Here is a 112,772-nt window from a genome sequence, read left to right as displayed (position 1 = left end):
CACGGTCGGTGGGCTCCTTTGTGATCCATCTCGCGGTACGGACGACTATCTCAACCGTCCTGGCCTTCGGTTACAGTCTTGAACAACGCGGAGGACCGGCGCATGCCGGGGTCACCGTGTGAACCAGCGCAAAACAACCACATACCGCTCATCCAGAGGGGCAGAGGGATACGGCCCGATGAAGCCCCGGCAACCCTCCAGTCGGTTCTCGTAGATCACTGTCGATCGCAGCGCGAGGCTCCCGGCTAGGGAAGGTGCCAAATCCGTCTCACGGCGAGATGCGTCGTGAGGAAGATGAGGAGAAAGGGCCTCGCCTCACATGGCTGTGCAGACTGTCGCAAGCACCACCGACACCACCGCTTCCCCCTCCCCCGTGGACCTGGGCCCCGCCGCGGCGCTCTCCTGCCGCGAATGCGGTCACCGTGTGCCCCTCGGCCCGGTCTTCGCGTGCGAGGAGTGTTTCGGCCCGCTGGAGATCGCCTACGACTTCTCGGCCTACGACACCGAGGAACTGCGGAAGCGGATCGAAGCGGGCCCCGCGAACATCTGGCGCTACGCGCCCCTGCTGCCCGTCCCGGCGGACGTCGCGACCAAGCCGAACATCAACCCGGGCTGGACCAAGCTGGTCAAGGCCGAGAACCTGGCCCGTGAGCTCGGCGTCACCGGCGGTCTGTACGTCAAGGACGACTCCGGCAACCCGACGCACTCCTTCAAGGACCGTGTCGTCGCCCAGGCCCTGGAGGCCGCCCGCGCCTTCGGCTTCACCACCCTGTCCTGCTCCTCCACCGGCAACCTCGCCGGCGCCGTCGGCGCCGCCGCCGCCCGGGCCGGCTTCCGCTCCTGCGTGTTCATCCCGCACGACCTGGAGCAGGGCAAGGTCGTCATGGCCGCCGTCTACGGCGGTGAGCTCGTCGGCATCGAGGGCAACTACGACGACGTGAACCGCTTCTGCTCCGAGCTGATCGGCGACCCGGCCGGCGAGGGCTGGGGCTTCGTCAACGTCAACCTGCGGCCGTACTACGCCGAGGGTTCCAAGACCCTCGCGTACGAGATCTGCGAACAGCTCGGCTGGCAGCTGCCCGACCAGCTCGTCGTCCCGATCGCGTCCGGCTCCCAGCTCACGAAGATCGACAAGGGTCTGCAGGAGCTGATCAAGCTCGGGCTGGTCGAGGACAAGCCGTACAAGATCTTCGGCGCGCAGGCCGAGGGCTGCTCGCCGGTGTCCACCGCCTACAAGGCCGGGCACGACGTCGTCCGCCCCCAGAAGCCGAACACCATCGCCAAGTCCCTCGCGATCGGCAACCCGGCCGACGGCCCCTACGTCCTCGACATCGCCCGCCGCACCGGCGGCGCGGTGGAGGACGTGAACGACGAGCAGGTCGTCGACGCGATCAAGCTGCTCGCCCGGACGGAGGGCATCTTCGCGGAGACCGCCGGCGGTGTGACGGTCGGCGTCACGAAGAAGCTGATCGAGAACGGCGTCCTGGACCCGTCCCTCACCACGGTCGTCCTCAACACCGGCGACGGCCTCAAGACCCTCGACGCGGTGGCCGGCACCGGTCTGACCGCGACGATCCGCCCCAACCTGGACTCCTTCCGAGAGGCTGGCCTCGCATGAGCGTGACCGTTCGCATCCCCACCATCCTGCGCACCTACACCGGCGGGAAGGCCGAGGTCGCCGCCGAGGGCGCGACTCTCTCCGAGGTCATCACGGACCTGGAGAAGAACCACACCGGCATCGCCGCCCGCGTCCTGGACGACCAGGGCAAGCTGCGCCGCTTCGTCAACGTCTACGTCAACGACGACGACGTCCGCTTCGAGCAGGGCCTGGAGACGGCGACGCCGGACGGTGCCGGCGTGTCCATCATTCCGGCGGTCGCCGGCGGCTGATCCGCCCGCCCGGTCGCCTTCGGTGACCGGCGTCACGCAGAGTTCATGGAATTGCCCCCTCCGTAAGAGAAGCGGAGGGGGCAATTCCATGTGATTGAGCGCGGTAGAGTTGGGGAACGCGCTCCCGATCACCGAGACGGTGCTCCGGAATTCCTCGTCGCAGGCCCGACAAGATGTAGCCAAAGTGTGGGCGTATTTCGCGGCTTTTGTTCGCTTTGTGTAGCCCGACTTGACCCGAATTCAGGCGAATTCTCGCCACATTCCGGACCGGCTACGTCCAGATTTCTCGTCCGATTGACCTGTTGCAGACGGCAGTTGGACAGATACATTCAGCCGCGGTCGACGCGTTCCGGCGCACGCCCCCACCCATTGGGGGGGTGAGGTCTGACCCGGATCCGCGAAGTGCGGATCTGTGCAAGGGCCAGTAATAGGGGAGTTAGGCATGGCTCAGGGCACCGTCAAGTGGTTCAACGCGGAGAAGGGGTACGGCTTCATCGCGGTCGACGGTGGTGCGGATGTTTTCGTCCACTACAGCGCGATTCAGATGGACGGCTACCGCACCCTCGAAGAAGGCCAGCGGGTCGAGTTCGAGATCTCGCAGGGTCAGAAGGGCCCGCAGGCCGACATGGTTCGCCTCAGCGCCTGAGACGTGCGGCCGGCGCAAGCCAACGGTCTTCTCCGAAGGGCCCGTACCCCCTGGGGTACGGGCCCTTCGGCCTGCCCGGGACCCGGTCCCGCCGGTGTTCGCGGGCGGCTGAGCGACCGGCTCGATCCCCGAGAGGCGCTTGCACTCGACAGGGGCGAGTGCTAATCATTGGCGTTAGCACTCTGAAGGTGAGAGTGACAACGAAGGACCGGGTCGGTGAGGCCCGCAGGCCGGGTGGGGAAGGAACCCACGAGGCCGGCGAGCCGTCCGTCGCGGGCGCGGGCGCGGTCCGAAGGAATCACCCCCAGTCCTGGAGGGACCACTTCACATGGCCAAGATCATCGCGTTCGACGAGGAGGCGCGGCGCGGCCTCGAGCGCGGCATGAACCAGCTCGCGGACGCCGTCAAGGTGACGCTCGGCCCCAAGGGCCGCAACGTCGTCCTCGAGAAGAAGTGGGGCGCGCCCACGATCACCAACGACGGTGTCTCCATCGCCAAGGAGATCGAGCTCGAGGACCCGTACGAGAAGATCGGCGCCGAGCTGGTCAAGGAAGTCGCCAAGAAGACGGACGACGTCGCCGGTGACGGTACGACCACCGCGACCGTTCTCGCCCAGGCCCTGGTGCGCGAGGGTCTGCGCAACGTGGCCGCCGGTGCCAACCCGATGGCGCTGAAGCGCGGTATCGAGAAGGCCGTCGAGGCCGTCTCCGCCGCCCTGCTCGAGCAGGCCAAGGACGTCGAGACCAAGGAGCAGATCGCCTCCACGGCCTCCATCTCCGCCGCCGACACCCAGATCGGCGAGCTCATCGCCGAGGCCATGGACAAGGTCGGCAAGGAAGGCGTCATCACCGTCGAGGAGTCCCAGACCTTCGGTCTGGAGCTGGAGCTCACCGAGGGTATGCGCTTCGACAAGGGCTACATCTCGGCGTACTTCGCCACCGACATGGAGCGGATGGAGGCGTCGCTCGACGACCCGTACATCCTCATCGCCAACTCCAAGATCGGCAACGTCAAGGACCTGCTGCCGCTCCTGGAGAAGGTCATGCAGTCGGGCAAGCCGCTGCTGATCATCGCCGAGGACGTCGAGGGCGAGGCCCTGTCGACCCTGGTCGTCAACAAGATCCGCGGCACCTTCAAGTCCGTCGCCGTCAAGGCCCCGGGCTTCGGCGACCGCCGCAAGGCCATGCTCGGCGACATCGCCATCCTCACGGGCGGCGAGGTCATCTCCGAGGAGGTCGGCCTCAAGCTGGAGAACGCCTCGCTCGACCTGCTGGGCAAGGCGCGCAAGGTCGTCATCACCAAGGACGAGACCACGATCGTGGACGGCGCCGGCTCCGCCGAGCAGGTCCAGGGCCGGGTCAACCAGATCCGCGCCGAGATCGAGAACAGCGACTCGGACTACGACCGCGAGAAGCTCCAGGAGCGCCTGGCGAAGCTGGCCGGCGGCGTGGCCGTCATCAAGGCCGGTGCCGCCACCGAGGTCGAGCTCAAGGAGCGCAAGCACCGCATCGAGGACGCCGTCCGCAACGCGAAGGCGGCCGTCGAGGAGGGCATCGTCGCCGGTGGTGGCGTGGCCCTGCTCCAGGCCTCCCAGGTCTTCGAGAAGCTGGAGCTGACGGGTGACGAGGCGACCGGCGCCAACGCCGTGAAGCTCGCCCTGGAGGCCCCGCTGAAGCAGATCGCCGTCAACGGTGGTCTCGAGGGCGGCGTCGTCGTGGAGAAGGTCCGCAACCTGACCGTCGGCCACGGCCTGAACGCCGCGACCGGTGAGTACGTCGACATGATCGCCGAGGGCATCATCGACCCGGCGAAGGTGACCCGTTCCGCGCTGCAGAACGCCGCCTCCATCGCCGCGCTGTTCCTCACCACCGAGGCCGTCATCGCCGACAAGCCGGAGAAGGCCGCCGCGGCCGCTCCGGGCGGCATGCCGGGCGGTGACATGGACTTCTGATCGACCGGTTCCGGTTGATCGACCGTCCGTCACGTACCGAGGGCGGCACTCCTGGCCAAGGCCGGGGGTGCCGCCCTCGGGCGCGTGTGAGCCGGGTCACGGATGGCGGACGGCCGGAATGACGGTGGCGGGCGTGCCGGTTGCACGGGTGCAGGCATCCATGCGTATGCACATACTGACCGGTACCTCCCCGAGGAGTTCCCCCGTGACCGTCACCGCCTCCGAAGCCGCCTCGCGCGCCGCGCAGATCCTCGCCCGCCCGGCCGTCATCAACGGCCTGACCGTGCCGAACCGCATCGCGATGGCGCCGATGACCCGCATGTTCTCCCCGGGCGGCGTCCCCGGCGAGGACGTGGTCTCGTACTACGCGCGCCGCGCCGCCGCCGGTGTCGGCCTGATCGTCACCGAGGGGACGTACGTCGGCCACGACTCCGCCGGGCAGAGCGACCGCGTGCCGCGCTTCCACGGTGACGATCAGCTCGCCGGATGGGCGAAGGTCGCCGACGCCGTGCACGCGGCGGGCGGCACGATCGTGCCGCAGCTGTGGCACATCGGCATGGTGCGCAAGCAGGGCGACCAGCCGTTCCCCGACGCCCCCGCCGTCGGCCCCTCGGGCCTGCGCATCGGCGAGGACGAGGTCACCGGCAAGGTCATGACCCAGCGCGACCTGGACGACGTCATCGGCGCCTTCGCCGAGGCCGCTGCCGCCGCCGAGCGCATCGGCTTCGACGGCGTGGAGATCCACGGCGCCCACGGCTACCTCGTCGACCAGTTCCTGTGGGCCGGCACCAACCGCCGCACCGACGCCTACGGCGGCGACCCCGTGGCCCGCACCAGGTTCGCCGCGGAGATCGTGGCCGCCGTGCGGGAGACGGTCTCGGCCGAGTTCCCCGTGATCTTCCGCTACTCCCAGTGGAAGCAGGACGCCTACGACGCCCGCCTCGCCGAGACCCCCGAGGAGCTGGAGGCGATCCTCGCCCCGCTGGCCTCGGCCGGCGTCGACGCCTTCCACGCCTCCACCCGCCGCTACTGGCGCCCCGAGTTCGACGACTCCGACCTCAACCTCGCCGGCTGGACCAAGAAGCTCACCGGCAAGACCGCCATCACGGTCGGCTCCGTCGGCCTCGACGGCGAGTTCGGCAAGGCGTTCCAGGGCGAGGGCGCCGGGCTCGGCAGCCTCGACGACCTCCTGGACCGCATGGAGCGCGACGAGTTCGACCTCGTCGCCGTCGGCCGCGCCCTGCTCCAGGACCCGCAGTGGGCCCGGAAGGTGCTGGACGGCCGCTTCGACGAGCTGACGCCGTTCGACGCGGCGTCGCTGAAGTCCCTGAGCTGAACCCCGGACCGCTCCCGTCGCGCACCGCGGCATAGGGTCCGTGGGATCACCAACTACTGCCGCACGTAAGGCCGGCGGCGACCAGTCAGGGAGTGATCGATGACGAACCCCGAGGCCCAGGAGTCCGTGGTGCGCACCGCCACCGGCGCGGTGCGCGGACGGCGGGAGGACGCTCTCACCGTCTTCCGCGGCATCCCGTTCGCCGAGCCGCCGGTGGGGGACGCCCGGTTCGCCGCACCGCGCCCGGCCCGGCCCTGGGACGGCATACGCGACGCGTTCGCGTTCGGGCCGCCGCCCCCGCAGGACCTGGGACTCGCGGGACGGGCCGGCGCACCGGGCGCGCCGGAGGGCGACGACTGGCTGACGGTCAACGTCTGGACGCCCGAGCCGGACCCGGCCGCCCACCGCCCCGTGATGGTGTGGATCTACGGCGGCGCCTACAAGCTCGGCCACGCCGGCAGCCCCGGCTACGACGCCCGCCGCGTGGCCGAGGACGGCGACCTCGTCGTCGTCACCTTCAACTACCGCGTCGGCATGGAGGGTTTCGCCCGCATCGAGGGGGCGCCCGCCAACCGGGGCCTGCTCGACCAGGTCGCCGCGCTGGAGTGGGTGCGGGACAACATCGCCGCGTTCGGTGGCGACCCGGACCAGGTCACCGTCTTCGGCGAGTCGGCGGGGGCCGGTTCCCTCGCCGCATTGCTGGCCATGCCGCGCGCGGCCGGGCTGTTCCGCCGGGCCATCGCCCAGAGCGTGCCGGGCACCTTCTTCTCCGACGCGCTCGCCCGGGACATCGCCGGCGCCCTCGGCGCCGAGGCGGGCCTGCGGCCGACCGTCGCCGACCTGTCGGCGGTGGCTCCGGACCGGCTGGTCGCGGCCGGACAGACGCTGGCCGCCAAGATGCTCCAGCACGTGGACCGCTGGGGCCAGGCCGCCCCCACGGTCACCCCCTACTCACCGGTCGTGGACGGCGAGGTTCTGCCGGTCGTGCCGTGGCGGGCGCTGGCGTCCGGGGCCTCCCGGGACGTCGACCTGATTGTCGGTCACAACCGCGACGAATTCCGCCTGTTCAGCTCCATGGCCGGGTCCTCGGACCGGATCACCGACGAGCGCGCCGCCTCGGCCCTGCGGATGTTCGCCCCCGGCCCGGACGGCGAGCGGACCTACCGCGCCGCCTTCCCCGACGCGTCCCCCGGTGAGCTGTACGAACGCGTCCAGACCGACTGGCTGTTCGCCATGCCGTCGCTGCACCTGGCGGAGGCTCACCTCGCGGGCGGCGGCCGGTCGTACGTCTACGAGCTGACCTGGCCTGCCCCGGGCAACGGCGGTGCCCTCGGCGCCTGCCACGCCCTGGACCTCCCGCTGCTGTTCGGCACGTTCGACGCCGACATGGGCGTGCTGCTGTTCGCCGGGGCGGAACCGTCCCCGGAGGCGCTGGCCCTCTCCGCCCGTTTCCGCGCCTCCTGGACCGCGTTCGCCCGCACCGGCGACCCCGGCTGGCCCGCGTACGACACCGGACGGCGCCTGGTGCAGGTCCTGGACGCCGAGCCGGCCGTCGTGCCGTACCCGGAGGAGACCTCGCGGCGGCTGTGGGAGGGCCACGAGTTCGCCGCGCTGCCCCTGCTGGGGGCGGGGGTGTGAGGGTCCGCGGCGCGCTGCTGGGCCTGTTCCTGGTGCCCCTGGCCGTCGGCGCGTACTTCCTGTGCCGGGCGGCGACCGCGGACGGCACCCCGAGCTGCGACGGCATCATCGTGGAGTACGGCGACGCCGAGCGGTCCGGCCCCATGAAGCCGGGGGAGACGTGCGACCTCTACGACTTCACGGACGGCCGCTCGGCCGGCACCCGGACGTACGACCAGCAGAGGAAGGCCCAGGAGCAGCGGGCGGCGGACGACCGCCTGACCGGTGGCCTCTGGGCCGCCCACGGGCTGGCGGGCCTGATCGTCGTCGCCTCGGGCCTCGGGGTGACCCGCTCGGCCGCCGGCCGGGACGGCGACCGATGAGTTTTCGCGAGCGCCGCGGTCGAAGAGGGAGAACGCACCACGCAACAGCGGGATCATGAGCCACCGGAACCACGAGCCATCAGGAGACCCCAGATGCGCACCCTGATCAGCACCGCCTTCGTCTCGCTCGACGGAGTCGTGGAGGCGCCCGGCGGCGAGCCCGGTTACCGGAACTCGGGCTGGACCTTCAAGGACCTGGAGTTCCTCCCCGAGGCGTACGAGATCAAGGGCCGGGAGCAGAAGGAGGCCGGCGCGATGCTGCTCGGCCGGGTCAGCTACGAGGCGTTCAGCGCGGTCTGGCCGGACATGGAGGACTTCGCCGACTACAAGGTGATGCCGAAGTACGTCGTCTCCACCACCCTCACCGACGGCGACCTGGTGTCCAACTGGGGCGAGACCGCGATCCTGCGCTCGCTCGACGAGGTCGCCGCACTGAAGGAGACGGAGGGCGGCCCGATCATCGTGCACGGCAGCGCCACCCTCAACCGGGCCCTCTCGGACGCCGGCCTCATCGACCGCTACCACCTGCTGGTCTTCCCGCTGCTCCTCGGCGCGGGCAAGCGGCTGTTCAGCGACACGGACAAGGACGCCCAGAAGCTGAGGCTCGTCGAGCACGAGGCGTACGCCAACGGCATCCAGAAGAACGTCTTCGACGTCGTCCGCTGACGCCGCGGCGGTGCCGCCTCAGCCCATCGGCTCGATGTCCACCCGCACCGGCGTCCCCCACACGCGCAGCACCTCGTAGTCCGTGAACTCGTGCACCAGCCGGTACGCCATCGCCGCGCGTGGGGCGCGCAGCTGGGCGGCGATGTACAGCTCGGCCTCGCGGCGGTCCCGTCGCGGGGTGCCGCACAGCTGCCACGCCTGACCGTTCCACAGCTCCGGCAGCCAGCGCTGCTGGGGCTGCGGCCGGTCGCCGCGCATCCCGTAGCGGGACGGGGCCGGCTCGGCGGGCCGGGCCGGGAGGGGGCCGCCGCCGTACTCGGCGCGGCGGGCGGCGCGGCGGCGGGTCTCGCACAGGAGGCACAGGTCGGGGGCGGCCTCGTCGACCGGTCCGTTCGGATGCTCGGGGCACCGGGTGCTGGGGGCCGTCGTGGTGACGCTCTCCTCCAGCCGGTCCAGCGCGCGCTTCAGGTCGGCGCGGATCTCGTGCACCTTGGCGTCGGGCGTGTCGGCGGTCAGGGCCTCGCCGTGCTCACCGAGGAGGCGCAGGGCGCGGCCCAGGGCGGTCAGCTGGGCGTGGTTCATGTTCCTCAGGGTCGCACACGGCACCGACGGTCCCGCCCGCCTCCGCCGCCCGCAGGCTGTCGCCGAGGCCGAAGAAGTACGTCGCCGCGAATCCGACCACGTACCCGGTGAGCAGCCCGCCGCCGTACACGCCCGCCGTCGCCGCCCACCCTCCGGCGCCCGCGAGCAGCGGGAACAGCGCCCAGCCCGACGGGCCGATCGCCGTGGCCCCCACGTCGGTGCCGAGCATCGCGAACAGGCCGACGAACGCGCCGCCCGCCGCCCCGCCCACGCATGCGGTGAGGAAGGGGCGGCCGAGGGGGAGCGAGACGCCGTAGATCAGCGGTTCGCCCACGCCCAGCAGTCCGGCGGGGAGCGCCGACCTGATCGTCGTGCGCAGGGACGTGTCGTGGCGCAGCCGGACGTAGACCGCCGCCGCCGCGCCGACCTGGCCCGCGCCCGCCATGGCCAGAACGGGCAGCAGCACGGTGTGGCCCTGCTGCTCGATGAGCGTGGTGTGGATGGGGATGAGCGCCTGGTGCAGGCCCAGCATCACCAGGGGAAGGAAGAGGCCGCCCAGGACGAGGCCGGCCAGGGCGCCCGTCGTCGTCAGGAGCCAGCCCGCCGCCGTGCCGACGGCCGTCGCGACCTCGCCGGCCGCGTACATGAGGACGTACAGCGTGACCAGGCCGGAGACCAGCACCGTCAGGGCCGGGGTGAGCAGCACGTCCAGGGTGCCGGGGAGGCGGGCGCGGCACCACTTCTCGACGTACGTGCCGAGCAGCGCCGCCGCCAGCGCGCCGAGGACGCCGCCCTGGCCGGGGGCGAGCGCGACGCCGAACGCGGTCACCTTCGCCACCCCGGGGTAGACGACGACGGCGGCGGTCGCGCCGCCCAGGACGGGCGTCCCGCCGAACTCCTTCGCGGTGTTGTGGCCGACGAACACCGCGATCAGCGCCATGAAGGCGGAGGAGACGGCGGCCAGGGCGGGGGTGAGGCCGGGCAGCCACCGCAGGTTGGTGAGCAGGCCGGCGACGCCCGCGACGATGCCGCAGCCGATCAGGGCCGGGATGAGCGGGACGAAGACGTTCGCGACCCGCCGCAGCGCCGACTTCAGAGGTGTCGCGTTGCGCCGCCGCTGCCGGGCCTTCAGCTCGGCCCCGCGCCGGGCGAGCTGGTCCGCCGTGCCGCCCCCGGCCGCCAGCAGGGCCTCGAACGCCTCCGTCACCCGCCCGACCACCCCCGGGCCCAGCACCACCTGGTACGACCCGTCGTCCTCCACCACCCCGAGCACACCGGGCAGGGCCCGCAGCGCCGCGTCGTCCACCCGGGACCGGTCGGCCAGGCCCAGGCGGAGGCGGGTCATGCAGTGGGCGACGGAGGTGACGTTCGCGGGGCCGCCGACCAGGGGGAGCAGCGCGGCGGCCGTGGCATGGGGATCCTTGTGCACCTGTCGAGCGTGCGGTCAGCCCCGCGCCGCCGCCAGCGCGGCACGCAGATGACCGTCGGAGTCCTCCAGAAGGCGGGCGGCCGTCGGGCCGTCGACATCGGCCAGCAGGGTCAGGATGGCGTGCTTGACCTCGCCGTCGGTGGCGGCCAGCGCGCGTTCGATCTCCTCGTCCTCGGCGCCGGTGGCGAGCGCGACGATACGGCGGGAGCGGGCGCGCAGCTTCTCGTTGGAGGCCCGGACGTCGACCATCAGGTTTCCGTAGGTCTTGCCGAGCCGGATCATCGTGATCGTCGACAGCATGTTGAGGACCAGCTTCTGCGCCGTGCCGGCCTTCAGCCGGGTGGAGCCGGTGATCAGTTCGGGTCCGGTGACGACCTCGATGCCGTGCTCGGCGGCGGCGGCCAGGGCACTGCCCGCGTTGCAGGCCAGACCGACGGTCAGCGCACCGAGCGCGCGGGCGTGCTCGACGGCGCCGATCGCGTACGGGGTGCGGCCGGAGGCGGACACGCCGACCACCGTGTCGTCGGCGGTGAGGGCGAGGGCGTCGAGGTCGGCGCGGGCCAGCTCGGCGGAGTCCTCGGCGCCCTCGACGGAGGTGACCATGGCCTCCGGGCCGCCCGCGATCAGGCCGACGACCTGCCCCGGTTCGGTGTTGAAGGTGGGCGGGCACTCCGAGGCGTCCAGCACACCGAGCCGGCCCGCGGTGCCGGCGCCCGCGTAGACCAGCCGGCCGCCACGGCTCATCCGGGCGGCGACGGCATCGACGGCGGCGGCGATCTCGGGCAACCGCGCGGCGACGGCGGCGGGCACCGTGGCGTCCTCGCCGTTCATCACCCGCGCGATGTCGAGGGTGGACATCCGGTCGATCTCGGCCAGCTCGGGCCGGAACGCCTCGGTGGTCAACGTCTCCAACTGGGAACGGAGATCGGGGTGATGGGGGGTGGAGGTCATGAGAGAACGGCCCTTTTCAACTTCGGTCGGTGTACTAACCAAGGGGCGCGGGGCTGTATCGATGTGCGGCTCCGCCGCGTGGGCGCGACCAGCCACACTCGGCCGCCGGCCGCCCACGACGATCAAGCTCTACGGTCTACCGCGCGAACCGTGCCGATGGGCCAACGCCTCGTAGGACGCCGCCAGAGCCGGCGCAGCCGATTCGTACGTCCGCTGCGCCACCCCCACGAACAGGCAGTCCACCACCAGCAACTGACTGGTCCGCGACGACATCGCCGCCGGCCGCAACTCGCTCTCCCGCGCCGTGGACGTGGTCAGCACGTGGTCGGCGTACTGCGTGACGGGACTGTCGGGGCGGCCGGTGATCGCGACGGTCGTCGCCCCGCGTTCGAAGGCGACGCGCAGCGGCTCGATGACGTCCCCGGTCGACCCGGAGTGGGTGATGGCGAGGGCGACGTCCCCGGCGCGCAGCTGCACCGCGTTGGTGACGGCGAGGTGTGGGTCGCTCGGGGCGTGGGCTATCAGCCCTATGCGCAGGAGTTTCTGGGTGAGATCCTGGGCGACCAGCCCGGAGGCGCCAATGCCGTACACGTCGGTGCGGCGGGCGGCGGCCAGTGCGGCGACGGCCGCGCCGAGCTGGACGGTGTCGAGTCCGGCGGCGGTGTCGGCGAGGGTCTGCTGCTCGTCGTAGGCCAGCTTGGCGACGACGTCGGCGATCGGGTCGTCGACCGCGATGTCCGTCGTGATGGCGGGTGCGCGCCCCGACTGCTGCTGCGCGGCGAGCCCGGCGAGCGCGAGGCGCAGATCGCGGTAGCCGGGGTAGCCGAGCAGGCGGGCGGTGCGTACGACGGTGGCCTCGCTGGTGCCGGTGAGCTCGGCGAGGCCGGTGACCGTGAGGGCCGCGCAGCCGGCCGGGTCGCCCGCGACGGCCTCGGCGACCCGCTGCATGGAGCGGGTCATCGACGGCGCCAGCGTGCGCACCTTGGCCGCGAGGGCGGCGGGCGCGGGCGGCGCGCTCCCGCCTCCGGTGGCGCGACGGCCGCCGGGCGCACTCGCGAAAGTTTCCTTCACTTCATCGGTCACTCATGAAAGATATTTTCGTTTCGGTCCCCGGGTCAAGAGTGCGCACAATGGGGGCATGGACCCCATCAGCCCCCTGGAGCAGGCCCTCCACGCCGCACGCGCCCTCGTGCTCGCCGACCTGGTGGCGGGCCAGGTGGCCGAGGCCGACGTCGTGTCGCTCGTCGAGGAGTCCGTCGTGCAGCGGCGCTGGTGGGTCGAGCAGTGGCCCGAGGGCGCTCAGTTCGTGGCCGGGCTGGTCGCGCAGGACGTCCAGGACGCCCTGCTGGAGCGGTACGGCCGCTGGCCGCTGTGCCCGGTGTGCGGCTCCGGCGACCCGCACGCGCTGGACGTCGAACCGGAACTCGGCCCGGACCCGCACTGGGTGTGCGGCAAGGCCGGCGTGAAGGTCGCGGCGGTCGGCTCGCTGGGCGCCGCCACGGGCGGCACGCAGTCGTCGTGAGGACGCCCCGGTGACCCTCTACATCGATCCGCCGACCTGGCCGGGCCACGGCCGCATGTGGTCGCACCTCGTCAGCGACGTCTCCTACGCCGAACTGCACGCGTTCGCCGAGACCCTGGGCGTGCCGCGCCGCGCCTTCGAACGCGACCACTACGACCTCCCCGCCCACCGGTACGCGGACGCCGTGTCCGCCGGCGCCCTGGAGGTCAGCAGCCGCGAGGTGGTGCGGCTGCTGCACGGGGCGGGGCTGCGGCGGCGCAAGGGCGCCGGTCAGGGGCGCGAGCCCCGCAGCTCGTAGGCGAACTGCTCCTCGTCCTCCCCCGCGACCCGGGTGAAACCGGCGCGCGCGATGACGGCCTGGGACGGCAGGTTGCCGGGCTCCGTCGTCGCGAACACCGACGTCACCTCGTCGCGCTCCAACGCCCAGGCGGACAGCGCGCGCAGACCCTCGGTGGCGTATCCGTGGCCCCGCGCGGCCTCGGCGAGGTCGTAGCCGATCTCCACCCGGCCGTCCTCGTCGGGCGCGCCGTGGAAGCCCATGCCGCCGACCGCGCGCCCGTCCTGCGTGCGCACGAGCGTGAACACGCCCCACTCCGGCCGGTGTACGCCCGCCTCGTACGCCTTCAGCAGCATCCCGGCGGCGTCCCGCGTGCCCTGGTACGGCCCGCCGTCGACCCACACGAACCCGCCGTCGCCGCCCGCGGCCAGGTCGGCGGCGGCAGCGGGGGTGACGCCCTGGAGGGTGAGGCGTCCGGCGGGGATCACGAGGTTGTTGTTCCAGCGCCACGCGTCGAGCGGGGCGCGTCCGGGAAGCTCGCCGCGGCCGGTGGCCCACAGCAGGGTGCGCCAGTGGTCGGGGCCGGGCAGGACGTGCGGGAAGATCCGGGTCAGCACGTCCTCGCACAGTGCGGCGGGCGGCTCGTACGTCAGGCCCAGCCCTTCGGCGATGTCGTGCGTGTGCACCAGCACTTCGGTGACCCCCATCGCGGCGAAGCCCTCGCGGTTCGCGCTGCGGAACGGGTACGAGTGGAAGGCGCGGACCTCGCGCGGGGTGGTGCGGACGGTGGCGGCGAGCAGCGCGCTCGTCGTCTCGATCACCTGGAGGACGCCCTCGTTGTCGGTGCCCTCGTCGAAGGTGATCTCGAAGGGCACCCAGGCTTCCATCGCGCGTCCCGCCAGCTGCCCGGCGTACGCGATGAGGTCCGAGGCGATGTGCTCCGCCGTCTCCCGGCAGCTCCACTCCAGCCGCCCGGCCCGTACCGCCTCCCAGTCCCGGTCCGTCGCCGTGCGCAGCAGCGCCACCGCGCCCGCCACCGCCTCTTCCACCTGATCCCCGCCCATGGTCCGCATGCGGGGCACGTTACGGGGCCGGGTCACCGCCGGGCGACAGCATTTCCAGCTCGCCGGTGAGGTTGTAGCGGGCGGTCGCCTCCCACTCCCGCTGCCCGTACGGCGTGCGGAACAGCCGGGGCAGGCCGAGCAGTTGACGCAGGATCGCGGCGCGCCCCTCGCGGAAGGCGTCGTTCGGCACGAAGTGGTACTCCTCGCGGACGGCGGCCGTGTAGGCGGCGTACGCCGACGGGGGCGAGGCGAGGACCGCCAGGTCGGCGTCGCACAGCACCTGGCCGTCGCGGTCGTCGTCGGCGGGGTCGTGCGCGACGGTGAGCCGCACCAGCCGGGCCACCTCCGCGGTCCTCTCCGCCGGCACGCCGGCCTCGGGCAGCGCCCGTTCGGCCAGGCGCGCCGACCGCTCCTCGTTCTCGGACCGCTCGGGCAGGTACACGGCGTCGTGGAACCAGGCGGCCAGCCGTACGGCGTCCGGGTCGTGCGCGTACTGCTCCAGCTCGTCGACGCGGTCGAGGACCGCGGTGAGGTGGGCGAGCGTGTGGTAGCGGCGCTGGGGCTCCTGCCAGCGGGCGAGCAGGTTGTCGGCGTACGGCACCGGGTCCGGCCCGGCGTCGGAGCCCCGGGCTCCGTTCAGGGCGCGAGCGAAGCGGGCGCGGAGGGCGTCGAGATCGGCCATGCCCTCATTCTCCCGCGACCGGTCCGCCGGCCCTAGCGTGGAGGCCATGACGACTCCTGCTGATGTACACGAGGTACGCGACCCCGAGCTGCCCGGGCGGCTGCTGACCATCGAACGGGACGAACTGGTGCCGCTGCTGCGGTCCCGGGCGGACGGTGACTTCGCGCTGCCGGTGGAGGCGTGTCCGGGCTGGACCGTGCGGGACGTGCTGGCGCACTGCTCGTCCGCGCTGATGCGGGTGGTGGAGAGCCGCTTCGAGAAGGGCGTCTTCTCACCCGCGTCCAACGACCGGGACATCGCCGAGCGCGCCGACTGGCCGAACGCCCGGATCGTCGACGAGCTGGAACGCGGCATGACCGAGGCCGGGCCGGTGATCGGCCGTGCGGGTGGTGTCCTGGACCGGGTCGCGCTGGGCGAGTGGGTGCACGCGGGCGATGTGCGGGTGGCCTTCGGCGAGCCGGGGGCGTACGCGGGGCGGGGGCTGCCGGACGCGCTCACGCTGCTGACCACGGTCACGCGGGACCTCGGGCACGTTCCGCTGCACGCCGACCTCGACGACGTGGACGAGCCGCTGAAGCTGGGCGAGGTGAGCGGCGAGCGGCCGCCGGGGCGGTTCATCGGTGACGCGCCGACGCTGGTGCGCCTGTACGCGGGGCGGCCGGTGGACGCCGGGGCCGGGTACGAGCTCGCCGGGGTCGAGGCGGCGGAGCTGAACATCTTCGGCGACTGAGCGGCGGCGGGCCCGAGGTGCGGGGACCCTCTGGCACGCTGTCGGGGCGTACGCTTGAATTGGACTAGACCTGTAGCGGTCCGGACAGCCGAGCAAGCCCGACGAAGCCCGACGAATGGGGTCCCATGAGCAAGCGTGCAGTCCTGGAGGTGATCGCCCTCGACGTCGAGGACGCGGTCGCCGCCCAGGCCGGAGGCGCGGATCGCCTCGAACTGGTCACCGACATGGCGGCCGACGGACTCACCCCGTCGACCGGGACCGTCGCCGCGATCCGCGCCGCCGTCGACATCGACATGCGGGTGATGCTGCGGCTGGCGGACGGGTTCGCCGCCGGGGACGTCGAGCGGCTGGTGGGGATCGCCGGGGAGATGCGGGGGGCCGGGGCGGACCAGTTCGTGCTCGGGTTCCTCGACGCGGACGGTGACGTGGACCTGCGGGCGGTGGAGCGGGTCGCCGGGGCGCTGGAGGGATGCCGGTGGACGTTCCACCGTGCCATCGACCGGGCCGCCAACCGGGACGCGGTGCGCAAGCACCTGGCCGACTTCCCCGGGCTGGACACGTATCTGACGGCCGGCGCGGCGGGGGGCGTCGGCGAAGGTCTTCCGACGCTGCTCGCGGAGGCGCGGCGGCGGGGGGAGCCGGGGTACGAGCAGCAGCTTCTGGTGGGGGGCGGGCTGAGGCTGGAGCACGTGCCGACGCTGCTGGACGCGGGCATCGACGGCTTCCACATCGGCGGCGCGGCGAGGCCCTCCGGGTGGGACGGGCCGGTGTCGGCGGACGCGGTGGGGGAGTGGCGGCGGGTACTGGGCGGGTAGCCGCATCGGCGTACCCGAACCGCGGCCGCGCCCGAGTGTCCGCGCAGCCGCAGCCGCAGCCGCACCCGCATCGCCGCGGGCAGTCGTGCCGCCCCAGCGGCACGACTGCCCGCGGCTACGGGGGCGTGGCGTGCGACTGTCCGCAGCTAGGCCAGTTGCGGCGGGAGTGTCGTCGCGTGGGTCACCAGGAGGCCCGAGACCGCTCGGGTCAGGCAGACGTACAGGCGGCGCAGACCCGTGCGTTCGTCGGGCTCGCCGTCGACCACGGCCTGCGGCTCGTCCAGGACCACGTAGTCGTACTCCAGGCCCTTGGCCAGTGACGCCGGGACCAGGGTCAGGCGGGTGGCCCGCGTCGTCTCCTCGCCCGGGCCGAGGTGGCCGATCCCCGCGGCGGTGAGCGCGTCCGCCAGCTCCGGCACGCGCGCGTCGGCGGCGATCAGGCCGACCGAGCCCTCCCGGGACAGCAGCTCGCGGCACGCCGCCACCACGTCTGCCGTACCGCCCGCGGCCGCGCGGATCTCGAAGAAGCCCGGGTTCTCACGGATCGACGCCACCGGCGTCAGACCGGGCGCGATGTACGGCAGCAGCCGCGAGGCGTACGTGATGACGTCCGTCGGCACGCGGAAACCGGCGGTCAGCTCCTCGATCACCGCCTCGCCCTTGCCCAGGTGGGCCAGCGCCTCCTCCCAGCTCCGCGTCGCCCAGGGCGTGGTGCCCTGCGCCAGGTCGCCGAGGACGGTCGCCGAGCCGGTGGTGCAGCGCCGGCCCACCGCGCGGTACTGCATGGGGGACAGGTCCTGCGCCTCGTCGAGGACCACGTGCCCGAGGGAGTGGGTGCGCTCGATCAGGTCGGTCGCCTCGTCGATCAGCACCGCGTCGGCCGGTGCCCACCTGGCGGACTTCACCGACCGGGCCGGCTTCACCCACAGGATCGCCTTCTGCTCGTCCTCGGTGAGGACGCCCTCGGCGTGCTCGGCCAGGAAGTCCGCGTCCGTGAGCAGGCGCAGTACCAGCTTCGCCGGGTCGACCTGCGGCCAGACGGCCTTGACCGCAGCCTTCACCGCGGCGTTGCGCGCCACCGCGTTCTGCACCCGGTCGTCCGGCGCCTCGCCCGCCCGCTCCATCTGCACCAGCACGGCGTGCGCGACGCGCTGCGGAAGGGCCTCGCGGGCGGCGCCGTAGCGGATGTCGCGGGCGAGCAGCTCGCGGACGATCTCCTCCAGCTCGTACGCCGCCACCCGCCAGCGGCGCGAGCCGCGCACGACCACGATCCCCTCCGTGGGCAGCGTGACGTGCGAGTACAGGGCCCTGCGCAGCACCTCCGCCATCCGCGCGTCACCCTTGATCACCGCCGCCGTGGCGTCGTCCGTGCCGCGCACCTCGACGTGCGCGACCAGGTCGTCGACGGTGGCCTGCCGGACCGTCAGCTCGCCGAGCGCGGGCAGGACTTGCTCGATGTAGTGCAGGAAGGACTTGTTCGGCCCGATGACGAGCGTGCCGGTGCGGGCGAGCCGCTCGCGGTGGGCGTACAGGAGGTAGGCGACCCGGTGCAGACCGACGGCGGTCTTGCCGGTGCCCGGGCCGCCCTGCACGCAGACCGACCCGGCGAGCCCGGCGCGCACGATCTCGTCCTGCTCGGGCTGGATGGTCGCCACGATGTCCCGCATCGGGCCGACACGGGGCCGCTCGATCTCCTGCTGGAGCAGCTTGCTGGTGGTCGCCGCCTCGGCCGGGTCGGACAGGTGCTCGTCCTCGTACGCCGTGAGGTCCCCGCCGGTGTACCCGAAGCGGCGGCGCAGCCCGACGTCCAGCGGGTCCTTCTTCGACGCCCGGTAGAACGGCTGCGAGACCGGCGCACGCCAGTCGATCACCATCGGGTCGCCGTCCGCGTCGTGCACGTGCCGGCGCCCGATGTAGAAGCGCTCACCCTCCGCGCCCTCGGCCTGCTCCGCCCCCGGCGCGTGCAGGTAGTCGAGCCGGCCGAAGAACAGCGGGGTGTCGCTGAGGTCGGCGAGCGCCTTGATGCGGTCCTCGATCTGGTTCTGCAGGACGGCGGCGTTGACCCAGTTCGCGGTGACGTCGGTGATGTCGAGGGACTCGACGTCCTCCCGCATGGCCCGCAGCGCGGAACGGGACGCGGTGAGATGGGCGCGCTCGCGGGACAGAGGGTCGTCGTGGACGGGCGTGGACAAGGGGGTGCCTCCGGATGACCTGCGGTTCGGTGGGCGCGGGCTGCGCGGTGGGCCGACCGGTTTCCGTCCGGACGGCAGCACTCCGAGGGGGAGGCGGGCAAGAGCGGAGATTCTAGGGGAAGGAGTGCGGCGCGGGCCAACGTATTTCTCCGGCAGCCCCTAGGGGATCGCGTCCTCCGCACTGGGGGATGTACTCCCTCCACGGTCGTAGCGGACGGCGGCGCGGGGTCGGCCCGGAGACCGATGACAGCCTTATGTCCCGAATCGCACTATGGAGACATGAGCGCAGCAACCATCTCCCCCGCCCCGGCACCGGGCCGCCCGTCCGGCGCCACGCCCGTGGCCGGCAGCCACCGGCACCGGCTCGGTGACGCCCTGCGCGCCGTCAAGGTGTTCGCGGGCGCCGCCTTCGACGTGGTCGTCCTCGGCGAGTACGGCGAGGAGGCCGGCGTCCGCCGCCGGTGACGTCCGTACGCGCGCCGGCGGCCTGAGTACACCGACGCGCGGCGGCTGAGTACGTCCGCCGGTGCGCGGGCACCGGCCGCGCGGCTTCACTGGCCGCATGACCACACAGCACTGCACGGCGCAGCCGCCCGCGTACCTGCCGCGGCGGGCAGGCCGGGACCGCCGCGCCTGGGTCGCCCCGGCCGTCGCGACCGGGCTCCTGACCGTCCTGGGCCCGGCGGCGCTGTTCCTCGGCGGCCTGTCGGCCATGGCGACCGACAGCTGCGGCCCGGACGACTGCTCGCAGGCCCTGACGACCTCACTGTCGCTGATCTACGGGACCCTGTACTTCGGCGGCTTCCTCACCCTCGGCGCCTGGGCCGCCGCCTGGGTGATCCCGTGGACCCGCCGGTGGAGCGCCCTGCGCGCCTGCCTGGCGTTCGCCTCGCTGCTGCCGTCCCTGTTCGTCCTGCTGCTGGTGTTCACCCTGCCCGCGCCGTGACCGGGGCCGGGCCGGGTCACGGCGCGGCGGCCGTCAGCCCTCCGTCAGCAGCTCGTCCGCGTCCATGATCCGGTAGGCGTAGCCCTGTTCCGCCAGGAAGCGCTGGCGGTGGGCGGCGAAGTCCTGGTCGAGCGTGTCGCGGGCGACGACCGAGTAGAAGTGCGCCTGGTGACCGTCGGCCTTGGGGCGCAGCACCCGCCCCAGCCGCTGGGCCTCCTCCTGCCGCGAACCGAAGGTGCCGGACACCTGGATCGCGACCGTCGCCTCCGGCAGGTCGATGGAGAAGTTCGCGACCTTCGACACCACGAGGACGCTGATCTCGCCCTGCCGGAAGGACTCGAAGAGCTTCTCCCGCTGGGCGTTGGACGTCTCGCCCTTGATGACCGGCGCGCCCAGGTGCTCGCCCAGCTCGTCGAGCTGGTCGATGTACTGGCCGATGACGAGGATCTGCTGCCCGGCGAAGCGGCGCACGATCGCCTCCGTCACCTTCCGCTTCGTCGCGGTCGTCGCGCAGAAGCGGTACTTCTCCTCCGCCTCGGCGGTGGCGTACGCGAGCCGCTCGGAGTCGGTGAGGTTGACCCGGACCTCGACGCAGTCGGCGGGCGCGATGTAGCCCTGCGCCTCGATCTCCTTCCACGGCGCGTCGAAACGCTTGGGGCCGATGAGCGAGAACACGTCCGACTCGCGGCCGTCCTCGCGCACCAGCGTCGCGGTGAGGCCGAGCCGGCGCCGCGCCTGGAGGTCGGCGGTGAACTTGAAGACCGGCGCCGGCAGCAGGTGCACCTCGTCGTAGACGATCAGCCCCCAGTCCCGGGAGTCGAACAGCTCCAGGTGCGGATAGACGCCCTTGCGGCGCGTCGTCAGCACCTGGTAGGTGGCGATCGTGACGGGCCGGATCTCCTTCTTCGTCCCGCTGTACTCGCCGATCTCGTCCTCGGTCAGCGAGGTCCGCTTCACCAGCTCGTGCTTCCACTGCCGGGCCGAGACGGTGTTGGTGACGAGGATCAGCGTCGTGGACTTGGCCTGCGCCATCGACCCGGCGCCGACCAGCGTCTTGCCCGCGCCGCAGGGCAGGACCACGACACCGCTGCCGCCGTGCCAGAAGTTCTCCACGGCCTGCTTCTGGTACGGGCGCAGCGCCCACCCGTCCTCGGCCAGCTCGATCGGGTGCGCCTCGCCGTCGACGTACCCGGCGAGGTCCTCGGCGGGCCAGCCCAGCTTCAGCAGCGTCTGCTTGATCTGCCCGCGCTCGGAGGGGTGCACGGCCACCGTGTCGGGGTCGATGCGGGTGCCGACCAGCGGGGCGATCCGCTTCGACTTCAGGACCTCCTCGAGCACCGGCCGGTCGGTGGTCGTCAGGACCAGTCCGTGCGCCGGGTGCTTGGAGAGGGTGAGGCGGCCGTAGCGGTCCATCGTCTCGGCGATGTCGACGAGCAGCGCGTGCGGCACCGGGTAGCGGCTGTACTGCACGAGCGCGTCCACGACCTGCTCGGCGTCGTGCCCCGCCGCCCGCGCGTTCCACAGGCCCAGCGGGGTCACCCGGTAGGTGTGGATGTGCTCCGGCGCCCGCTCCAGTTCGGCGAAGGGCGCGATGGCACGGCGGCAGTCGTCGGCCTGCTCGTGGTCGACTTCCAGGAGCAGGGTCTTGTCGGACTGGACGATGAGCGGACCATTCACGGGCGGCACCCTTTCGCGTGCGTACGGCCGGACGACGGCTCGGCCGATCGTCCAGTGTGCCTGATCGCGGCGCGAGGGTGCCCGCTACCGCAGCGTGAGGTTGTCGACCAGCGGTCCCTCCACGGTGATCCCCTCGACGACCGGCTGCCCGCCGCCCGCCACCGGCAGCGGCAGCGGCAGCGCGGTGGCCTCCGGGGCGAGCGAGCCGAACAGGGCGGCCGCGGTGATCAGGGCGGCGATGGAGACGGCGACGGCGTAGCGGGCGGAATCGGGGAGCTTCGAATACATGGGGCGGTCCGGCCTTTCGGAAGGCTCAGGGGAAGCGAGCGGGGAAGCGGGAGCGGGCCGGCCCCAGGGAGAGGACTGGGGCCGGCCCGCTCACGACGGAGATGCGGGACGGACGGGTCAGAAGGTGAAGCCCCCACCCAGATCGATGCCGACCGCGGCGGCCTCGGCGGCCAGCGCGGCGAGCAACGCGGCGGTCGCCGCCAGGACGGTGGTGACACGACGAACGGCACCCATCGGAAACTTCCTTTCGGTTCGGCGGTAGGACACCCGGTGGCTGCCCTCGCCCCGACCGGCCGATGCGGAAGATGAAAAAAGCTCCCTCGCAGGTGGGAAAAGCTCGGCGTGGCGTGCATGAACCAGCCCGTACGCCCGAAAGTGCGCACCGAAGCGGAACCCGGTGTGCGGGACCGCGGACCGGAACGTGTCAGGTCGCGTCGTCGGCGAGCTCCGCCACGCCCGTGATCCGGTGCAGCGGATACGTGCGCACCTCGTCCGCCGTGTGGTCGTACGCCGTGACGAAACCGCCCTCCACGCGGATCGGGGCGATGACGCGCTGACTGGCGGCGCCCTCGGCGTTCACGTAACCGATCCACAGCGCCTCGCCGGTCAGCACGGCCGCCTGCACGGTGGCCAGGGTCTCGGCCGCGCCCGTGCGGGGCAGCTCGCCGTTCGCGGCCGGCGCGCCCTCGCCGCCGCCCGGGCCGGGCTTGCGCGGGGCCGTGGACGCCAGGTCACCGGCCCGGACGGCGCGGATCGCGGCCGTCAGCAGCGTGTCGTCGGGCACCGGCGGGCCGTCCGGGACCGGCTCCGGCGCCGAACGCGGCGGCGTGCGGTGGGCGTCGGCGCGGGCGATCAGCACATCGCCCCCGGCGGACTCGGCGGCCGGCGCGAACCCCATCGCGCGCAGCCCGTCCAGCAGCACCGCCGGGTCGGCCTGCGCGGCCAGCACGGTCGGCGCGAGGCGGCGCAGACCGAGGCCGGCGGCCCGCTTGTCGGCGAGGATCTCGTCCAGCGTCGCGTCGTCGTCGCACCGCACGTACGCCGAGGCCGCCCCGACCCGCAGCTGCCCGTGCCGGCGGGCCACGTCGTCGATCAGGTACGCCAGCGGCTGCGGCACCGGCGTTCTGGAATGCCGGGCGAGGAAGGCGTGCAGGTCGGCGGCGGTCCGGCCGGCGTCCAGCGCGCGGCGCACCGAGCCCGGCGTGAACCGGTAGACGGTCGCCCCGCCCCTCGACTCCACGTCCGCGAGCACCCCGAGCATGTCCGCGAGCGGACGCTCCAGCGGCCCCGGCGCCACCGCCGTCAGGTCGGCCTGCAACAGCACGTGGTCCAGCGGCTCGGGCAGCAGGGGCGCGAGCAGCCGGGCGGCGGTCGCGGTCGCCGCGGCCCGCTCGGCGGCACTCGGCGAGGGGAGCGCGGCGGGCGCACGGTGGTGGACGGGGAGCTTGGCGCCCGGGCCGTCGGACTCCTCGGGCGTGTCCGCCGGCCGGGGCGGCTCGGGCGCGCCGATCAGCGCCCGCCCAGGCGCCGCCAGCGCACCGCGCCCGGTGACGCCCAGCAGCTCCGCCTCGGACAGCGTCCAGCGGGCGAGCCGGGTACGCAGGTCGTCGTCCTGGCCGTCCCGCCCGTCGCGCCGCGGCCCCCGCAGCGGACGCTCCCAGCGCAGCCTCGCCAGCACCGACTCCTCGGCCGGCGCGGACCCTTCCGGCAGCCCGGCCAGCAGGGCCAGCACCCGGTGCCGCACCTCGGGCGCGGCCGACCGGTCCAGGTTCGGGCCGAGCGCCGACAGCGTGCGGTCCTTGGCGTCCCGCCCGCCGACCAGCCCCGGCGTCCGGGTGGCCGTCAGCCACGCCTCGGCGAGCCGCGCCCAGCGCTCGGCGGCGGGCAGCTCGCGCCACTCGTCGTACGCCGGGGTCGCGGCGTACCGCTCGTCCGCCTCCCCGTCGGACGCCAGCAGCCCGGCCGCGTAGGCCAGCTCGACCCAGAACGCGGCGACCGGCTCCGGCACGTCCAGCGCGACGGCCGTCCGCTTCAGGTCGCGCACGCTCAGCCCACCGGCCCGCAGCACCGCCGGGCCGCCCTCGTGCCAGTCCTTCAGCAGTTCCTCGACGGTCGCCAGCGCGGCGAGGGCCTGGCCGGCCGCGGTGGCGTCCACAACCTGTGGACGGTGCGTGGCGGCGGCCTCCACCGCCGGCGGCACCGGCTCGGGCGCGCGGTGCGCCCGGCCGGCGCGCAGATGCAGGGCGACCTCGCGGGGCAGGACGACCGTGCCCGGCGCGGTGGGCAGCAGGAGGCCGCGGTCCAGCAGCCGGCGCAGATGGGGCGCCGGATCGTGGGTGACCTGACCGTAGGGCGGGCCCCAGACCAGGCGGTCCAGCACCTCGACGGAGCCCGCCGGCAGCTCGGCCAGCAGGGCCGTCATCCGCTCCCGGTCGGTGAACAGGGCACTGAGCCCGGCCAGGGCGGTGACCGAGTCGTGGGTCGAGGGCAGACCGAGGGTCGTCAGGATCTCCTGGACGCGGCCGGGCGACATCCCCGCCGCGGCCTCCCGCACGGTGGGCCCCAGACCGGTCGGGGACGGATGCTGCGGGGAGGGCGCGAGCAGCTCGCGGGCCGTGCGCACCAGCCGCAGCCGGTCGTCGCCGCCCCACACCAGGGCCTGCTCGCGCAGAAGGGCGAGAGCCCGCGGCAGGGCACCGGCGATGGCCGGATCACCGTCGTCACCGGCCAGGAGACCGAGCAGTTCCCCGTACGTCGCCGGGTCCGCCGCCACGGCCAGCGCCTCCGCCGTCTGCAGCGTGAACCGGTCCAGCCGCTCCAGCGCACGCACCACCGAGGCACGGGTACCGGCCCGGGTGGCGAGCTGGGTGAGGTCCGTGGGCACGGGAGTGATGAGGTCCGGGCGGCTGCGCAGGAGGGCGGCCAGGGAGACGTCGTCCCTCGCGCGGAGCGCTTCCGCGAGGGACCGGGGGGCCGCGGACTTCTCCTCGGTGCTCATCCGGCCAACGTTAGCGGGTGGGCACGACGGTGGAGCGGCGCGTGCACGGTCCGGTCCGGTGCGCGGGGGCGTCCGCCGCACCCGGGAACATTCGGTACCTTCGTCCGACGGGGTATCACACGTCACCCGCCCCGGAGGGGTTCGTGGGGATCGAGAGCGACCAGGTCGTCTACGAGTATCTGAGCCGCGTCGGCGACGTGGCCCAGCAACGGCAGCTGCCGTCGGCCACGCGCATGCGGCTGGTCTCGGAGCTGCGCAACGAGATCGACCGGCGCCGCGCGAAGACGACCGTCGACAGCCCGGCCGCCGTCCGCCGCATCCTGGACCGGATCGGCAGCCCCGACGACGTCGTCGACGCGGCGGGCGGCACCGGCGGGTCCGGTGGGGCGTCCCGGGAGCCGTCCGGCGCCGTGCCCGTGCAGCGGGACGGCGAGCCGGAGAACCGGGAGAAACGCAAGGGCCTGCGGCGCGCCGTGCCCCGTCCCCGCCCCGCCGCGCCGTCCGCATCCGAGCCCGCCGCCGCCTCACCGCACCTGGCGAGCGCGCGGGAGCTGGGGGACAGCGCCGTGCAGCCGGACTGGTGGCGGGTGGAGGACGGGCCGTTCGGGGGCGGCGGCGACAGCGTGCCGGGGTTCGTCGGCGGAGTGGAGATCCCGGACCTGCTCAAGCCGCCGCCGGGGAAGCCGGGGGAGAAGGACGGCAGGGGCGAGAGCGGCGGGAAGGCGCCGGTGGAGGCCGAGGCGGAGGAGGCGGCGGAAGCGCCCGCCGCCGGAAAGCCGCGCAAGGCCCGCCCCGCCCGCGCCGCGCGCCGCCGCCTGTGGCCCGAGGGCGGCTGGAACAACCCGCTCCTGCTGATCGCCGCCGCCCTGCTGATCGCCGGCGCGGTCCTCGGCAGCCTCGTCCCGCTTGGCCTCGGCTGGCTGATCACCTACCTCTCCCGCCGCCTGACCCCGGCCCAGGCGAAGTGGGCGGTCCTGGGCCTGCCCGGCACCGTCCTGGCGGCCGGTGTCGTCTGGCTCTGGGGCCGCACGGAGGGCCGCTGGGGCGACCCGGTCGCCGAGGGCCACATGAACGACGCCGTCGCCGAGACCTGGCCCTGGGTCCTGCGCACCGCGGCCGTCGCCACGGCCCTCTACCTCCTCTGGCGCTCCCGCCGCCCCCGCACCTGACCGGCGCGACGGGTTCGGCGGCGTGGCGGTGGGAGGGACGCCCACCTCATGGGCCCCGAGCACGGTCCCAGCTGCCCGGACCGGCTCCTGCGGCCCTTTCGGCCCCGGGCACAATGGAGGCCATGGCCTCCACGATCCGCCCCGGCTCCGCCCCCACCGTCGGCTTCGACCTCGACATGACGCTGATCGACTCCCGGCCCGGCATCCGCGCCTGCTACCTCGCGCTGTCCGAGCGGACGGGGACGTACGTCGACGCCGACCTGGCCGTCACCCGGCTCGGGCCGCCGCTGGTGGAGGAGCTGGCGAACTGGTTCCCCGCCGACGAGATCGCGGCCACCGCCGACCTGTACCGGGAGATGTACCCGACGTACGCCGTCACCGCCACGACCGCGCTGCCCGGCGCCCGGGAGGCGATCGAGGCCGTGCGGGCGGCCGGCGGACGGGCGGTCGTCGTCACCGCCAAGTACGAGCCGAACGCCAAGCTCCACCTGGAGCACCTCGGCATCGAACCGGACGCGGTGATCGGCGACCTGTGGGCCGAGCAGAAGGCCGTGGCGCTGCGCGAGCACGGCGCGGACGTGTACGTCGGCGACCACCTCGGCGACGTCCGCGGCGCGCGCACGGCGGGCGCCCTCTCCGTCGCCGTGGCCAGCGGACCGTGCAGCGCCGAGGAACTGCGCGCGGCAGGCGCCGACGTCGTCCTGACCGACCTGACGGAATTCCCCGAGTGGCTCGCGGGCTACCGCGACGGCGACGGGCCGGCCGCGGCCCGCGCCTGACGCCGCCCCGCGGCGACCGACCGGAGCACCCCCGCGCCGGAGACCAGGAACCCCACTCCCATGAGCATGCTCAGTCCGAACATGTAGGTGGGAAAGGGCGTCGTCCCCAGAAACAGCGGGGCCACCGTGACCAGTGTGGCCACGGCGCCGACGAAAAAGACGATCGCACCGGCGCGGATCAGTCGGTCACCGGGCACGGCGGAATTCGTTTGGGTTTTGTCACGCACCCGACCAGGGTAGTTCCCAGCCCGAAGGAACAACCGGGGGACGTCTTGTCACCGGCCTGAAGACCATTAGCCTGGGTACCGGCGGGTCCCACGACCCGCCCGAGTGCTATCAAGAGCAGTTTTCCGACGAGTACGAGGACGAGGACAGACGTGCCTACCGGCAAGGTCAAGTGGTTCAACACCGAGAAGGGCTTCGGCTTTCTCTCCCGTGACGACGGCGGTGACGTCTTCGTCCATTCCTCGGTCCTCCCCGCCGGAGTCGAGACACTGAAGCCGGGCCAGCGCGTGGAGTTCGGCGTCGTCGCCGGCCAGCGCGGCGACCAGGCCCTGTCCCTGACCCTTCTGGAGCCGGCCCCGTCGGTCGCCGCCGCGCAGCGCAAGAAGCCCGACGAACTCGCCTCCATCGTCCAGGACCTGACGACCCTGCTCGAGAACATCACCCCGATGCTGGAGCGGGGCCGCTACCCCGAGAAGACCGCCGGCAAGAAGATCGCCGGCCTGCTCCGCGCGGTCGCCGACCAGCTCGACGTCTGATCCGCCCTAGGGGAATTCCAGTGCGTCCGGGCCGAGGGCCGGCACCAGTCCCTCGGCCGCGGCGCGCGTCAGCAGGCCCCGGACAGCCGCGTAGCCGTCCTCGCCCAGGTCGGCGGTGAACTCGTTGACGTACAGCCCGATGTGCTGGTCGGCGACGGCCGGGTCCATCTCCTGGGCGTGCTCCATCACGTACGGGCGGGACGCCTCGGGGTCGTTCCACGCCGCGCGCACGGACGTGCGGACGGCGTCGGCGAGGCGGGTCAGCGTCGCCTCGCCCAGCGACCGCTTGGCGATGATCGCGCCGAGCGGGATCGGCAGCCCGGTGGTGAGCTCCCAGTGCTCACCCATGTCGGCGAGCTTGTGGAGCCCGTAGTTCTGGTAGGTGAAGCGCGCCTCGTGGATCACGAGGCCCGCGTCGACCTTCCTGTCGCGCACGGCCGGCATGATCTCGTGGAACGGCATGACGACGATCTCGCCGACCCCGCCGGGCACGGTGTCCGCCGCCCAGAGGCGGAACAGCAGGTACGCGGTCGACGTCTCGCTCGGCACCGCGACCGTACGGCCGCGCAGATCGGCATCCGCCTCCCGGGTCAGCACCAGCGGCCCGCAGCCCCGGCCCAGCGCCCCGCCGCACGGCAGCAGGGCGTACTCGCCGAGGACGTACGGCAGCACCGCGTACGACACCTTCAGCACGTCGAACTCGCCGCGCTCGGCCATGCCGTTGGTGATGTCGATGTCGGCGAACGTCACGTCGAGGGCGGGGGCGCCGGGGACGCGGCCGTGGGCCAGGGCGTCGAAGACGAAGGTGTCGTTCGGGCAGGGCGAGTACGCGATCTGCAGGGGCTCAGTCGTCATGTGGGTTCCAACTCGTGAGGACGGGTGCGAGCTTCCCGAAGGCGTCCGTCAGGGCCGCGAGCGCGTCGCCGATACGCCACGCGGCGCGGTCGCGCGGGCCGACCGGGTTGGAGACCGCGCGCAGTTCCAGCACGGGCACCCCGTGCGCGGCGGCGGCCTCGGCGACGCCGAAGCCCTCCATGGCCTCGGCGAGGGCACCGGGGTGGCGGGCGCGCAGCAGTGCGGCGCGTTCGGCGGTCCCGGTGACGGTGGAGCCGGTCAGGACGGTGCCGGGGCGGGCCCCGGTCGTGGCGGCCACCCGGCGGACGAGCCCGGCGGGCGGGCGGTGGGTGACGGTGCCGAAGCCGAGGTCGGTCACCGGCAGGAATCCGTCGGCGGTCTCGGCGCCCAGGTCGGCGGCGGTGATCTCGTCGGCGACGACGAGGGAGCCGACGGGCGCGCCGGGCGCGAAGCCGCCGCCGATGCCGGCCGAGACGACCAGGCCGTACGGGGCGCCGTCCAGGGCCGCGGCGGTCAGGGCAGCGGCGGTGGAGGCGGCGGCGAGGGCGGGGCCGACACCGGCCGCCAGCAGGTCCGGACCGTCCGGGAACCGGTGCAGGACCACCCCGGGCCGGGGTGTCTCCACCGCCCGCCCCGGGAACGCCTGAGCCACCGCGTCCCGTTCGACGGGGACCGCGGTGGCCACGAGGACGCGCACGGAGGACGTGGTCAGTCGTCCTTCTTCAGCTTGAAGACCCACACACCGGTGATCTTCTGGCTGCCGTCCTTGCCGTCCCGGGCCGCGATGGCGACGTTCGTCGAGTCGCCCTGGGCGCCGTACTGGGCGTTGAAGAAGACGCTGCCGGGGATGGTGCGGTAGGTCTTCTTGCTGTCCTCGACCAGCTGCTGCCCGTTCATCAGGATCGTCCAGTGATCGTCGGCGATCTCCGGGTCGACGCCGAAGCGGACGGTCTCGTCCTGGTCGACGCTGATGGACTTGGCGTCCGGGTCCTTCAGACACTTGTTGATCTCGTCGTCGGAGAGGGCCTTGCCCTCTCCTCCGCAGGTGGCCTCGGAGCTGACCGAGTCACTGCCGACCGTGATCGTGGACATGGCGGTCGGCTCGTCACAGGCGGACAGCAGGAGCAGTCCGGCGGATACGGCACCGGCGGCGGCGACGGCACGGCGGCGTCGCACAACGCGGTGTCCGATGGCGGCTGCGCCGCGGGGCAACGTGGTCATGGACGAAGGCTATATTGCGGCTCCGGCCGTCCCCCCACCTGGGTGCGGCGTGGCGTGGTCACGCCACCCTGGCCCGCGCGGTGCCGCCGTGCCGGGCCGAACCGATCAACCCCCGTACGGTGGTCAGCCATCCGGCGGCGACGATCGCGGCGGCCACCGACAGACCCAGCGTGCCGTTCAGCGGCAGCGCGATGCCCACCGCCCCGCCGAACACCCAGGCGACCTGGAGCAGCGTCTCCGAGCGGGCGAACGCCGACGTGCGGACGTGTTCGGGCACGTCCCGCTGGATCAACGCGTCCAGGGACAGCTTGGCCAGCGCCTGCGCGAAACCGGCCACCGCGGCCAGACACGCCACCAGCACCGCCCCGAAGAACACCGCGGCCGTGAACGCCGCGCCCAGCACGATCGCGACGACCGTCACGATGATGATCTCCGGTGCCCGGGACCGCAGCCACGCCCCGACCGCCGTGCCCAGCGCGTTGCCCGCACCGGCCGCGACGCCCACGATCCCGAGCGACACCGCCGCGCTCTGGCCCGTCATCGGATGGACGCGCAGCAGGAACGCCAGGAAGAAGATCAGGAAGCCGGTCAGGCAGCGGATGGCGGCGTTGGCGGCCAGCGCGTGGGTGACCGCGGGGCCCACCGTGCGCAGCCCGGGGCGCTTGCCGGGCCGGCGGTGCGGCCCGTGCAGATGCCTCTCGTCCGCGGCGAGCAGGGCCCGGTCCTCGCCCCGCGCCGAGTCCACCTTCCGCGGCAGCGTGAACGACAGGACGGTCCCCGCGACGAAGATCACGAACGCGCCGTACAGCGGCCAGCGGGGCCCCAGCTGTTGGAGCCCGGCCCCGATCGGCGCGGCCACGCCGGTGGCGAGCAGTCCGCACAGCGTCACCCGGGAGTTGGCCTTCACCAGGGAGAACCGGGGCGGCAGCAGCCGGGGCACCACCGCGCTTCTGACCACGCCGTACGCCTTGGAGGCGACCAGTACGCCGAGCGCCGCCGGGTACATCTCGATGCTGCCGGTGATCACCGCCCCGGACAGCACCAGTGCGAGCAGCGCGCGGGCCCCCATCGCCGTCGCCATGGCCGCGCGGCGGCCGTGCGGGATCCGGTCCAGGATCGGGCCGATGACCGGCGCGAGGAGGGTGAACGGGGCCATGGTGATGGCGAGGTAGAGCGCGACTCGGCCGCGCGCCTCGTCCGTCGGCACGGAGAAGAAGACGGTGGAGGCGAGGGCGACGGTGATCATGACGTCGCCGGCGCCGTTCACCCCGTGCAGCTCGATCAGCTTGCCGAGGCCGGACTCGCCGGCTCCGTGCGCGTGCGTCGCCCGGCGGATGCCGCGCACGGTCCCGGTCACCGGCAGACGCAGGGCACGGCCGACCGCGCGGAACCAGCCGGGACCGCGTCCCCGGCTCCCGCCCTTGAACTCCGTCCGTGCGGCTGCCACTCCGTCATAGTGCCCCGAGAGTCCGGGCTCTAGCGTCGTTACGGCACGGATGGCACTGACGAGTCGGGTGACGCACCCGGGGACGCGGGGCAGGTCCGGGGGCCGGCGTGGGGGCGCCGCGAGTGCCGGTGCCGGGTCCGGTACGCGCTCCGGTGCCGCGCCCGGCACCGGTGTCCGGGCGGGTTCGACCCGGGCCGGGCGGGGTTCCCTACGGGTTCTTTTCGGGCCCGCGCAGGGTGCGAGGCCGTGTCGAAGCGGGATCGTGCCCTCGCCGAAACTCCCGTCGGTGTAGGCCCAGCGGACAGGAGCAGGTAGCGTGCCTAGCGCGCCGTGGCGAACGTTCTCGGCCGCGCGCCTTACGGCCATACCGCAGAATGGATGACGTAGGTGTGCCCGAGCGCGATCGGGCGCGGACGTCGACGCGGTCCACAGGTCCGCTCCGTCCGCCCCTCGCAGGCAGCGGTGCACTCGTGAGACGGCGTATGGAGAGAAGCGATACCTGTGAGCGCAGCGACAACGCGAAGCCGCACCCCTGACCGTCTGTGCGCCGAGGCCGTCGACCTCGCCCGCGCCGCAGCCGAGGAGGCCGCCGCACCCGGCGTCGTCGGCGAGCACGAGGGGCTGGTGTCGGAGGGCGACCGGGTCGTCACGCACTACTTCGCCGCCAAGGAGCTCGGCTACCGCGGCTGGCGGTGGGCCGTCACCGTGGCCCGGGCCTCCCGCGCCAAGATCGTGACCGTGGACGAGGCGGTGCTGCTGCCCGGCCCGGACGCCCTTCTCGCCCCCGAGTGGGTGCCGTGGAGCGAGCGGTTGCGCCCCGGCGACATGGGGCCCGGTGACCTGTTGCCCACCGACGCGGAGGATCTGCGGCTGGAGCCGGGCTGGACCGGCGGGGACGAGCCGCCGCCGAACTCCGTCGTCTCCCACGAGATGGCCGACCTGGTCGAGGCCGAGGACGCGGAGGTCACGGCCGGGTCACCCGCCGCGCTGTCGACCACGCCGGCCCGCGGCACGATCGCGGCGGTCGCCGAGGAACTGGGCCTGCGCCGTGCGCGGGTGCTCTCCCGCTACGGCCTGCACGTCGCCGCCGACCGGTGGGAAGACGCGTTCGGGCCCAAGACGGCGATGGCCCAGGCCGCGCCCGCCACGTGCGCCTCCTGCGGCTTCCTCGCCCGCATCGGCGGCTCGCTGGGCCAGGCCTTCGGCGTGTGCGCCAACGAGTTCTCCCCGGCGGACGGCCGGGTGGTGTCCCTGGCCTACGGCTGCGGTGGCCACTCCGAGGCCGCGGTGATGCCGAAGACCCCGCAGCCGGCTCCGCCGGTGATCGACGAGACGCGGATCGACCCGTTCCCGCTGCGGCCGGCGTCGGACTCCGGGTCGGTGCCGGTGACCGAGGACGCGGCGTCGGCGGAGCTCGGGCACTCCTGACGGTTGGCTCGCGCCGCGTGCGTGGTGACTCGCGTCGCGTGCGGGTGCGGGTGCGGGTGCGTCGTGGCTCGTGTCCCCGGGGGCTGCGCCCCCGGACCCCCATCGGCCTTGACGGCCTCGTCCTCAAACGCCGGACGGGCTGGAGAACGGCGCTGACCGGCGTTGGTCCCGGGCCGTCGGGACGGGCTGGAGAACGGCGCTGACCGGCGTTGGTCCCGGGCCGTCGGGGCGGGGTGGAGAACGGCGCCGACCGGTGTTGGTGCTGGGCCGTCGGGGCGGGGTGGAGAACCGGGCTGACCGGTGTTGGTCCCGGGCCGTCGGGGCGGGGTGGAGAACGGCGCCGACCGGTGTTGGTCCTGGGCCGTCGGGGTGGGGTGGAGGGCGGCGTTGACCGGCAGTCGTTCTCTGGCCGCCGGGGCGGGTTGGGAGGCCGCGTCGCCCGGTACCCGGGCGCAGGTCGCCGGGGTCGGGCGGGACGGGACCGGGCGTCTCGGTCGGCGGGCGGGCGGCCGGCGGGGATGTGTCCTCGCGGTACCTTCGTGGTCCGTCGAAGAGGAGAGTGACCGTGAGCATGTTCGAGCGGCCCGCCGACGAGGGTGCGGACCCTTTCGCTACGGCACGTCTGCGGCGCGGGGTGCTGGACGCCTGGGCGACGAGCCCCGCCCGGTTCCGTGAGGACGCCAACGCCGAGGAGGACCTCGTCCTCGGCGGCTACCGCGACCGGCTGGTCGTCGAGCTCGCCCAGAACGCCGCCGACGCCGCCGCCCGCGCGGGTGTGCCCGGCCGGTTCCGGCTGACCCTGCGCGACGGCGTCCTCGTCGCCGCCAACACCGGCGCCCCGCTGGACGCGGCCGGAGCCGAGTCGCTGTCCACGCTGCGCGCCTCCGCCAAACGGGAGGGCGGCGAGGGCGCAGTCGGCCGGTTCGGCGTCGGCTTCGCCGCCGTTCTCGCCGTCACCGACGAACCCGCCGTCGTCGGCCGGCACGGCGGCGTGCGCTGGTCCCTGGCCGAGGCGCGGGGGCTGGCCGCCGACACGGCCCTGCACAGCCCCGGCCTGGGCGACGAGATCCGGCGGCGCGACGGGCATGTGCCGCTGCTGCGGCTGCCGTTCCCCGCCGAGGGCAGCGCCCCCGACCCGTACGACACGGCCGTCATCCTGCCGCTGCGGGACACCGCCGCCGCCGACCTCGCCGAACGGCTCCTGCACGCCGTGGACGACGCGCTGCTCCTCGCCCTGCCGGGCCTGGAGGAGGTCGTGATCGAGGCGGGGGACGACGTACGCACGCTGCGCCGCAGCACGGACGGCGACCTGACCGTCGTGGCGGACTCCCGGGAGGGGACCACCCGCTGGCGTACCGCCGCCGCGCACGGTCCGCTCACGCCCGACCTGCTCGCCGACCGGCCGGTGGAGGAGCGCCTGCGTCCGCACTGGTCCGTGACGTGGGCCGTCCCCGTGGACGCCGACGGCGCACCCGCACGGCCCCGCACCAGCCCCGTCGTGCACGCCCCGACCCCCAGCGACGAGCCCCTCGGCGTCCCCGCCCTGCTCATCGCGTCCTTCCCGCTGGACTCGACCCGCCGGCACGCCGCGCCCGGCCCGCTGACCGACTTCCTGACGCAGCGCGCGGCGGACGCCTACGCCGCCCTCCTCGCCGGCTGGCGCCCGGTCGCCGCCGGCATCATCGACCTCGTGCCCGGCCCGCTGGGCAAGGGGGAACTGGACGGCGCGCTGCGCCGGGCGATCCTCGACCGGCTGCCGCGCACCCCCTTCCTGCCGCCCGCCGCCGCACCGAGCGGCGCCGGCGATCTGCCGGAGTCCCCGGACATCGAGGGGCTGCCCGGCGTACCGGCAGTCGGTGACCTGCCCGAGTCCCTGCGTCCCCGCGACGCCGAGGTGGTCGAGGGGGCGGGCGCGGAGACGGTGGGCGTGCTCGCCGAGGTGCTGCCCACCCTGCTGCCCGGCGGCCTGGAGCGCCGGCCGGAGCTGCGCACGCTGGGTGTGGCCCGGGCGCCGCTGGCCGACGCGATCGACCGGCTGGCGGGGCTGGAGAAGGACCCCGCGTGGTGGCGGCGGCTCTACGACAGCCTGGCCGGCGTCGACCCGGAGCGGCTGTCCGGTCTGCCGGTGCCCCTCGCGGACGGGCGGACCACCATCGGCCCCCGGCAGGTGCTGCTGCCCTCCCCGGACGCCGCCTCCCTCGACCCCGGGGTCCTCACCCGCCTCGGTCTCAAGGTCGCCCACCCGGACGCCGCCCATCCGATCCTGGAGAAGCTCGGCGCCCTCCCGGCGACCCCGCGTGCCGTGCTCACCACCCCGCAGGTCCGGGCCGCCGTCGCCGCCTCCCTGGACGACGAGGGCGGCATGAACTGGGAGGAGGACGCCCTCGACGCCGAGGAACTCGCCGACACGGTCCTCGGCCTGGTCCGCGACGCCGGACTCGACGCCGGTGACGAGCCGTGGCTCGGCGCGCTCGCCCTGCCCGACGAGGACGGCGAACTCTCCCCGGCCGGTGAACTCGTCTTCCCCGGCGGCCCCTTCGCCCAGGTCATGCGCGAGGACGAACTCGCCGCCGTGGACGCGGCGCTGGCCGAGAAGTGGGGGCCGGAGCCGCTCGCCGCGTGCGGTGTCCTCGTCACCTTCGCCCTCGTCCGCGCCACCGACGTCGTCCTGGACCCGGACGAACTGGAGCCCCGCGAGGGCGACTTCGCCGAGCCCGACGACGCGGGTCTGCTGGACGCCGTGGACGTGTGGAGCGAGGACGTCCTCGACCGCTTCCCGGACAGCCCCGTCCCGCCGGTCGCCACCGAGATCGTCGCCGTGCGCGACCTGGACCTGGTGGACGACGAGCAGTGGCCGCGCGCCCTCGCCCTGCTGTCGCAGCCGCCGCTGCGGGACGCCCTGGTCGAGCCGGTGCGCGTCCTGCTGCCCGACGGCACCCACGAGGTCGTACGGCCCTACACCGCGTGGTGGCTGCGCGGGCACCCGGTGCTCGGCGGACGGCGCCCGGCCGGACTGCGCACGGCCGGCGGCGACCCCCTCCTGCGGGGCCTGTACGACGAGGCGGACGCGACCGGCTTCGAGGACGAGCAGGTGCTGCGGGCGCTGGGCGTGCGCACGTCCGTGGCCGCCCTGCTCGACGAGCCGGGCGGCGCGGCCGAGCTGCTGGACCGCCTCGCCGACCCCGACCGCCCGGTCACGGCCGCCCAGCTGCACGCCCTGTACGGGGCGCTGGCCGAGCTGGACCCGGAGCAGGTCACCCTGCCGGACGACCTGCGTGCCGTCCGCGACGGCCGCGTGGAGGTGGTGGACGCGTCCGACGCCGTCGTGGTCGACTCGCCCGATCTGCTGCCCTTCACGTCGGGCGTCCCGCTGCTGCCGGTACGGCCGGCGCTGGCCGCCGAGCTGGCGGAGCTGTTCCAGGTGCGGCGGCTGAGCGAGTCCGTCACCGGCGAGGTGCACTCCGAGGGCACCGAGCACGTCGTACCGGAGCCGGTGCGGGTGCTGCTCGGGGCGCGGACACCGGCGTCGTACGTGGAGCACGAGGAGCTGGTGGTCGACGGCGTGGAGGTCGACTGGCGGCTCACGCCCGGGGGCGTCCTGCACGCCGCGACCCTGGAGGGCGTGGCGGCGGGCCTGGCCTGGGCGGCGGGACAGTGGCCGCGGCGTTTCGAGGTGGCGGCGCTGCTGGAGGACCCGACCCGCACGGAGGAGTTGGCCCGGGACCGCTGGTTCGACTGAGGGAGCGAGGTCGTGGGTGGCTGCGGCGCCGTCGTGGCTGGTCGTGCTCACGCGGCGGAGCCGCATGTCGATAGCGCCCCGCGCCCCTGAGGGCGCGAGCGTCACGCCGGGAAGCGGTGGTCGACCCACCTCCACAGGAGTTCCAGCGAGGCCGCCGCCACCACCGCCACCCCGACGGCAGTCCACGGCATCGTGACCCCGACCAGCTTCAGCGCGAAGAAGTCCTGCAGCCACGGCACCACCAGCACCACCATGAAGGCCAGCCCCATCGTCGCGACCAGCAGCACCCGCCACCAGGTGTAGGGCCGCGCGACGATCGCCAGCACCCACATCGAGATCAGGAACAGCGTCAGCGTCGCCGCGCTGGTCTCCGCGTCCAGCGCCCCCGGCCCGCTGTAGTGGTGCCGGGCGACGAGATACGTCACGAAGGTCGCCGCCCCGGCCACCGCGCCGCCCGGGACGGCGTACCGCATCACCCGCCTCACGAAGTGCGGCCTGGCCCGTTCCTTGTTCGGGGCGAGGGCCAGGAAGAAGGCCGGGACGCCGATGGTGAGGGTGGACAGCAGCGTCAGATGGCGGGGCAGGAACGGGTACTCGACGCGCGAGCACACCACCAGCACCGCCAGCAGCACCGAGTACACCGTCTTCACCAGGAACAGGGTCGCGACGCGGGTGATGTTGCCGATGACCCGGCGGCCCTCGGCCACCACCGACGGCAGGGTGGCGAAGCTGTTGTTCAGCAGCACGATCTGCGCGACCGCCCGGGTGGCCTCCGAGCCCGAGCCCATCGCCACACCGATGTCGGCGTCCTTCAGCGCCAGGACGTCGTTCACCCCGTCGCCGGTCATCGCGACCGTGTGGCCGCGCGACTGGAGGGCGCCCACCATGTCCCGCTTCTGCTGCGGGGTGACCCGCCCGAACACCGTGCCCGCGTCGAGTTCGGCGGCCATGGAGTCCCGCTCGGCGGGCAGCCGGCGCGCGTCGACGGTGGCGCCGGACAGTCCGAGCTTGGCGGCCACCGCGCCGACGGAGACCGCGTTGTCCCCGGAGATGACCTTGGCCCGCACGTCCTGGTCGGCGAAGTAGCGCAGGGTGTCGGCGGCGTCCGGCCGCAGCCGCTGTTCCAGCACGACCAGCGCGGTCGGCACGGCGTCCTCGGCCGGCTCGGCGTCGTCGAGGTCCCGGGCGGCGCGGGCGAGCAGCAGTACCCGCATGCCCTGCTCGTTGAGCCGCCCGGTCTCGGCGAGGGCGGGGTCGTCCTCGGCCAGCAGCACGTCGGGCGCCCCCAGCAGCCAGGTGCTGGAGGCGCCGTCGTCCTCGTCGAACGTGGCGCCGGCGTACTTGCGGGCCGAGGAGAAGGGCAGCGACTCGGTGCAGCGCCAGTCCTCGGCGACCTCGGCGACCGGATAGGCGTCGATGATCGCCTGGAGGGAGGCGTTCGGGCGCGGGTCGGACTCGCCGAGGGCGCCGAGCACCGCGCGGACGTACCCCTCGTCGGCGCCGCCGAGCGTGCGCAGTCCGGTGACGTCCATGCCGCCCTCGGTGAGCGTGCCGGTCTTGTCCAGGCAGACCGTGTCGACGCGGGCGAGGCCCTCGATGGCGGGCAGCTCCTGGACGAGGCACTGCTTGCGGCCGAGGCGGATCACGCCGATCGCGAAGGCGACGGAGGTGAGCAGGACCAGGCCCTCGGGGACCATGGGCACGATGCCGCCGACGGTGCGGGCGACGGACTCCTTGAAGGCGTCGTCCTTGGTGAGCAGCTGGCTGATGATCAGGCCGATCGCGGTCGGGACCATCATCCACGTGATGTATTTCAGGATCGTGGAGATGCCGGAGCGCAGCTCGGACTGGACGAGGGTGAAGCGGGACGCCTCCTCGGCGAGCTGAGCGGCGTACGCCTCGCGCCCCACCTTGGTCGCCCGGAACGCGCCGCCGCCCGCGACCACGAAGCTGCCGGACAGGACCTGGTCCCCGGGCCGTTTGACCACGGGGTCGGCCTCGCCGGTCAGCAGCGACTCGTCGATCTCCAGTCCGTCGGCCTCGACGCACACTCCGTCGACCACGGCCTTGTCCCCGGGGCCGATCTCGATGACGTCGTCCAGCACGATCTGCGAGGTGCTGATCTCGGCGCTCTTCCCGTCCCGGCGCACGGCCGGTCTGACCTCTCCGATCAGGGCCAGGGAGTCGAGGGTCTTCTTCGCCCGCCACTCCTGGAGGATGCCGATGCCGGTGTTGGCGAGGATGACGAAGCCGAACAGGCTGTCCTGGATCGGCGCCACGATCAGCATGATCACCCACAGCACACCGATGATCGCGTTGAAGCGGGTGAAGACGTTGGCGCGGACGATCTCGCCGAGGGAACGGCTGCTGCGCACCGGTACGTCGTTGACCTGTCCGCGCGCGACCCGTTCGGCCACCTCCTCGGTGGTCAGCCCCGTCTCCGGCGACGACAGGGGAACGGGATGCGCTGGATCGAGTGCGGCGCCCGCGTCGATATGCGTCATGCATTCGACGGTACGTGCGGTTTTACGGCTTCACCCGCTGGATGTGCGGAAGATCCGACCTGGGTACGAGGCGGCCCGGCGCCGTGTGCTGCCCCGGTACTACGCGGTGGGACGGGCCTGCGGGGCCGCGTCGTCCCGCCGGGCCGCGGCGTCCCGCTTGATCGCGGCGTCGCGCCTGCGGACGTACCAGATGCCGATCAGGCCGAGCCCGCCGCCCGCCAGGCAGGTCCACACCCACCAGGTGTGCCCGTGGTCGTCGAACCAGCCGTAGAAGGGCAGCTGGGCCAGGAAGAGGACGAACCAGAGGATGGTGCCGCCGGTGATGGTCGCGACCACGGGGCCCTCCAGGGGCTCCGGCGCCTCATGCGTAGGTGTCCACTTCGCCATGCGTACAGCTTACGAGGGCGGGCGACGCGCAGGGGTCTACGCGCGGAGATAGCGATCTGCGGCTCATACGTTCATACTGAACCCGTTTGTCTCTGACCGCTTTCATTCGTAGAAAACACCAACAAGGCCGTGGGGGAACCTGTTGGTGATGAGGTCTCGCATGTCCGCCTCGGCTGCTGCCAAGGTCCCCCCGTCCCCTGAGTCGCCCGAAGACCGGCGGCCCCCGCAGAACGCGCTCGACCGCTACTTCCGGATCTCCGAGCGCGGCAGCACGCTGCCCCGTGAGATCCGGGGCGGCCTCGCCACCTTCTTCGCGATGGCCTACATCATCGTGCTGAACCCGATCATCCTGGGCAGCGCGAAGGACATGTACGGCCACCAGCTCGACAACGGTCAGCTGGTCACCGCGACCGCGCTGACGGCGGCCTTCACCACGCTCCTCATGGGCGTGATCGGCAACGTCCCGATCGCGCTCGCGGCCGGTCTCGGCGTGAACTCCGTCGTCGCCCTCCAGCTCGCCCCGCGGATGTCCTGGCCCGACGCCATGGGCATGGTGGTGCTGGCCGGCTTCGTGGTCATGCTGCTGGTCGCCACCGGTCTGCGCGAGCGCGTGATGAATGCCGTGCCCTTCGGGCTGCGCAAGGCCATCGCCATCGGCATCGGCCTGTTCATCATGCTCATCGGTCTCGTCGACTCCGGGTTCGTCACCCGGATGCCGGACGCCGCCCAGACCACCGTCCCGCTCCAGCTGGGCACGGGGGGTCATCTGCTCGGCTGGCCCGTCCTGGTCTTCGTCCTCGGCGTGCTGCTCACGCTGGCGCTGATCGTCCGCAAGACCCCCGGCGCCATCCTGATCTCCATCGTCGTGATGACCGTCATCGCGATGATCATCAACGCCGTCGCCGACGTCCCGTCCTGGGGTCTGACCACGCCTCAGTGGCCCGGCAACCCGGTCTCCACGCCCGACTTCGGCCTGGTCGGCCAGGTCAGCCTGTTCGGCGGCTTCGAGGAGGTCGGCATCCTGACCGGCGTCCTCTTCGTCTTCACCGTCCTGCTGTCCTGCTTCTTCGACGCCATGGGCACGATCATGGCCGTCAGCGACGAGGCCAAGCTGACCGACGCGAAGGGCCAGATGCCGGGCATCAACAAGGTCCTGTTCGTGGACGGCGTCGCGGTCGCCGCGGGCGGTGCCAGCTCCTCCTCGGCCACCACCTGCTTCGTGGAGTCCACGGCCGGCGTCGGCGAGGGTGCCCGTACCGGCTTCGCCAACATCGTCAGCGGCGCGCTGTTCGCCGTGGCCCTCTTCCTCACGCCGGTCGCCACGATGGTCCCGTCGCAGGCGGCCACGCCGGCGCTGGTCGCGGTCGGCTTCCTGATCCTGGCCGGTTCGATCAAGGAGATCGACTGGTCCGACTTCACGGTCGCCGTCCCGGCCTTCGTGACGATGCTGATGATGCCGTTCACGTACTCGATCACCAACGGCATCGGCATGGGCTTCATCACCTTCACGGTGCTGCGCCTGGCGGTCGGCCGGGGCCGGGACGTGCCGGTGGCGATGTACGCCGTCTCGGCGGTCTTCGCCTTCTACTACCTGATGCCGGCCCTGGGCCTGACCTGATCCCGCGGGGTCACGGCACCCCGTAGAACCGTTCCGTCTCCTCGACGGCGGACTGGAACCGCTCGTCGAAGTCATTGCGAATGAGCGTCCGGACGACATAGTCCTGGACGCTCATTCCTCTTTTCGCCGCATGGTGCCGGAGCCGTTCGAGCAGCTCCCCGTCCATCCGCAGGCTGAGCACGCTGGTCCCCATGCGCACGAGGGTCGCCTCCGCCGACCGGGTGATGCTCCGGTTTCCGGAAATAGCTCACTCGTACGGGTGAAGCTTGGGTTTCCGTGGCGGGAGTCACGGGCAGTCGGCGGGGTGAGCGTTGGTATTTCGCTAGCCTAATGAGTTAGGCTAAGGACCATGCCGGACCTCAAGCATGGCGACGACGCTGCCGCCGTGAACTCCCTGCGCTCCGCCGTGATGCGGCTGTCCCGTCGGCTCAAGCACCAGCGGGTCGACGAGTCGCTCAGCCCCACCGAGATGTCGGTGCTCGGCACCCTGTCCAACTGCGGCAGCGCGACCCCGGGCGAACTCGCCCGCAAGGAACACGTCCAGCCGCCCTCGATGACCCGCATCGTGGCGCTCCTGGAGGCCAAGGGACTGGTCCGGCTGGAGCCGCACCCCGAGGACCGGCGCCAGAAGGTCGTGACGCAGACCGAGCAGGCCGTGGTGATGCTCGAGGAGAGCCGCCGCAAGCGGAACGCGTTCCTGGCCGCGCTGGTCGACGGGCTCGACGAGGACGAGTGGGCGAAGCTGCGCGCAGCGGCCCCCGTGCTGGAGAAGCTCGCACACCTGTAAGCAGTATTCGCGAGGAGGCGAACCCTTTTGAGTACGGGACCCGGAGCAGCTTCCGTCCCCGCACCTGACCACGACGACTCCCTGTCCAAGGCCCCCCGGGCCCCGCGCAAGACGTCCATGTTCGCCTCCCTGAAGGTCAGGAACTACCGCCTGTTCTTCCTGGGCCAGGTCGTCTCCAACATCGGCACCTGGATGCAGCGCATCGCCCAGGACTGGCTGGTGCTCAGCCTCACCGGCTCCTCCGCGGCCGTCGGCATCACGACGGCCCTGCAGTTCCTGCCGATGCTGCTCTTCGGTCTCTACGGCGGCGTCCTCGTCGACCGCCTGCGCAAGCGGCCCACGCTGCTGGTCACCCAGTCCGCGATGGCCCTGACCGCGCTCGCCCTCGCCGCGCTCACCCTGACCGGGCAGGTCCAGGTCTGGCACGTCTACGTCGCCGCCTTCGCGATGGGCCTGGCCACCGTCATGGACAACCCGGCCCGGCAGTCCTTCGTCTCCGAGCTGGTCGGCCGCGACCAGCTGCAGAACGCGGTCAGCCTGAACTCGGCCAACTTCCAGTCCGCCCGCCTGGTCGGCCCCGCCGTCGCCGGCCTGATGATCACCGGTGTGGGCACCGGCTGGGCGTTCCTCGCCAACGGCCTGTCCTTCGTGGCGCCGCTGAGCTGCCTGCTGCTGATGCGCGCGCGCGAGCTGCACGTCGTCCAGCGCGCCCCGCGCGGCAAGGGCCAGCTGCGCGAGGGCCTGCACTACGTCGCCGGGCGCCCGGAGCTGATCTGGACCATCGTCCTGGTCGGCTTCATCGGCACCTTCGGCTTCAACTTCCCGGTGTTCCTGTCCGCCTTCGCCGACGACGTCTTCGACGCGGGCGCCGGTGAGTACAGCCTCTTCAACACCCTCATGGCCGTCGGTTCCCTGGCCGGCGCCCTGCTCGCCGCCCGGCGCGGCACGTCCCGGCTGCGGGTCCTGATCGCGGCGGCCCTCGGCTTCGGCGTCCTGGAGATCGTCGCGGCGACAGCACCGCAGCTGTGGCTGTTCGCCCTGCTGATGATCCCGATCGGCGTCTTCAGCATGACGGTCAACGTCACCGCCAACACCAGCATCCAGATGTCCACCGACCCGGCCATGCGGGGCCGCGTCATGGCCCTGTACATGATGGTCTTCCTCGGCGGCTCCCCGGTCGGCGCCCCGATCGTCGGCTGGGTCACCGACACCTACGGCGCCCGGGTCGGCTTCGCCGCGGGCGGCGCCGTCGCGGCCACCGCGGCGGCCGTGATCGGCCTGATCCTGGCCCGCGTCGGCAATCTGCGCCTGTCGGTCGGCTGGCACCGGGGGCACCCGCAGGTGCGGTTCGTGCCGCGGGAGCGCAGGGAGGAACTGGCCCCGGCGGCGTAGGCCGCGTCCCGGCGGTCTGGGAAGGTGACGGCATGAGACTCTTCGCCGCCGTACTGCCCCCGGAGGACGTCGTCGCCGGCCTCGCCGCCGAGGTGGCCGCGCTGAGGAGGCTGCCCGGCGCGGACGGGCTGCGCTGGACGGGCCGCCCGGGGTGGCACCTCACGCTCGCCTTCTACGGCGAGGTCGACGACGACGTCGTACCGGACCTGTCGGCCCGCCTGGAGCGCGTCGCGCACCGCACCGCGCCCTTCGAGCTGGCGCTGCGCGGCGGCGGCCAGTTCGGGCACGGACGGGCCCTGTGGGTGGGGGCCGAGGGCGGCCTGCCCGCCCTGCGGCTGCTCGCCGAACGTGCCGAGTCGGCGGCGCGCAAGGCGGGCGTCCCGATGGGCGAGCACCGGCGCTACCAGGCCCACCTGACGCTGGCCCGCAGCCGGGAGGCGTTCGACGTGGCGCCGTACGTCGAGGCGCTGGACGGCTTCACCGGCCGCACCTGGACCGTGACGGACCTGGCGCTGGTGCGCAGCAACCTGCCGAGGTCCGGGGTGCCGGGCGAGCAGCCCCGCTATGAGACGGTCGCCCGCAGTCCGCTCGGCGCGTCCGGTTAGGCTCGGGGGCGTGGACCCGAAGACCCGTAACCGGATCATGGCCGGTGTGCTCGTGCTGATGTTCGTCGTCGTGGCGGTGGCGGCGGCGCTCGGTTAGCCGAGGTCGCCGCCACCGTCGGACCCTGCGCGCCTTACCAGGCGAAGGCCTCCGGCGAGGGCCCCGGCCCCGGGAAGATCTCGTCCAGCCCGCTCAGCAGCTCCTCGGACAGCTCCAGCTCCACGGCCCGCAGCGCCGACGCCAGCTGCTCGGCGGTCCGCGGGCCCACGATGGGGCCGGTCACGCCGGGCCGGGTCAGCAGCCAGGCGAGCGCGGCCTCGCCGGGTTCGACGCCGTGCTTGTCGAGCAGGTCCTCGTAGGCCTGGATCTGCGCCCGCTTCGCGGGGTCGGCCAGGGTGTCGGCCGCCCGCCCGGAGGCGCGCCGTCCGCCCTGGACCTCCTTCCTGATGACGCCGCCCAGCAGCCCGCCGTGCAGCGGCGACCACGGGATGACGCCGAGACCGTAGTCCTGCGCGGCCGGGATGACCTCCATCTCGGCGCGGCGCTCGGCCAGGTTGTAGAGGCACTGCTCGCTGACGAGGCCGATGGTGCCGCCGCGCCGGGCGGCTGTCTCGTTGGCCTGGGCGATCTTGTACCCGGGGAAGTTCGAGGACCCGGCGTACAGCACCTTGCCCTGCTGGACCAGGGTGTCGATGGCCTGCCAGATCTCGTCGAAGCCGGTGGCGCGGTCGATGTGGTGGAACTGGTACAGGTCGATGTGGTCGGTCCGCAGCCGCTTCAGGCTGGCGTCGACGGCCCGGCGGATGTTCACGGCGGACAGCTTGTCGTGGTTGGGCCACGCGTCGCCGTCGGCGGCCATGTTGCCGTACACCTTGGTGGCGATGACGGTCTTGTCGCGCCGGTCGCCGCCCTTGGCGAACCAGTTGCCGATGATCTCCTCGGTACGGCCCTTGTTCTCGCCCCAGCCGTACACGTTGGCGGTGTCGAAGAGGTTGATGCCCGCGTCCAGCGCCGCGTCCATGATCGCGTGGCTGTCGGCCTCGTCGGTCTGCGGACCGAAGTTCATGGTCCCGAGGACGAGCCGGCTGACCTTGAGTCCTGTGCGTCCGAGCTGCGTGTACTTCATGGTCCCCAAGCCAACGACCTGGAGTGCGCTCCAGGCAAGCGGGTCCGCACGGTCGCGGTCGGGTCAGGGCGCCGCGTACTCCCCGCCCAGCCCCCACTCCTCGTGCAGCGCCCGGGCGAACGCGCCCGCGATCTTGTGCTCGCCGGCCTCGTTGGGGTGGGTGCCGTCGTAGGTGTCCGTGTGGAAGTCGTACGACTGCGGCGGCGGGACGAGGAGGAGGGCGGAGCCCGGTTCGTCGAGGTCGGTGAGGGTCTTGGCCAGGAGTTCGTTGAAGCGGTGGACCTGGTCGGCGAAGGGCGCGTCGGCCTCCACCCGTATGTTCGTGATCACCGGCATGACGGCCACGCGGACGCGCGGGTTCGCCGACCGGGCCGCGGCCACGAAGGCGCGGACGTTGTCCGCGGTCTGCTCCGGGTTGGTGTAGAAGCCGAGGTCGATCAGACCGAGGGAGACCAGGAGCACGTCCGCGCGGTGGACGCGGACCGCCTCGCCGATCAGCGGCGTCATGTGGTGCCAGCCCTCGCCCCAGCCGGCCAGGTGCGCGCGGGGGAAGCCGGGGTCGGCGTAGGCGTACGAGGTGGGGGCGTCCGTCGCCGGGTCGTGCAGCGACTCGCGGGGGCCGGCGAACGTGAAGGGGCGGCCGTACGTGTCGCGCAGGTGCTGCCACATGCGGTAGCGCCACGTGTGTTCCCCGGCGCTCCCGATGGTCATGGAGTCACCGACGAACATGAACCTGAGCATCCGCTCATCATGGACGATCAGCCTGGCCGACGCGATGTGAGCCCGGCCACCCGGGACGACCGTCACCGTGAACGCCCGCGCGGGATGGCAGGCTTGGCACATGCGCCGATCTTTCGCCCTCCTCGTCTCGGCCCTCCTCGTGGGCGCGTTCGCCGTGCCCGCCTCCGCCGCCGACGGGGACGACGGAAGCGACGGGTTCACGATCAAGGACCCGCGCATCACCGAGTCCAGCGGCCTCGCCGCCTCCCGCCTCCACCCCGGCGTCTACTGGACGCACAACGACCAGGACAACGGCCCCTACCTCTACGCCGTCGACGGCGCCACCGGCGAGACCGTCGCCCGCGTCGCGCTCTCCGGCGTGGGCACGCCTCGGGACGTGGAGGCGATCTCCATCGGGCCCGGCAACAAGATCTTCGTCGGCGACATCGGGGACAACCTCGGCGGCACCTGGCCGTACGTGTGGATCTACGAGCTGCCCGAGCCGAGGGAACTGAAGGACCAGACGGTCAAGGCCACGCAGTACGTCGTGAAGTACGCGGACGGCGCCCGCGACGCCGAGTCCATGGTCGTCCACCCGAAGACCGGGCGCGTCTACATCATCGACAAGAACGAGGACGGCGGGCACCTGTACGAGGGCCCGGCGAAGCTGTCCTCCTCCGGCACCAACGTCTTCCGGCCCACCGTCCCCGTCGATCTGTGGGCCACCGACGCCGCGTTCTCCCCGGACGGCGAGCGGCTCGCCGTGCGCGGCTACCTCGGCGGCATCTGGTACGCGTGGAACGGCGGGAAGATCCAGCGCAAGGGCCGCATCAGTGTGCCCCTGGGGCAGGGCGAGTCCGCCACCTACACCGCCGACGGCGCGAAGCTGCTGCTCGGGATGGAGGGCGCGAACAGCCCCGTGAAGGCCGAGGACGCGCCCGGGGGCGGCCCGTCCGGCGGGGGTGGCGCCGCGTCGGGCGGCGGGACCGAGGCCTCCGGTGAGGGCGGGGCCGGCGGGGACACGCTCAAGGTCGGCGCGCTCGGCCTGATCGTGGCGTGCGGGGCCCTGTTCGGGCTACGACGGCTGTTCCGGCGTCGCTGAGCCGCCCGCCGCCCGCCGCGCGGTCACCAGCACCTCCAGCCCGTCCAGGATGCGCTGAAGCCCGAACTCGAAGTGGTCGAAGCCGGTGCCGAAGGCGTCCTCCGACAGGGACGCCAGCACCGGGTAGCGCCCGCTCGTCATGGCCTTCTCCAGCACCGGCTGCTGGGCCTGCCAGAACTGGGCGTCCGTCAGCCCGGAGCTGCGCTCGGCCTCCTCCTGGTACACCTGCGTGCGGGCGGCTCCGACGACATACCCGTCGATCATGACGATCGCCGACACCAGTTCGGGGTCGGTGAGGCCCATCGGCCTGATCCGGGTGAGCACCTTCTCCATGCCGTCCAGAGCGGCCGGGCCGAGGATCGCGCGGGACTGGTTGACCTCCAGCAGCCAGGTGTGGCGGCGGTAGAGGGCGAGGGTGGCGTGGCCGAGGGCCTCCAGCGCCGAGCGCCAGCCGCCGTCACCGAAGCCGTCGGGCTCCTGGGACGTGCGCTGGACGCGGTCCAGCATCAGGTCGATCAGCTCGCCCTTGCCGGGGACGTAGCGGTAGAGGGACATCGTGCCGGTGCCCAGCTCCGTGGCGATCCGGCGCATCGAGACCGCGCCGAGCCCGTCGCGGTCCGCGACCTCGACGGCGGCCTCGACGATCCGCTCCAGCGTCAGGCCCGGCCTGGGCCCGCGGCTGGGCCGCCGGCCGGTGTCCCACAACAGTTCCAGGGTGCGGTTGATGTCGCCGCTGCCGCTGGTCTCCGTACCGCTTGCCATGGGGTCAGTCTAGGTCCGCGGGAAAAAACTGGGTACAGCGTACGCGTAATCGGGTACGGTGTACTCAGTCAGGGAGCGAGAGGGGACCCATGAGCGACGGACACGCGGTACGGGCCGAGGGCCTTCAGAAGCGGTACGGCGAGAAGCACGCCCTCGACGGCTTCGACCTGGCCGTCCGCGAGGGCACCGTGCACGGCCTGCTGGGACCGAACGGCGCCGGCAAGACCACCGCCGTGCGCATCCTGTCCACACTGGTCCGGCTGGACGCAGGGCGGGCCGAGGTGGCCGGTCTGGACGTCGCCCGGCAGGCGCGCGAGGTGCGGGCGCGGATCGGGCTCACCGGGCAGTACGCGGCCGTGGACGAGGTGCTCACCGGCCGGCAGAACCTGGAGATGTTCGGGCGCCTGTTCCACCTCGGCGGCAGGCGGGCCCGGGCCCGCGCCGTCGAGCTGTTGGAGCAGTTCGACCTGACCGACGCCGCCGACCGGGGCGTCGGCAAGTACAGCGGCGGTATGCGGCGCCGCCTCGACCTGGCCGCCTCCATGATCCTCGCGCCGTCCGTGCTGTTCCTGGACGAGCCGACCACGGGCCTCGACCCCCGCAGCCGCGGCGAGGTCTGGGACTCCGTGCGGGCACTGGTGGCGAGCGGCACGAGCGTGCTGCTGACCACGCAGTACTTGGAGGAGGCCGACAAGCTCGCCTCCCGCATCACCGTCATCGACCAGGGCCGCGCCATCGCCGACGACACCCCGGACGGGCTGAAGAACCTGGTGGGCGGCGACCGCGTCGAGGTCGTGGTCGCCGAACGGGCGGACATCCCGAGGGTGGTGAAGGTGGTCGCCCGGGTCTGCGACGGCGAACCCGAGGCCGACGAGGAGGCGCTGCGCGTGCACGCGCCGGTCACCGACCGGGTGTCCGCGCTGACCGAGGTCGCCCGCACCCTCCAGGACGAGCAGGTCGCCGTGGAGGACATCGGGCTGCGCAGGCCCAGCCTCGACGACGTGTTCCTGCGCCTGACCGGACACCGGACGGACCGTGCCGGCCGTGCGGGTAAGGAGGCGGTGGCGGCATGAGCGCCCTCGACCTGACGACGGCCCCGCGCGGGCGCGGGCGGCTGTACTGGCTCCTCGCCGACTGCGGCAACATCGTCCGCCGCGGGCTGACCCACTACCAGCGCCAGCCCGTCAACATCGCCTGGCAGCTGGGCTTCCCGATCCTGTCGGTCCTGCTCTACGGCTATGTCTTCGGCAGCGCGATGACCGTGCCCGGCGGCGGGGACTACAAGGACTTCCTGATGCCGGGCATGTTCGTGATGACCATGGCCTTCGGCTTCATCAACACCGCGACCGTCGTCGTCCACGACTCGACCAGGGGCGTCATCGACCGGTTCCGGTCCATGCCGATGTCGTCCTCCGCGGTGGTGGCGGGACGGGGCGTCACCGACCTCGTGGTCGCCTGCGCCGAGCTGGCCATCATGATGCTGACGGCGCTGGCCATGGGGTGGCGGCCGGACGGCGGCTGGGGCTTCGCGGCGGCGTTCGGGCTGCTGCTGTGGCTGCGGTTCGCGCTGATCTGGGTCGGCGTGTGGCTCGGCCTGCTCGTGCCCGACCCGGAGGCGGCGGGCGGCCTGTTCGCGGTCGCCTTCCCGCTGACGATGATCTCCAGCATCTTCGTCGCCCCGCAGCTCATGCCCGACTGGCTGGGCTGGGTGGCCGCCTGGAACCCCATCTCCTCCACGGCGGCGGCGGCCCGCGACCTGTTCGGCACGCCGGCGGGCGGCGGCGACTCGTGGGTCGAGCAGCACGCGCTGCTGATGGCGGGAGCCTGGCCGGTGGTGCTGACGGCGGTCTTCCTGCCGCTGGCGGTGCGCCGCTTCCAGCGGCTCAGCCGGTAGGAGCGGGAGAACGGCGAGGGGCGCCCGGCATGCCGGGCGCCCCTACCGTCGTACGGGAGTGGTGATCAGAGCTTCTCGATCACGTAGTCGATGCACTTGGTCAGCGCCTCGACGTCGGCCGGGTCGATCGCCGGGAACATCGCGACCCGCAGCTGGTTGCGGCCGAGCTTGCGGTACGGCTCGGTGTCGACGATGCCGTTGGCGCGCAGCACCTTGGCGACGGCGGCGGCGTCGATGTCGTCGGAGAAGTCGATGGTGCCGATGACCTGCGACCGCTTGGCCGGGTCGGTGACGAACGGCGTCGCGAACTTCACGTCCTCTGCCCAGCCGTACAGCGTGCGCGCGGAGGTCGCGGTGCGGCGGACGGTGAAGTCCAGGCCGCCCTGGCCGTTCATCCACTCCAGCTGCTCGTTGAGGAGGAACAGGGTGGCCAGCGCCGGGGTGTTGTACGTCTGGTTCTTGCGGGAGTTGTCGATCGCCGTCGGCAGCGAGAAGAACTCCGGGACGTGCCGGCCGGACGCGTGGATCCGCTCGGCGCGCTCGATGGCGGCCGGGGAGAAGACGCCGATCCACAGGCCGCCGTCGGAGGCGAAGGACTTCTGCGGGGCGAAGTAGTAGACGTCGGTCTCGGCGATGTCGACGGGCAGGCCGCCGGCGCCCGAGGTCGCGTCGACCAGCACGAGGGAGCCCTCGTCCGCGCCGGCGACCCGCTCGATGGGCATGGCGACACCGGTCGAGGTCTCGTTGTGGGTGAACGCGTACACGTCCACGCCGGCCTCGGCCCGCGCCTCGGGGTGGGTGCCCGGGTCGGCGGAGACGACCGTCGGCTCGGCCAGCCAGGGGGCGAGCTTGGCCGCCTTGGCGAACTTGGAGGAGAACTCGCCGAAGGTGAGGTGCTGCGACTTGTTCTCGATCAGGCCGTGCGTCGCGACGTCCCAGAACGCCGTGGAGCCGCCGTTGCCGAGGATCACCTCGTAACCGTCGGGGAGCTGGAACAGCTCGCGGATGCCCTCACGGACCTTGCCGACCAGGTTCTTGACCGGGGCCTGGCGGTGGGAGGTCCCGAGGAGGGACGTACCGGTGGCGGCCAGCGCGTCCAGCGCCTCCACCCGCACCTTGGAGGGACCCGCGCCGAATCGACCGTCCGCGGGCTTGATGTCAGCAGGAATCTGGATCTCAGCCACGAGCCGGAGGCTACCCCCTGGGTGAAACCGGACGGCGACATGTCCGTCCGATGAGACGAGATCTCCGCCTTGCGGACCTGTAGCGAGCTACGAGAGCCCATCCTGGACGCATGACCGATCTGGAGGCAGCACTGCGCGGGGCCGTCCGGGGCGAGGTCGGATTCGACGTCACCTCCCGGGCGCTGACCACCATGGACGCGTCCAACTACCGGCGCGTCCCGCTCGGGGTGGTGGCGCCGCGGGACGCCGACGACGTGGCAGCCGTGCTGGAGGTGTGCCGGGAGCGGGGTGTGCCGGTCGTGGCGCGCGGCGGGGGCACGTCGATCGCGGGGCAGGCCACCGGCAGGGGCGTCGTCCTGGACTTCACCCGGCACATGAACCGGCTGGTCTCCCTCGACCCCGGGGCGCGCACGGCGGTCGTCCAGCCGGGCCTGGTCCTCGACCGCCTCCAGGAGGCCGCCGCTCCGCACGGCCTGCGCTTCGGCCCCGACCCCTCCACCCACAGCCGCTGCACGCTCGGCGGGATGATCGGCAACAACTCGTGCGGCTCCCACTCGGTGGCCTGGGGCACCACGGCGGACAGCGTGCGCGAGCTGACCGTGCTGACCGCGCGCGGGCGGCGGCTGCGGCTCGGGCGGGACTGGGCGGGGGCGCCGGAGGGCCTGCGCGAGCTGGTGGACGGCGACCTGGCGCGGCTGCGCACCGGCTTCCCCGCCCTGCCCCGCCGCATCTCCGGCTACGCGCTGGACGCGCTGCTCCCCGAGCACGGCGCGGACGTCGCCCGCTCCTTCTGCGGCTCGGAGGGCACGCTGGGCGTGCTGACCGAGGCGGAGGTCCGGCTGGTCGAGGCGCCACGCGCGCGTGCGCTGGCGGTGCTGGGCTACGCCGACGAGGCCGGGGCCGCGGAGGCGGCGGCCGGCCTGCTGCCGCTCGGGCCGCTGACCGTGGAGGGCATGGCGGTGGACCTGGTGCCGTCCGCGCGGGGGCTGCCGCGGGGCGGGGCCTGGCTGTTCGTGGAGACGGGCGGTGCGTCGCAGGCGGAGGCACGCGCGCGTGCGGAGGCCGTCGTGCGGGCGGCCGACGTCGTGGACGCGCTGGTGGTGACCGACCCGGCCGGGCAGCGGGCGCTGTGGCGGATCCGGGAGGACGCGAGCGGCACGGCGACGCGGATGCCTGGGGGCACCTCCCAGACGGAGTCCGGGGGAGGGGCGGAGGCGTGGCCGGGCTGGGAGGACTGCGCGGTGCCGCCGGCCCGGCTCGGCGCCTACCTGCGGGACTTCAGGGCGCTGCTGACCGCCCACGGCCTGCGCGGCACGCCGTACGGGCACTTCGGCGACGGCTGCATCCACGTACGCATCGACTTCGACCTGCTGACGGACGCCGGGGTGGCCCGCTTCCGCCGCTTCTCGCAGGAACTGGCGGACGTGGTCGTGGCCCACGGAGGCTCCCTCTCCGGGGAGCACGGGGACGGGCAGGCGCGGGCGGAGCTGCTGCCGCGGATGTACGGCGAGGAGACGGTGGCCCTCTTCGAGCGGGCCAAGGGCGTCTGGGACCCGGACGACCTGCTCAACCCGGGGATGCTGGTCCGCCCGGCGCCGCTGGACGCGAACCTGCGCTTCGCCGTCCTGCCGCGCGACCCGGTGGACGTGGAGTTCGGCTACCCGGCCGACGGGGGCGACTTCTCGGCGGCGGTGCGACGCTGCGTCGGCGTCGCCAAGTGCCGTACGGCGTCGGTCTCCGGCTCCGGGGTGATGTGCCCCTCGTTCCGGGCGACGGGGGAGGAGGAGAACTCCACGCGGGGCAGGGCGCGGCTGCTGCACGAGATGCTCGCCGGTGAGCTGGTGACCGACGGCTGGCGGTCCACGGAGGTCCGCGACGCCCTGGACCTGTGTCTGTCCTGCAAGGGCTGCCGCTCCGACTGCCCGGTCGGGGTGGACATGGCCACGTACAAGGCGGAGTTCCTGCACCACCACTACGCGGGCCGGCGCCGCCCCGCCGCCCACTACGCGATGGGGTGGCTGCCGGTGTGGCTGCGCTGGGCGGCGTGGACCCGGACCGCTCCGGTCGTCAACGCCCTGGCCTCGGTCCGGCCGTTGGCCGCGGTGGCGAAACGGCTGGGCGGGATCGCGGGCGAGCGGGAGCTGCCGCGGCTGGCCGGGGAGACGTTCACGCGGTGGTGGCGCAGGCGGCGTCCGGCCGCCGGGCGGTCCGGCGACCTGGTGGTGCTCTGGCCCGACACCTTCACCGAGCACCTGTCACCGTCCGTGGGGCGGGCCGCCGTACGGGTGCTGGAGGCCGCGGGACTGCGGGTGGCTCTGCCGCCGACGCTGCGGGGCCGGGCCGTCGGGGACGGTGCCTCGGGGTCGGCGGCCGACCTGCTGACCGCCCGCCGGGGCCGGGTCTGCTGCGGCCTGACGTACGTCTCCACGGGTCAGCTGGACCGGGCCCGCGCGGTGATGCGCCGCACGCTGGACCTGATGGCGCCGGTGCTGGAGACGCGCGCGCCGGTGGTCGTCCTGGAACCGAGCTGCGCGGCGGCCCTGCGCACGGACCTGCCGGAACTGCTCCACGACGATCCGCGCGCCGCCCGGCTCGCCGCCCGCGTCCTGACGTTCGCCGAGGCCCTGGAGCGCCACGCCCCCGACTGGACCCCACCCGCCGTGGACCGCCCGGTCACCGGCCAGACCCACTGCCACCAGCACGCGGTACTGGGAGACGCGGCCGACCGCCGTCTGCGCGAGGCGGCGGGCCTGACCGGTGAGCTGAGCGGCGGCTGCTGCGGCCTCGCGGGCAACTTCGGCTTCGAGAAAGGCCATCACGCGGTCTCGGCCGCGTGCGCCGAGGACCAGTTGCTGCCGGCGGTGCGTGAGGCACCGGACGGGGCGGTGGTCCTGGCGGACGGCTTCTCGTGCCGGACACAGCTGGAGCAGCTGGCGGGTGTGCGGGGGCGGCATCTGGCGGAGGTGCTGGCGGAGGGGCTGACGGGGGAGTGACGGCCGGGATCACGGGGCCCTACGGCTGGTGGAACTCGACCTCCGGGTGGGAGGGCGTGGGGCCGTCGAGCAAGGGCCGGGGGACGCCGCCCAGGTGGAGGTCGAAGAAGGCGGCGACGTAGTCGCGGGTGAGGGATCAGCCGCGTTCGCCCGAGAGCGGCACCGCCAGGTCCGGTAGTCCGAGCTGATCCCCCAGCCAGGGGAAGTCGGTGAAGGAGAAGTGCCCGGCGCCGTCGAAGGTCAGCCAGCGTTTCCAGCCGTGCAGCCGGTTCCAGGCCTCGGGCCAGTCGGTGCCGGTGCTGTCGGGACGATGAGTGGCCTCCGCGCCGATCATCAGGATCGGCCGCCCGCCGAGCCCCGCCCCGGGGGCCTGGACGAAGAAGTCACCGTCCAGGTCGGCACCCGCCCGCACCCGCCGGTCGGCCGCCATGGCAGCGGCGGCGGCCGCTCCTCCGATCGAGTGCCCGGCGACCCCGATCCGTCGCGAGTCGATGACGCGGGAGAGGGCGGCACCCGGACCCCGACGTCCCGTCAGTTCATCGATCACGAAAGACAGGTCGGCGGCGCGCCCGCGGACGACCGCCGCCTGCTCCGGCCCCGGACCGACCTCGTCGCACGCCACGCAGGGCGGTATCCGGCCGCCGGGGAACTCCGTGCCGACGGATTCGTACGCGTGGTCCACGGCGGCGACGACGTAGCCGCGACTGGCCAGGTCGTCGGCGAGCGAGGTGAGCGTGGTGCGCGGCATCCCGAAGCCGGGGGACAGCAGCACCAGGGGGAAGCGGCCCGGCGCCGGGGGAGCGGAGACCCGGGCCTGCGTACGCGTCCCGGCGACCGTCTCGGGCGGCACGACCCCGCCGAGCCCTCTGGTCTCCAGCAGGAGCCGCGCCTCCTCGGTGGTCATGTAGGCCGCGGGCGACCCGCCGGCCGAGCGGGCCGGATAGGACACGGACACCATCAACTCCCGGTGTCCCGCCGCCGGTACCCAGGGATCCGTACGGCTCCGGTCGACGAGGTGCAGGGTGCGGCGGCCCACCGGGTGGGGACCGGTGAGCGCGGGCAGCTCCAGCTCCGCGGTGGCGGACAGGGCCCCGACCGCCCGGGGTCGGGCTGCCGATGCGGTGGGCGCGGCGCCCAGCAGCGGGACAGACAGGGCGCAGGTGAGCAGCGCGGCCATGACGACGCTGCGTGATCTACGGTTCATGCAGGCGAAGTTAGGTCCGGTCGAGCGCCCGGCGCGTCGGCCCAGGGCGGTACTTGGCCGTAGGTCCGCGGGACGACCCCGGGGCCCGGTGTCCGACCGTGGTGCCGGACCGGGCCGCGCGGAAGGAGAGGGTGAGTGGCGTACGAACTGGGACGGGTGGCCGTCCTTTCCGACATCCACGGGGTGCTGCCCGCGCTGGAGACCGTGCTCGCCGAACCGGAGGTGGCCGCCGCCGAACGGATCGTGCTGACCGGCGACATCACTGCGGGTCCACAGCCGCGCGAGGTGGTCGAGCTGCTGCGCGGCCTGGGCGAGAGGGTGCTGTGGATCGGCGGCAACGCCGACCGCGAACTCGTCGAGTACCGCAGGGGCGAGCGCGCCACGATCCCCGACCCGATCGGGCCCTACGCGGCGGAGTGCCTCACCGACGAGCAGGTGCAGTTCCTCGCGGACCTGCCCACCTCGCTGACCCTCGGCGTGCGCGGTCACGGCAGGGTGCTGTTCTGCCACGCCACGCCCCGGGACGACGAGGAGGTGGTGCTGGTCGACTCGCGCCGCGACCGGTGGACGGAGGTGTTCGCCGGCCTGCCCGACGACGTCCGCACGGTGGTGTGCGGCCACACCCACATGCCCTACGTCCGGCTGTCCCACGGCCGCCTGGTGGTCAACCCGGGCAGCGTCGGCATGCCCTACGGCCGCGCCGGCGCCCACTGGTGCCTCCTCGGCCCAGGCACCGACCTGCGGGTCACCCCGTACGACGTACCGACGGCGGTGACCCGGCTCGTCACCGAGTGCACCTACCCCGACATCGCCGCATGGGCCGACGAGTACCTGTGGGCGAGGGGCACGGACACGGAGGCCCTGCAGACCTTCGGCCCGAGGGACGGCCGCGGGGGAGGGGCCTGAGGAACCGCACGGGGCGGGCCGCCACCGCCGGGCCGGCTCGAGCCCTCCAGCCTCCGTCCCCGGCTCTCCGCCACTCGCAGGGCGTCGGCGAGGGCCTCCGACAGACGCTCGGCCAGGAAGCGGATCTCGCCGTGCGGGGCATTCGGGAGGACTCGGGGATGGCCGAGTAGTTCGGCGCCCACGCCGAGCTGCTGGCGTGCGGAGCAGTGGCGTAGCGGTCGGCTGCGCGAAGCCCCCCGGGGGGCGGGAACCGGAACCGCGACGGGCGCGCGGCACGTGTTCGTCCGTATGGACGGTTCGGGTGATCAAGCGGAGGCGCCGCGGCGGTGACGTGAGCCGCAGCTCGGTGACGGTGGGGTACGGGTCGGAGGCCGGGCCAGGGAAGCGCACGACGACCGTCGACCGCGACACGCCCGGCGTGCCCGGCGAGGCACCCCAGGACGAGGACACCGTCTTCGTCACCCTGGGCACCGGGACGTCGACGGCGACGGATACACGGACGTGGTGGCCGGTGCTCCCCGCTGGGACGTGTGCGGCAAGCCCGGCCCGGAGCAGGTGATGTTCCTGGCGGGCGGCCCGGACGGGCTCAGCGGTATGGGCGCTCGGTCGTTCGACGGCGACGGACGTGCCGACCTCGTGGTGACCGCGCCCGGCGGCGACACGGCCGACGGCGTCGCGCACCTGCTGCGCCGCCGACGGGCCGTCCACCGAGGGTGTCACCCGGCTGTCCGGGGACGCCTTCGACGACACGGAGGGGCTGGGGCTGCTGATGGGCGGCGGAGGGGTCGCCCATCAGGCCGTGCGGAGTCTGTTGGGCTCCGTGCTCTGCGATGCTCCATCTAGGACGAGATCTGACCTCGATGGTTCATAGCGTGGTTCTCGACCGACGGAACGAACACTGGACGACGGAGACCGACGTGACCTTCGACGAGACGACCACCCGAGACCTGACCACCCACGACGCGACCGAGGCCCCGGCCGTCACCGACGAGCGTGCCGACCTGCTGGCGATGCTGGCCAAGCACCGGCACTTCCTGCGCTTCACCACCCGCGACCTCACCGACGAGCAGGCCGGGCTGCGGCCCACCGCGAGCGAGCTCTGTCTGGGCGGCCTGATCAAGCACGTGACCTCGGTCGAGCGGAGCTGGGGCGACTTCCTTCTGGAAGGCCCGTCGGCGATGGGGGACTTCACGGCCTTGACCGAGGCCGACTGGGCCCGGCGGGCCGACGAGTTCCGGATGCTGCCCGGTGAGACGCTGGCCGGTGTACTGGCCGACTACGCCGAGGTGGCCCGCCGGACCGACGACCTGGTCGCCACCTTGCCCGACCTGGGGGCCGTGCAGCCGTTGCCGAAGGCCCCGTGGTTCGAGGACACGCACTGGTCGGCGCGCCGGGTGCTGATGCACATCATCGCCGAGACCGCTCAGCACGCCGGCCACGCCGACATCATCCGCGAGACCCTGGACGGCGCGAAGAGCATGGGCTGACCGGCGGTGCCCGGTCGGGCGGGCGGGTGCCCGGCGGTCACCCGTAGAGCGAGCGGGCTCCCGGGCTGTCGCCCCGGAAACGCTGACCCATGGCGATCTCCTCGCCGACCACCGACCAGACCGTCCCGTCGTCCTGGAAGGGGAGCGGGTCGAGCCCGTCCGTCTCCCGGCGGACGCGCTCGACCTCGCGCTCCAGGCGCTCGAAGCCGGCTTCCTCGTCACCCTCGTCGCCGAAGGTGAACCCGTCCAGCAGGCGCTGGAACCGCACGGTGACCCGGACGAGGGAGGAGGCGTCCGTGTGGAGTTCCCGCACGCTCTCCTCGTCGGGATCGAAGGCGTACACCTTGCCGCTGCCGGGATCCAGTGCGAGATGGGCGTTGAGGAGCCAGGCGATGACGGGCCAGTCGCCCGCGTCGTGCGAGGCGCCCTCGAAGTCCTCGGCGTCGACGACGTCCCGGACGAGGGGCAGCCGGCCGGACTCCCCGTCGGGCTCACGCAGCGAGAGCGTCCCGGTGGGGACGCCGACGGTCTGCAGGAGGCGGGCGCCCTCGGTCTCCGCGGCGAGGGGCGGGAAGGCGGTGGCGGGCAGGGTGGCGAGCCGGTCCTCGCCGAAGATGTCGGCGAGTTCGCCGCGGGTGACGTCGAACAGCACGGTCAGGACTCCGAACTCGGGCGTTGCAGGGTGCCGTGGGACGGGCCGGTGACTTGACGAAGCGGCACTCCACGGGTGGACAGGGGCTTCTGGCCGGGCGACCGGCGCTTTCGGCACCAGGGGCGGCTCAGGGAACCGTCTCGCCCCGCACCAGCGGGCCGCACACCGGCTGGATGCCCTCGGGGAGGCCGTCCGGGCGGCACCAGCGGGCCTCCAGGATCTCGAACGGGTCGAGGCGCAGCTCGCCGCCCAGCAGCCGGGCCTCGTACGCCACCTCCATGCGGGTGCGCAGGCCGCTGGTCAGCATGACCAGCCGGCCCACCTCCACCTCCAGGCCGGTCTCCTCCGCGACCTCGCGCACCACGGTCGCCCGGAAGTCCTCGCCCTTGCGCGCGAAGCCGCTCGGCAGACCCCACTGGCGGCCAGGCGGCCACATCCGGTGCCTCAGCATCAGCACCCGCCCCTCGTCGTCGCGCACGACACTGGTCACGCCGACGACGAACTTGGCGTTGAGGAACCACATGATGCGGCTCTGCAGCGGGCGCAGCAGGCGCCAGAGGCGGGCAAGGAGTCGTCTCACGCCGCGGACGCTACCTCCTCGGCGGGCGGACCCGTCCGGCGAGGTCCCGCCCGCCGGACGGACGTCCGTTGACAGCCGCACACCCCGCCCCCGACAGTTGCATGACAGGGCTATGCGCCTGACTGAGTCCATTACCCTGGACTGTGCCGTACAGCACGATGAACGAAATCGACCCGCAGACCGTCCCGGAGCCCTCGTGAGCACCTCCAGCGCCACCCCCGGCACCCCCTCCCCGGCCGCCTCCACGGCGGGCCCCGAGGCAGCGCAGGCCGTCGGCCACGCGCCCGCGCCGGGTGGTGCCCCGACCGGTCGCTGGGGGTCCCTCGGCCCGGTCGGACTGGTCCTCGCCGGGGGGATCTCCGTGCAGTTCGGCGCCGCGCTGGCGGTGAGCCTGATGCCCCGGGCCGGCGCCCTCGGCGTGGTGACCCTGCGGCTGGTCGTGGCCGCCGTCGTCCTGCTCCTGGTCTGCCGTCCCCGGCTGCGCGGCCACTCCCGGGCCGACTGGGGCACGGTCGTCGTCTTCGGCATCGCCATGGCCGGCATGAACGGCCTCTTCTACCAGGCCGTCGACCGCATCCCGCTCGGCCCCGCCGTCACCCTGGAGGTGCTCGGCCCGCTCGCCCTGTCGGTCTTCGCCTCCCGCCGCGCGGTCAACCTGGTGTGGGCCGCGCTCGCCCTGGCCGGCGTCTTCCTGCTCAGCGGCGGCGGCTTCGACAGCCTCGACCCGGCCGGTGCCGCCTTCGCGCTCGGGGCGGGCGTGATGTGGGCCGCGTACATCGTCTTCAGCGCGCGCACCGGCCGCCGCTTCCCGCAGGCCGACGGGCTGGCCCTCGCCATGGCGGTCGGCGCGGTGCTGTTCCTGCCGCTGGGCATCGCCGAGTCGGGGGCCGAGCTGATCGACCCCGTGACGCTCGCGCTGGGCGCCGGGGTGGCCCTGCTCTCCTCCGTCCTGCCGTACACGCTCGAACTGCTCGCGCTGAGGCGCCTGCCCGCGCCGACCTTCGCCATCCTCATGAGCCTGGAGCCCGCCATCGCCGCGGCGGCCGGCTTCCTCATCCTCGACCAGGCCCTGTCCGCCACCCAGTCCGCCGCCATCGCCCTGGTGGTCGCGGCCAGCATGGGCGCGGTCCGGACCCAGGTGGGCCGGCGAAGCCGCGCCGAGCGGCAGCTCCCGGGCCCAGGAGCCGACGGCCAGTAGACGCCGCGCTCTCCCCGGCATCCCGCTCCCGGCCCCCGCCCGGCTCACACCGGCGCGGGGGCCGGCGCGTTTTCCGGCAGGCCCGCCCCGCCCCCGGCGGCACCCCGCCCGCGCCCCGGCCCCGCTGAAATTCATGCAAGCATGCTTGATTGTTTACGCCCCCGCTGCCATGCTCCACACCACACCGCGCCGCACGCCGCCGTGCCCGAGGGGAGCGCCCGTGTCCGACCCGACGCCCGTGATCGACGACCTGCGCGAGGAGAGCGAGGAGCTCGACGCGCTGGTCGCCCCGCTGAGCCCCGAGCGGTGGACGCTCGCCACGCCCGCCCCGGGCTGGACCATCGCCCACCAGATCGCCCACCTGGCCTGGACCGACCGGTCCGCCCTGGTCGCCGTCACCGACGAGGACGGCTTCAAGGCGCTGGTGGAGAAGGCCCTCGCCGCCCCCGGCACCTTCGTCGACGACGGCGCGGAGGAAACCGCCCGCCGGGCCCCCGCCGAGCTGCTGGCGTACTGGCGCGAGGGCCGCCGGCGGCTCGACACCGCGCTGCGCGAGTCGGCCCCCGGCGCCCGTTTCCCCTGGTACGGCCCGCCCATGGCGGCCGCCTCCATGGCCACCGCCCGGCTCATGGAGACCTGGGCCCACGGCCTCGACGTCGCCGAGGCGCTCGGCGTGACGCGCCCGCCCACCGGCCGCCTGCGACACATCGCCCGCATCGGCGTGCGCACCCGGGACTTCGCGTACGCGGCCCACGGCCTCACCCCGCCCGCCGAGCCGTTCCGCGTCGAGCTCACCGGACCGGACGGCGGCCCGTGGACGTACGGCCCCGAGGACGCGACCCAGCGCGTCACCGGCCCCGCCCTCGACTTCTGCCTCCTGGTCACCCAGCGCGCCCACCGCGCCGACCTCGCCCTCAACGCCGAGGGCCGGGACGCCGACCGCTGGCTGGACATCGCCCAGGCCTTCGCCGGACCGCCGGGAGCGGGCCGGAAGCCGAAGGGGGCAGAGGGGTGACGGCACCGCTGCGTATCGGCAACGCCTCCGGCTTCTACGGCGACCGTTTCGACGCGATGCGCGAGATGCTCACCGACGGCCCCCTGGACGTCCTCACCGGCGACTACCTCGCCGAGCTGACCATGCTCATCCTCGGCCGCGACCGGCTCAAGAACCCCGACGCGGGATACGCGCGCACCTTCCTGCGCCAACTGGAGGAGTGCCTCGGCCTCGCCCACGACCGGGGCGTCCGCATCGTCACCAACGCCGGCGGACTCAACCCCGCCGGACTCGCCGACGCCGTACGCGCCCTCGCCGGCCGGCTCGGCATCCCCGTACGGGTCGCGCACGTCGAGGGCGACGACCTCACCGCCGCCCACCCGGGAGCGCTGGCCGCGCACGCCTACCTCGGCGGCTTCGGCATCGCCGCGTGCCTGCGCGCGGGCGCGGACGTCGTCGTCACCGGGCGGGTCACCGACGCGGCCCTGGTCACCGGGCCCGCCGCCGCGCACTTCGGCTGGGCGCCGACGGAGTACGACCGGCTCGCGGGCGCGGTAGTCGCCGGGCACGTGCTGGAGTGCGGGACACAGGCGACCGGCGGCAACTACGCCTTCTTCCGGGACGGCGACGTCCGGCGCCCCGGCTTCCCGCTCGCCGAGCTGCACGCCGACGGCACCTGCGTCATCACCAAGCACGACGGCACCGGCGGCTTCGTCGGCACCGGCACGGTGACCGCCCAGCTGCTGTACGAGACGGGCGGCGCCCGGTACGCGGGGCCCGACGTCACCGCCCGGCTGGACACCGTACGGCTCACCCAGGACGGCCCCGACCGGGTACGGATCGACGGCGTCCGCGGTGAGGCCCCGCCGCCGACGCTCAAGGTCGGACGCAACCGCCTCGGCGGCTTCCGCAACGAGGTCACCTTCGTGCTCACCGGCCTCGACGTCGAGGCCAAGGCCGCCCTCGTACGGGCGCAGATGGAACCGGCCCTCGGCAAGGTCACCGACGTCCGCTGGGACCTGGTCCGCACCGACCGGCCGGACGCGCCGACCGAGGAGACGGCCAGCGCCCTGCTGCGGCTCGTCGTCCGCGACGCCGACCAGCAGGCCGTCGGGCGGGCGCTGAGCGGGGCCGCCGTCGAACTGGCCCTCGCCAGTTACCCCGGCTTCCATGTGTCGGCGCCCCCCGGCAAGGGCTCGCCCTACGGGGTCTTCGAGGCCGCCCACGTCCCACAGGACGGCGTCGACCACGTCGCCGTCCTCCACGACGGCCGGCGCGTCCCCGTGGCACCGGCCCCCGACACCGCCGTACTGACGGCCGTACCGGAGCCGCCCGTGCCGGAGCCGTTGCCGCCGGGGCCCCGCAGGCGCGCGCCCCTCGGGCTTGTCGCCGGGGCCCGCAGCGGCGACAAGGGCGGCAGCGCCAACGTCGGCGTGTGGGCCCGCACCGACGAGGCCTGGCGCTGGCTCGCGCACGAGCTGACCACCGACCGGTTCCGGGAGCTGCTCCCCGAGGCCCGCGACCTGCCCGTCACGCGGCACGTGCTGGCGAACCTGCGCGCCCTGAACTTCGTGGTCGAGTCGATCCTCGGCGAGGGCGTCGCCGCCCGGCACCGCTTCGACCCGCAGGCCAAGGCGCTCGGCGAATGGCTGCGCGCCCGCCACCTGGACATCCCGGAGGTTCTCCTGTGACGGTCCTGCCCACCACCGTCGACCCGGCCGGCCCCGACCACCGGGCCAACCGCGAGGCCATGCTCGGCCGGCTCGCCGAACTGGACGCCGAGCACGCCAAGGCCCTCGCGGGCGGCGGCGAGAAGTACGTCGCCCGGCATCGCGAACGCGGCAAGCTGCTCGCCCGCGAACGCGTCGAGCTGCTCCTCGACCCCGACACGCCCTTCCTGGAGCTGTCGCCGCTGGCGGCCTGGGGCAGCGAGTACACGGTCGGCGCCTCCCTCGTCACCGGCATCGGCGTCGTCGAGGGCGTCGAGTGCCTGATCACCGCCAACGACCCGACCGTGCGCGGCGGCGCCAGCAACCCCTGGTCGCTGAAGAAGGCCCTGCGCGCCAACGACATCGCCCTCGCCAACCGGCTGCCCTGCATCAGCCTGGTCGAGTCCGGCGGCGCCGACCTGCCGTCGCAGAAGGAGATCTTCATCCCCGGCGGCGCGATCTTCCGCGACCTGACCCGGCTGTCCGCGGCCGGCATCCCCACCGTGGCCGTCGTCTTCGGCAACTCCACGGCGGGGGGCGCCTACATCCCCGGCATGTCCGACCACGTGATCATGGTCAAGGAGCGCGCCAAGGTGTTCCTCGGCGGGCCACCGCTGGTCAAGATGGCCACCGGCGAGGAGAGCGACGACGAGTCGCTCGGCGGTGCCGAGATGCACGCCCGCACCTCGGGCCTCGCCGACTACTTCGCCGTGGACGAGCCGGACGCCCTGCGCCAGGCCCGCCGCGTCGTCGCCCGCCTCAACCACCGCAAGGCGTACGCCGATCCGCCGGCTGCCGAGCCGCCCGAGTACGACCCCGAGGAACTCCTCGGCATCGTCCCCGGCGACCTCAAGACCCCCTTCGACCCGCGCGAGGTCATCGCCCGGATCGTCGACGCATCCGACTTCGACGAGTTCAAGCCGCTGTACGGGACCAGCCTCACCACCGGCTGGGCGAGCCTGCACGGCTACCCGGTCGGCATCCTCGCCAACGCGCGGGGCGTCCTGTTCAGCGAGGAGTCGCAGAAGGCCGCCCAGTTCATCCAGCTCGCCAACCAGCGCGACATCCCGCTCCTCTTCCTGCACAACACCACCGGCTACATGGTCGGCAGGGAGTACGAGCAGGGCGGCATCATCAAGCACGGCGCGATGATGATCAACGCCGTCTCCAACTCACGGGTCCCGCACCTGTCCGTCCTCATGGGGGCGTCGTACGGCGCCGGGCACTACGGCATGTGCGGCAGGGCCTACGACCCGCGCTTCCTGTTCGCCTGGCCCAGCGCCAAGTCCGCCGTCATGGGCCCGCAGCAGCTCGCCGGGGTGCTCTCCATCGTCGCCCGCCAGTCGGCCGCCGCGAAGGGCCGGCCGTACGACGACGAGGCGGACGCGGCACTGCGCGCCATGGTGGAGCAGCAGATCGAGTCCGAGTCGCTGCCCATGTTCCTGTCCGGGCGGCTCTACGACGACGGCGTCATCGACCCGCGCGACACCCGCACCGTCCTCGGCCTGTGCCTGTCCGCCATCCACACCGCGCCCTACGAAGGGGCGCGCGGTGGCTTCGGCGTCTTCCGAATGTGAAGGGTGAGGGACCAGTGATCACTTCCGTCCTCGTCGCCAACCGGGGCGAGATCGCCTGCCGCGTCTTCCGCACCTGCCGGGAGTCGGGCATCCGGACCGTCGCGGTGTACTCGGACGCCGACGAGAACGCCCTCCACGCGCGCGTGGCCGACACCGCGGTCCGCCTGCCGGGAACGGCCTCCGCCGACACCTACCTGCGCGGCGACCTCATCGTGAAGGCCGCGGTCGCCGCCGGCGCCGACGCCGTGCACCCCGGCTACGGCTTCCTCTCCGAGAACGCCGGCTTCGCGCGCGCCGTCACCGACGCGGGCCTGACCTGGATCGGGCCGCCGCCGGAGGCCATCGAGGCGATGGCGTCCAAGACCCGCGCCAAGGAACTGATGGGCATCGCGCCCCTGGGGGAGGTCACCGAGGCCGACCTGCCGGTGCTGGTCAAGGCCGCGGCGGGCGGCGGCGGACGCGGCATGCGCGTCGTACGGCGCCTGGCGGACCTCGACGCCGAGCTGACCGCCGCACGCGCGGAGGCGGCGAGCGCCTTCGGCGACGGCGAGGTGTTCGTCGAGCCCTACGTGGAGAACGGCCGCCACGTCGAGGTGCAGATCCTCGCCGACACGCACGGCACGGTGTGGGCGCTCGGCACCCGGGACTGCTCCCTCCAGCGCCGCCACCAGAAGGTGATCGAGGAGGCCCCGGCGCCGGGACTGACCGCGTCGCTCACCGAGGACCTGCACGAGCAGGCCGTCCGGGCCGCCCGCGCCGTCGGCTACACCGGCGCCGGCACCGTCGAGTTCCTCGTCGCGGACGGCAGGGCCCACTTCCTGGAGATGAACACCCGCCTCCAGGTCGAACACCCCGTCACGGAGGCGGTCTTCGGCATCGACCTGGTCGCCCTCCAGCTCCGCGTCGCCGAGGGCCACGCCCTCGAAACCGACCCCCCGCGCGCGCGTGGCCACGCCGTCGAGGCCCGCCTGTACGCCGAGGACCCGGCGCGGGACTGGGCCCCGCAGACCGGCCGCCTCCACCGTCTCGCCGTCCCGGACGGCATCCGCCTGGACACCGGCTACACCGACGGCGACGACATCGGCGTCCACTACGACCCGATGCTCGCCAAGGCCGTCGCCCACGCACCCACCCGCGCGGAGGCCGTCCGCCGCCTCGCCGGCGCCCTGGAACGGGCGCCGATCCACGGCCCGGTCACCAACCGGGACCTGCTCGTCCGCTCCCTGCGCCACGAGGAGTTCACCTCCGCCCGCATGGACACCGGCTTCTACGACCGCCACCTCGCCGCCCTCACCGAGCCCGCCCCCGACCCCCTCGCCCCACTGGCCGCCGCCCTCGCCGACGCCCACGGCCGCTCCCGGTTCGGCGGCTGGCGGAACGTCCCGTCCCAGCCGCAGGTCAAGCGGTACGCCATGGCGGGCGAGGAGCACGAGGTCCGCTACCGCCACACCCGCGACGGCCTCGCCGCCGACGGCGTACGCGTCGTCCACGCCGACGCCGCCCGCGTCGTCCTCGAAACGGACGGCATCCGGCACACGTACGAGATCGCCCACTACGGCGACCAGGTCCACGCGAACACCACCGCCCTCACCCCCCTGCCCCGCTTCCCCGACCCCGCCACCCAGCACGCCCCCGGCTCCCTCCTCGCCCCCATGCCGGGCACGGTCGTCCGCGTCGCGGAGGGCCTGACCGAAGGCACGACCGTAAAGGCGGGCCAGGCCCTCCTGTGGCTGGAGGCGATGAAGATGGAACACAAGATCACCGCCCCGGTCACGGGAACGCTCACCGACCTGCACGCCGTCACCGGACAACAAGTCGCGGTGGGCTCTCTACTGGCGGTGGTCCAGGGCACCTAGGGGCGCGGGGAACTGCGCGACCAGCCACGACGAGACCCGCACCCGAAGGAGCACAGTGACCACCCTCATCGAATCCGAAGAGCACAAGTCCCTCCGCGAAGCGGTATCGGCCTTCGCCAGGAGCCACCCCCGCACGCTCGGCACCGACAACAGGCGCTTCTGGCAGGACGCCGCCAAGCTCGGCTACATCGGCGTCAACCTGCCGGAGGCATACGGCGGTGGCGGCGGCGGCATCACCGAACTCTCGCTCGTCCTCGAAGAGATGGGCGCCGCCGGCAACCCCCTGCTCATGATGATCGTCTCCCCGGCGATCTGCGGCACCGTCATCGCCCGCTTCGGGACCGAGGCCCAGAAGCGGAAGTGGCTTCCCGCCCTCGCCGACGGCAGCCGCCTGATGGCCTTCGGCATCACCGAGCCCGACGCCGGCTCCAACAGCCACCGCATCACCACCACCGCCCGCCGCGACCCGGCGAGCGGGGACTGGCTGCTCACCGGCCGCAAGGTCTTCGTCTCCGGCGTCGACATCGCCGACGCCACCCTCGTCGTCGGCCGCACCGAAGACGCCCGCACCGGCACACTCAAGCCCTGCCTGTTCATCGTCCCGCGCGACGCGGAAGGCTTCCAGCGGCGCCCCATCGACATGGAACTCAACGCCGCGGAGAAGCAGTTCGAGCTCGTCCTGGACGACGTACGGCTGCCCCCCGAAGCCCTCGTCGGCGACGAGGACGCCGGACTCCTCCAGCTCTTCGCCGGCCTCAACCCCGAGCGCGTCATGACCGCCGCCTTCGCGATCGGCATGGGCCGCTACGCCCTGACCCGCGCCGTCGAGTACGCCCGCGAACGCACCGTCTGGAAGGCCCCCATCGGCGCCCACCAGGCCATCGCCCACCCCCTCGCCCAGGCCCACATCGACCTCGAACTGGCCCGCCTGATGATGCAGAAGGCGGCCCATCTGTACGACGCCGGCGACGACATGGGCGCGGGCGAGGCCGCCAACATGGCCAAGTACGCGGCCGGCGAGGCCTGCGTGAAGGCCGTCGACCAGGCCGTGCACACCCTCGGCGGCAACGGCCTCACCCGCGAGTACGGACTCGCCCAGCTGATAACGGCGTCGCGCGTGGCTCGTATCGCCCCGGTGAGCCGGGAGATGATTCTCAACTACGTCTCCCACCAGACCCTGGGCCTGCCCAAGTCGTACTAGCCCCCCGTGGAGGAACCGTGTTCCGCAGCGAGTACGCAGAAGTCCCGCCCGTCGAACTGCCCATCCACGACGCCGTGCTCGGCCGGGCCGCCGTGTTCGGGAACACCCCGGCACTGATCGACGGCACCGACGGCACCACGCTCACCTACGAGCAGGTGGACCGCTTCCACCGGCGCGTCGCCGCCGCCCTCGCCGAGGCAGGCCTGCGCAAGGGCGACGTCCTCGCCCTGCACAGCCCGAACACGGTCGCCTTCCCGCTCGCCTTCTACGCCGCCACCCGCGCGGGTGCCTCGGTGACCACCGTGCACCCGCTCGCCACGGCGGAGGAGTTCGCCAAGCAGCTCGCCGACTCGCGGGCCCGCTGGGTCGTCACCGTCTCACCCCTCCTGGGCGTCGCCCGCCGGGCCGCCGAACTCGCGGGCGGGGTCCGGGAGATCTTCGTGTGCGACAGAGCGTCCGGCCACCGCTCCCTCATCGACATGCTGGCCTCGACCGCCCCCGAACCCGAGGTCGCCATCGACCCGGCCGAGGACGTCGCCGCCCTGCCGTACTCCTCGGGGACCACCGGCACCCCCAAGGGCGTCATGCTCACCCACCGGCAGATCGCCACCAACCTCGCCCAGCTCCAGCCCGCCATCGCGGCCGGACCGGGCGACCGCATCCTCGCGGTGCTCCCGCTGTTCCACATCTACGGGCTCACGGCCCTCATGAACGCCCCGCTGCGGCTCGGCGCCACCGTCGTCGTCCTGCCCCGCTTCGACCTGGAGCAGTTCCTCGCCGCCATCCAGAACCACCGCATCACCGGCCTGTACGTCGCCCCGCCGATCGTCCTCGCCCTCGCCAAGCACCCCCTGGTCGCCGACTACGACCTGTCCTCGCTGAAGTACATCGTCAGCGCCGCCGCCCCCCTGGACGCGCAACTCGCCGCCGCCTGCTCCCGGCGGCTCGGCCTGCCGCCCGTCGGCCAGGCCTACGGCATGACCGAACTGTCCCCGGGCACCCACGTCGTCCCGCTGGACGCCATGGCCGACGCGCCGCCCGGAACCGTCGGCAAGCTCATCGCCGGCACCGAGATGCGCGTCGTCTCCCTCGACGACCCGGACAGGGACCTCGGCCCCGGCGAGTCCGGCGAGATCCTCATCCGCGGCCCCCAGGTCATGAAGGGCTACCTCGGCCGTCCCGACGCCACCGCCGCCATGATCGACCAGGACGGCTGGCTGCACACCGGGGACGTCGGCCACGTCGACACCGACGGCTGGCTGTACGTCGTCGACCGGGTCAAGGAACTGATCAAGTACAAGGGCTTCCAGGTGGCGCCCGCCGAACTCGAGGCCCTGCTCCTCACCCACCCCGGCATCGCCGACGCGGCCGTCGTCGGCGCCCACGACGACGACGGCAACGAGGTGCCGCACGCCCACGTGGTGCGCCGGGCGCCCGCCGAGGGACCCACCGAAGGAGAGGTCATGATGTACGTCGCCGAACGCGTCGCCCCCTACAAACGCGTCCGCCGGGTCACCTTCATCGACGCCGTGCCCCGGGCGGCCAGCGGCAAGATCCTCCGCCGTGAACTGCGAGGCCGCCCGTGACCCTGATCGACCGCACCCGCGTGCGGGGAGTCGAGACCCTCACCCTCGACTCCCCGCACAACCGCAACGCCCTCTCCGCCGCCCTCGTCGCCGACCTGGCCGACGCGCTCGCGAAGGCCGGTGAGGACACCGGCGTCCGCGCCGTCGTCCTCACCCACACCGGCACCACCTTCAGCGCCGGCGCCGACCTGCGCGACCCCCCCGACCCGGACGCGCTCGTCGCCCTGCTCCGGCAGATCGTGGAGCTGCCGAAACCGGTGATCGCCCGGGTCACCGGGCACGTCCGCGCGGGCGGCCTCGGCCTGCTCGCCGCGTGCGACGTCGCCGTCGCGTCCAGCACGTCGACGTACGCCTTCACCGAGGTCCGCATCGGTGTCGCCCCAGCCGTCATCAGCCTCACCGTGCTGCCCCGCACCGACCCCCGCGCCCTCGCCCGGTACTGCCTCACCGGCGAGCGCTTCGACGCCGCCGAGGCCGCCCGCACCGGCCTGCTCACGGCGGCGGGCGCCGACGTGGACGTCGTACTCGCCCCCGTCCTCGACGGTGTGCGCCGTGCCTCACCGCAGGGCCTGGCCGAGACGAAACGGCTGCTCACGGCTAGGGTGCTGGAGGCCTTCGACCGGGACGCGGCCGACCTGACCGCGCTCTCGGCCCGGCTGTTCTCCTCCCCGCAGGCCCGCGAGGGGATGACGGCCTTCCTCGAACGACGGGATCCGGAATGGGTGGTGTGAGCACGGCCGACCGTGCCGAGCGAGTACCCAAGCAGGACCGCAGCCGGGCCACCCGGCAGCGGCTCCTCGAAGCCGCCGTGGCCTGCCTCGCCGAACACGGCTGGGCCGGCTCCACGGTCTCCGTCGTCGCCGAACGCGCCGGCGTCTCCCGCGGCGCCGCCCAGCACCACTTCCCGACCCGCGAGGACCTGTTCACGGCGGCGGTCGAGTACGTCGCCGAGGAACGCTCGGGCGCCCTGCGCGCCCTGTTCCCCGACGGCGCGGCGGCCGACGACCGCCGCGCCGTCGTGGCCGCCCTGGTCGACCTCTACACCGGGCCCCTGTTCCGGGCCGCGCTCCACCTGTGGGTCGCCGCCTCCGACGAGGAGCAGCTGCGCGGCCGGGTGACCGAGCTGGAGGCCCGCGTCGGCCGCGAGACCCACCGCATCGCCGTCGACCTCCTCGGCGCCGACGAGAGCCGTCCCGGCGTCCGCGAGACCGTCCAGGGCCTCCTGGACATGGCCCGCGGCCTGGGCCTCGCCAACCTCCTCACCGACGACGCAGGCCGACGCGAACGGGTCGTGGCCCAGTGGGCGGACCTGCTGGACGCAGCGCTGGGCTGACGCACCCCCGCGCCCGCACCCGCGGGGCCCGCCCGGCGGTTCACGGAGCGAGCCGCTCCACCCGCCAGCTCCCGTCGGCCTGCGCCACGTACCGCAGCCGGTCGTGCAGCCGGTTCTCCCGGCCCTGCCAGAACTCCACCGCCCGCGGCGCCACCCGGAAGCCGCCCCAGTGCGGCGGCACCGGCACCCGCTCGCCCTCCGGATAGCGCGCCGCCAGCTCGGCGTACGCGGAGTCCAGGGCGTTCCGGCCGGGCACCACCGCGGACTGGACGCTGGCCCACGCCCCCAGCTGCGAGCCGTGCGGCCGGGTCCGGAAGTAGGCGGCGGTCTCGTCCCGCCCGGTCCGCCGCGCCACGCCCGTCACGATGACCTGGCGGGCCATCGGGTGCCAGGGGAACAACAGCGACACGTGCGGGTTCTCGCCCAGCTCGCGCGCCTTGCGGGAGTCGTAGTTGGTGTAGAAGACGAAGCCCTGCTCGTCGAAGTGCTTCAGGAGCACCGTGCGGGAGCTGGGCCGGCCCTCGGCGTCCGCCGTGGAGACCACCATGGCGTTCGGCTCGAACAGGCCGCCCTCCGTCGCGGCCTGCTTGAACCAGCGCGCGAACTGCTCGAGGGGCGTGGCGGCGAGCTCGCTCTCGGCGAGCCCGTCGGCCCGGTACTGCTTGCGCATCGACGGAAGATCGAAGGGGACGGCATCGCGGTCGGTCACGACGGCCATCCTGCCGTATCCGCGCGGCTCCGCTCCGCGGTGTCCTTCGTCACTGAGTGGCACTGAGTGCCGCGACCCCTCCCCAAAGGTGACACCCGGGGATATCGTGCTGGTTCCGTCCCGGTTGGATGAGCGCCCGCCGGACGGGGCATCACACGGGTGACCGCAGGGACCGCGAGCCGCGCACGGCCGTGGATCCATGGGGACGACCGCACTCGTCCCCGCGCCGGTCGCCACACATCACGACCACGAGGAGCCGCCTGATGTCCGATTTTGTACCCGGGCTAGAGGGAGTCGTCGCGTTCGAGACGGAGATCGCCGAACCCGACAAGGAGGGCGGTGCCCTCCGCTACCGCGGGGTCGACATCGAGGACCTGGTCGGACACGTCTCCTTCGGCAACGTGTGGGGCCTGCTCGTCGACGGCGCGTTCAACCCCGGACTGCCGCCCGCCGAGCCCTTCCCCATCCCCGTGCACTCCGGCGACATCCGCGTCGACGTCCAGTCCGCGCTCGCCATGCTGGCGCCGGTCTGGGGCCTCAAGCCCCTCCTGGACATCGACGCCGAGCAGGCCCGCGCCGACCTCGCCCGCGCCGCCGTCATGGCCCTGTCCTACGTCGCCCAGTCCGCGCGCGGCCAGGGCCTGCCGATGGTCCCGCAACGCGAGATCGACAAGGCCCAGTCGGTGGTCGAACGCTTCATGATCCGCTGGCGCGGCGAGCCCGACCCCAAGCACGTGGCCGCCGTGGACGCCTACTGGACCTCCGCCGCCGAGCACGGCATGAACGCCTCCACCTTCACCGCCCGCGTCATCGCCTCCACCGGCGCGGACGTGGCCGCGGCCCTGTCCGGCGCCGTGGGCGCCATGTCCGGCCCGCTGCACGGCGGCGCGCCCTCCCGCGTCCTGCACATGATCGAGGAGATCGAGCGCACCGGGGACGCCGAGGCGTACGTCAAGAAGACCCTGGACGCCGGCGAGCGCCTCATGGGCTTCGGCCACCGCGTCTACCGCGCCGAGGACCCCCGCGCCCGCGTCCTGCGCCGCACCGCCCGCGAACTGGGCGCGCCGCGCTACGAGGTCGCGGAGGCCCTGGAGAAGGCGGCCCTGACAGAGCTGCACAACCGCCGTCCCGACCGTGTCCTGGCCACCAACGTCGAGTTCTGGGCGGCCATCATGCTGGACTTCGCCGAGGTCCCGGCCCACATGTTCACGTCCATGTTCACCTGCGCCCGCACGGCCGGCTGGTCGGCGCACATCCTGGAGCAGAAGCGGACGGGCCGACTGGTCCGCCCCTCCGCCCGCTACACCGGCCCGGGCCCCCGCGACCCGCGCGAGGTCGAGGGCTACGGGGACATCGCGGGCTGATCCCCGAGAGGTCCCGCAGAACGCAGACGACCCGCGAGTCTGGTTCCTCCGTGGAGGAGCCGGCCGGACGTACCGGCGACTCGCGGGTCGGGTGACTGCTCGGGATTGGGCCGGCTGCGCGTTTCTCTCACGCGCTGGTCCGGCACCGCACTCGGTGTGGTGCCGGGCCGCTAGCCCGCAGCCACCTCACGCGTCCGGTTCTTGTACATCTGCCGAACCACCTCCCTTCTCGTGTGCCCCCACACTAAAAACCGGACGGCCGCCGAAGCAACGACTTTTTTCGCGTCGGTCCGGCGTCCGATATGCCATGGACGCGTTCTGCCTGGTCACCTACCGTTCCGCGCATGACGCAGCGGCGGACGATTCTGAGCGGGTCCACGTTCGAGGAGCGGATCGGGTACGCCCGGGCCGTCGTCGACGGGGACCGGGTGCACGTGTCGGGGACCACCGGGTTCGACTACGCGGCGATGACCATCGCCGACGACGTGGTGGAGCAGGCCGAGCAGTGCCTGCGCAACATAGGGGCCGCGCTGGCCGAGGCGGGCTGCACGTTCGCGGACGTGGTGCGGGTGCGGTACCTGCTGCCCGAACGGGCGGACTTCGAGCCCTGCTGGCCCGTGCTGCGGCGGGTGTTCGGCGAGGTGCGGCCGGCGGCCACGATGGCGGTGTGCGGGCTCTCGGACGAGCGGATGCGCATCGAGATCGAGGTGGACGCGCGCCGGGGACCCGTCGCGCCCGGCTCGGGGCTGCGGATCGAGGCCGTGGACGGCGAGGGCATGGCCGAGGAGTGGCGGCACGTCCACAACGAGATCGTGCCGCCCGCCGCGATGTCCCTGGCGGACGTGCGCGAGCGCAGCGTCCGGTACCGGCTGGAGAACGCCTACCTGGGAGACGTCCTCGTCGGCTGCTCCACCGTGCGTCCGCCCGAGGGGGAGGAGCGGGTGGCGACCGTGATCGCCCGCGTGCTGCCGGCGTTCCGGGGGCGCGGGATCGGCGCGGCGCTCTACGAACGAGGGCTGGCGCACGCCCGCGGGCTCGGCGCCGGGGCGGTGGAGACGGTGGTGCTGGCGGCCAACGAGGACGGGCTGCGGTTCGCCGGGGCGCGCGGGTTCACCGAGCGGGAGCGGTACGTGCTGGACGGCGAGAGCGACGAGTGGGTGGATCTGCGGCTGGCGGCCGGGGCGTGACGGCGGGACCCTTGATGACAGGGGCGTATGCCGGGTTTCCGCTGCGCAACGATTTCCGCAATCTTGCGGGAACCCGGTGTGTGCTGCATCACGTTCGAGTTGAATGAAGGCCAGTGAACGAACCGGCGTACGGTACGGCGGACGCAGCCTGCAGGGGGTTCAGGTGAGTGCTTCCCGGCGTAGTGGGACCACCGACGAGCTGGGGCCGGACGAACCGGAGCAGCCCGAGCGGGACGGCGCGGACCTGTTGGCCGCGCTCCTCGACGGGATGGACGCGGCGCTGTGCGCCTTCGACGCGGAAGGCGTCGTCACCCACTGGAACCGCGAGGCGGAGCGGATCCTGGGCTGGACCGCGGCCGAGGCCGTGGGGCGGCAGGGATTCGCCGGCTGGGCGGTGCGCAGCGCGGACGCCGGGGAGGTCGAGGAGCGCCTGCTGTCCGCGATGCGGGCGCCGGGGCGTCAGGTGAACGAGTTCGCGTTGCTGACGAAGGACGGCGGACGGGTGCTGGTGCGCACCCAGTCGGCGGCCGTGCGCGGCCCGGACGGCAGGCCCGCGGGGGTGTACTGCGCGTTCAGCGAGGTGCACGCGCAGATCGACCTGGAGCGGTCCATCGCGCTGAGCGAGGCGCTGCTGGAGGACGCGAGCTGGGGTGTCGTGCTCGTGGACGTGGACCTGCGGCCCGCCGTGGTCAACGCGCACGCGGCCCGGGCGCTGGGCACCGGACGTACGTCGGTACTGGGCCGGCCGCTGGGCGATCTGCTCTCCCAGGGCGTGGAGGAACTGGAGAGCGCGCTCACGCACGTCCTGGCGGAGGGCGCGCCGCCGGCGCCCGCCGAGATCTGGGTGAGTGTGCGCACCCCGGACGGGGAGCGGCGGCGGTGCTGGCGCAGCGGGTTCGTGCGGCTGTCCTCGCCCCTGGCGGAGGAGCCGGTGCCGCTGGGCGTCGGCTGGCTGTTCCAGGACGTCACGGAGGCCAAGCAGGGCGAGCAGGAGGCGGCGCTGCTGCGTTTCCGTGCCAATCAGCTGCACCGGGCGGCGCGGGCGGCGGGGGAGTGCGAGGACCCGGCGGAGGCGGCGACCGTCCACCTCGACTTCGCGCTGGCCGGGTTCGCGGACCACGCGCTGATCGACCGGGTGGCGGGCGGGGCGCTCGCGGACTCCGGGTCGGCGGATCCGGTTCGCCTGGTCCGGGTGGCGACGACGCCCTCCGGTGCGCCGGGGACCGGCCTGCCGTCCGGGGCGGCCGGGCTGCCGGTGCGGTACGGCGAGGGGCATCCGGCGCTGCAGTGCGTGGAGCGCGTCGGCTCGGTGCGGGCCAGCGCGGGCGTCGGCGCCGTGCCGCCCGAGCAGGCGCGCCGGTGGGCCGAGGCCCGGCAGTGGCCGCCGGACACGGTGCACGCCCTGTGCACGGTGCTGCGCAGCCGGGGGCGGACGCTGGGCGTCGTGACGTTCCTGCGGGGCGCCGGCCGCAACGCCTTCGAACGCCCCGACGCGATGTACGCGGAGGACGTGGCGGTACGCATCGCGACGACGCTGGACCTGGCCGGAGCGGTGGCGCGGGAGTAGGCGTGCCCCTCGGGCAGGACCGACCGCCCCGCGAGCAGGGGTCCCGGTGAAGCGCCGCCGGCGAAGGGTTCGCGGCGGCCGCGGGCGGGAGTGCGGCCCGGGTGATGCGCCGCCGGGTCGGGCCGGCCGCCGCCCCGCCCCCGGGCGGTCGGTGTGCCGGTGACGCCGCCGGAGGCGCTCGCGGCGCTCGCGGCGTTCGCCGGTCAGTGCCGGTAGAAGATCCGGTCGCCGTACTCCGCCAGCACGCGGCCGTTCCACTCGTGGCCGCCGTCCACGTTGCCGGAGCGCAGCAGGGGCGGCTCGATGCCGTGCTCGGCGAGGGCGCCGGCCGCCGTGGCCATCACGGCCTGCATCAGCGCCGTGGTGACGACCGTGGACGCGGGTGCGAAGGGCGCCGGGACGGTGTCGAGGGTGAGTTCCGCGTCCCCGACGGCGATCTTGGAGTCGAGGACGAGGTCGCAGTGGTCCTTCAGGAACGTGCCGGAGGTGTGCCGGGACCTGGTCTCGGAGGCGTACGCCACCGAGGTGACGCCGATGACCTTCACCCCGAGCGCGCGGGCGTTCATGGCCATCTCCACGGGGAGCGCGTTGCGCCCGGACAGGGAGATGATCACCAGGGCGTCGCCCTCGCGCAGGGGCGAGGAGTCCAGGACGGCGCTCGCGAGGCCGTCGACGCGCTCCAGGGCGGAGCCGAGCGTGGCCGGCATGACGTCGACGCCGACCACACCGGGCACGGAGAGCAGGTTCATCAGGGCGAGTCCGCCGGCGCGGTAGACGACGTCCTGTGCGGCGAGCGAGGAGTGACCGGCGCCGAAGGCGAAGAGGCGGCCCCCGTCACGGACGGTGTCGGCGAGCAGGGTGCCGGCCGCCTCGATGGCGTCGGCCTCCTCCTCGCGGACGCGTCGCAGCAGGTCGATCGCCGCGTCGAGGAACTGGCCGGCCGGCTTGCGGTCGCTCATGCGGGGCCCCTTCGGTGTGGCTGCGTCGCGGATCACGGTGCGGTCTGGACCTGTGCGGTGTCAATACGGCCGAGCGGGCCGCGCCGGGCGGTGTCCGGTGGTGCCGGTCGCCCCGGGTTGCCGCGGCGAGGGACGCTTGTCGGTGGTATGCGTCAGAATTGAATGCAGGGCCAGCGCACGCGCCGGTGGGCCTCCGCCTCCGGCAGATCTCACCAAGGGGCACGTATGTCCGGACTGATCGACACCACGGAGATGTATCTCCGCACCATCCTCGAGCTGGAGGAGGAAGGTGTGGTCCCCATGCGTGCCCGGATCGCCGAGCGGCTCGACCAGAGCGGCCCGACGGTGAGCCAGACGGTGGCGCGGATGGAGCGCGACGGTCTGGTGTCCGTGGCGGCCGACCGGCATCTGGAGCTGACCGACGAGGGGCGCCGGCTGGCCACGCGCGTGATGCGCAAGCACCGGCTCGCGGAGTGCCTGCTCGTCGACGTGATCGGCCTGGAGTGGGAGCAGGTGCACGCCGAGGCCTGTCGCTGGGAGCACGTGATGAGCGAGGCCGTCGAGCGCCGCGTGCTGGAGCTGCTGCGGCACCCGACCGAGTCTCCGTACGGCAACCCGATCCCGGGCCTGGAGGAGCTGGGCGAGACGGACAGCGCCGACCCGTTCCTGGACGAGGGCATGGTGTCGCTCGCCGACCTCGGCCCGGGCCCCGAGGGCAAGACGGTCGTCGTGCGCCGCATCGGCGAGCCGATCCAGACGGACGCGCAGCTGATGTACACGCTGCGCCGGGCGGGCGTGCAGCCGGGCTCGGTGGTGAGCGTGACGGAGTCGGCGGGCGGCGTGCTGGTCGGCAGCGGCGGCGAGGCGGCCGAGCTGGAGGCGGACGTCGCGTCCCACGTGTTCGTCGCCAAGCGCTGAACCGGAGCGTGCGCGGGCCGGTCGGGGGGCCGTCGAGCGGACGGTGACGCGGGGGCTTCGCGCCACGGCGCCGATCCCGTCGATTCCGGGACGGGGTGCGCCGAATCGCAGCGGTCGCGCGATCGGCGTGCGAGGCTGTCGCGTGAGTGCACGTGAGGCTCTGGGCCGTGGTCCGACAGCGATGTCGGACCGGCCGGAGAGGGGGAGGGACATGCCGGAGAGACGGAGAGGGCCCCGGCGCCTTGTGGCGCCGGGGCCTGTCCTCCCCTGTGCTGACCCGGAGCCCCGAGCTCTCAGGGTCAATCCCCTCGGACCGTTTTCCCCGAGCGGTCCGCCTCCCGCTGAAGATCTCCCCGCGGCGACGGCGATCAATCCCTGAGGGGTGTCACTCGAATGAGGGGTGTTGCCCAGCGGGACGGCATTTTCGAATATCCATTCGATACTCTGCGGTTGTCGGACATGAACGGCCCGTACGACAGGCGCCAGGTATGACAAGCGCGGACACGCAAACAGCGCAGGGACGACAGGGCGCAGGCACGACAGGGCGCGACACTTGGGGGTGCCAGGACCTATGGCGCGGCGCATCGACGTGACCGGGGCGGGTGGGGTGCGCCTCGCCGCCTGGGAGTTCGGCGACCCTCCCAAGACCGACGGGGCGCACGGCACGGATCCGGCGGACGCGCACGGCGGCCTCCCGGGCGTGCTGTTACTGCACGGCCTGATGGGCCGCGCCTCGCACTGGGCGCCCACGGCGCGCTGGCTCTCCGCGCGCCACCGGGCCGTCGCCCTCGACCAGCGCGGCCACGGCCGCAGCGACAAGCCCCCGCGGGGCGCCTACACCCGGGAGGCCTACGTCGAGGACGTCGAGGCCGCCCTGGAGCAGCTCGGCCTCGGCCCGGCCGTCCTCATCGGCCACGCCATGGGAGCGCTCACCGCCTGGCAGCTCGCCGCCAAGCGGCCCGACCTGGTCCGCGGCCTGATCATCTGCGACATGCGGGCCTCCGCGCTCGGCGCCGCCTCGCAGCACGTGTGGGCCGAGTGGTTCAAGGCCTGGCCGGTCCCGTTCGCGACGCTCGCCGACGTGCGCAAGTGGTTCGGCGAGGACGACCCGTGGGTGGAGCGGCCGAACCCGGCCCGGGGCGAGTTCTACGCCGAGGTGATGGCCGAGTCCCCGGACGGCTGGCGCCCCGTCTTCGAACCCGAGCAGATGCTGCGCTCCCGCGAGACCTGGGTGTACGACGCCCACTGGGAGGAGCTGGCCCAGGTCCGCTGCCCCACCCTGGTCGTGCGCGGCCTGGACGGCGAGCTCGGCCGGGCGGAGGCCCAGGAGATGGTCCGGGTCCTGCCGCGCGGCCAGTACGCGGAGGTCGCCGACGCCGGCCACCTCGTCCACTACGACCAGCCGGAGGCGTGGCGGGCGGCCATCGAACCGTTCCTGGACACGCTCGGGGAAGGGTGAGGCGGGGCGGCCTCCCCGCCCCCCGTCACCCCTTGCTCACGGCCGTCAGGATCTCCGGCAGCCGCCGTGCCGTGTGCGGGGCGGCCAGACGCAGGCCGAGCAGGGTGAGCACCGCGCCGTACACCGCGCCCACCGGCAGCAGGACCGCGCTCCACGCGTCACCGCCCTCGCGCACGTGCAGCCAGATGGTCAGCGCGATGACCGGCGCGCACAGCAGGGCGGCGCCCACCATCCCGCCGACGATGGAGATCCAGGCCAGCCCCACCTGGCCGGGGACCACGTTCTTGTGGCCCTCCTGCGGAATGGAGTACGGGAAGCGGGCCGACGTCCAGGCGCCGGTCGCCAGCATCGCGCCGAGCAGCGCGAAGGACAGGCCGAGCGCCTCGGGCAGCGTCCGCCAGTCGTCGAGCATCGCGGTCGTCAGGACGGTGACGAGGGTGGCGTACGGCAGCGTGATCAGCAGCAGGGCCAGCGCCCGGGCGCGCAGCTCGACGTACGCGTCGCGCGTCGAGGAGATCGTCATCGCGACGACCCAGAAGGCGGAGGTGTCCTGGCCGAACTGGTTGTACATCTGGATGCCGAGCATCCCGGCGGCGAAACAGGCGAAGTAGACCGAGCCGGTGCCCTGCCAGGCGTTGAACACCGGCACGATCAGGCCGATGGCGAGCGAGGTCACCCAGGCCGCCTTGGTCTTGGGGTCGCGCCACACGTACCGCAGGGAGCGCTCCATGGTGGTGCCGGTGCGGCCCGCCGGGAGCAGCCGGGCCAGGCCCGCCGAGCCCGGTTCGCGGACGGGCCTGCCCTCGGCCGCCTGGAGCGTGGACCCGTCGGGCGAGGTCATCAGCCGGGTCAGGTGCCGCGCCCACACCCACAGCAGCAGCACCAGGGCCGCCGCGGTCAGCGCCAGCTGGGCGAGGGCGACGCCGTACGACCCGTCGCTCGCCGCGTCCATCGCGCCGATCGCCGTGGCGGGCGGCACCCAGCGCAGCACGTCGGCCACCGGGTCGAGCTGCTCGAGACCGGACGTGCCCAGCCGCTGCGCGCCGAAGTTGACCAGCTGTGCCCCGACGGCGACGACCAGCCCGCTCAGCACCGCCAGGTCGCGGCCCTTGCGGCTGGTCAGCAGCCGGACGTTGGCGGCGGCGACGGCCCGCGCGAGGGTCACGCACACCAGCAGCGCGAGGACGGCGCCCACGACGCCGACGGCGAACGCGGCCCCGCCGTGCGCCACCGCGACCACGGAACCGGCGAACATGCACAGCGTGAACAGCGGCCCGATGCCCACCAGGGAGGCCGCGAGCAGGGCCCGCACCAGCGGCCGGGGCCGCAGCGGCAGCATCACCAGCCGGGTCGGGTCGAGCGTCTCGTCGCCACTCGGGAAGAACAGCGGCATCACCGCCCAGCCCAGTGCGAGCACCGCCGCGAGCAGCACGACCAGCGCGTCCACGTGCGCGTACCCGCGCAGGGCGATCAGGCCGATCAGCTGGAGCGCGGCGAAGAGCAGGACGACGACGGCCGAGGCGACGTAGGCCGCTCGCCGGCCGCCGGACTGCCGCAGCCCGTTGCGCAGCAGGGACAGTTTCAGCCGTACGAAGACGGCCGTCAGGGGCGTGGCCGGGGCGGCGGGGGCCGTTCGCGCGCTCATCGCGCCCCGCCGCCCAGCCAGTCGAGGTCGCTGCCGGCGTCCCGGACGCCCGCACCGACGAGTGCGAGGAACGCCTCCTGCAACGAGGCCGCGTCACCGCGCACTTCGGCGAGCGTGCCGGTGGCGCGGATGCGTCCGGCGGCCATGACGGCCACCCAGTCGCACAGCGACTCCACCAGCTCCATCACGTGCGAGGAGAAGACGACGGTGGCGCCGGACGCGGTGTAGCGCTCCAGGACGCCCCGGATCGTCTGTGCCGACACCGGGTCGACGCCCTCGAACGGCTCGTCCAGGAACAGCACTTCGGGGTTGTGCAGCAGTGCGGTCGCGAGGCCGATCTTCTTGCGCATGCCGGTCGAGTAGTCGACGACCAGCTTGTGCTGGGCCCCGGCCAGGTCGAGCACGTCCAGCAGCTGGGTGGCCCGCTTGTCCACCTCGGTCCCGGGCAGTCCGCGCAGGCGGCCCGAGTAGGCGAGCAGCTCCCGCCCCGACAGCCGCTCGAACAGCCGCAGCCCCTCGGGCAGCACCCCGATCCTGGCCTTCACCTCGACCGGGTCGCGCCACACGTCGTGCCCGACCACCTCGACCGACCCCTGATCGGGCCGGAGCAGCCCGGTGACCATGGAGAGCGTGGTGGTCTTCCCGGCCCCGTTCGGCCCGACGAGCCCGATGAACTTGCCCGCGGGCAACTCCAGGTCGATCCCACCCACGGCGACCTGCTGCCCGAACCGCTTCCAAAGCCCCTGAACCCGCACGGCACTTGCGCTCACCACGACTCCCTCCGTCACCTAGAACCCTACGGGGGAGCAGCGCGCCCCGAAGGGGCGCGGGGAACGGCGCGAGCAACCACAACGAACCCGCAGCCGCTGCATCACACCAACCCGGCAGACGAGTAGGCGCGTCCTACCGATCCCTGCCGCACGCATACGCCAACGGCGAGATCACCTCCTCCACATCCGGCAGCCACCGATTCGCCGGCGTCGGCCGGCAGACCCACTGCACGGCCCCCCGCGTCCCGTACCGCGTGGGCGGCGCGGCGACATACCCGCCCTCCCCGAGCACGGTCAGATCGAGCGACCGAGGGGACCAGCCCAGATTCCGCACCAGCTCGGGCACCTTCGCCGTGGCCCCCGGAAGAACGAAGAACCGCATCCGCCGGTCCGGTGCCAGCGTCACCGGCCCGAGCGTCAGCTCCATCCGCTCCATCCGGGCGAGCGCCAGGAACCCCGCGGTCTCGGGCACGTCGATCGCGTCGAACGTCCGCCCCGTGGGCAGCAGCACCGACGCCGTGGGGTGCTGCTGCCACATCCGGCGGGCGACGGTCGCGCTGCCCGTCGCCCGCGTCGCCCAGTCCTCGCGCGCCGGGTGCGCCCCCGGGACGGCGCACGCCGCCTCCCCGCAGGAGCAGCGCTGCACCCCGTCGGAGGCTTCCAGCCAGGTCCCGGGAAACACGTCCCAGTGGCGCTCCTCGGCATAGCGGACGGCGGTCTCCAGCAGCGACGTTCCGCGCTGCTGCGGGATGTGAGCGGTTTCGGTGCCCGGGATGGTCTCTTCCACGTGGAACTCAACTCCCGCACCCACCACGGGTTACGGCTCCCCCGCGCGCGGGGGAGGAGCATCGATCCCGCACCCGGGGCGCATGGGTGCACGTGCGGGGGCGCGCGGGAGGATCCGCGGCAGGAGCTGGGTAGCCACGTCTGGGGCCGGCACCGGCCGTTACCCCGGCAAACCTCACAAGCCTCGCATTGTCGGCACATCGGCGGGGCATTGATCTTCACGGCCGGAAATCTCTCGTTCCGCCGAGACAGCATCGAGACCGCATGGGGGTACGCCATGGCCGCAAGGCCTCTCGTGGCGCGACAGCCGAACGAACGGCTGCAGGCGCTCATTCAGGAAGCGGGCTGCTCGAACGCGGGCCTCGCCCGCCGGGTGAACATGTGCGGCGTCGAGCACGGCCTCGACCTGAGGTACGACAAGACGTCGGTGGCCCGCTGGCTGCGCGGACAGCAGCCGCGCGGGCGGGCGCCGGCGATCATCGCGGAGGCGCTGGGACGCAAGCTCGGCCGTACGGTCACGATCGACGAGATCGGCATGGCCAACGGCAAGAACCTCGCGTCGGGCGTCGGCCTCCAGTTCTCGCCGACGGTACTGGGAGCCATCGAGCAGGTCTGCGAGCTGTGGCGCAGCGACGTGGGGCGGCGGGACTTCCTGTCCGGCTCCTCCGTCGCCGCGTCCGCGCTGGTCGAACCGAGCCGCGACTGGCTGATCTCCGCGCCCGACCCGCAGGTGTCGCGCTCGGCCGGGCCGCGGGTGGGCCAGTCCGACGTGGCGGCCGTGCGGGCGATGACGCAGGCGCTGGTGGACCTGGACCACCAGTACGGCAGCGGGCACGTGCGCCCGGTCGTCGTGCACTACCTCAACAGCGTCGTCTCCGGGCTGCTCGCGGGCTCCTACCGGGAGGCGGTGGGGCGGGAGTTGTTCGCCACGGTCGCCCGGCTGACCGAGCTCGCCGGGTACATGGCGGTCGACACCGGTCAACCGGGCCTGGCCCAGCGGTACTACATCCAGTCGCTGCGGCTCGCGCAGGCGGCCGGCGACCGCGGGTACGGCGGCTACGTCCTCGCCGCGTCGATGAGTCACCTGGCCGCACAGCTCGGGAATCCGCGCGAGATCGCGCAGTTGGCGCGCGCCGCGCAGGAGGGTGCGCGCGGGCGGGTCACCCCGCGCGCGGAGTCGATGTTCCACGCGGCCGAGGCGCGCGGCCACGCCCTGCTCGGCGACGCGCGGTCGGCCCAGGCGGCCGCCGGGCGCGCGGTCGAGGCGATGGAGGCGGCCGACCCGGCCTCCGGGGACGACCCGGCGTGGATCGCCCACTTCGACCAGGCTTACCTGGCCGACGAGTTGGCGCACTGCCACCGGGACCTCGGGCAGGCCGACGCGGCGGCACGGTGCGCCGAGGAGTCCCTGGCCGGGCACCCCGCGTCGCGGGCCCGCAGGCGGGCCATCGGCCATGTGCTGCTCGCCACCGCGCAGGTGCAGCAGCGGGAGATCGAACAGGCCTGCCACACCGCGCTGAAGGCCGTGGACCTGCTGGAGACGCTGCGCTCCAACCGGGGCGCCGAGTACCTGGAGGACTTCCAGCAGCGCCTGGAGCCCTACCGGGAGGAGGCGGTGGTAAGGGAGTTCGGGGCGCGGCTCGATCTGCCCGCCGCCGCGTGAACCGACGGGCCCCCGGTGCGTGAACGTGCGGTGAAGCACTGTGCGGAGAGCGGAAAGGAACGTAAACAGCGTGCCGGAGCCCGGTTTTGTTACTGCGGTCACAGGGAAGGAGGTCACGCCCTGGGCGGCGTGGCAGGGGGCTCGGGGTACCCGGTAGCGTGAGCCGACGATTCCGAAGGTCCCCCATTCACAGGAGTCCCGGTGACGCAGAGTGGACAGGGCGAGGAGCCCTCGCCGCGGCAAGCGCGCGAAGGCATCGTGCTGCCCTCGGACGGCGGTGCGCCCTTGCTGCCGGGCCTGGCGGGCGGTCCCGCCGGGCCCGAGGCCGCTCGGCCCGCGCCCGCCTCGGCGCCGCCCGGCGCCCAGGCCTGGGACCAGCCGTGGGGGCCCGGGCAGCAGTACGGCCCGACCCAGGGGGAGAGCTGGCCCACTCCGCCCGGCGCCCAGCCATGGGGGTCCCCGGACAGCGGCCGCTCTTCCGCCGAGCAGCACGGCTGGCCCGCGCAGGGCCCGGCGCAGGGCCCCGGCGGCCTGCCGCCCGAGGCGGGCCCCGGCCCACTGCCCCCGGAGAACACGCAGCCGCCGGCGTACGGCGGTCCGGTCGCCGCAGGGCACGCCCAGGGCGCGCAGTCGCCGTACGGGCAGCCGGAGTACGGGCAACCCGCGTACGGGCAGCCGGAGTACGGGCAGCACGGGCAGCCGTCCGTGCCGCTCCCGCCGGCCGACGAGGGCGCCACCCAGTACCTGCCGCCGGTCGGCATACCCGCCGACGAGGGGGCGACGCAGTACATACCCCCCGTCTCTCCGGGGGCGCTGCCGCCCGAGAGACCCGCCGGCACGCCCTCCGACGCGACGCAGTTCCTCGGGCACGCGCCGCAGCACGCCCCGTACCCGGCCGGCCATCAGCCCGCTCCGGCCGCCCCCCACCCCGACGCCGAGGCCACGCAGTACATCGCGCCCGTGCCCGCCGGGCCCCACGGCGGCATGCCCGGCGCCGACGACGGCCGGCAGCCGCCCGCCGAGTTCGACAGCCTCTTCCGCAGCGCCCCCGGCGCCGACGGTCCCGCCTCCGCCACCCAGCAGATGCCCCGATTCGACGAGCCGGGCCCCGCGCACTCCGCGGACCCGTCCGGGTACGTCCCGCAGGGTCCGGGCGGCGGCGGCAGGCGCCGCGGCGGCCACGACGACGCGGGCCGGGGCGGCCGCGGCGGCCGGACCGGTTCGCGCGTGCCGCTCCTCGCGGCCGTGGGCGTCGGCATCGTCGTCGTCGGGATCGGCGCCGGCGCGATGATGGCCGGCGGGGGCGGCGACGACGACAAGGCCGACAACCAGACCGTGTCCGCCACGGCCCCCGCGGACTCCGCGTCGGCCTCGGCGTCACCGTCCGCCGACCCGGTCCGCCAGCAGGCCGTCGAGCTGGACAAACTGCTGGCCCAGAGCGGCAGCAGCCGGACCACCGTGATCAACGCGGTGGCCGACGTGAAGTCCTGCGACAACCTGCCCCAGGCCGCGAAGGACCTGCGCGAGGCCGCCAAGCAGCGCACCGGCCTGGTCACCAGCCTCTCCCGGCTGTCCGTGGACAAGCTGCCCGGCCACGCCGAGCTGACCGCCGCGCTCACCGAGGCGTGGCAGGCCTCCGCGTCGGCCGACAACCACTACGCGGCCTGGGCCGACCAGACGGCCGGCAAGAAGGGCTGCAAGAAGGGCAAGGCCCGGAGCACCGCCGAGACGCAGGCCGGCAACCGGGCGAGCGGCACGGCGAGCGCGGAGAAGGCGAAGGCCGCCGACCTCTGGAACACCATCGCCAAGCAGTACGGCCTGACCGAGCGCGAGCCGACCCAGCTGTGACCGCCCGCGGGCGGGCTCACCCGGCCCGCCTCAGGCGATGTCGGCGTCGCGCAGGGTCTGGGTGGTGTCGACGGCGCCTTCGCGGGCCGACACCAGCCGGCCCTGCCGGACGACCTGCAGGGTGACCTCCGTGTTGACCAGCCGCGGGAAGCCGACCGAGGCCAGCTTGTCCTGGAACTTCCACTGGAGCGTCGGCGTGAGGCCGCCCGTGCCGACCTTCAGCCCGTCGTCCAGGGCCCGGGTGACACGGTCGGCGCTCACCCCGCCGTCCCCCAGCGACTCGACGACCTCCTTGAACACGGTGTACGCGATCCAGGTCGTCTGCACCCCGGCGTCCGCTGCGTCGACGCTGTTGTCGCCGAACGCCTGCTCCTGGATGACCCTCTTCATCCCGTTCCAGCCCGGATCACTCACCTCCGGGTACCAGCCGGTGACGTACGCGCCCTCGTAGGGTCCCGAGGCGCCGCCGGACGCGTTGACGGTCGACTGGTCGACGCTGCCGAGCACGGTCGCCGTCCGCACCTCCGGATAGTCCTCGCGGGCCCGCCGGAAGGAGTCCATGAAGGTGCCGGTGCGGTCCCCGAGGACCGGCACCACGCACCCCTTCCGCCCCGGGTCGGCGGTCGCCTGCCGCAGCGCCCGGTCGGATTCGCCGTCGTACTCGGTGGCGTCCTCCTTCGCCCGCTGGTCGTGGGTCGAGGAGTGCCCGCCCCGGGTCAGCCCCGAGTCGAGCAGCGCGGGCAGCTGGTCGCCGGCGATGGTGTCGGGACGGACGAGCGTGACGGGGCCGCAGGGCTCGGCGAGCGCGCTGCCGAGACCGGCGAGCAGCGCGGGCTGGCCGCCATTGACGGGGTAGGACAGGGGGCTGGTGAACTCGGCGTTGGTGATGCCGTAGCCGCCGATGTAGGGGATGCCGGCGCCCTCCAGGACGGGGAAGAACGAGTCGGCGTGCTGGCTGTAGGAGCCGACCACGGCGACCGCGCCCTCCTTGACGGCGCGGCGGGCGCACTTCGCGGCGGCCACGCTGTCGTTGTGGTCGTTGCAGGTCAGGACGTTCAGCCTGCGGCCGCCCAGGCCGCCGTGGGCGTTGACCCAGCGGGCGTAGGCACGCGCGAAGGCGGGCATGCCGGGCTTGTTCGTCGCGCCCGTGTCCGAGGGCGCCCAGGTCATGACGGTGATCGGATCGTCCCCGGAACCCCCCGTGACACCGGGGACGACCCCGCAACCGGTGACGAGCGACGCACACGCCGCCAGCGCTCCCGCGGTCAGCGCCCCGGCTCGGGCGGGCCGGGAGCGGCCCGGGAGGCCGCGGAGGAACGTGCTGCGGTTGCGTCGCCTGCCGGTCATGGTCACGCACGATTCCGTCACACGGATAACCTGGAAGTGACCTCCGGTCAACGCAGGGTGACGCCGAGGTGAATTGCGGGGGCCGGTACGCCACGGGTGGAGGGGAACGTACGATCGATGACCGTGCAAGGTTCGGAGAACTCTTCCCGTCGCGGCCGTCGCTCCTCCACCATGGGCGGCATGCCACTCAACGACATGCCGTGGTGGCGCTGGCGCAGCCAGGTGCGCTCCGCGCTGCACATGCTCTCCGCGCCCGCCTTCCAGCGGGATGTCTGGCTGGCCGGTACGCCCGGCTACGGCGACGTCACCGACGCGGTGTACCGGCTGGTGGAGGACACCTGGCTGGACCACTGGTCCGCGGAGAAGTACGTCGGCACCATCTTCCGTGACTCCCAGGAGGCGGCGCTCGTCGACAGCGCCGTGCTGCGGGTCCTGCGGATCGTGCACCAGGTGGGGCCGGACGCGCCGGTGGCCGCCTACCTCGACCACCCGGACTGGCCGGAGGCGGTGCGGGCGGCGCGGGACGCGCACGTGCGGCTGGCCACCAGTGACGGCGACGAGCCGGACTCGGAGCCCCGCAGCCTCGAGGTGCTGCGGATCATGACGCGGTCCGCCTGACGAACGGCCGTCGGACCGGCGGGGCCGAATATGGGACCCTGTCCCCCATGAACGAGCAGTCCAGCCCCGCCGCCGCACCGGCCGACCAGTACGTCCTCACCCTGTCCTGCCCCGACAAGCAGGGCATCGTGCACGCCGTGTCGAGCTACCTGTTCATGACCGGCTGCAACATCGAGGACAGCCAGCAGTTCGGCGACCACGACACGGGCCTGTTCTTCATGCGCGTCCACTTCTCGGCCGACGCTCCGGTGACCGTGGACAAGCTGCGCGCCAGCTTCGCGGCGATCGGCGACTCCTTCCACATGGACTGGCAGATCAACCGGGCCGACGAGAAGATGCGCATCGTGCTCATGGTCAGCAAGTTCGGGCACTGCCTGAACGACCTGCTGTTCCGGGCCCGGATCGGCGCGCTGCCCGTGGAGATCGCCGCCGTGGTGTCCAATCACACCGACTTCGCGGAGCTGGTGGGGTCCTACGACATCCCCTTCCACCACATCCCCGTGACGAAGGACACCAAGGCGGACGCGGAGGCGCGGCTGCTGGAGCTCGTGCGCGAGGAGAACGTCGAACTCGTCGTGCTGGCCCGCTACATGCAGGTCCTCTCCGACGACCTGTGCAAGCAGCTCAGCGGCCGGATCATCAACATCCACCACTCCTTCCTGCCGAGCTTCAAGGGTGCGAAGCCGTACCACCAGGCGCACGCGCGGGGCGTGAAGCTGATCGGTGCGACCGCGCACTATGTGACGGCCGACCTCGACGAGGGGCCGATCATCGAGCAGGAGGTCGAGCGGGTCGGCCACGACGTCACGCCGGACCAGCTGGTCGCCGTCGGGCGGGACGTGGAGTGCCAGGCGCTGGCGCGGGCCGTGAAGTGGCATGCCGAGCGGAGGATCCTGCTGAACGGGCGGCGGACGGTCGTGTTCGCCTAGGAGCCCGGGGGTTCCGTCTCGTCGGCGGCTGCGCGTAGTCGTCGGCCGGTCGCGCAGTTCCCCGCGCCCCTGGAGGTACGTGCAGTGAACGCGCCCCTTCGGGGCGCGGGGCTGTGTCGCATATGCGGCTCCGCCGCGTGGGCGCGACAAGCCCCCCACGCACACCCGCCGACGAATCCGCGACCGGCCCCTACATCCGGCTCAAGCTCGCCGCCGCGAACAGGACATCCCTGATCGCCTCCCGGTCCCCGACCTGCCCCGCCGCCGCCTCCGCCGGAGGCACATGGCCCGCGGCCAGGCGGCAGAACTCGACGCCGTCCAGGGCGACATGGGCCACCTCGTGATCCGCGGAGCCCACCGCCGCCGGTGAGTCCAGCGGGATGAGCCACTCGCCGCCGCCCGAGCCCTCGATCTCCAGCCGCAGGCTGCGCCCCGGCTCGCCCGCCGCGACCAGGTGCCGGCCGCCGGCGGGCGCGGCGAGCCCGGCCCTGCGGCGCGCGGCCAGGACGCCCGGCAGCAACCGCGCGGCGAGGTCGATCATGCGGTTGAGATGGCGGGGCGAGGGCGGCTCGTAGGGGTAGTCCACCGCCTCGGCGATGTCCTCCGCGTGCACCCAGCACTCGAAGGCCCGGTCCAGCATGGCGTCGCGCAGCGGCAGCTCGAAGTCGCCGTAGGAGACCGGCATCCGGCCCGTGCCGCCGCCGGTGCCGCCCGTGCTGCCGGTGAAGGCCACGGTCCGGACGATGGCGTGGCTCTGCTCGCGCCACGGCGCCCGCACCGCGCGCGTGGGCGGGTAGTGCGAAGCACGCCAGTAGGCCTCGGTGCGGCTCGCCGGAGCCGGTGCCTGGGCGGTGATCTCGCCGAGCGGGTCGGGCAGGCCCAGCGCGACCCCGACCAGTCCGTCGACCGTCAGCAGGTGCGCGATGACCCCGGCGACGGTGGTACGCCGGCTCGCCGTGCCGTCGTCCCCGAACCAGCGCAGCCGTACCGGCGCGTGCCACTCGGAGTCCCCGAAGTCCTGGAGCAGCGCGTCCAGGCGCGCCGTCTCGGCGTCGTACGGCGTGGCCCATTCGGGCACCGGGATGCGCGGCGGGCGGCGCTCCAGACAGCCGTCCAGGACACGGGTGCGCAGGGCGGGATCCAGGTCGAGGCTCTCCGGGCGCTGGAGCAGCCCGACGGCGTCGCGCAGCCGCAGCGCCTCCTCCGCGCAGGCACCGCAGTCGCCCAGGTGCTCCTCGACGGCCGTGGCCTCCTCCGCGGAACAGGCGGCCAGCGCCCAGGCACCGAGGAGGGAGGTCAGCACGTGATGCTCCAGTACGAGGGGTGCGGCCGGTTCCACTGCGGGCAGCGGACGCCCGCCGTCCTCGACGGAGGCACGCGGCAGCGGTATGCGCGGCGCGCGGTCCGGCCCGCCGACGCCGCCGTACGCCTCGTTCCCGTCGTCCGTGTCCTTCTCGTCGGGATCACCGAGACCACCGCGATCACCGAGATCACCGGGGTTGTCGCGGATGTCGCGTTCATCACGCTCGTCGCGCCCGTCGTTCTCACCGTGCTCGTCGTACGCCCCGCTCATGCCGCACCCCCGTATCCCGGCGGTGCCCCCGGTGATCCGGCGTCGCGGGCGGTGGCCAGCAGTTGCAGGCCCAGGCGCAGGCGGCGGCGGGCCTCGTCCTCCGTGACGCCGAGGTCGGCGGCGGTCTGGCGGTAGTCGCGGCGCTGGAAGTAGGCCAGCTCCAGGGCGGCCCGCAGCGGGGCCGGCATGGACTGGACGATGTAGTCGGCGCGGGCGGCGACCGAGGCGTGGCGCACCTTGCGCTCCAGTTCCTCGGTGGTGCCGGGGCCGCCGCGCGCCAGGGCGGCCGCCTCGGTGGCCCGCAGCCGCTGCACGGCCAGACGGTGGGTCAGCGTGGCGACCCAGCTGCGCAGCGGGCCCTGCTTGGGGTCGTAGGTGTCCGGGTGCTCCCAGACGTGCGCGAACACGTCGCGGGTGAGGTGATCGGCGGCCCGCTCGTCGTCCAGCACGCGGTGGGCGAGGCCGTGCACGAGCGAGGCGAACCGGTCGTAGAGCTCACCGAGGGCGGCGGCCTCGCCCCGGGCGAGCCGCTGCTGCATCTTGCGGTCCCAGCGCAGCGGCAGGTCCTTCTTCGCCATACGGCTCCTCCACCCCCCTGCTCGGGCCCGACGGCCGGACCGGTCCCGTGCCGGTCTCCAGCCTGTGGCCACCGTCTCCCCGAATGTAGTCGGCACGTCCGACAACGCACGCCCCTTTGTGTCAATGTGCGCCCCCGGCGGGCCGCAGGTGGTAGGGCGCTCATCGGCCTCTCAGATCGACCCCCTACCCTCCATCGTGCGACCGAATTCGATCGAACAGGATCGAAACCGTCTGAAACAAGCCTCTTTTGATCGCGGCCCGTTTCCGGCCGGGTGTTTGCGGGAACGGCCGGTGGGCAGGCGCGCGGCCGAGAAGCGTAAGCGCGGCTTCCGTTTCGGAGGGGTCCGGACGTACCGACGGATGAAGGGCATGGTGGTGACGTTCAATGTGACCGGCGGCGAGCGGGGCGACTGGGCCGTGCTCCAGGTGTCGGGCGAACTGGACCTGGTGACGTCCCCGGTGCTTCGGCAGCGGGTGCACGACGAGGTGGCCGAGGGGCGGCACAGCCTCGTCCTGGACCTCTCCGAGGTCCTGTTCTGCGATTCCAGCGGGGTCGGGGTGCTCATCGCCTCCCGGCGCCTCATCCGCTCCTGCCAGGGCCGGCTGCGCCTGATACTGCCCGCCCAGGGTGCCGTCGACGGCTCCCACGTCAACCGGGTCCTCGGCGCGCTGGGGGTGCGCCGGCTCTTCGACGTCCACCCCGACCTCGCCTCGGCGACCGGCGACGAACCACGCCCGCTCTCCGCATAGGAGCGCACCCGGAGCGTGCCCGGGGGAGGGACGGGCATCCGTTCGCCCTGCGGGCGGGCCCCGGGCGTCGTACCCTCCGTGCGAGACGCACCCACCGACGTGATGTGAAGGCGGTCGGAGAAGACATGGTCAGCAGCGAGTACGAGCGCAGGATCGCGGCGCGGTTCGCCACCTTCGACCAGGACGGCAACGGCTACATCGACCGGCAGGACTTCAACGCGGCGGCCAAGGCGCTGCTCGCCGAGTTCGCCGTCGCCGCCCGGTCCGACAGGGGCCAGGCCCTGTACGGCGGAGCGGAGGCGCTCTGGCAGGGCATGGCAGGTATCGCCGACCGCGACGGCGACCAGCGCATCACCCGTGAGGAGTTCGTCACCGCCGCGGTCAAGCGGCTGCGCGACAACCCGGACCGGTTCGCCGAGATCGCCCGCCCGTTCCTGCACGCGGCCCTCGCCGTCGCGGACGCGGACGGCGACGGAGCCGTCACCGTCCCCGACACCGCGCGGGTGCTCACCGCGCTCGGCGTCCCCGAGGACAACGCCCGGTCCGTCGCCGCCGCACTCGACACGGACGGCGACGGCAAGGTGGAGGAGGCCGAGGCCGTCCCGGCGTTCGCCCGCTGGTTCACCGTGCCCGAGTGACACGCGCGGCGCCGCGGCGTCCCCGCCCGCGGTGTCGCGGATCGTGGCGGTGCGCCGTCACTGAGCGTCGACACCCGGTCGGGACCGGCGTGTGCCCCGTCACGGCCCGGAGTCGGCGCCGTGCTCCGGTACCTTGTGTGGGATGCGAGTGCTCCCGAGCGCCGGCCGCGCCGGTGCCGCCCGCCGGGCGGCTCCGGAACCGGGCGTGTGCGCCTTGCCCCGCAGGGCGGAACGGCCGTCGGCCGCCGCCTGTTCGACTGTCCGGAGCGAGCGTCGCACAGTATGCCGCACGGGTACTCCTTCGCGCTGGAATATGCCCGAAGCGCTTGTTGGGGTGACTGTACGTCAACCATGCTGTTCCATACGGGATTCACGTTCCGTGAACCCCGACCCGGCCGTTGTTCTGGCCATGCAGGAAATGGCTACGATCGTGGCCCTCATGAGGCGCGAGCCTTTGTGTCCGCCGGTTCGGATGGTGTGAGCGGTGCAGGTGCTTCAAGTGCAGCTGGAGATCCGGCCCGACCCCGCAGAGGTGGGGCGCGCCCGTCGGTGGGCGCGCTCACGGCTCGCCGGGTCCGGGATACAGGCCGACGAGCAACTCGCCGAGACACTGGTCCTGCTCGTCTCCGAGCTCGTCACCAACGCCGTGGTGCACACCGGCTGCCCCGCCGTGCTGCGGCTCGTCCTCCCGGGCGCGGTGAGCGAGGAGACCACGGTCCGCCTCGAGGTGGACGACACCAGCGGCTGCGCCCCGGTGCCCCGGTGCGTGGACGGCGACGCGACCGGCGGCCGGGGCCTCGCCCTCGTCGACGGGCTCGCCGACCGCTGGGGCTGGAGCCGCGAGGGCGCCGGCAAGCGCATCTGGTGCGAACTGGACCGCTGCCCCGAGTCCGGGGACACCCCGCCGGCCTGTGCGGGCGGTGCGGTGGCCCCCGAGGGGCTGGCCTACGAAGTGGTGTAGGCCCGACGCGGGGTGTGCCGGGCGCATCGGGTCCCGTTTCCGCCGGCGTCGATGCGGCAGTGCGCCGGGGCGTGCTTCCGTGCGCGTCCCGCGCCCTAGGGCGCCAAGTGAGCAGCGCTCCCCTGCCGGTTGACGGCTCGTGACCGTTTCTTCACGCTTGTAGGCAACGATTCGCCGCGAGGGGACGACGAGGGCTCGGTGACGGAGCCCTCGACGAGTGTGGGTCGTGATTCGGCGGCGGTTCCCTCGGGGGTGACGGGAACCGGGCGGGAGCGCCGGAGTCGGGTGGCGGTGTGCGGTGCCCATGCTCGGGGCGGACGGCGCCGCGCCGCCGGCCGGCACCTTCGGGGGGGCGCCCTCACTGTCCACAGGCTGTGGACAACTCTGCGCGGAACGTCCGCCGGTACGCGGTCGGCGTGACCCCGAGCACCGCCTGAAGATGCTGCCGCATCGACTGTGCCGTCCCGAAGCCCGCCTCACGGGCCACCTGGTCGACGGACAGCCCGGTGGACTCCAGGAGATGCCGGGCCCGCTCCACCCGCTGCCGGGTCAGCCACTGGCCGGGGCTGACGCCGACCTCCTCGCGGAACCTGCGGGTGAAGGTGCGCACGGACATGGCCTCCTGCTCGGCCATGTCCCGCAGCTGGATCGGCTCCTGGAGCCGGCCGAGCGCCCAGGCGCGGGCGTTGGTCGTGGACGACTGCTGCGGATCGGGCACCGGCCGCTCGATGTACTGCGCCTGCCCGCCGTCGCGGTAGGGCGGTACGACGGTCCGGCGGGCCACGTCGTTGGCGACGGCGGTGCCGTGGTCCCGGCGCACGATGTGCACGCACAGGTCGATCCCGGCCGCGACGCCGGCCGAGGTGAGCACGTCGCCGTCGTCGACGAACAGCACGTCGGCGTCCACCCGGACCTTCGGGAAGAGCCGCTGGAAGTGCGCGGCGGAGGCCCAGTGCGTGGTCGCCGGGCGGCCGTCGAGGTGACCGGCGGCGGCCAGCACGTAACCCCCGGTGCAGATGGCGACCAGCCGGGTGCCGGGCCGGATCCGGGCCAGCGCGGCGGCCAGCTCCTCGGTCAGCGTGCCCTCCTCGTACACCGGGCCCAGCTCGTACGACGCCGGGACGACCACCGTGTCGGCGCCGGCCAGCGCCTCGGGCCCGTTCTCGACCAGGATCGCGAAGTCGGCGTCCGTCTGCACCGGTCCCGGGGGCCGGACCGAGCAGGTGACGACCTCGTACAGCCGGCGGCCGTGCTCGTCGCGGGCGCGCCCGAAGATCCGCTGCGGGATGCCCAGTTCGAAGGGGAGCAGGCCGTCGAGGGCGAGGACGACGACGCGGTGCGGGCGGCGCGGGCGGTCGGACGTCATGGCCCGATCCTAGCGAACCCTGTCTTTCGGGCCACTCGATCGGGTAATGCCGAGAGGGGAAGCTCGGTGACGTGACCCAGACAACCGACGCCACAGCGGCCGCGCGGCGGTCCGAGCCCACCCGGCCGCGCCGCGGCCCCCGGGTGCACCGCGCCTGGTGGGTGGCCGCCGTGACCTTCGTGACGATCATCGGCGCCGCCGCTTTCCGCTCCCTGCCCGGCATCCTCATCGACCCGTTGCAGGACGACTTCGACTGGTCGCGCGGCACGATCGGTGCCGCCGTCTCCGTCAACCTCGCGCTCTACGGCCTGACCGCACCCTTCGCCGCCGCGCTGATGGACCGGTTCGGCATCCGCCGGGTGGTGGCCGTCGCCCTCACCGTCATCGCGCTCGGCTCGGGTCTGACCGTGTGGATGGAGTCCGCCTGGCAGCTGATCCTGTGCTGGGGCCTGCTGGTCGGCCTCGGCTCCGGCTCGATGGCGCTGGCCTTCGCCGCCACCGTCACCAACCGCTGGTTCACCGAACGGCGCGGGCTGGTCACCGGCGTCCTCACCGCCGCCTCGGCCTCCGGACAGCTGATCTTCCTGCCGCTGCTGTCCTGGATCGTGGAGACCTACCAGTGGCGGCCCGCGGCCGTCACGGTCGCCCTCGCCGCCCTCGCCGTGGTCCCCTTCGTCTGGCTCCTCCTGCACGACCACCCGGCCGACGTGGGCCTGAAGCCGTACGGCGCCGAGGAGTTCGTGCCGAAGCCCGCCCCGGTCCCCGGCGCCGCCCGCCGCGCGCTCGGTGTTCTCTTCTCCGCCGTGCGCACCGGCCCGTTCTGGCTGCTGGCCGGCACCTTCGCGATCTGCGGCGCCTCCACCAACGGCCTGATCCAGACCCACTTCGTGCCCGCGGCCCACGACCATGGCATGCCGCTGACGGCCGCCGCCTCGCTGCTCGCCGTCATCGGCGTGTTCGACGTGATCGGCACGATCGCCTCCGGCTGGTTCACCGACCGCTTCGAACCGCGCCGCCTGCTGGCCGTCTACTACGCCCTGCGCGGCGTCTCCCTCCTCTTCCTCCCCTTCCTGCTGGCCCCCGGCGTCCACCCGCCGATGATCTTCTTCATCGTCTTCTACGGCCTCGACTGGGTCGCCACCGTCCCGCCCACCCTGGCCCTGTGCCGCGAGCAGTACGGCGAGGACAGCGCGATCGTCTTCGGCTGGGTCCTCGCCTCCCACCAGGTCGGCGCCGCCCTCATCGCCTTCCTCGGCGGCGTCGCCCGCGACACCTTCGGCACGTACGACGTCGTCTGGTACGCCTCCGGCGCCCTGTGCGCGGTGGCGGCCCTGATGTCCCTGGTGATCCGCCGCCGCACGCCTCCGGTGCCCGGGGTGTCGTGAGCGGGCCGTAGGCTGCGGCGCGTGGGGTGGGGGAGAACACGGCCGGGGACGGCCGGGCCGAGGCGTGTGGCGTGGCCGAACGACGAGTGGGACCGGGCGGCGGCGCTGTGCGCGGCACAACTGCCGCCGGCCGCACTGCTGCAGATGATCGTCGTATCCGGCCGGGACGACTACGGGGCGGGGTACGGCGGGGCCTTCGGGCTGGCGTGTTTCTTCGTCCTCGGGTGGCTCCTCGTGCCGCCTCTCGGCCTGCTGCACGCCCTCGTGCAGATCATGCCGGCCGCCGCTCTGGCCCGCCTGCAACGGCGTCACTGCGGCGGCCCCGAGTGGGCCTGGCACCTGACGACGTCCGTGCTGGTCGGCGTGTGCTGGGCCGTACTGCTGCGCGCGCTGTGGGGGCTGCCCCTCGCCGGCACCGTCCCGTGGCTCGTCGGTGTCGGCGTGCTGCCGGTACTCGGCCTTGCGTATCTGCGACGGCGGCGGTGGGGCGACCGGGGCATCTGGCTGCGCTCCGCGGGCGGATGCATGATCCTGCTCGTCGTCACCGGCGTGGGCGGTGCCGTCCTGGTCGACGACTACGAGCCTCCGGTGCTGTCCGCCTCCCAGGTGGCCGGCACCTGGTACGGGGACCACGGGGCGCGACTGCGGCTGTGGCTGGGCGGCCGGGCCGAGCTGACCCGGGTACCCGCCGAGGCCGTCTTCGAGGACCCCGGTGACTTCACCGTGTGCAACGGCACCGGCACCTGGGCGCTCGACCGGGAGGGCGACCACCACGGTGGGCGCGAGGGCGTCCTCGTACGCCTGGACGGCGGCTGCGGGCAGGAGACGTACTGGACGATCGGCGGCAGCGAACGGCAGCCCGAGCTGTTCGTGGTGTTCGGCGACCCGGACGCCGGGGAGCTGCGGATCCTGTCCCGGGGCTGAACAGCGGGCCCGTGCCTCAGCCCGGCAGGCGTGAGATGCGGTTGTGCTCGGTTTTCGCGATCGCCCTGGCGATGCGTGTTGCGTCCAGGGACAGTTCGCGGAGCATGCCGCTGATCGGGTTGGTGAAGCCCGTGAAGTACAGGCCGGGGGCGTGTGCCGGGGGGCGGGGGCCTCGTGCGGCCGGTCTGCCGTCCGGCGCGAGGACGCCGAGGTGGCCGACCAGGGGCTCCAGGCCCCGCAGGTAACCCGTGGCCGCGATCACCGCGTCGGGGGCGACGCGGGTGCCGTCCGCGAGGAGGACCTTGCCGTCCTCGAAGCCGGCCACCGCGGCCACGATCTCCACCCGGCCCGAGCGGACCGCGTCGATCAGACCGACGTCCTGCACCGGGATGGCGCCCTGCCGTGCCCGGGTGTACAGCCCGGCCTCGGGGCGTGGCAGGCCCTGGGCCGACAGGTCGGGCACGCTGATCCGGGCCAGCGGCCGGGCCAGCCGGTCGACCAGGCCGGCCGGGAGCCGCCGGCACAGGACGCCGGTGTACTGGGCGGGCCAGCCGGCGGTGGAGCGGCGGACGATGTGCGGCGGGGTGCGGACGGACAGTCGCACCCGTGCGGCGCCGCCCTCCATCAGGTCCACGGCGATCTCCGCCCCGGTGTTGCCGACGCCGGCGACCAGGACGTCCCGGCCGGCGTAAGGAGCCGCGTTCCGGTACTCGGCGGCGTGCCGGAGCTCGCCGGTGTACGTGTCCCGGCCGGGCCAGTCCGGCAGGCGCGGGGTGTGGTTGTACCCGGTGGCGATCACGACCGCGGCGCCGGTCAGTTCGCGGCCCCCGGACGCGTGCAGCAGCCAGCCGGTGCCGTCGGGCGCGCGCTCGACGCGCGAGACCTCGACACCGGTGACGATCTCCAGCTGGTGGTGGTCGGCGTACTTCTCCAGGTACCGCACCACGTCGTCGCGGGCCACCCACCGCCCGAAGCGGCGCGGCATCGGCAGGCCGGGCAGTGCCGACAGCCGGCGCGTGGTGTGCAGGCGGAGCCGGTCGTAGTGGCGCCGCCAGGAGGCGCCGACCCGGTCGGACCGCTCCAGGACGACGGCCCGCAGCCCCCGCGCGCGCAGCGCGTGGGCGACGGCCAGGCCGCCCGGGCCTGCGCCTATGACGTACACGGGGAGGTCCGCGGGGTGGGCGGACCGCTGTTCAGCGGACGCTGTGGAGTCGGCCATGCGGCGAGCGTAATCCCGGCCCCGCTTGATGGGTCTCGGTCAAGACCGGAATCGGTTGCGGATTGGTCACGGGAAAACCCGCGGGCCCCGCCGGCCCCCGTTCGGCTTGAATGGACAGATGGCCCCCACACGTATACGCACCCTCGCCCCCTCCGTCACCGAACCGCGTGGGCACGGCCTGCGCCTCCGTGCCTGGGACGCCGGCAGCGACGCCGACGTGCAGACGTGGCTGCGCGGCTGCCTCGATCCCGACTTCCGACGCTGGAACACGCCGCTGAGGCCGGTGACCGACGTCAGGGCGGCCCGCGAGTCGCTGCGCGCGCGGGCACGGGACGCCGGAGAGGGCAGGTCCGCGTCGTTCCGGATCACGGACGGGGCGGACGGCACGACGCTCGGGCACATCGGCGTCAACGAGATCAACCTGCCCCTGCGGCAGGCCCACGTCGGCTACTGGGTGCTGCCCGAGGCCCGCGGCCGGGGCGTCGCCACCCGCGCCCTGCTCCTCGCGTCGCGCTGGGCCTTCGCCGAACTCGGCCTCCACCGCCTGGAACTGGGCCACGCGCTGGGCCACGACGCCTCCTGCCGGGTCGCCGAGCGGTGCGGGTACGTCTGCGAGGGCACGATGCGCGGGGCCATGTTCGAGGCCGACCGGCGCGACGCGTTCCGGGACGCGCACCTGCACGCCCGGCTGGCGACCGACGCCGAGCCGGCCGCTCCCGGCGTGCGGTGACCGCTCGCCGCCGGTGTTCCGCTCACGGCCACAGCAGCTGCGTGCGCCAGCCCTCCTCCGTCCGCCGGTAGGAGAGGCGCACGTGGCGGCGCCGGGCGTCGCCCTGGAAGAACTCCACCTCCTGCGGCCGTAGCCGGTACAGCGTCCAGGACGGGACGGGCGCGTCCGGCTCCCGCCCCGCCTGTTCCCAGGCCGCCTCGGAGGCGCGCGCCAACTCCTCCGGCGAGCTCAGCGGCGCGCTCTGCCGGCCGGTGAGGGCGGCGGCCAGCGCGCCGGTCGACCGGGCGCGCAGGTCGGCCCGCGCCTCCTCGGCCGGGGCGACGGCGACCGGGCCGCGGACCCGCACCTGGCGGCCCAGCACCGGCCAGTAGAAGACGAGCGCGGCGTACGGCCGGGCGGCGAGGTGGCGGCCCTTGCGGCTGTCGGCGTGCGTGGCGAAGGACCAGCCGTCCGCGTCCGCGCCGTGCAGCATCACGATCCGTACGTCCGGCCACCCCTCGGCATCGGCCGTCGCCAGGGACACGGTGTGCGGTTCGCTCTGGCCGGCCGCGACCGCCTCGGCGAGCCACCGGGTGAACAGCGGCAGCGGGTCGCCGGGCGCGGTGGCCGGGTCGAACGGGGGCAGCTCGGTGACCGCCGGGTCCCAGACCCGCAGTGACCTCAGCAGCTCGTGAAGATCGGTTTCCATGCCCCGATTGTCACGTGGTGACGGGCCGGGGGAGGGGCGTTCCCCGTACGGTTCACACCTGGCCGAGGTCGGAGGACACCCAGCGCTCGGGCCGCATCCGGACGACGACCTGCTCGCCGTGGTTCTTCCAGGCGAAGTCGACGTAGCCGTCGACCTTCTCGGCCGGGAGGTACCGGGCGGACATCTCCCGCAGCAGCTCGACGGTCGCGGGGGCCGTCTCGACGACCGGGCCCTCCACCGACACGTACCGGATGGTCGGCTCCAGCCGGTCGACCATGAGGGAGAACCGGCCGGCCGCCTTGATCAGCTCGTTCTTGCGGCTGTCGAGCCCGGTCATGATCCAGACGTCGCCGCCCGCCTCGTACTGGTACCAGATCGGCACGGTCAGCGGGGCGCGGCCGGCTCCCGCGTCCACCGCCAGCGCGGCGATGTGGGGTTCTGCCAGGAACTGCTCACGCTCTTCACGGGTCAGGGCCATTCCGGTCTCCTCCAACGGCGTTCGGGCGTCCGGCTGTTCGGGTCCTGCACCGGTCGCAACACCGGACGGGCGGGCGGTTGTTCCCCTGCGGGCCGGTCGACGGCGGCGGGTGGGTGCCTGGGGGAAGGAGACGGGGAGGAGCGGGGGTGGGGGAGTCACCGACGTGGGTGAGGGCGTCCGAGGGGCGGGGCGTGGCGGATCGGGCAGGGATGACAGGCTGCCGCGTACCGGTCGGGCGCGCTACTTCGTGGGCTTCTTGCCGGTGATGCCCAGGTACATCAACAGGGCCAGGTTCGGCTTGAGTTCGGCCTGCTTCACGCCCCAGGACGTGAAGCCCTTCTGGTGGGAGGCGACGGCCGAGAGCATCGTGACCAGCGAACCGGCGATCGCCGCCGGGTTCACGTCCTTGTCGACCTTGCCCTTGGCCTGCAGTTCGGCGACGGAGTCCGCGAGGGCCGTGTTCACCGAGTTCAGGATCTTCATCCGGAGCTTGTAGAACCGCTTGTCGCCCTCCGCGGCGCCCAGGTCGACCACCCGGAGGATCGCGTCGTTCTTCCGCCAGAACTCCAGGAACCCGTCGACCAGTTCCTGCGCCGTCTGCCAGCCGGACTTGCCGACCCAGGAGCGGCCCGCCGCCAGCTCGGCCAGGCCGGAACTCTCGGCGGCCGTCTGCTCGGCGATCTCCAGAACGGCTCCCTCGACGTCCGGAAAGTACTGGTAGAAGGTCGCGGGCGACGTGCCTGCCTTCCGGGCGACATCGATGACCTTGACGTCCCGGTACGGGGAGGAGCTCAGCATGTCGCCCAAGCAGTCGAGCAGTTTCTGCCGGGTCGCCTGCCCGCGTCGACCGGCCACGCGGCCGTCAACGGTGCGCACTTGTCCTGTCATGCCGTCAGCTTACCGACGGGCGTTCCCGGCGCGATTCGGCCGACTGCAAATGGGGTGCGCGGGCGCAGAGTGGCTGCTGTGCCTGGTCTGCGCGGTGCGCGCGACGCGGTTACGTTGGCGACATGGCCGAAAACGGTGCATCCGCCCGGAGGGCGTCCGTGTACGCAGAAGGCGTCCCCTGCTGGGTGGACGCACAGCTCTCCGACGTCCCGGCGGGCAAGCGCTTCTACGGCGAGCTCTTCGGGTGGACCTTCGACGAGACGGGGCCCGACGCCTCCGCCTGGGCCCGGCTGGACGGTGAGCCCGTCGCCGCGCTGGTCCCCAAGACGGACGGCCGGATGCCCACCGTGTGGACGGTGTACTTCGCCGCCCGGGACGCCGCCGCGCTGGCCGCGCGGATCCGGGAGGCCGGCGGGCAGATCGTCACGCCGCCCGGGCCGGTCGACGGACTGGGCACGGCCGCACTCGTCACCGACCCCCAGGGCGCCGTCTTCGCCCTGTGGCAACCGGCCTCCGGCACCGGCGGGAGTGCCTTCGCCGGCTTCGGCAGGCGGCACGAGCCGGGCACCTTCGCCTGGGCCGAGCTGTACACCCGCGACACCGAGGCCGCCAACGCCTTCTACGGCGACCTGTTCCACGACGCCCTCTTCGGCCCCGGCGCCGCGCCCGACGTGGGCCGCGCCGCGGTGACCGACGTCTTCCCCGCCGAGATGCCGCCGCACTTCCTCGTGCACTTCCGGGTCGAGGACTGCGAGGCGGCGCTCGGCACGGTGGCCCGGCTCGGCGGGCGGGTGCGGGTGCCGCCGTTCGAGACGTCGTACGGGCGGGTGGCCGTCGTCTCGGACGGCCAGGGGGCGTCCTTCGCGGTGCTCCAGCGCTGAGGGCCGCCGCGACACCGCACCGGGGTGGGCGTTCGCCCGGGATTGGGGCGTGACACCCCGATTGTCCCAGGGTTCGCCACCAGCGCCTCGGACAGGAAGAATCGGGGTGTGTGCCGCCGCGGCGGTGCGGTGGTGAGACGCTGCACGTCGGTCGCGTACATATGTGGGTGGCGCGGCTCGTACGGGGAGGTGGCAGGCAAGTGGTGGATCAGCTGACGCAGCACGATCCGCGGCGGATCGGGCCGTTCGAGGTGCTGGGGCGGCTCGGCGCCGGCGGCATGGGGCTGGTCTATCTGGCGCGCTCGGCGTCCGGCCGGCGCGTGGCGATCAAGACGGTGCGGACGGAACTCGCCGAGGACCAGCTGTTCCGCGTCCGCTTCACGCGCGAGGTGGAGGCCGCCCGCGCGGTCTCCGGCTTCTACACGGCGGCCGTGGTCGACGCCGACCCCCGGGCCGCCGTGCCGTGGCTGGCCACCGCGTACGTCCCGGCGCCCTCCCTCGAGGAAATAGTGAACGAGTGCGGGCCGCTGCCGGCCCAGGCCGTGCGCTGGCTGGCGGCGGGCGTCGCGGAGGCGCTCCAGTCGATCCACGGCGCCGGACTCGTCCACCGCGACCTCAAGCCGTCCAACGTCCTCGTCGTCGAGGACGGCCCCCGGGTGATCGACTTCGGCATCGCCTCCGGTGTCTCGAACACCCGTCTGACCATGACGAACGTCGCCGTCGGCACCCCCGCGTACATGTCCCCGGAGCAGGCGAAGGACTCGCGCAGCGTCACCGGCGCCAGCGACGTGTTCTCGCTCGGCTCCATGCTGGTCTTCGCCGCCACCGGGCACCCGCCCTTCCACGGGGCCAACCCGGTCGAGACCGTCTTCATGCTGCTGCGCGAGGGCCCCGACCTGGAGGGCCTCCCGGACGAACTGCGTCCGCTCATCGAGTCGTGCATGCAGATGGACGCGACGGCCCGCCCCAACCCCGCCGATCTCCAGTCCCAGCTCGCCCCCCACCTGTTCGGCTCCGGCTCCGACGACAGCGGTACGGCGTCGGCGTGGCTGCCCGAACGGGCGGTGGGGCTGATCGAGGGACGGCGCGGCGGCCGCACCACGACCCGCCCCGCGGTGACGGCCGGCGGGCGCAGCGGCGGCTCGGGCGGTGCCCGGCCCGCCGTGCCGGCGCCCCCGCTGCCGCCCCCGCCCTCGCGTGACCCCGTCGTCCCGGCGCCCGTGCCCGTCGGCGCCCCGGACACCGGGCCCGTCCAGCTGGCCGGCGCCGCGGTGCCCATCGGGCCCGGCCCGCGCGTCGCCGACATGCGCGCCGCCGCCGTCGCCCCGCCCCCGCCGGAGTCCGCCCTCGCCGCCTCCTGGTCCCGGCCGCGCCCCGGCGTCAACGGCGCCGACCCGGCCGTACCGGCACCGGCCGCCCCCGCGACGCCTCCCGAGGCGGCGGCGAGCGGCTGGCGCCCCTGGCGTTTCCGCATGTCCAACGACGTCTGGGGCACGCCGTCCGTCGACGGGGACCTGGTCTACGTCACCTCCTTCGAGGTCCACGCCCTGGACGTGGCCACCGGACGCCGCCGCTTCAAGACCCGGGACGTGGCCTGGTCGATGGCGGTCGCGGACGGCCGTATCCACGCCTCCGACGGCCCGACCCTCTTCGCCCTGGACGCGCGGGAGGGCGCCGACCTGTGGCGCGTCCAGACGGACGCCTGGGTCTACTCCCTCCAGGCCGACCGGGGCACGGTCGTCACCGCCACCCGCGGCGGCGGCGTCCAGGCCTGGGAGGCCTCGGGCGGCCAGAAGCTGTGGGAGATCACCGGCGCCCAGACCGACTTCGAGTCCCCGGAGGCGGGCGCCACGGTCCACGACGGCACGGTGTACGTCTGGCAGGACGCCCGGCTGCGCGCCCTGGACGCCCGTACCGGCGACGAGCGCTGGTCGTACCCCATCGGCGACGCGGCCTCCTGCGGTGGCGTGCCGGTCCGCCTGGCCCAGGCGCCCGACGGCTACGTGTACGTCGCGGCCGGCACCCGCGTCCTCGCGCTGGAGGTCACCTCGGGACACGTCCGCTGGCACTTCGAGGCCCCGGCCGTCTTCCTCTCCCCGCCGGTCTTCGTGCCGGGCCCCGCGGTGACCGGCGGCGGCGTCTACCTGGCCGACTACCTCGGCACGGTGTACGCCCTCGACGCCACCGACGGCCGCGACCGCTGGCGCATCGCGACGGAGGGCCGCTCCTCCACCGACCCGGTCCTGGTGGCCGCCGGTCACGTCCACGTGGGCAGTGGCAAGGGCCTGTACACCTTGGACGCCGTCACCGGCACGCCCAAGTGGCGCTTCCAGGCGGGCGGCGAGATCGTCGGCGCGCCCGCGGTGGCCGAGGGCCGCATCCACTTCGGCTCCACCGACCACCTCCTGTACACGCTGAAGGCCGACGACGGCCGCCTGCGCTGGAAGCTGGCGACGGGCGGCGAGATCACCGGCTCCCCGGTCGTGCGGGACGGCATCGTGTACGCCTGCAGCAAGGACCGCTGCGTGTACGCGCTGGACGCGGAGAAGGGCACGGGGACGGCCCGTACGACGTGACGCGGTCCGCCCCGGCCCGGTCACACTGCGTGCCCGGCCGTGGCAGGGCAGTGACATGGCCGTGACAGCGGCTGGTTAGCGTGGGGGCCATGACGACACGGGGACGGGCCTTCAGGTATGCGGCGATCTCGGCACTGGTGGTGCTCAGCCTGACCGGCTTCTCGACGGGACGCGGCCACGGCCACGGTGGCGGTGGTGACGGCGGCGGTTGCAGCAACAGCAGCCAGGACCACGACAGTTCGTCGTCCTCGTCGGACGGCGACGTCTACAAGGACGACGGCTCCTACGGCAGCGGCACCAGCGGCGGCTACGGCTACGGCCACTCCGGCTCCGACTACGACGACGACACCGACACCGGCAGCGGCGGCAGCGGGGACGACAGCGGCGGCAGCGCCCTGGAGGCCGCCACGGTGGAGCTCGTGAGCTGCGCGACCGAGGACGACCCGTACGCCACGGTCGAGGTCACCAACCCGAACGACCGCGAGTACACCTTCGCCGTCACCGTGTTCTTCAAGGACGGCGGCGACGTCACGATCGACGACGCCCGCCAGGAGACCACCGTCCCCGCCGGCACCGCGACCCGCGTACGCCTCGCGGTCGACGCGCCCGGCAAGACCGTCGACCACTGCGAGCTGGACGACGAGGAGCTCCTGCCGCTGACGTGACGCGGCACCGGACGGTCAGGAGCGGGCCGCCCGGCGTTCCGCCTCGCTGATCGGCGGGCCCTGGAGGTGCGGCTTCCGCGGGCCGAACAGCATGGGCACCAGCATGTCCCGCGAGAAGAGCCGGGTCGGGGGCCGTTCCATGCTCATCACGTCGAGCAGGGCGCCCATGGCGCGCGGGCTGCGGGCGCCGGTCGCGACGGCCCGGTCGACGTAGCGGGCCAGGAGCCTTTCCACCGCGGTCGGCGGCGTGTCGGCGGCGCCCGGGTAGAAGGCGTCCTGGCCGACGGCCAGGTCCCAGGCGCCGGCGACCGGGCGGGCCGCGGCGCGCTGCAGGGCACCGGCCGTTCCGGGCGCCGTGAGGTCGGTGCGGCGCAGCACGTCACGGACGGCGAGGGCGCCCTGCGCGGCGACGGTCAGGCCGTGCCCGTAGACGGGGTTGTAGCCGGCGACGGCGTCCCCGAGGACGACGAAGCCGTCGGGCCGGCGCTTCAGCTTCTCGTAGTAGCGGCGCCGGTTGGCGGTGCTCCGGGTGACGGTGACGTCGCCGAGCGGTTCGGCGTTCCGCAGCAGCTCGCCGATGACCGGGTCGGCGAGGCCGAGCGCGAACGGCACGAAGGCGTCCGGGTCGGCGCCGGGCTCGCCGCCCCGCGTACCGCCCAGGGTGACGATCCACCGGTCGCCCTCCACGGGCAGGATGACGCCGCCCCGCCCGGGCGCCTTGGCCGGGTTGGCCTGCACGTTGATCAGCGGGAAGGCGCCGTCGGCGGTGGTGCCGGGGGCGCGGTACACGCGGGTGGCGTAGGTGAGGCCGGCGTCGACCTCGCGCTCGGTGACCCGGGGCAGGCCCAGGTCGACGAGCCACTGCGGGGCGCGGGAGCCGCGTCCCGTCGCGTCCACGACGAGGTCGGCGCCCAGCACGTGCTCGCCGTCGCCGGCCCGGACGCGGACCCCGCTCACGCGGCGGGCGTCCCCCTCCAGGCCGAGGGCGGCGGTGTTCTGGCGCAGGGTGATCCGCTCGCTCTTGAGGACGTGGTCGCGGACGACGGAGTCCAGCAGGTCGCGCGAGCAGACCAGGTTCCGGTGGTGGGTCGCCAGGAACCTGCGGAACCAGACCTCGTTCGGGGCCCGGGACACCATGTCGGCCATGATGTGGACCAGGCGCCCGCCCCGGCACACCACGTCGTCGACGAGCCCCGGCAGCAGCTCGCCCAGGGCCCGCACACCGCCGCTCCACACCAGGTGCGCGTGCCGGGCCTGCGGAACGCCCCGGCGCGGCTCGGGCCCCTCGGGCAGGACGTCGCGCTCGACGACCGTGACGTCCGCGAACTCGGTGAGCGCGGCGGCGGCGAAGAGGCCCGCCGCGCTGGCGCCGAGGACGACGGCGCGCGGCCGGTGGGCGGCGGGGTTGCTAGGCATGGGCGTTGAGGCCGCTTTCTGTGCTGGTCACCCGGCGGCCGAGGGCGGCGAGGGCACGCCGTCGGTACAGGGCGAGAGAGATGGTGCCGATGTGGTCGCTGATGTCGGTGCCGATGCCCGGCGGCCGCTCGGTGGCGGGTGCCGGGACACCGGCCGCGTAGGCGTCGATGGCGTCCCGCAGCGCGACGGCACCGGCGAGATCGCGGGCCCTCGCCTCACCGTGGTCGGCCCGTGCCGCGGCGAGGGCCCGTTCGTGGACGTCGTGGCGGAAATGCGGGGCCAGCAGCCGCAGCGCGTCGTGGATGCGCTGCTGGCGCTGCATGACCCGCAGGTCCAACGGCACCCAGAAGCCGAAGCGGGCCGGTGCAGCCGCCGGCGCGAGCACCCGCAGCGCCCGCCACAACGGCCGCAGCCGCAGGTACTCCCGTTGGTCGCGCACCGCGTTGCGCAGCGCGGGCCCGGCCTGCGGGACGATGAACCCGACGGCGACCAGCGACGCCTGGAGCAGCGCGAACGGCGGCGCGAGACGTGTACTGAGGACGTCCCAGTCCGCACCGCACCACCGGGCCCCCACCGCGACCAGTTTCGCCGCGTCGAAGACCAGCCCGGCGGCGAAGCCGAGCAGCAGGAAGACGACCCCCGACTTCACCCAGCGGTCGGTCACGGTCGGCGACCACTGCCGCAGCATCCGGGTGGCGACGATGCCGGTCACCGCGTGCGCGCCCAGGTAGAGCAGGATGTGCTCGCGCATCCACGGGGTGCCGGCGTAGTACGTGTCGAGGTCGTACACGCGCGGCTCCGGCACGCTGGCCAGGAAGAAGGTCACCCACAGCCCGGCCACGACCCCGCCGTACGCCCAGTGGATACGGCGGATGCCGCGCCTGCGCCGCTGGGACGGCGGCTCCCGCCACCGCGTGATCATGGCCAGCCCGGTCGCGCCGGACGCGGTCAGGAACGAGTACGCCCAGGGCGAGGCGAAGTTGGGGATGCCCGTCCACGCGTTGAGCCGCTCGATGTTGACGGGCGTGACGACGACGAGCACGCACGTCGCGCACACCAGCAGCACGGTCGTCGCCCGCACCTCGGGGTTGCGCCAGGCCCGCACGAACGTCGGCAGCTTGAGGAGGACGGCGAGGGCGAGCAGGACGGTGGGCAGCGCGTAGGGGATGTGGAAGTGCGGGCCCATCAGAGCAGGCGCCCGCCGCGGTTGGTCAGCGACAGGTTCATGCGGCCCTCCACGGTCGCCGGGGAGACCGGGCCCTCGGCGTAGCGGCCGTGCATCCAGGTGCGCACCTCGCGGCCGAACAGCAACCCGAAGGTCTCCGCGGCCACTTCGTGCCCGTCCGGCGACTCGGCCCGGGCCGCGACGGCCAGCAGCGCGTCGCGCGGCACCTCGGCCTCGGCGAGGATCTGCTCCGCCGCCCGCCGCACCGCGTCGGACGCCTGCTGCGGGGAGGCGACGACCCGTGCGGAGGCGTCGGCGAGCCCGGCGACGTGGTGTCCGCAGTCGCCCTGCTCCTCGTGCCACAGCTCGTGGCCGAGGATCACCAACTGCGCCTCGGGAACGGTGCGTTCCTCGACCACGACGAGGGAGCGGTCCCCGAGGTCGAGCCGCAGCCCCGACACCGGGATGTCCGCCGGGAACGCCCGGAACACCAGCTCCACCGGCCGCCCCGCGCGCACGCTCATGGCCCGGCAGAAGGCCCGCATGACGGCCTCCGGCTCCCCCGGCCTCTCGACGTCCTGGGCGGCTTCCCTGCCGAGGGCACGGAGCAGCGCCTTCATCGCTCGCGGACTCACCGGCCGGGGCCTCCCTCCCGGGGACATCACCGACGTACACCGACATGACGGGGAGACCCTAGTGACAGACGGAGTTCTGTTCGACCCTTCCGAGCAACTCAGGCCACGGCTTGGCCGGAACTGGCCGATTCCGGACACACATCGGCCGCGGCGGCTCCCCCTCCGCGCCGCCGCGGCCGATCCCCGTGCGGGAAAAGGTCTACTTGCCGTCCAGGTCCAAAGCGGGCGGGGCCGGCATCGCGTTGTCCATCGTGGTGATGGCGTCCTTCGCGGGCGGCGTGGGCATCGCGTTGTCCATCGTGGTGATGGCCTCGTCCTTCGCCGGCGGCGTCGGCATCGCGTTGTCCTGCGTGGTGGCTTCCGCGTCCTTCTTGATGTCGCTCATGGGCTGCGTTCCTTCACTGCGGTGACGGCTGGAGTGGAACGCCCGCCCGGTAGCTCCCCCGCGGGCCGCCGGACGGGCGTTCGGAGCCGCACGATACTGGCCCGGCTCCTGGTCAGACCGCCTGCCCCCCGACGCGACGGTGTGACAGGAAGAAGAGTGCACGGGGGAGATAAACGAACGCTGAACGCGGTCAGGCGGCCGTGGCCGGGGAGAGCAGCGCCCGTACCTCGTCGGCCTCCGGCGCGCCGCACTGCTGGAAGAGGGTGAGCGCGTCCCGCCAGCAGGCTCCGGCCCGGTCCGCCTGGCCGATTCCGGCAAGGGCGCGTCCGAGGAGCGTCAGGACGTTCCCCCGCATCCGGTCCCCGCCGATGCACCCCAGGGCCAGCGCCTGTTCGGCGTGCTGCGCCGCCTGGGCCGGACGGTGGGCGGCCAGATGGACCTGCGCGATACGGAAGTTGGTCGTCCCCTGCCACAGGCGTTGCCGGTGGTCCTCGAAGATGCGCAGCGCGTCGGAGAACTGGCCGAGGGCATCGGTGTGCCGGCCGGCCCCGGTCAGCGCGATGCCCAGGGTGAAGTGCCCGTTGGCGAGCCTCATGGTCCGGCCGATGTCGAGCTGGGCGGTGAGCCCGCTGTGCGCGATGGCCACCGCCTTGGCGGTGTTGCCCATACCCAGGTGTGCGCGGGAGAGGTTGCAGAGGCTGAGCGCCTCGCCGGCCCGGTTGTCGGCTGCCCGGTATCCCGCGATGGCCTGCTCCAGGAAGGCCTGCCCGTCCGCGTACCGGCCTTGATGCAGCGAGATGAGACCCCGGTCGTTCGCGACCCAGCTGACGGCGGTGGTGTCCCGCGCGGACTGCGCGAGGGTCATGGCCAGTTCCGCCTGTTCGGCGGCCTGCTGAATACGTCCGGAGACGAGGAGCACGTTGGTGAGCGTCGTGCGTGCCCTGCCCTCGGCGCGCGGGTCACCGCCCGTTCCGGTGGCGTCGCACATCGCCCTGGCCGTCGTCTCGTACTGATGGGAGTTCGCCCCGGACTCCGTCAGGTCCTTGGCCGCCCACAGCAGGTCCACCGCTCGCCGCAGTCTGTCCGTCCCGGCGGACTGCCGCACGCACGCGAGCAACGGTGCCGCCTCGCTGTACAGCCAGTCCCGTGCCGCCGAGCCCTCGGTGAACGTCAGCCCCGGGTACTCGGTCGGCTCCAGGCCGTCCACGAGCCGGTCCCCGGGCCGTTCGATCGCGTACACCCCCGCCGCCGTCGCCAGATAGAAGTCCAGCAGCCGCGACAGCGCCGCCCCCCGCTCGCTCGGTGGGTGTTCGTCGCGTTCCGCGCACGCGCGGGCGTAGAGGCGGACCAGGTCGTGGAAGCGGTAGCGGCCCGGTGCCGCCGACTCCAGGAGGGACGTGTCCACCAGGGACTCCAGCAGGTCCTCCGTGTCCTCCGCCGGGAGGTCCAGCAGCGCCGCCGCCGCCGCGAGGGAGATGTCCGGACCGTCCGCCAGGCCCAGCAGGCGGAAAGCGCGGGCCTGGGCCGGTTCCAGTTGCCCGTAGCCCAGCTCGAAGGTGGCCTTGACCGCCAGGTCACCGGCCTGCAGCTCGTCCAGCCGGCGTCGCTCGTCGGCCAGCTTGGCGGCGAGGACGGACACCGTCCAGGTGCGGCGGGCCGCGAGGCGGGAGGCGGCGATGCGGATGGCGAGGGGGAGGAATCCACAGGCGCCGACCACGTCCAGCGCCGCCTTCCGCTCCGAGGCGACCCGCTCCTCGCCCACGATCCTCGTGAAGAGCGCCAGCGCCTCGTCCGGGGACATCACGTCCAGGTCGACCAGATGCGCCCCGGCGAGGCCCACCATCCGCACCCGCGACGTCACCAGCGCCGCGCAGCCGTCCGTGCCGGGCAGCAGCGGGCGTACCTGCGCGGCGTCCCGGGCGTTGTCCAGCAGGACGAGGACGCGGCGGCCGTCCAGGACGGAGCGGTAGAGGGCGGCGCGCTCCTCCAGGGAGTCCGGGATGGCCGAGTCGGCCGTGCCCAGGGCGCGCAGGAAGGCACCCAGCACCGTCTCCGGCTCCGCCGCCCGCGCCCCCGCGCCCTGGAGGTCGACGTACAGCTGCCCGTCCGGGAACGCGGCCCGCGCCCGGTGGGCGACGTGCACCGCGAGGGTCGTCTTGCCGACGCCGCCGATGCCCGCCAGCGCGGAGACGGCCATCACCCGGCCCTGCGCACCCGACGCCGAGCCCAACACCTCGCTCAGCTCCCGCACGAAGGACGCGCGTCCCGTGAAGTCGGGCACCTTGGCGGGAAGTTGCGCCGGGCGGACCGGTGCCGCGGCCGACTCCGCGGCCGGCGCGGACGGCCCCGCCAGGGCGGGGTCCGCCTGGAGGATGCGCTGTTGCAGCTCCCGCAGCCCGGGCCGCGGGTCGACGCCCAGCTCGTCGGCGAGCAGGCGCCGCGTGTCCGCGTACACGGCCAGGGCCTCGGCCTGGCGCCCGCTGCGGTACAGGGCGAGCATGAGGAGCTCCCGCAGCCGCTCGCGCAGCGGATGCGCGGCGGTCAGCGCGGTCAGCTCCGAGACGGCCTCCGCGTGGCAGCCCTGCTCCAGGTCCATGTCCAGGCGGGTCTCCAGGAGCTGGAGCCGCCACTCCTCCAGCCGGACCCGCTGGGCCTGCGCGTACGGGCCCGGGACGGCGGCCAGCGCCTCGCCGTCCCACAGCGCCAGCGCGCGCCGCAGCACGTCACGGGCGCCGCACAGGTCCCCGGCGGCCCGCGCCTTCTCCGCCTCGGCGGCCAGGTCCTGGGCGAGCGACAGGTCCAGGGCGTCGTTCTCCAGCCCGCGCACGGCGTAGCCGCCGGACTCGCTCACCAGCACACCGGGGTCCAGGACCTTCCGCAGCCGGGACGCGTACGTCCGTACCGCCGCCAGCGCCTGCGACGGCGGTTCCTCGCCCCACAGGGCGTCGATCAGCTCGGCCGCGGTGGCCGTACGGCCCTCGCGCAGCAGCAGGGCGGCCAGCAGGGCGCGTTGCTGCGGGGAGCCGGTGGCCAGCGGTTCCTCGCCGCGCCAGGCGCGCACCGGACCGAGCACGCCGAAGCGCAGCGCGGCCGACTGCTCCGGCTGCGCCGGGGATCCGGGCAGCCGCTGCTCCGGAACCCGCGGTCCACCGTCCATGCCGTCCCCCTAGACATCCTGAGCAACCAGGTCAGTTTGCCTTGTTCATGCCGACCTCGTCAGCCGTGGGAGACGCCGATCACAGGTTCCTCACCTGCTCCCTGCCTCCTCCAGGTCCACCCGCACCGTCAGCAGCCCCGTCCCGACCCCCATCGCCCGCACGGCCAGGCTGTTGAAACGGGGCAGCCGGCGCAGACGCGCGACCGGGTCGTCGTCGGGGAGCAGGTGGGCCGTCCCCACGTGCCAGCGGCCCCGGATCCGCACCCGTACCCGCGGATCGGCCCGGATGTTGCGGATGTACTGCGCCCGCTCACCGAACTCCGACACCAGCCAGAAGGAGCCCCCGACCCGGCGGCCCCCGACGGGCGTACGGCGGGGAAGGCCGGAGACGCGGCCGGTGGTCTCCAGCAGCGTCTGGGCCGGAAGCCGGCGCGCGACCGCGTTGAGCCGGCGCTGGAAGGCCGTGACGGCCCGGTACTTGGTCTCGGCGTAGGACGACATCGTTCGTTCAAGCTCCCGTCTCGTGTGCCTCCATGTTCCCTGGAAAACCTGAAGGGGAAGGTGCGGTCGGGCGGAGAGACGGGCGGTGCGGGCGTGCGGGTCGTGACCTGGAACCTGTGGTGGAGGTTCGGCCCGTGGGCCGACCGGCGGAAGGCGATCCTCGCCGTCCTGCGCGACCTGGAGCCCGACGTCGTGGGACTCCAGGAGGTGTGGGCCACCGGGGACGAGAACCTCGCCGGATGGCTGGCCGGCGAACTAGGCCTGCACTGGGCCTGGGCGCCCTCGCCCGTGCCCGGTCCCTGGCAGCGCCGGATCGGCGACGACACGGTCGGCATCGGCACCGCGGTGCTCAGCCGCTGGCCCGTCGTGGAGCGGGCGGTGCTGCGCCTGCCCGTCCCCGGCGACCTCGACGACGGACGGCTCGCGCTCTACGCCCGCCTGGACGCGCCCGCTCACCGGGTCCCGTTCTTCACCACCCACCTGACCTCGGCGTCCCATGCCTCGCCGGTGCGCCGCGAACAGGTGGGCGCCCTCGCCCGCTTCGTCGCCGAGCACCGGCAGGGCACCGCCCACCCGCCCGTCGTCACCGGCGACCTCAACGCCCGCCCCGACTCCCCGGAACTCCGCCTCCTGCGCTCCGGGCCCCTGCACGACGCCTGGGACCACGCCGACCCCGGCGCGCCCGGCGGCACCTGGGACACGGCCAACCCGTACGTGTCCCACGCCGGCGGCGAGCCGAGCATCCGCATCGACTACGTCCACGTCGGCCCGCCCGGCCCCGGCGGACTGGGCGCCGTCCGCACGGTACGCCGCGCGGGCGCCGCCCCCGTGGCCGGCGTCTGGCCCTCCGACCACGCGGCGGTCGTCGCCGACCTGACCGGGGGCTGAGGCCGGGGGGAGGGGGGACCTAGCGGGCCGGGGTGGTCCGGACGAGGTCGGCGTACAGGACGATGTTGTCGGGGCGGTGACCGTCCCGCAGGTCGCCGCCGCAGGTGATCAGGCGCAGTTCGGGCGCCGTGGTGTCGCCGTAGACCCGCTGGGTGGGGAAGTGCTTCTTGTCCACCTGTTGCAGGTCCGTCACGGCGAAGACGGCCGTGGAGCCGTCCGCACGGTCGACGGTGATGGTGTCGCCCCGCTCGATGCGCGCGACGTTCCGCATGACCGCCGGCCCTCCGACGGTGTCGTAGTGGCCGATCAGGACGGCCGGTCCGGTCTGGCCGGGCGTGACGCCCTCGCGGTACCAGCCGATCAGGTCGGCCTGCTCCTCGGACGGCACCTGGACGGTTCCGTCCCGGGCCAGGCCCAGTTCGAGTACGGGACCGGTGTCGACACCCGCGGCCGGGATCCGGACGCGGACGGGCCGCGAGGCGGGCAGCGGGACCGGTGGGGGCGTGGACGCGGACGCGGCCGGGGAGGCGGCATCCGCGTGGCCCGGCGTGGCGGCGGGGGTGCGGGCCGAGGCGGGGGGAGTGCGGGCCGAGGCGGTGACGTGCGCGCCCGGCACGGGAGGTGTGGCCGCGGGGCCGTTCAGGCCGCTGATCGTCATCCAGCCGCCGACGGCCAGGGCGGCGACGGCCGTGACCGCGGCCCACGCCAGGCGGCGAGAAGGGCGCGGAGCGGTCGCCGTGCCGGGGACGGACGGGGGTGAGGCGGGCGCGTGCATCGCTTCTTCCTCGGAGCTTCTCGGGGGACGCGGAAGGCGGGCCGCCGGAATCACCGGTGGCCCGCCCGGTGGGCAGGGACGACGGAGCCGTCAGACGCCCGCGCCGGCTCCACGACGGCGGCGCACAACGAAGCCCAGACCGGCCAGACCGGCCGCGGTCAGCGTGGCGCCGCCCGCCAGCAGGACGGTGTCCGTTCCCTCGGCGCTCTCGGCACCCGCGGCCACCCCGCCGGCCGGCACGACCCTGGTCTGAGTGGTGCCGGTGCCGGTCTGCCGCGGGGTGTCCGTGTCGTCGTCGGTGCCCGTGGTGGTGCAGCCGTCGGGGAGCGTGGGGAAGGGGGTGGTGCGCCAGGGGGCCGGGTCGCCCTGGTTGCGGTCGAGGAG

General features: G+C 73.6%; 103 protein-coding genes, 3 pseudogenes and 1 riboswitch (1 of these 107 running past the window's edge). Of the genes and pseudogenes, 58 read left to right on the top strand and 48 right to left on the bottom strand.

The features are described 5' to 3' along the window. Positions 1-3 carry the beginning of a glucosyl-3-phosphoglycerate synthase gene (locus IEZ05_RS32855; protein WP_189233959.1) on the bottom strand. It extends 942 nt beyond the left edge of the window, so the window shows 3 of its 945 coding nt (coding positions 1-3); the start codon lies at positions 1-3; the stop codon falls past the left edge of the window. A gap of 142 nt (positions 4-145) precedes the next feature. Beyond that, positions 146-301: riboswitch (SAM riboswitch) on the top strand. A gap of 18 nt (positions 302-319) precedes the next feature. On the opposite strand from IEZ05_RS32855, the gene thrC reads away from it, so the two are divergent. The 8 genes from thrC to IEZ05_RS32815 all read left to right on the top strand — a co-directional run bounded on the left by thrC (position 320) and on the right by IEZ05_RS32815 (position 8,489). After that, complete coding sequence (gene thrC / locus IEZ05_RS32850; RefSeq protein ID WP_189233958.1) at positions 320-1,618, top strand: threonine synthase; 1,299 nt, start codon at positions 320-322, stop codon at positions 1,616-1,618. Next, on the top strand, positions 1,615-1,890 hold the full coding sequence (locus IEZ05_RS32845) for a MoaD/ThiS family protein (protein ID WP_189233957.1): 276 nt from the start codon (positions 1,615-1,617) through the stop codon (positions 1,888-1,890). Before thrC ends, IEZ05_RS32845 begins: the two co-directional genes overlap by 4 nt. A 442-nt stretch (positions 1,891-2,332) precedes the next feature. Continuing rightward, on the top strand, positions 2,333-2,536 hold the full coding sequence (locus tag IEZ05_RS32840) for a cold-shock protein (protein ID WP_004929928.1): 204 nt from the start codon (positions 2,333-2,335) through the stop codon (positions 2,534-2,536). Between the two features lie 328 nt (positions 2,537-2,864). After that, the gene (gene groL / locus IEZ05_RS32835) at positions 2,865-4,487 is read left to right on the top strand and encodes a chaperonin GroEL (protein ID WP_189233956.1); all 1,623 of its coding nucleotides are present in this window, start codon (positions 2,865-2,867) and stop codon (positions 4,485-4,487) included. A 205-nt stretch (positions 4,488-4,692) separates the two neighbouring features. Next, on the top strand, positions 4,693-5,823 hold the full coding sequence (locus tag IEZ05_RS32830) for an NADH:flavin oxidoreductase (protein ID WP_189233955.1): 1,131 nt from the start codon (positions 4,693-4,695) through the stop codon (positions 5,821-5,823). Between the two features lie 99 nt (positions 5,824-5,922). Then, positions 5,923-7,461, top strand: a complete 1,539-nt coding sequence (locus IEZ05_RS32825) for a carboxylesterase/lipase family protein (protein ID WP_189233954.1) — start codon at positions 5,923-5,925, stop codon at positions 7,459-7,461. Beyond that, the gene (locus IEZ05_RS32820) at positions 7,458-7,823 is read left to right on the top strand and encodes a hypothetical protein (protein ID WP_189233953.1); all 366 of its coding nucleotides are present in this window, start codon (positions 7,458-7,460) and stop codon (positions 7,821-7,823) included. Before IEZ05_RS32825 ends, IEZ05_RS32820 begins: the two co-directional genes overlap by 4 nt. 93 nt (positions 7,824-7,916) lie before the next feature. Next, complete coding sequence (locus tag IEZ05_RS32815) at positions 7,917-8,489, top strand: dihydrofolate reductase family protein (protein WP_189233952.1); 573 nt, start codon at positions 7,917-7,919, stop codon at positions 8,487-8,489. A gap of 18 nt (positions 8,490-8,507) precedes the next feature. Here IEZ05_RS32815 and IEZ05_RS32810 read toward each other — a convergent pair whose 3' ends face one another. From IEZ05_RS32810 to IEZ05_RS32795, 4 genes are all read right to left on the bottom strand, one after another. Next, positions 8,508-9,071, bottom strand: a complete 564-nt coding sequence (locus tag IEZ05_RS32810) for a hypothetical protein (protein WP_189233951.1) — start codon at positions 9,069-9,071, stop codon at positions 8,508-8,510. Then, positions 9,019-10,500, bottom strand: coding sequence for a PTS transporter subunit EIIC (locus IEZ05_RS32805; protein ID WP_189233950.1), 1,482 nt, complete (start codon positions 10,498-10,500; stop codon positions 9,019-9,021). The genes IEZ05_RS32810 and IEZ05_RS32805 overlap by 53 nt, the downstream gene beginning before the upstream one ends. Positions 10,501-10,515: 15 nt before the next feature. Then, on the bottom strand, positions 10,516-11,451 hold the full coding sequence (murQ, locus tag IEZ05_RS32800) for an N-acetylmuramic acid 6-phosphate etherase (RefSeq protein ID WP_189233949.1): 936 nt from the start codon (positions 11,449-11,451) through the stop codon (positions 10,516-10,518). 129 nt (positions 11,452-11,580) lie between these two features. Continuing rightward, positions 11,581-12,534: a MurR/RpiR family transcriptional regulator gene (locus IEZ05_RS32795; RefSeq protein WP_373298889.1), complete on the bottom strand. Its 954-nt coding sequence runs from the start codon at positions 12,532-12,534 to the stop codon at positions 11,581-11,583. A 55-nt stretch (positions 12,535-12,589) separates the two neighbouring features. Between IEZ05_RS32795 and IEZ05_RS32790 the strand changes: the two genes are divergently transcribed. Beyond that, complete coding sequence (locus IEZ05_RS32790; protein ID WP_189233948.1) at positions 12,590-12,973, top strand: hypothetical protein; 384 nt, start codon at positions 12,590-12,592, stop codon at positions 12,971-12,973. 10 nt (positions 12,974-12,983) lie between these two features. Next, on the top strand, positions 12,984-13,271 hold the full coding sequence (locus IEZ05_RS32785) for a DUF4031 domain-containing protein (protein WP_189233947.1): 288 nt from the start codon (positions 12,984-12,986) through the stop codon (positions 13,269-13,271). On the opposite strand, the gene IEZ05_RS32780 is transcribed toward IEZ05_RS32785, so the two are convergent. Continuing rightward, positions 13,244-14,323, bottom strand: a complete 1,080-nt coding sequence (locus IEZ05_RS32780) for a GNAT family N-acetyltransferase (protein WP_189233946.1) — start codon at positions 14,321-14,323, stop codon at positions 13,244-13,246. The two genes, IEZ05_RS32785 and IEZ05_RS32780, sit on opposite strands and share 28 nt — an antisense overlap. A gap of 10 nt (positions 14,324-14,333) precedes the next feature. Further along, positions 14,334-14,996, bottom strand: coding sequence for an HD domain-containing protein (locus IEZ05_RS32775; protein ID WP_189233945.1), 663 nt, complete (start codon positions 14,994-14,996; stop codon positions 14,334-14,336). A 46-nt stretch (positions 14,997-15,042) separates the two neighbouring features. Between IEZ05_RS32775 and IEZ05_RS32770 the strand changes: the two genes are divergently transcribed. Continuing rightward, positions 15,043-15,726 (top strand): maleylpyruvate isomerase family mycothiol-dependent enzyme, encoded by a 684-nt coding sequence (locus tag IEZ05_RS32770; protein ID WP_189233944.1) that lies wholly within the window; start codon positions 15,043-15,045, stop codon positions 15,724-15,726. A 125-nt stretch (positions 15,727-15,851) separates the two neighbouring features. Beyond that, on the top strand, positions 15,852-16,541 hold the full coding sequence (locus tag IEZ05_RS32765) for a copper homeostasis protein CutC (protein WP_189233943.1): 690 nt from the start codon (positions 15,852-15,854) through the stop codon (positions 16,539-16,541). A gap of 146 nt (positions 16,542-16,687) precedes the next feature. On the opposite strand, the gene IEZ05_RS32760 is transcribed toward IEZ05_RS32765, so the two are convergent. Continuing rightward, a complete protein-coding gene (locus IEZ05_RS32760; protein WP_189233942.1) occupies positions 16,688-18,733 on the bottom strand; it encodes a HelD family protein in 2,046 nt (681 codons plus the stop codon). Positions 18,734-19,012: 279 nt separating this feature from the next. Between IEZ05_RS32760 and IEZ05_RS32755 the strand changes: the two genes are divergently transcribed. Beyond that, positions 19,013-19,198 carry a hypothetical protein gene (locus tag IEZ05_RS32755; RefSeq protein ID WP_189233941.1) on the top strand — a complete coding sequence of 62 codons (186 nt, stop codon included), beginning with the start codon at positions 19,013-19,015 and terminating at the stop codon, positions 19,196-19,198. Between the two features lie 97 nt (positions 19,199-19,295). After that, positions 19,296-19,679, top strand: coding sequence for a hypothetical protein (locus IEZ05_RS32750; RefSeq protein ID WP_189233940.1), 384 nt, complete (start codon positions 19,296-19,298; stop codon positions 19,677-19,679). Between the two features lie 33 nt (positions 19,680-19,712). On the opposite strand, the gene IEZ05_RS32745 is transcribed toward IEZ05_RS32750, so the two are convergent. The 3 genes from IEZ05_RS32745 to IEZ05_RS32735 form a co-directional block, all read right to left on the bottom strand. Then, positions 19,713-21,356, bottom strand: coding sequence for a DNA repair helicase XPB (locus IEZ05_RS32745; protein ID WP_189233939.1), 1,644 nt, complete (start codon positions 21,354-21,356; stop codon positions 19,713-19,715). An 84-nt stretch (positions 21,357-21,440) separates the two neighbouring features. Beyond that, complete coding sequence (locus IEZ05_RS32740; RefSeq protein WP_189233938.1) at positions 21,441-21,644, bottom strand: hypothetical protein; 204 nt, start codon at positions 21,642-21,644, stop codon at positions 21,441-21,443. Positions 21,645-22,068: 424 nt separating this feature from the next. Beyond that, positions 22,069-24,642 (bottom strand): helicase C-terminal domain-containing protein, encoded by a 2,574-nt coding sequence (locus IEZ05_RS32735; RefSeq protein ID WP_189233937.1) that lies wholly within the window; start codon positions 24,640-24,642, stop codon positions 22,069-22,071. A gap of 143 nt (positions 24,643-24,785) precedes the next feature. Here IEZ05_RS32735 and IEZ05_RS32730 point away from each other — a divergent pair, with 143 nt between their 5' ends. Beyond that, positions 24,786-25,811, top strand: coding sequence for a hypothetical protein (locus IEZ05_RS32730; protein WP_189233936.1), 1,026 nt, complete (start codon positions 24,786-24,788; stop codon positions 25,809-25,811). A 122-nt stretch (positions 25,812-25,933) separates the two neighbouring features. Beyond that, complete coding sequence (locus tag IEZ05_RS32725; RefSeq protein WP_189233935.1) at positions 25,934-26,590, top strand: HAD family hydrolase; 657 nt, start codon at positions 25,934-25,936, stop codon at positions 26,588-26,590. Here the strand turns inward: IEZ05_RS32725 and IEZ05_RS32720 are convergent. Beyond that, positions 26,551-26,817 (bottom strand): hypothetical protein, encoded by a 267-nt coding sequence (locus IEZ05_RS32720; RefSeq protein WP_189233934.1) that lies wholly within the window; start codon positions 26,815-26,817, stop codon positions 26,551-26,553. The two genes, IEZ05_RS32725 and IEZ05_RS32720, sit on opposite strands and share 40 nt — an antisense overlap. Before the next feature lie 150 nt (positions 26,818-26,967). On the opposite strand from IEZ05_RS32720, the gene IEZ05_RS37000 reads away from it, so the two are divergent. Then, positions 26,968-27,351 (top strand): cold-shock protein, encoded by a 384-nt coding sequence (locus tag IEZ05_RS37000; protein WP_189233933.1) that lies wholly within the window; start codon positions 26,968-26,970, stop codon positions 27,349-27,351. A gap of 6 nt (positions 27,352-27,357) precedes the next feature. Here the strand turns inward: IEZ05_RS37000 and IEZ05_RS32710 are convergent, their stop codons facing one another. From IEZ05_RS32710 to IEZ05_RS32695, 4 genes are read right to left on the bottom strand one after another with little or no spacing between them, the layout of a single operon-like run. After that, positions 27,358-28,206 carry a 1,4-dihydroxy-6-naphthoate synthase gene (locus IEZ05_RS32710; RefSeq protein WP_189233932.1) on the bottom strand — a complete coding sequence of 283 codons (849 nt, stop codon included), beginning with the start codon at positions 28,204-28,206 and terminating at the stop codon, positions 27,358-27,360. Further along, the gene (locus IEZ05_RS32705; RefSeq protein ID WP_229869963.1) at positions 28,196-28,903 is read right to left on the bottom strand and encodes a futalosine hydrolase; all 708 of its coding nucleotides are present in this window, start codon (positions 28,901-28,903) and stop codon (positions 28,196-28,198) included. Before IEZ05_RS32705 ends, IEZ05_RS32710 begins: the two co-directional genes overlap by 11 nt. An 11-nt stretch (positions 28,904-28,914) precedes the next feature. Next, positions 28,915-29,427, bottom strand: a complete 513-nt coding sequence (locus tag IEZ05_RS32700; protein WP_189233930.1) for a DUF2771 domain-containing protein — start codon at positions 29,425-29,427, stop codon at positions 28,915-28,917. A 58-nt stretch (positions 29,428-29,485) separates the two neighbouring features. Further along, entirely contained in the window at positions 29,486-30,874 is a 1,389-nt protein-coding gene (locus IEZ05_RS32695) for an MFS transporter (protein WP_189233929.1), read from the bottom strand. Positions 30,875-31,375: 501 nt separating this feature from the next. Between IEZ05_RS32695 and IEZ05_RS32690 the strand changes: the two genes are divergently transcribed. Then, complete coding sequence (locus tag IEZ05_RS32690) at positions 31,376-32,302, top strand: DUF3027 domain-containing protein (RefSeq protein WP_189233928.1); 927 nt, start codon at positions 31,376-31,378, stop codon at positions 32,300-32,302. A gap of 565 nt (positions 32,303-32,867) precedes the next feature. Further along, positions 32,868-36,041 carry a sacsin N-terminal ATP-binding-like domain-containing protein gene (locus IEZ05_RS32685; RefSeq protein WP_189233927.1) on the top strand — a complete coding sequence of 1,058 codons (3,174 nt, stop codon included), beginning with the start codon at positions 32,868-32,870 and terminating at the stop codon, positions 36,039-36,041. Between the two features lie 101 nt (positions 36,042-36,142). On the opposite strand, the gene IEZ05_RS32680 is transcribed toward IEZ05_RS32685, so the two are convergent. Both IEZ05_RS32680 and IEZ05_RS32675 read right to left on the bottom strand, forming a co-directional pair. Next, positions 36,143-38,545 carry an HAD-IC family P-type ATPase gene (locus IEZ05_RS32680; RefSeq protein WP_189233926.1) on the bottom strand — a complete coding sequence of 801 codons (2,403 nt, stop codon included), beginning with the start codon at positions 38,543-38,545 and terminating at the stop codon, positions 36,143-36,145. A gap of 99 nt (positions 38,546-38,644) precedes the next feature. Beyond that, positions 38,645-38,932 (bottom strand): DUF2530 domain-containing protein, encoded by a 288-nt coding sequence (locus tag IEZ05_RS32675; RefSeq protein WP_189233925.1) that lies wholly within the window; start codon positions 38,930-38,932, stop codon positions 38,645-38,647. A gap of 160 nt (positions 38,933-39,092) precedes the next feature. On the opposite strand from IEZ05_RS32675, the gene IEZ05_RS32670 reads away from it, so the two are divergent. Then, positions 39,093-40,550 (top strand): NCS2 family permease, encoded by a 1,458-nt coding sequence (locus tag IEZ05_RS32670; RefSeq protein WP_189233924.1) that lies wholly within the window; start codon positions 39,093-39,095, stop codon positions 40,548-40,550. 10 nt (positions 40,551-40,560) lie between these two features. On the opposite strand, the gene IEZ05_RS32665 is transcribed toward IEZ05_RS32670, so the two are convergent. Continuing rightward, positions 40,561-40,749 (bottom strand): ribbon-helix-helix protein, CopG family, encoded by a 189-nt coding sequence (locus IEZ05_RS32665; RefSeq protein WP_189233923.1) that lies wholly within the window; start codon positions 40,747-40,749, stop codon positions 40,561-40,563. A gap of 150 nt (positions 40,750-40,899) precedes the next feature. Between IEZ05_RS32665 and IEZ05_RS32660 the strand changes: the two genes are divergently transcribed. Genes IEZ05_RS32660 through thpR form a run of 3 tightly spaced genes read left to right on the top strand, consistent with a single transcriptional unit; the run spans position 40,900 to position 43,334 of the window. Further along, complete coding sequence (locus IEZ05_RS32660) at positions 40,900-41,337, top strand: MarR family winged helix-turn-helix transcriptional regulator (protein WP_189233922.1); 438 nt, start codon at positions 40,900-40,902, stop codon at positions 41,335-41,337. A gap of 27 nt (positions 41,338-41,364) precedes the next feature. Beyond that, entirely contained in the window at positions 41,365-42,729 is a 1,365-nt protein-coding gene (locus IEZ05_RS32655) for an MFS transporter (RefSeq protein ID WP_189233921.1), read from the top strand. A gap of 32 nt (positions 42,730-42,761) precedes the next feature. Then, positions 42,762-43,334: an RNA 2',3'-cyclic phosphodiesterase gene (gene thpR, locus IEZ05_RS32650; protein ID WP_189233920.1), complete on the top strand. Its 573-nt coding sequence runs from the start codon at positions 42,762-42,764 to the stop codon at positions 43,332-43,334. A 131-nt stretch (positions 43,335-43,465) separates the two neighbouring features. Here the strand turns inward: thpR and IEZ05_RS32645 are convergent, their stop codons facing one another. Beyond that, a complete protein-coding gene (locus IEZ05_RS32645; protein WP_189233919.1) occupies positions 43,466-44,458 on the bottom strand; it encodes an aldo/keto reductase in 993 nt (330 codons plus the stop codon). A gap of 63 nt (positions 44,459-44,521) precedes the next feature. Next, positions 44,522-45,199, bottom strand: coding sequence for a GDSL-type esterase/lipase family protein (locus tag IEZ05_RS32640; protein WP_189233918.1), 678 nt, complete (start codon positions 45,197-45,199; stop codon positions 44,522-44,524). 100 nt (positions 45,200-45,299) lie between these two features. Here IEZ05_RS32640 and IEZ05_RS32635 point away from each other — a divergent pair, with 100 nt between their 5' ends. After that, on the top strand, positions 45,300-46,280 hold the full coding sequence (locus IEZ05_RS32635; RefSeq protein ID WP_189233917.1) for a WD40 repeat domain-containing protein: 981 nt from the start codon (positions 45,300-45,302) through the stop codon (positions 46,278-46,280). On the opposite strand, the gene IEZ05_RS32630 is transcribed toward IEZ05_RS32635, so the two are convergent. Continuing rightward, positions 46,254-47,042 carry a TetR/AcrR family transcriptional regulator gene (locus IEZ05_RS32630; RefSeq protein ID WP_189233916.1) on the bottom strand — a complete coding sequence of 263 codons (789 nt, stop codon included), beginning with the start codon at positions 47,040-47,042 and terminating at the stop codon, positions 46,254-46,256. The genes IEZ05_RS32635 and IEZ05_RS32630 overlap by 27 nt on opposite strands. A gap of 89 nt (positions 47,043-47,131) precedes the next feature. Between IEZ05_RS32630 and IEZ05_RS32625 the strand changes: the two genes are divergently transcribed. Together IEZ05_RS32625 and IEZ05_RS32620 are read left to right on the top strand one after the other, a co-directional pair. Beyond that, positions 47,132-48,115: an ATP-binding cassette domain-containing protein gene (locus tag IEZ05_RS32625; RefSeq protein ID WP_189233915.1), complete on the top strand. Its 984-nt coding sequence runs from the start codon at positions 47,132-47,134 to the stop codon at positions 48,113-48,115. Further along, the gene (locus IEZ05_RS32620) at positions 48,112-48,936 is read left to right on the top strand and encodes an ABC transporter permease (protein ID WP_189233914.1); all 825 of its coding nucleotides are present in this window, start codon (positions 48,112-48,114) and stop codon (positions 48,934-48,936) included. The genes IEZ05_RS32625 and IEZ05_RS32620 overlap by 4 nt, the downstream gene beginning before the upstream one ends. A gap of 65 nt (positions 48,937-49,001) precedes the next feature. Here IEZ05_RS32620 and serC read toward each other — a convergent pair whose 3' ends face one another. Next, on the bottom strand, positions 49,002-50,120 hold the full coding sequence (gene serC, locus IEZ05_RS32615) for a phosphoserine transaminase (protein ID WP_189233913.1): 1,119 nt from the start codon (positions 50,118-50,120) through the stop codon (positions 49,002-49,004). 110 nt (positions 50,121-50,230) lie between these two features. Between serC and IEZ05_RS32610 the strand changes: the two genes are divergently transcribed. Next, a complete protein-coding gene (locus IEZ05_RS32610; RefSeq protein WP_189233912.1) occupies positions 50,231-53,113 on the top strand; it encodes an FAD-binding and (Fe-S)-binding domain-containing protein in 2,883 nt (960 codons plus the stop codon). Positions 53,114-53,132: 19 nt separating this feature from the next. Here the strand turns inward: IEZ05_RS32610 and IEZ05_RS32605 are convergent. Then, positions 53,133-54,317: pseudogene (locus tag IEZ05_RS32605) on the bottom strand (alpha/beta hydrolase family protein). Positions 54,318-54,452: 135 nt separating this feature from the next. On the opposite strand from IEZ05_RS32605, the gene IEZ05_RS32600 reads away from it, so the two are divergent. Beyond that, a complete protein-coding gene (locus IEZ05_RS32600) occupies positions 54,453-55,223 on the top strand; it encodes a metallophosphoesterase family protein (RefSeq protein WP_189233911.1) in 771 nt (256 codons plus the stop codon). 44 nt (positions 55,224-55,267) lie between these two features. Here IEZ05_RS32600 and IEZ05_RS37150 read toward each other — a convergent pair. Beyond that, positions 55,268-55,513 (bottom strand): annotated as a pseudogene (locus tag IEZ05_RS37150) (hypothetical protein); the annotation flags it as partial. 211 nt (positions 55,514-55,724) lie between these two features. Between IEZ05_RS37150 and IEZ05_RS36645 the strand changes: the two are divergent. Together IEZ05_RS36645 and IEZ05_RS32590 are read left to right on the top strand one after the other, a co-directional pair. Continuing rightward, the gene (locus tag IEZ05_RS36645) at positions 55,725-56,066 is read left to right on the top strand and encodes an FG-GAP repeat protein (protein ID WP_373298888.1); all 342 of its coding nucleotides are present in this window, start codon (positions 55,725-55,727) and stop codon (positions 56,064-56,066) included. Positions 56,067-56,170: 104 nt separating this feature from the next. Continuing rightward, positions 56,171-56,710, top strand: coding sequence for a DinB family protein (locus IEZ05_RS32590; RefSeq protein WP_229869965.1), 540 nt, complete (start codon positions 56,171-56,173; stop codon positions 56,708-56,710). A 37-nt stretch (positions 56,711-56,747) separates the two neighbouring features. On the opposite strand, the gene IEZ05_RS32585 is transcribed toward IEZ05_RS32590, so the two are convergent. Continuing rightward, positions 56,748-57,362: an SUKH-4 family immunity protein gene (locus IEZ05_RS32585; protein ID WP_189233909.1), complete on the bottom strand. Its 615-nt coding sequence runs from the start codon at positions 57,360-57,362 to the stop codon at positions 56,748-56,750. A 127-nt stretch (positions 57,363-57,489) separates the two neighbouring features. Further along, positions 57,490-57,942 (bottom strand): NUDIX hydrolase, encoded by a 453-nt coding sequence (locus IEZ05_RS32580; RefSeq protein ID WP_189233908.1) that lies wholly within the window; start codon positions 57,940-57,942, stop codon positions 57,490-57,492. Between the two features lie 196 nt (positions 57,943-58,138). On the opposite strand from IEZ05_RS32580, the gene IEZ05_RS32575 reads away from it, so the two are divergent. The 9 genes from IEZ05_RS32575 (at position 58,139) to IEZ05_RS32535 (ending at position 69,396) form a co-directional block, all read left to right on the top strand. Continuing rightward, positions 58,139-59,140, top strand: a complete 1,002-nt coding sequence (locus IEZ05_RS32575; protein ID WP_189233907.1) for an EamA family transporter — start codon at positions 58,139-58,141, stop codon at positions 59,138-59,140. 220 nt (positions 59,141-59,360) lie between these two features. Beyond that, a complete protein-coding gene (locus IEZ05_RS32570; protein WP_189233906.1) occupies positions 59,361-60,155 on the top strand; it encodes a TIGR03084 family metal-binding protein in 795 nt (264 codons plus the stop codon). After that, the gene (locus IEZ05_RS32565; protein WP_189233905.1) at positions 60,152-61,825 is read left to right on the top strand and encodes an acyclic terpene utilization AtuA family protein; all 1,674 of its coding nucleotides are present in this window, start codon (positions 60,152-60,154) and stop codon (positions 61,823-61,825) included. The genes IEZ05_RS32570 and IEZ05_RS32565 overlap by 4 nt, the downstream gene beginning before the upstream one ends. Further along, a complete protein-coding gene (locus IEZ05_RS32560) occupies positions 61,822-63,420 on the top strand; it encodes an acyl-CoA carboxylase subunit beta (RefSeq protein WP_189233904.1) in 1,599 nt (532 codons plus the stop codon). The genes IEZ05_RS32565 and IEZ05_RS32560 overlap by 4 nt, the downstream gene beginning before the upstream one ends. Positions 63,421-63,434: 14 nt before the next feature. Then, complete coding sequence (locus IEZ05_RS32555) at positions 63,435-65,276, top strand: acetyl/propionyl/methylcrotonyl-CoA carboxylase subunit alpha (RefSeq protein WP_189233903.1); 1,842 nt, start codon at positions 63,435-63,437, stop codon at positions 65,274-65,276. A gap of 55 nt (positions 65,277-65,331) precedes the next feature. Next, positions 65,332-66,477, top strand: a complete 1,146-nt coding sequence (locus IEZ05_RS32550; RefSeq protein WP_189233902.1) for an acyl-CoA dehydrogenase family protein — start codon at positions 65,332-65,334, stop codon at positions 66,475-66,477. A 17-nt stretch (positions 66,478-66,494) separates the two neighbouring features. Further along, the gene (locus IEZ05_RS32545; protein ID WP_189233901.1) at positions 66,495-68,063 is read left to right on the top strand and encodes a 4-coumarate--CoA ligase family protein; all 1,569 of its coding nucleotides are present in this window, start codon (positions 66,495-66,497) and stop codon (positions 68,061-68,063) included. Continuing rightward, complete coding sequence (locus tag IEZ05_RS32540; RefSeq protein ID WP_189233900.1) at positions 68,060-68,794, top strand: enoyl-CoA hydratase family protein; 735 nt, start codon at positions 68,060-68,062, stop codon at positions 68,792-68,794. The genes IEZ05_RS32545 and IEZ05_RS32540 overlap by 4 nt, the downstream gene beginning before the upstream one ends. Then, positions 68,782-69,396 (top strand): TetR/AcrR family transcriptional regulator, encoded by a 615-nt coding sequence (locus IEZ05_RS32535; RefSeq protein WP_189233899.1) that lies wholly within the window; start codon positions 68,782-68,784, stop codon positions 69,394-69,396. The genes IEZ05_RS32540 and IEZ05_RS32535 overlap by 13 nt, the downstream gene beginning before the upstream one ends. A 40-nt stretch (positions 69,397-69,436) precedes the next feature. Here the strand turns inward: IEZ05_RS32535 and pdxH are convergent, their stop codons facing one another. Beyond that, positions 69,437-70,114, bottom strand: a complete 678-nt coding sequence (pdxH, locus tag IEZ05_RS32530) for a pyridoxamine 5'-phosphate oxidase (protein ID WP_189233898.1) — start codon at positions 70,112-70,114, stop codon at positions 69,437-69,439. Between the two features lie 254 nt (positions 70,115-70,368). On the opposite strand from pdxH, the gene IEZ05_RS32525 reads away from it, so the two are divergent. The 3 genes from IEZ05_RS32525 (at position 70,369) to IEZ05_RS32515 (ending at position 74,223) form a co-directional block, all read left to right on the top strand. Continuing rightward, positions 70,369-71,469 (top strand): citrate synthase 2, encoded by a 1,101-nt coding sequence (locus IEZ05_RS32525; RefSeq protein ID WP_189233897.1) that lies wholly within the window; start codon positions 70,369-70,371, stop codon positions 71,467-71,469. Positions 71,470-71,813: 344 nt separating this feature from the next. Further along, positions 71,814-72,656 (top strand): GNAT family N-acetyltransferase, encoded by an 843-nt coding sequence (locus tag IEZ05_RS32520; protein ID WP_189233896.1) that lies wholly within the window; start codon positions 71,814-71,816, stop codon positions 72,654-72,656. Between the two features lie 103 nt (positions 72,657-72,759). Next, a complete protein-coding gene (locus IEZ05_RS32515; protein WP_189233895.1) occupies positions 72,760-74,223 on the top strand; it encodes a PAS domain-containing protein in 1,464 nt (487 codons plus the stop codon). Positions 74,224-74,426: 203 nt separating this feature from the next. On the opposite strand, the gene IEZ05_RS32510 is transcribed toward IEZ05_RS32515, so the two are convergent. Continuing rightward, positions 74,427-75,182 (bottom strand): SIS domain-containing protein, encoded by a 756-nt coding sequence (locus IEZ05_RS32510; protein ID WP_189233894.1) that lies wholly within the window; start codon positions 75,180-75,182, stop codon positions 74,427-74,429. A gap of 225 nt (positions 75,183-75,407) precedes the next feature. On the opposite strand from IEZ05_RS32510, the gene IEZ05_RS32505 reads away from it, so the two are divergent. Together IEZ05_RS32505 and IEZ05_RS32500 are read left to right on the top strand one after the other, a co-directional pair. Further along, positions 75,408-76,100, top strand: coding sequence for a metal-dependent transcriptional regulator (locus tag IEZ05_RS32505; RefSeq protein ID WP_189233893.1), 693 nt, complete (start codon positions 75,408-75,410; stop codon positions 76,098-76,100). A gap of 571 nt (positions 76,101-76,671) precedes the next feature. After that, a complete protein-coding gene (locus IEZ05_RS32500) occupies positions 76,672-77,559 on the top strand; it encodes an alpha/beta fold hydrolase (protein WP_189233892.1) in 888 nt (295 codons plus the stop codon). Positions 77,560-77,584: 25 nt separating this feature from the next. Here IEZ05_RS32500 and IEZ05_RS32495 read toward each other — a convergent pair whose 3' ends face one another. From IEZ05_RS32495 to IEZ05_RS32485, 3 genes are all read right to left on the bottom strand, one after another. Continuing rightward, positions 77,585-79,204, bottom strand: a complete 1,620-nt coding sequence (locus IEZ05_RS32495; RefSeq protein ID WP_189233891.1) for a transporter — start codon at positions 79,202-79,204, stop codon at positions 77,585-77,587. Beyond that, the gene (locus tag IEZ05_RS32490; RefSeq protein WP_189233890.1) at positions 79,201-79,992 is read right to left on the bottom strand and encodes an ABC transporter ATP-binding protein; all 792 of its coding nucleotides are present in this window, start codon (positions 79,990-79,992) and stop codon (positions 79,201-79,203) included. Before IEZ05_RS32490 ends, IEZ05_RS32495 begins: the two co-directional genes overlap by 4 nt. Before the next feature lie 115 nt (positions 79,993-80,107). After that, positions 80,108-80,761 (bottom strand): bifunctional DNA primase/polymerase, encoded by a 654-nt coding sequence (locus IEZ05_RS32485; protein ID WP_189233889.1) that lies wholly within the window; start codon positions 80,759-80,761, stop codon positions 80,108-80,110. 276 nt (positions 80,762-81,037) lie between these two features. Here IEZ05_RS32485 and IEZ05_RS32480 point away from each other — a divergent pair, with 276 nt between their 5' ends. Together IEZ05_RS32480 and IEZ05_RS32475 are read left to right on the top strand one after the other, a co-directional pair. Further along, positions 81,038-82,423: a tetratricopeptide repeat protein gene (locus IEZ05_RS32480; protein ID WP_189233888.1), complete on the top strand. Its 1,386-nt coding sequence runs from the start codon at positions 81,038-81,040 to the stop codon at positions 82,421-82,423. Between the two features lie 201 nt (positions 82,424-82,624). Then, entirely contained in the window at positions 82,625-84,271 is a 1,647-nt protein-coding gene (locus IEZ05_RS32475; protein ID WP_189233887.1) for a hypothetical protein, read from the top strand. Between the two features lie 30 nt (positions 84,272-84,301). On the opposite strand, the gene IEZ05_RS32470 is transcribed toward IEZ05_RS32475, so the two are convergent. Next, entirely contained in the window at positions 84,302-85,618 is a 1,317-nt protein-coding gene (locus IEZ05_RS32470) for an ABC transporter substrate-binding protein (protein ID WP_189233886.1), read from the bottom strand. Between the two features lie 117 nt (positions 85,619-85,735). Between IEZ05_RS32470 and IEZ05_RS32465 the strand changes: the two genes are divergently transcribed. Further along, positions 85,736-86,236, top strand: coding sequence for an SCO4402 family protein (locus IEZ05_RS32465; RefSeq protein WP_189233885.1), 501 nt, complete (start codon positions 85,736-85,738; stop codon positions 86,234-86,236). 47 nt (positions 86,237-86,283) lie between these two features. Next, positions 86,284-87,165, top strand: coding sequence for a formyltetrahydrofolate deformylase (gene purU, locus IEZ05_RS32460; protein WP_189233884.1), 882 nt, complete (start codon positions 86,284-86,286; stop codon positions 87,163-87,165). Between the two features lie 190 nt (positions 87,166-87,355). Here the strand turns inward: purU and IEZ05_RS32455 are convergent, their stop codons facing one another. Both IEZ05_RS32455 and IEZ05_RS32450 read right to left on the bottom strand, forming a co-directional pair. After that, the gene (locus IEZ05_RS32455) at positions 87,356-88,738 is read right to left on the bottom strand and encodes a zf-HC2 domain-containing protein (RefSeq protein ID WP_189233883.1); all 1,383 of its coding nucleotides are present in this window, start codon (positions 88,736-88,738) and stop codon (positions 87,356-87,358) included. After that, positions 88,735-89,316: a sigma-70 family RNA polymerase sigma factor gene (locus IEZ05_RS32450; RefSeq protein ID WP_189233882.1), complete on the bottom strand. Its 582-nt coding sequence runs from the start codon at positions 89,314-89,316 to the stop codon at positions 88,735-88,737. The genes IEZ05_RS32455 and IEZ05_RS32450 overlap by 4 nt, the downstream gene beginning before the upstream one ends. A gap of 370 nt (positions 89,317-89,686) precedes the next feature. Between IEZ05_RS32450 and IEZ05_RS32445 the strand changes: the two genes are divergently transcribed. The 3 genes from IEZ05_RS32445 to IEZ05_RS32435 all read left to right on the top strand — a co-directional run bounded on the left by IEZ05_RS32445 (position 89,687) and on the right by IEZ05_RS32435 (position 91,666). After that, on the top strand, positions 89,687-90,067 hold the full coding sequence (locus IEZ05_RS32445) for an STAS domain-containing protein (protein WP_189233881.1): 381 nt from the start codon (positions 89,687-89,689) through the stop codon (positions 90,065-90,067). A gap of 125 nt (positions 90,068-90,192) precedes the next feature. After that, complete coding sequence (locus tag IEZ05_RS32440; RefSeq protein ID WP_189233880.1) at positions 90,193-90,705, top strand: EF-hand domain-containing protein; 513 nt, start codon at positions 90,193-90,195, stop codon at positions 90,703-90,705. Positions 90,706-91,204: 499 nt separating this feature from the next. Then, complete coding sequence (locus IEZ05_RS32435) at positions 91,205-91,666, top strand: ATP-binding protein (protein WP_189233963.1); 462 nt, start codon at positions 91,205-91,207, stop codon at positions 91,664-91,666. 358 nt (positions 91,667-92,024) lie between these two features. On the opposite strand, the gene IEZ05_RS32430 is transcribed toward IEZ05_RS32435, so the two are convergent. Next, the gene (locus IEZ05_RS32430) at positions 92,025-93,032 is read right to left on the bottom strand and encodes a GlxA family transcriptional regulator (RefSeq protein ID WP_189233879.1); all 1,008 of its coding nucleotides are present in this window, start codon (positions 93,030-93,032) and stop codon (positions 92,025-92,027) included. 71 nt (positions 93,033-93,103) lie between these two features. Between IEZ05_RS32430 and IEZ05_RS32425 the strand changes: the two genes are divergently transcribed. Then, a complete protein-coding gene (locus IEZ05_RS32425) occupies positions 93,104-94,417 on the top strand; it encodes an MFS transporter (RefSeq protein WP_189233878.1) in 1,314 nt (437 codons plus the stop codon). Positions 94,418-94,483: 66 nt separating this feature from the next. Continuing rightward, a complete protein-coding gene (locus IEZ05_RS32420) occupies positions 94,484-95,341 on the top strand; it encodes a hypothetical protein (RefSeq protein WP_229869962.1) in 858 nt (285 codons plus the stop codon). A gap of 16 nt (positions 95,342-95,357) precedes the next feature. On the opposite strand, the gene IEZ05_RS32415 is transcribed toward IEZ05_RS32420, so the two are convergent. Beyond that, positions 95,358-96,560, bottom strand: coding sequence for a flavin-containing monooxygenase (locus IEZ05_RS32415; protein ID WP_189233876.1), 1,203 nt, complete (start codon positions 96,558-96,560; stop codon positions 95,358-95,360). A 118-nt stretch (positions 96,561-96,678) separates the two neighbouring features. Between IEZ05_RS32415 and IEZ05_RS32410 the strand changes: the two genes are divergently transcribed. Continuing rightward, entirely contained in the window at positions 96,679-97,290 is a 612-nt protein-coding gene (locus IEZ05_RS32410; protein WP_189233875.1) for a GNAT family N-acetyltransferase, read from the top strand. Positions 97,291-97,312: 22 nt separating this feature from the next. Here the strand turns inward: IEZ05_RS32410 and IEZ05_RS32405 are convergent, their stop codons facing one another. The 3 genes from IEZ05_RS32405 to IEZ05_RS32395 all read right to left on the bottom strand — a co-directional run bounded on the left by IEZ05_RS32405 (position 97,313) and on the right by IEZ05_RS32395 (position 99,332). Further along, the gene (locus IEZ05_RS32405) at positions 97,313-97,978 is read right to left on the bottom strand and encodes a pyridoxine/pyridoxamine 5'-phosphate oxidase (protein WP_189233874.1); all 666 of its coding nucleotides are present in this window, start codon (positions 97,976-97,978) and stop codon (positions 97,313-97,315) included. Positions 97,979-98,030: 52 nt separating this feature from the next. Beyond that, positions 98,031-98,456: a pyridoxamine 5'-phosphate oxidase family protein gene (locus IEZ05_RS32400; RefSeq protein WP_189233873.1), complete on the bottom strand. Its 426-nt coding sequence runs from the start codon at positions 98,454-98,456 to the stop codon at positions 98,031-98,033. A gap of 240 nt (positions 98,457-98,696) precedes the next feature. Continuing rightward, positions 98,697-99,332 (bottom strand): TetR family transcriptional regulator, encoded by a 636-nt coding sequence (locus IEZ05_RS32395; RefSeq protein ID WP_189233962.1) that lies wholly within the window; start codon positions 99,330-99,332, stop codon positions 98,697-98,699. A 134-nt stretch (positions 99,333-99,466) separates the two neighbouring features. Between IEZ05_RS32395 and IEZ05_RS32390 the strand changes: the two genes are divergently transcribed. From IEZ05_RS32390 to IEZ05_RS32380, 3 genes are all read left to right on the top strand, one after another. Then, a complete protein-coding gene (locus tag IEZ05_RS32390) occupies positions 99,467-100,225 on the top strand; it encodes a VOC family protein (protein ID WP_189233872.1) in 759 nt (252 codons plus the stop codon). A 200-nt stretch (positions 100,226-100,425) separates the two neighbouring features. Further along, on the top strand, positions 100,426-102,801 hold the full coding sequence (locus tag IEZ05_RS32385) for an outer membrane protein assembly factor BamB family protein (RefSeq protein WP_189233871.1): 2,376 nt from the start codon (positions 100,426-100,428) through the stop codon (positions 102,799-102,801). A gap of 89 nt (positions 102,802-102,890) precedes the next feature. Beyond that, positions 102,891-103,466: a hypothetical protein gene (locus IEZ05_RS32380; protein ID WP_189233870.1), complete on the top strand. Its 576-nt coding sequence runs from the start codon at positions 102,891-102,893 to the stop codon at positions 103,464-103,466. Between the two features lie 15 nt (positions 103,467-103,481). Here the strand turns inward: IEZ05_RS32380 and IEZ05_RS32375 are convergent, their stop codons facing one another. From IEZ05_RS32375 to IEZ05_RS32350, 6 genes are all read right to left on the bottom strand, one after another. After that, positions 103,482-104,882 (bottom strand): NAD(P)/FAD-dependent oxidoreductase, encoded by a 1,401-nt coding sequence (locus tag IEZ05_RS32375; protein ID WP_189233869.1) that lies wholly within the window; start codon positions 104,880-104,882, stop codon positions 103,482-103,484. After that, positions 104,875-106,068 (bottom strand): MAB_1171c family putative transporter, encoded by a 1,194-nt coding sequence (locus tag IEZ05_RS32370; protein ID WP_189233868.1) that lies wholly within the window; start codon positions 106,066-106,068, stop codon positions 104,875-104,877. The genes IEZ05_RS32375 and IEZ05_RS32370 overlap by 8 nt, the downstream gene beginning before the upstream one ends. After that, a complete protein-coding gene (locus IEZ05_RS32365; protein WP_189233867.1) occupies positions 106,068-106,682 on the bottom strand; it encodes a toxin in 615 nt (204 codons plus the stop codon). Before IEZ05_RS32365 ends, IEZ05_RS32370 begins: the two co-directional genes overlap by 1 nt. 199 nt (positions 106,683-106,881) lie before the next feature. Then, positions 106,882-107,067, bottom strand: a complete 186-nt coding sequence (locus tag IEZ05_RS32360) for a hypothetical protein (protein ID WP_189233866.1) — start codon at positions 107,065-107,067, stop codon at positions 106,882-106,884. A 190-nt stretch (positions 107,068-107,257) separates the two neighbouring features. Beyond that, positions 107,258-110,224 (bottom strand): AfsR/SARP family transcriptional regulator, encoded by a 2,967-nt coding sequence (locus IEZ05_RS32355; RefSeq protein ID WP_189233865.1) that lies wholly within the window; start codon positions 110,222-110,224, stop codon positions 107,258-107,260. A 90-nt stretch (positions 110,225-110,314) separates the two neighbouring features. Then, the gene (locus IEZ05_RS32350) at positions 110,315-110,725 is read right to left on the bottom strand and encodes a nitroreductase family deazaflavin-dependent oxidoreductase (protein ID WP_189233864.1); all 411 of its coding nucleotides are present in this window, start codon (positions 110,723-110,725) and stop codon (positions 110,315-110,317) included. 93 nt (positions 110,726-110,818) lie between these two features. Here IEZ05_RS32350 and IEZ05_RS32345 point away from each other — a divergent pair, with 93 nt between their 5' ends. Beyond that, entirely contained in the window at positions 110,819-111,613 is a 795-nt protein-coding gene (locus tag IEZ05_RS32345; protein WP_189233863.1) for an endonuclease/exonuclease/phosphatase family protein, read from the top strand. Between the two features lie 19 nt (positions 111,614-111,632). Here IEZ05_RS32345 and IEZ05_RS32340 read toward each other — a convergent pair whose 3' ends face one another. Continuing rightward, a complete protein-coding gene (locus IEZ05_RS32340) occupies positions 111,633-112,388 on the bottom strand; it encodes a class F sortase (RefSeq protein ID WP_229869961.1) in 756 nt (251 codons plus the stop codon). A gap of 90 nt (positions 112,389-112,478) precedes the next feature. Then, a pseudogene (locus IEZ05_RS32335) lies at positions 112,479-112,772 on the bottom strand (hypothetical protein); the annotation flags it as partial.

This window comes from Streptomyces flaveolus, from assembly GCF_014648815.1.
Taxonomy (GTDB): Bacteria; Actinomycetota; Actinomycetes; order Streptomycetales; family Streptomycetaceae; genus Streptomyces; species Streptomyces flaveolus.
This window is presented reverse-complemented; position numbering and strand designations above follow the sequence as displayed.

What these genes read in the sequence shown, in the direction of transcription:
- thrC (WP_189233958.1), top strand. Translation starts at nt 320, where the DNA reads ATGGCTGTGCAGACTGTCGCAAGCACCACCGACACCACCGCTTCCCCC.
- IEZ05_RS32845 (WP_189233957.1), top strand. Translation starts at nt 1,615, where the DNA reads ATGAGCGTGACCGTTCGCATCCCCACCATCCTGCGCACCTACACCGGC.
- IEZ05_RS32840 (WP_004929928.1), top strand. Translation starts at nt 2,333, where the DNA reads ATGGCTCAGGGCACCGTCAAGTGGTTCAACGCGGAGAAGGGGTACGGC.
- groL (WP_189233956.1), top strand. Translation starts at nt 2,865, where the DNA reads ATGGCCAAGATCATCGCGTTCGACGAGGAGGCGCGGCGCGGCCTCGAG.
- IEZ05_RS32825 (WP_189233954.1), top strand. Translation starts at nt 5,923, where the DNA reads ATGACGAACCCCGAGGCCCAGGAGTCCGTGGTGCGCACCGCCACCGGC.
- IEZ05_RS32815 (WP_189233952.1), top strand. Translation starts at nt 7,917, where the DNA reads ATGCGCACCCTGATCAGCACCGCCTTCGTCTCGCTCGACGGAGTCGTG.
- IEZ05_RS32810 (WP_189233951.1), bottom strand. Translation starts at nt 9,071, where the DNA reads ATGAACCACGCCCAGCTGACCGCCCTGGGCCGCGCCCTGCGCCTCCTC.
- murQ (WP_189233949.1), bottom strand. Translation starts at nt 11,451, where the DNA reads ATGACCTCCACCCCCCATCACCCCGATCTCCGTTCCCAGTTGGAGACG.
- IEZ05_RS32790 (WP_189233948.1), top strand. Translation starts at nt 12,590, where the DNA reads ATGGACCCCATCAGCCCCCTGGAGCAGGCCCTCCACGCCGCACGCGCC.
- IEZ05_RS32780 (WP_189233946.1), bottom strand. Translation starts at nt 14,323, where the DNA reads ATGCGGACCATGGGCGGGGATCAGGTGGAAGAGGCGGTGGCGGGCGCG.
- IEZ05_RS32775 (WP_189233945.1), bottom strand. Translation starts at nt 14,996, where the DNA reads ATGGCCGATCTCGACGCCCTCCGCGCCCGCTTCGCTCGCGCCCTGAAC.
- IEZ05_RS32770 (WP_189233944.1), top strand. Translation starts at nt 15,043, where the DNA reads ATGACGACTCCTGCTGATGTACACGAGGTACGCGACCCCGAGCTGCCC.
- IEZ05_RS32765 (WP_189233943.1), top strand. Translation starts at nt 15,852, where the DNA reads ATGAGCAAGCGTGCAGTCCTGGAGGTGATCGCCCTCGACGTCGAGGAC.
- IEZ05_RS32755 (WP_189233941.1), top strand. Translation starts at nt 19,013, where the DNA reads ATGAGCGCAGCAACCATCTCCCCCGCCCCGGCACCGGGCCGCCCGTCC.
- IEZ05_RS32750 (WP_189233940.1), top strand. Translation starts at nt 19,296, where the DNA reads ATGACCACACAGCACTGCACGGCGCAGCCGCCCGCGTACCTGCCGCGG.
- IEZ05_RS32740 (WP_189233938.1), bottom strand. Translation starts at nt 21,644, where the DNA reads ATGTATTCGAAGCTCCCCGATTCCGCCCGCTACGCCGTCGCCGTCTCC.
- IEZ05_RS32735 (WP_189233937.1), bottom strand. Translation starts at nt 24,642, where the DNA reads ATGAGCACCGAGGAGAAGTCCGCGGCCCCCCGGTCCCTCGCGGAAGCG.
- IEZ05_RS32725 (WP_189233935.1), top strand. Translation starts at nt 25,934, where the DNA reads ATGGCCTCCACGATCCGCCCCGGCTCCGCCCCCACCGTCGGCTTCGAC.
- IEZ05_RS32710 (WP_189233932.1), bottom strand. Translation starts at nt 28,206, where the DNA reads ATGACGACTGAGCCCCTGCAGATCGCGTACTCGCCCTGCCCGAACGAC.
- IEZ05_RS32700 (WP_189233930.1), bottom strand. Translation starts at nt 29,427, where the DNA reads ATGACCACGTTGCCCCGCGGCGCAGCCGCCATCGGACACCGCGTTGTG.
- IEZ05_RS32680 (WP_189233926.1), bottom strand. Translation starts at nt 38,545, where the DNA reads ATGACGCATATCGACGCGGGCGCCGCACTCGATCCAGCGCATCCCGTT.
- IEZ05_RS32675 (WP_189233925.1), bottom strand. Translation starts at nt 38,932, where the DNA reads ATGGCGAAGTGGACACCTACGCATGAGGCGCCGGAGCCCCTGGAGGGC.
- IEZ05_RS32670 (WP_189233924.1), top strand. Translation starts at nt 39,093, where the DNA reads ATGTCCGCCTCGGCTGCTGCCAAGGTCCCCCCGTCCCCTGAGTCGCCC.
- IEZ05_RS32660 (WP_189233922.1), top strand. Translation starts at nt 40,900, where the DNA reads ATGCCGGACCTCAAGCATGGCGACGACGCTGCCGCCGTGAACTCCCTG.
- thpR (WP_189233920.1), top strand. Translation starts at nt 42,762, where the DNA reads ATGAGACTCTTCGCCGCCGTACTGCCCCCGGAGGACGTCGTCGCCGGC.
- IEZ05_RS32645 (WP_189233919.1), bottom strand. Translation starts at nt 44,458, where the DNA reads ATGAAGTACACGCAGCTCGGACGCACAGGACTCAAGGTCAGCCGGCTC.
- IEZ05_RS32640 (WP_189233918.1), bottom strand. Translation starts at nt 45,199, where the DNA reads ATGCTCAGGTTCATGTTCGTCGGTGACTCCATGACCATCGGGAGCGCC.
- IEZ05_RS32635 (WP_189233917.1), top strand. Translation starts at nt 45,300, where the DNA reads ATGCGCCGATCTTTCGCCCTCCTCGTCTCGGCCCTCCTCGTGGGCGCG.
- IEZ05_RS32630 (WP_189233916.1), bottom strand. Translation starts at nt 47,042, where the DNA reads ATGGCAAGCGGTACGGAGACCAGCGGCAGCGGCGACATCAACCGCACC.
- IEZ05_RS32625 (WP_189233915.1), top strand. Translation starts at nt 47,132, where the DNA reads ATGAGCGACGGACACGCGGTACGGGCCGAGGGCCTTCAGAAGCGGTAC.
- IEZ05_RS32620 (WP_189233914.1), top strand. Translation starts at nt 48,112, where the DNA reads ATGAGCGCCCTCGACCTGACGACGGCCCCGCGCGGGCGCGGGCGGCTG.
- IEZ05_RS32610 (WP_189233912.1), top strand. Translation starts at nt 50,231, where the DNA reads ATGACCGATCTGGAGGCAGCACTGCGCGGGGCCGTCCGGGGCGAGGTC.
- IEZ05_RS32535 (WP_189233899.1), top strand. Translation starts at nt 68,782, where the DNA reads ATGGGTGGTGTGAGCACGGCCGACCGTGCCGAGCGAGTACCCAAGCAG.
- pdxH (WP_189233898.1), bottom strand. Translation starts at nt 70,114, where the DNA reads ATGGCCGTCGTGACCGACCGCGATGCCGTCCCCTTCGATCTTCCGTCG.
- IEZ05_RS32525 (WP_189233897.1), top strand. Translation starts at nt 70,369, where the DNA reads ATGTCCGATTTTGTACCCGGGCTAGAGGGAGTCGTCGCGTTCGAGACG.
- IEZ05_RS32520 (WP_189233896.1), top strand. Translation starts at nt 71,814, where the DNA reads ATGACGCAGCGGCGGACGATTCTGAGCGGGTCCACGTTCGAGGAGCGG.
- IEZ05_RS32515 (WP_189233895.1), top strand. Translation starts at nt 72,760, where the DNA reads ATGAAGGCCAGTGAACGAACCGGCGTACGGTACGGCGGACGCAGCCTG.
- IEZ05_RS32510 (WP_189233894.1), bottom strand. Translation starts at nt 75,182, where the DNA reads ATGAGCGACCGCAAGCCGGCCGGCCAGTTCCTCGACGCGGCGATCGAC.
- IEZ05_RS32505 (WP_189233893.1), top strand. Translation starts at nt 75,408, where the DNA reads ATGTCCGGACTGATCGACACCACGGAGATGTATCTCCGCACCATCCTC.
- IEZ05_RS32500 (WP_189233892.1), top strand. Translation starts at nt 76,672, where the DNA reads ATGGCGCGGCGCATCGACGTGACCGGGGCGGGTGGGGTGCGCCTCGCC.
- IEZ05_RS32495 (WP_189233891.1), bottom strand. Translation starts at nt 79,204, where the DNA reads ATGAGCGCGCGAACGGCCCCCGCCGCCCCGGCCACGCCCCTGACGGCC.
- IEZ05_RS32480 (WP_189233888.1), top strand. Translation starts at nt 81,038, where the DNA reads ATGGCCGCAAGGCCTCTCGTGGCGCGACAGCCGAACGAACGGCTGCAG.
- IEZ05_RS32470 (WP_189233886.1), bottom strand. Translation starts at nt 85,618, where the DNA reads ATGACCGGCAGGCGACGCAACCGCAGCACGTTCCTCCGCGGCCTCCCG.
- IEZ05_RS32465 (WP_189233885.1), top strand. Translation starts at nt 85,736, where the DNA reads ATGACCGTGCAAGGTTCGGAGAACTCTTCCCGTCGCGGCCGTCGCTCC.
- purU (WP_189233884.1), top strand. Translation starts at nt 86,284, where the DNA reads ATGAACGAGCAGTCCAGCCCCGCCGCCGCACCGGCCGACCAGTACGTC.
- IEZ05_RS32455 (WP_189233883.1), bottom strand. Translation starts at nt 88,738, where the DNA reads ATGAGCGGGGCGTACGACGAGCACGGTGAGAACGACGGGCGCGACGAG.
- IEZ05_RS32450 (WP_189233882.1), bottom strand. Translation starts at nt 89,316, where the DNA reads ATGGCGAAGAAGGACCTGCCGCTGCGCTGGGACCGCAAGATGCAGCAG.
- IEZ05_RS32445 (WP_189233881.1), top strand. Translation starts at nt 89,687, where the DNA reads ATGGTGGTGACGTTCAATGTGACCGGCGGCGAGCGGGGCGACTGGGCC.
- IEZ05_RS32440 (WP_189233880.1), top strand. Translation starts at nt 90,193, where the DNA reads ATGGTCAGCAGCGAGTACGAGCGCAGGATCGCGGCGCGGTTCGCCACC.
- IEZ05_RS32430 (WP_189233879.1), bottom strand. Translation starts at nt 93,032, where the DNA reads ATGACGTCCGACCGCCCGCGCCGCCCGCACCGCGTCGTCGTCCTCGCC.
- IEZ05_RS32415 (WP_189233876.1), bottom strand. Translation starts at nt 96,560, where the DNA reads ATGGCCGACTCCACAGCGTCCGCTGAACAGCGGTCCGCCCACCCCGCG.
- IEZ05_RS32410 (WP_189233875.1), top strand. Translation starts at nt 96,679, where the DNA reads ATGGCCCCCACACGTATACGCACCCTCGCCCCCTCCGTCACCGAACCG.
- IEZ05_RS32405 (WP_189233874.1), bottom strand. Translation starts at nt 97,978, where the DNA reads ATGGAAACCGATCTTCACGAGCTGCTGAGGTCACTGCGGGTCTGGGAC.
- IEZ05_RS32400 (WP_189233873.1), bottom strand. Translation starts at nt 98,456, where the DNA reads ATGGCCCTGACCCGTGAAGAGCGTGAGCAGTTCCTGGCAGAACCCCAC.
- IEZ05_RS32390 (WP_189233872.1), top strand. Translation starts at nt 99,467, where the DNA reads ATGGCCGAAAACGGTGCATCCGCCCGGAGGGCGTCCGTGTACGCAGAA.
- IEZ05_RS32380 (WP_189233870.1), top strand. Translation starts at nt 102,891, where the DNA reads ATGACGACACGGGGACGGGCCTTCAGGTATGCGGCGATCTCGGCACTG.
- IEZ05_RS32375 (WP_189233869.1), bottom strand. Translation starts at nt 104,882, where the DNA reads ATGCCTAGCAACCCCGCCGCCCACCGGCCGCGCGCCGTCGTCCTCGGC.
- IEZ05_RS32370 (WP_189233868.1), bottom strand. Translation starts at nt 106,068, where the DNA reads ATGGGCCCGCACTTCCACATCCCCTACGCGCTGCCCACCGTCCTGCTC.
- IEZ05_RS32360 (WP_189233866.1), bottom strand. Translation starts at nt 107,067, where the DNA reads ATGAGCGACATCAAGAAGGACGCGGAAGCCACCACGCAGGACAACGCG.
- IEZ05_RS32355 (WP_189233865.1), bottom strand. Translation starts at nt 110,224, where the DNA reads ATGGACGGTGGACCGCGGGTTCCGGAGCAGCGGCTGCCCGGATCCCCG.
- IEZ05_RS32350 (WP_189233864.1), bottom strand. Translation starts at nt 110,725, where the DNA reads ATGTCGTCCTACGCCGAGACCAAGTACCGGGCCGTCACGGCCTTCCAG.
- IEZ05_RS32340 (WP_229869961.1), bottom strand. Translation starts at nt 112,388, where the DNA reads ATGCACGCGCCCGCCTCACCCCCGTCCGTCCCCGGCACGGCGACCGCT.